The sequence below is a fragment of the Nitrospirota bacterium genome, from assembly GCA_015233895.1.
Lineage (GTDB): Bacteria > Nitrospirota > Thermodesulfovibrionia > Thermodesulfovibrionales > Magnetobacteriaceae > Magnetomonas.
Genome location: JADFXG010000011.1, coordinates 5,001 through 119,202, shown reverse-complemented (window position 1 = coordinate 119,202; position 114,202 = coordinate 5,001). Strand labels below are relative to the sequence as shown.

The window sequence follows — 114,202 nt, the reverse complement described above, 5'->3', positions numbered from 1 at the left end:
CTGAAAGAGCTCAGTGCAGGCCTGCCGTCCGACGTGCTGCAACGCCGCCCCGACATCGTACAGGCAGAACACCTCCTTAAAGCCGCCAACGCAAATATCGGCGCCGCACGGGCGGCTTTCTTTCCAAGCATTAAGCTCACCACAAGCATTGGTCTTTCCAGCGATCAGTTATCCGGGCTTTTTAAGGGGGGAGCCGAATCATGGACCTTTAACCCACAAATTACCCTGCCGATCTTTGATGCAGGGAGAAACCTGGCCAACCTGAAAGTGTCAGAGGTTGACCGCGAAATCCTCCTTGCTCAGTATAAGAAGACTATCCAGAGTGCCTTCAGGGAGGTGGCCGACGCCCTTGCTCAGTATGGTACCCTTGATGCTCAACTGAAGGCTCAGCAATCTCTTACGGAGGCAACTGCCGCAAGCTACCGACTATCACAAGCGCGCTACAAAAATGGCATAGCAAGCTACCTGAATGTCCTGGACTCGCAACGCTCTCTTTACAGTGCACAACAGGGGCTGATTACCGTTGGCCTTTCCCGGCTGGTCAATTTGGTGACACTTTACAAGGTGCTTGGTGGAGGACTGTAACGGTTACGCGCTGTCCGTTGACAAAAATAAGCGTCAAAAAACGCCTGCTGCCGAAATTCATTGACGTGATGAGTTTACTTTAAGTGGGGAGGGAGGTGAAACCCTCCCCTTTTTCATAGCATACATTGGCAATCGTCTGTATCCTCCCCGTGTTTAATGGCTCTCCATTCCATGTCACATACACATTGGTTTCTCATAAATTGCTTTCTCAAAAAATCAGAATCTATACATTGCAATTTAGCTGTCATTGTCCTACCCTCCACTTTTAAGCAATCTTTATCTTTTTTTCCTCTACGATAGCCTCTTTTGTCTTAGGCATACAAAGCTCAAGAATTCCATCTTTGTGCTTCGCTTCTATAAAATCCACATCCACTGTTGAAGGAATTTGTAGTGTTCGTTGAAACTTTCCGTATGCTCTCTCCGAACAGTAGCACTCACTACCCTCCTCCTCTGCACTCTTTAGTTCTCCTGTTATTTTCAATACACCGTGGCTTACGCTAATGTCAACGTCTTCTTTCTTGACGCCAGGTAGCTCCGCTCTTAAAACATAGCTATCCTTCTTCTCCACTACCTCGATTTTAGGCGTTAACTCTCCGCATTCGCTGTTTCCTGCTGACAAAAATTGTCGGCTGTGGTCAAACCCTTGCAACACGTCATCAAACAGTGTGTCATAGAGGCTCTCAAACCTTGTTGTTGCTGGATACCATTTAACTATTGACATGGTAGATCCTCCTTTCTTTAACGTGTCAGAGACATTGTCTCTATACACTATTTACATGTGTTTCCTCTGCAATTCCATTTGCCTTGTTAACTTTATGCTACTTAATATAGAGCAAATACCATGCCAGAGCTTATTTTGCTGGTTTTGTAAGAGTAAGTTCGTTCAAATCACAGGAATGAAACACAAAAAATGTCTCAAAAATGTATCACATGAGACACAATGACTCATTTTATAGTTTTAAGCGGTAAAGATGCCGGTAAAAGGTAGCTCTGCTAATTCCAAGAGAGCGGGCTGCTTTAGCGCGATTACCATGAGAGAGCCTCAGAGCTTCTAAAAATCTCTCGCGCTCATCTTCTATGCTATCAAGTGCCAAAGACGATACACTCTCATCGGAATCAGCAATTTCAGGTGGTAAGTCATTCGGGATAATAACGGAGCTCTTGCTATGTATAACGGCAAACTCTATAGCGCTGCGTAGCTCTCTCACATTTCCAGGCCATGAATAATTTAAAAATAATGCCATTACCTCAGTGCTTATATCAGTAATTTTTTTACCGGAAAAAGCCTCCGCTTCAGACAGAAACCGGCTTGCTAAAAGAGGTATATCCTCTCTTCGTTCCCTAAGGGGCGGCAAAGTTATGCGGGCAACACGGATTCGATATAACAGATCTGCTCTGAAGTTTCCCTTTTTAACCTCATCCGAAAGACTTTTATTTGTAGCAGTGATTACCCTTACATCCACAGTTTTTGATACAGATTCGCCAACTACCGTTATTTCATGTGATTCCAGAAAACGCAGCAGATTAGCCTGCACATTTAGAGGGACATCGCCAATCTCATCAAGAAAAACCGTGCCACCCTCTGCAGTTTCAAAAAACCCCTTGTGGTCGGACACCGCACCTGTGAAAGCACCCTTGCGATGGCCAAATAATTGGCTGGTGAGCAATGATTCAGTTAATCCTGCACAATTTAGCGCTATAAACGGTTTGTCTTTACGATTCCCAAGGGAATGAATGGCACGGGCTACCAGTTCTTTACCGGTTCCTGTTTCACCCTCGATAAGTACTGTCCAGTAAACATCGGCAATATTTCTGATTTGGGTAAACACTTTTCCCATGACAGAGCTTTTTCCTGTCATATCCTGAAAACCGGCTTTACCTTTAAGGAGTTTTCTTAGTCCATACACTTCAGTCACATCATATAAAAACAGAATTTTCCTTCTTAAATTCTCAGGATCCTCTTTGACCTCCACTTCAAACCAAAATTGTTTACCTCCGGGAGAGTCTGCTTCTAATATAACTTTCCCGTTATTTGCTTTATTAGCCGATATGGCTGAAACAAGCTCTCCGTAATTTTTTACATTAGGCCGAATTAGTTTATCTAAAGGCATACCTGTTATTTCATCATCGGTTATTCCAAAAATATCGAGAACAAGTTTACTTACAAAAATCATATTTTCATTTTCATCAAGCATTATGGAGCCAACTCTCAGTTGATTAAGAATTGCTAAGAGGTCATTACGGTTTTTTCTTATTAACTCACATGATTCAACTGTATCAGAATTCAAGTTGCAGGCTCTCCATTAAGTTGCACCTTACTGACTTAAACCCAGGTTCAAGTAAATATTATTGTATCATATCTGTCCAAAACAGAAACAGAACGAACTGCCTCGTAAACGCACCATGTATTTTTTCATTAAAAACAACCACGGTCATTAGTTATACGAATCATAGCACCGTATAGCAGTGAGCGGCCAAGACCTTGGTTGTGATAATGCCAGTAAGGTGCTTTCTTCTGTCGTTGACGGGTCAGCTACACCAATTCAAGGCGAAGTTCACGTCCGACAAGTGCGGCGGCACGTTGCAGCGTCTCAATTGTTACGTTGCCCTTTGCCTTAAGTATTCGGTCAACCTGTGTACGGCTTGTGTGCATGAGCTCGGCCATTTCAAGCTTAGTTATTCCCTTCTTGTGCATTTCCTCGGCAATCTGCCACGAAATCACGCGCATAGCCGCTGCCGTCTTCGCGGCATCGTAAATGCCTTCCTCTTGTAGAAACTCATAGAGCGTTGATCCTAAATGTTTATTGCTCATGTCACAACCTCCTTCATTCGTTTACGTGCTAATTCAAGTTCGTCCTGTGGTGTTCTCTGTGTCTGTTTGATGAAGCCGTGTAAAACTATGAGCTGTCCCTCGTATATAAAAAATAACATCCGCGCAATTCTACGGCTTGGCAGAGTGCTGCGCACCTCCCACAATCCGCCGCCAAGGGAATGGCACAACGGCATCCCGACAGGCCAACCAACCTGTACAGTTGCGAGGTCAAACCCAATTGTGCGCCTGTCTTCACTTGGCAAGTTGCGCAACCAGTCTCTGACAGGCTCTGCCCCAAGCGAACTACGATAGAAGATAACTGGTATCTCTTTCAATTGTTTCACGGTCATCAACAAACCTCTAACAATAGTGTACCATATAAAGTACACCATTGCAAGATTTTTCTGCTTTATCGTTTTGTCCAGTTTTGTAGAGACACAAAAGGAGTTTTAACGAGAGGGAGAGATGTTCTGACATAAAAAAAACGTTCTGGTCGCTTCTATATAGGATTTCCCCTAAATGTGAAATTTCGCCAAAACTGTGATAAAATAACTTACAGCATACTGGATGTTCTTGTAGATATTAAGTGGAATGGGGTAACGATGGTGAAAAAGGTGAAAAATTACACAGAAGACGAGTTTAAATTATATCTTGATAATTTGTACAAAAAAACAAATGATGCAAGATTGATCGATCCCAAAACTCGATCTCGTATTTTTAAACGGATGGATGAAGCATGTGAGATTACGGGATTATCTTTTCCTGATCTCTTGCAACGATTGGATTTTAAACCGAGAGATCTAACAATTGAAGCATTAGAAGCATTCTTCGCTGAACTAAGATCCATCTTTTGGCTAAAAAAGTTTGGTTTTACAACCATAGCTCCGCAACAAGCAAAGAACAATACTCAACCAGATTTCCGTGCCAAATACGGAGAGAAAGAAAGTGTCATAGAAGTGTTTTGTCTAACCAAAGAACATGAACAGGAAAGAGATATAGTAACCGGTCCTTATCGTGATTTCGACCCCGAATTTGAAGGTTCTAAATTTAGGCGTGATTTTTTTACGAAAGCGAAAATAAAGAAAAAACAATTGGACTCTATTAACTCAGAAATCAAAATTCTCTTATGTGCTATAAATTCAACCCAATGAAAATAAACTCAGGAGAGGAAATGGATAAACATGCAGAATATCTATATAATGAGCTTAATTGGGGACCAAACTATTATGTTGGTCTTTTAATTGGTGATGTGAATTGTTTTACAGGTAGAATTCCAGATACGATTTTCCCCAAACTTAACTGAAGCAACTACCTTTATCTGTTAAGACATGAGCAGCCTCCTCATGACTTACAACATCGCCTCTGTCTGCAGCCTCAATACCCTCGTTTATTGCTTGAATATGCCATTGCCGTACACTTAAAAACTCCTCAATTGCCTCTGATGCAAGAGAAGATTCCGACTGATGTTCAGTTTTAGCCAAAGCACTCAGTCTTTCAGATAAATCATCGCTTATTGTTAAAGTGGTTTTCACGTATTTTGTCCACCTCCATAATAGTTTTACTAAATTATATCACAAATCATCACTCTGTATTAATAAGGATTCTAATATTTATGAGTCCGGTGTTCCTGCGCTTCTATAAACTCCCGTAGCACAGTGAGGGCATGGCAACCTTTCAGCATGAATTATATTTCAAATGAATTTGATTTTTTGTTGCAGAAATCGGATAATACATCTGTAAAACATAACAAAACACGAGAACTAACTTAACTGAACATGAAATTAACAGACACAAAAGCGTTTGAATTATTTAAGTACCTGGGGCCGGGGTTTCTTATAACCGTGGGTTTTATAGATCCCGGCAACTGGGCGGCTAATATTTCTGCCGGTTCCGACTACGGGTACAATCTCCTTTGGCTGATAACACTTTCAACCGTCATGTTGATAATCCTACAGCATAATGCGGCCCACCTTGGAATAGTCACAGGGCTTTGTCTGTCTGAGGCATCAAAGAAGTATTTTAATAAATACGTTGGCAGCGTTTTTTTACTTTCTGCCGTAGCTGCCGGTGTGTCAACGGCACTTGCCGAAATACTGGGGGCAGCTATCGGGCTAAACATGCTTTTGGGTCTTCCCATATCAATTGGCACCCCCCTTACTGTGGTATTTGTCTTTTGGATGGTTTTTACAAACACTTACAGAAAACTCGAAAAATGGATTATAGCTTTTGTGTCACTTATTGGAATCGCCTTTATTTTTGAACTATTCCTTGTAGATGTAAACTGGAAATCTGCGATTTATTATTCATTTACACCGTCACTGCCAGTGGGTTCGATGCTGATTGTGATGAGTGTTATTGGTTCTGTCGTCATGCCGCATAATATATTTCTGCATTCAGAGATTATTCAAAGCAGGCACTGGAACCTTAAAAGCAAAGAGATAATCAACAGACAGCTTAAGTACGAATTCACTGACACCCTGACATCCATGTTTGTTGGCTTTCTTATAAATGCAGCCATGATAATAGTGGCAGCCTCAGTTTTTAAAGAAAGAGGCATTCACGTAACAGAACTCCAACAGGCTCAAAACACACTTAAACCCCTCCTTGGCACAAAAGCAGCCATAGTGTTTGCCCTTGCTCTGCTATTTGCCGGACTGTCCTCAACAATAACCGCAGCAATGGCAGGGGGTTCGATTTTTGCAGGAATGTTCGGTAAGCCACTGGACACCTCAGACAAACACTCACGCACAGGAATTGCCTTAACAGTCATCTTTGCCGCTGTGATTATTTATTTTCTAAAAGACCCTTTTCAGGGGATAATCGTAAGCCAGATTGCTTTAAGCATACAACTTCCACTGACTATGGTTTCTCTGATTTTCCTGACATCTTCTAAACACGTAATGGGCGAGCACGCAAACTCAGGGTTGGAAAAGATATTTCTATTGATTATTGCTGCTGTAGTAATTATCTTTAACATTATGCTTGCAATCGAGTCGTTCCGCACATAGAATGTGCGTTCATAAAACTCTGTCATTTAATAAATGGAAGTATAACCTCAAAATGAGCGCCTCTGTTTTCAATGGGTTTCAAAGATATTGTCCCTCTGTGTTTTTCAACAACTTTCTTTACACTGAATAGGCCAAGCCCTGTGCCTTTTACACTTTCAGGCGCCTGAAAATACTCCTCAAATATCTTCTCATGATACTCGTACTCAATCCCCTTACCATCGTCCACCACTGACAGTATTATATTGTCTCCGGTTTTTTGCAGCTTTATCTCTATCAGTTTGTTTGCGTACTTTATGGCATTACCGATAAGATTTTCCGTCATGGTTTTAATCTGGTACAAATCGGCCATAATAGAAACTGATGTCTCCTCCAGCCTGGCTATTCCGGGGTATTCGTTAACAATAAGTTCAATGCCCCGCTTTTCAATCTCAGGCATAAAATTTATCAAAACAGAAGCCAAAACGTCGTTAAATTTTACCTCTTGCGGATTAAAAGCAATCATGGAGTTTCTACTCCTGAGTGCCTGAGAGATGTCTTCAATTATATTTAGAACATCTCCTGATGCGTCATGTGCTATTCTTACCACTTCCTCTTTATCTTTATCTGTTTTAGCCTTACCAACAAGGTACCTGTTTAAGTAGCCCTTGATGGCAATCACAGGAGACTTCAGGTCATGCAAGAGGACTGAGATGAAACTTTCCCTCTGGTTTTTAAGAGTCTCTTCATAGAGTTTTTTTTCGGTGATGTCGTGAAAAGCAATCACTATACCCTCTACCGAGCCGTTATCATCCAAAATTGGCGATATGCAGCCGTTAATATAAATCTTGCTTCCGGTCTTTTTCAAGATAACACGGTCTTTCATATCTACCTTCATACTACATTCGTTAGCACTGCGGAAATGCTCCACTGCATTATCATCACCATCAAGTTTAAAAACCTCGTTGATATTCCTGCCAAGTGCTCGTTCCTGACTGTGGCCTGTCAGATGCACCGCCACCGGGTTCATAAACACAATGTTGTAGTCGCTGTCGGTAGCAATAATGGCATCCCCTATGCTCATTAAAACCGTGGAGAGCCATCGCTCGTTTTCTTTGAGGCGGCTTTGAAGCCTGTGCTTGTGAAGAGCCATTTCTATTGTCAAATGTAGTTCCCTGTCTTCAAAAGGCTTGAGTATATATCCATAGGGTTCGGTATTTTTAGCCCGCTCAAGCATTAAATCATCTGCATGGGCAGTGAGATAAACCACAGGAATGTCGAATTTGGTGCGGATTTCCTCAGCTGCCGCTATTCCATCCATATCTCCATGCAGTTTTATATCCATCAATACCAGGTCGGGTCTATATTCACTTAGCTTCTGTATCGCTCTCTCGCCTGATTGCTCTATATGTTTGCTTGTGTACCCCAGGGCCTCCAGCATCTTTTGAATATAAAGTGCAGTTATACCGTCATCTTCAACAATCATTATTTCAGCTTTAGCCATGATACCATCTCCTCTAACCGCATATGAGGTGCTGCATGTTTATGCGTTACTCTCTGCCATAATATACAGAGACTTTATATTCTTAACAATCTCCTCAACAATGTGCCCTTTGTCTGTTGGTAATTTTATATGATTTGATTCAAAATTTTGTAATAACAGCTCCCATTCTGTATGAAGCCATGAGCCTTTGTTTTCTTTGACAAATTTAACAACTTCATTGCATATGTAGTTTAAGTCTGATTCCGGCATTAATTGGTATAGTTTTTTTTGTGTTTCTAACAACAGACCCAAACTTGCCTTAATATTTTCTGTAATGTGTAACCCATTTCTTTCTGTTGACAATAAAAAGTTGACCCAATCGTTATGATTCCAACTGCCCTTTTTATGTAGTACAAACTCTAAGGCAAAACCTACTATAACTTCTGTACCCAAAGCAATTTTTTTATTTATATCTTTAAAGAAAAAGAAACAGTGTTTACCATTTTCCTTTGCATGATACATAGCCATGTCAGCCTTTTTAATTAATATATCAGGGTCAGTGCCATCATCCGGACAAAGGGAAATGCCAATACTTGAGCCAATGGCACATATTGGTGATTTCAGCTCAAATGGTGCGCCAATGGATAAAAGCACCTTTTGAGCTATTGTGGCTGCATCTGCCTGGTTTAAGATGTTTGTTACTATCAATATAAATTCATCGCCTCCTATCCTTGCCACTGTATCTGACTCCCTGACACTGTCTTTTAATCTTACGGCTACCTCCTTAAGCACCTTATCTCCAACATCATGCCCCATTCTGTCGTTCACACATTTAAAACCATCCAGATCTACCATACAAATTGCTACCATCTTGTTGTTGCGTTTTGATATATTCAGGGCTTGTACGAGCCGGTCATAGAAGAGAGTTCTGTTAGGAAGACCGGTTAACACATCATAGTAGGCCAATTCCCTCATTTTCTTTTCAGAGTTGTGTTTATACAAGGCCATTTCGATATTTGACTGTAAATCTTTGCCATCAAACGGCTTTAAGACATAACCATACGGTTGAGCGATTTTAGCCCGCTCAATCATTGGTCCATCTGAGTGCGCTGTTAAAAAAACCACAGGAATGTCGAATTTGACACGGATTTCCTCAGCAGTTTCAATTCCGTCAATATCTCCACTAAGTTTTATATCCATCAGAACCAAATCGGGTTTATCGTTGTTTAACTTTTCTAATGTGCACTCGCCTGAGTTCTCTATAGATATTATCGTATATCCCAAATTAACCAGTGTGTTTTGTATATAATGGGCTGTTATGCCCTCATCCTCAACAATCATTATCTCAGCTTTAGCCATAATAACTTCTCCTTTATACATAAGGTCATTATCTATTTATTTTTTCAATCTTATGGTAAATTTTGTGCCAGCTGTTCTGTCCAAATCTATGACGGCATTTAGTTGTTTAACCAATATACCTACTATCGTTAATCCAAGAGTTTTAGGTTTATTTAAATCAATATTTTCAGGCAAACCGATTCCATTGTCGCTTATAGAGATTTCAATTTCTTTTTCATTCTCTAACTGTAACGATATATTGATTTGACCAATATCGTCTCCTGAAAAAGCGTGTTTTAATATATTTGTAAAAAGTTCATTTATTATTAATCCACAGGGGATGGCAGTATCTATGCCGACAAGAATATCTTTTGCATCAATATTTAACGAAAATTCTGTACTCTCATCTATAAAAGATGAAGCGAGGTTTGACGTAAGATTAGATATGTACTCTTTCATATTTACCTCGGCGAGGCTTTTTGATTTTGAACTGTAGAGTCTTTCATGAACCAAAGCAATAGACTTTATTCTATTTTGACTTTCCTCAAACATAGCACGATAAGTTTTGTCCTTTATTTGGCCAAGTTGGAGTCCTAAAAGGCCGGAAACCAATTGCAGGTTGTTTTTTACTCTATGGTGCATTTCCTTAATAAGGAGTTCTTTTTCCTGAATGTTTTTCTTGAGTTTTTCCTCGGCTGTCTTACGCTCGGTAATGTCTCTGAAAATTTCCAGTTTAGATATACTACCGTCAGGATTTTTTAATGGAGTATCTAAAATATCATAGGTCTTTTTAGTTTTTGTCATTGTAAATTCCCAGTGAACCGTCTCGCCGCTAAATACTTCTAAGTTTTTACACCAGGGGCAAGTATCTTTAAGTCCGTGAAAATAGGAAAAACATTTATTATTTTCCATTTTGCCAAATTCCCTGATTACTATAGGGTTTGCATACTGTAAGTTGAATTTACTATCTACTATGTAGATTCCATCCTCCATAGTGTCCAGTATGTTTAATAACTTGTTGCGTTCATAGTTAAGAGCATCCTCCATGACTTTGCGCTCTGTAATATCTCTGATGATAGCTTGAAAGCGAGTGTCAGGAAGCATCTTAGCGCTTATTTCTGTATCAACGACATTGCCGTCCTTGCGGAGCAGCTTACGCTCAGACATTACCGTCTGTCCTGTTTTTAATTTATCAAAGGCTATTGGTTTTGTTGCCAAATCCTCAGGCTCTACTATATCTGTAATATTAAGCCTCAGGATTTCTTCTTTTGTGTATCCCAGCATTTCGCAAGCTTTGGTATTTACGTCAGTATAATTACCCTCATGGTCGGCAAGCATTATACCGTCTGAGGCCTGCTCCATCAAAGTCCTGTATCTGTTTTCGCTGTCACGCAGTGACTGCTCGGCTTTTATGCGCTTAGTTATATCGTATCCATAGAGATTTATATAGTTCATAGCCGGCACTGGCGTAATTGTAAAATGAAAGAATTTGTCATTAGCTGACATTTCCATTTCTGCCGCCATTTTTTGGGAGAGGGAGGTGCTTATCTTTTCTTTCCACAGCTCATCATTAATCTCAAAAATATCATTATTTTTGGCAGCAATATTTGGCAACAAGACGTTGCCTGCTTTGTTTGAGTAAATGATCTGGAAATTTGACATGATACGAAGCACCGGATTGGGATTTTCGCCTGGAAATCTGGCAACGCTTTCTATTACCTCTTCAGCTTCTTTTCTATATATTTCCTCGTTATTAATCCTTCTTGAAGTCTTCAATACTAAATAAATCAGGACTATCATTGTAAATATCATTGTCACGGCATCGCTAAGAGCCTCATTGTAGAGACCCGCGTGTGCTCCTAAACCTCCTATAATATCTATTAAAAAAGGTATCGTTATAACAGCTATAAGCATTCTGCGGGTTATTAAACCTCCTAATGTATTTGAGGATACTGTTTTCATAATACCGTTATCAGGTCTTGCTAAAAACACACCTGCACATACAATCATAAATGATATTAAAGCATCCAAAGGCATTGCAGTGAATGTATTCATGGTATAGAGACTTGAAACATTATAAATATATCCCTCAAGTGCCAATAAAGTTATAATTCCTGCAATAGTTATAAATAGTTGCGGCAAAGTAAACATTTTTTTTGTATCTTTGTCTATAAACATAAGGGAGGTTCCAATCAAAATAAAATCTAGGGCTGTATTAAATGCCATTCTACCGTGAAAGTAAGCACCTTCCAAATGATCTTTTTCACTCCACAAAAAAGTTTCAAGACCCAGATTAATGTTAAAAATATATTCTAACGCGGTGAGAAATCCAATAAAAAAAACAAAGAAAGCACTAATTACAGAAAGTTTCTTGTTAAAATTGGAAAGTCGTTTAGTTTGTACAGACCACAGAGATATGCCTGTCAGAATAAAAGCAAGGGCTGCATTTACTCTCATAATATCATATTTGAAACACAGTGGCTTTAAATTTAAAAATCTGAAAATACACTCAGCAAATGCAATTAATCCAACAGAGAAAACGATTATTGAGGCGATTTCGGAAAACTTTACAAACAGTATTGCGTAATCTATTATAGTTTTATTATTATTTTCTGGTGTATCGGAGCTCTCTGATAAAATCATTGCCGTTAATCCTCCGTGTTTTCAAACAATCTCACAGTTTAGAGCAACAAAAAAAATGGTTTTCAAATAAAATCCTTTAGTCCGTTATAGTAGATAGTAACCTATATCTATTGAAAAAGCAAGTTAAGACCCGAAATCCGATAAGTGGTCGTTTGCACTCTTTATAATCTGAAAACATTGAAGCAAGAGGGCTTTTAACTTTTTTTCACACCTCTGTAACGGATTTAAGGAACAACGTTGTTAAGCAGGGTTTATATTTCAAGTATCTGATTATATATATCAGAGATATTGACTGCAATATGAGACCGTTGCAAAATTCCCAAAATGTGGGAAAAGTATTTCCCAATTAATACCGAGTAGCAGCCTAAAATATAATAATGATGAGATTACCACGTCGCTATCGCTCCTCGTAATGACGGATAGGTACGCCCACGCACAGCCCACGCCGTCATTGCGAACCCCCGCAGGGGGTGTGGCAATCTCATCCTTTTTCTATAACATTTTGTTATATTTTTGAACTCAACTTTGGTGTTATAATATTTTTGCAACGGTCTCAATATGCTATCATAAGGAGTGCCTACAGTAATCCAAATTAGAATGTTTTTTTATGTTTTGCTGTTTGTGGGAATGCTCGCCTCGTTTATTTTAATCGGCGGCTCAGGTACATACTGTAACGCTATGGAGGGTGCCTCTGACAGTTCAATAACTTATACATATGTTTATTCAGAGGGCAGCGGTAATGTCCTGATAAAAATTACATCTCCTGTAACAACACGTTACACAGAAGGAGCCCCTGTCATTATCTACATTCCTCCTGTTGATATGGAACCTGTTCTTTTTGCAGACAATACATATATTAACAGCCGTGGGTTTATTACGGTAGAGTTCTTATGGCCCGGTCATATAGCAAATATAGGAAGCATGTATGTTATGAGTGAAGGTGTTTTTGATTACGGAGGCCAAAACACAATTTTGGCGTTAAGAGACATAGTTCTTTTTATTCTTGGGTTAACTCAAAATACTGACGGCCTCTATATTAGTGATATTCTACCCGTTACACCCCTTCTAAGTAATGTCGGGATTTATGCTTATTCCCACACAGGGATGGAGGCTACTAATCTTTTAGCCCGGCATGGAACTGATATAAAAAATCTGGCATATTTAGTTTCTATGGAATCTCCAACTGAGGATAAGATATATGCCATTGAGATTGGCTATTATGACACACAGGGTATCCCCCATTATAATCCTTATTACAATTATCCGGACAACTATGGTCCCAATGGTTTAAATCTGGATTATACAACCCTTGGCTGGTGTGTCAACGTAAGTCTTTACCCTGAGGGACGCCCTTGTTTTGACTCTAAGACTTCTAATCCTTTTGTTCTTCTCAGTTTTTTTCAAACCATGTATGGAAAGCGAGTATATTCAGCGGATTTAACTAATGCTCTTTATAAAAACGTCTTTTCCTCAGAACAATGGCCAGTTGATGTGGCTACCCCGGATGAGGCAGCACAATTGTGGCAATTCAGGTCAGTCAGCCATTTGTATCCACTAATAGCTTCTTCGCATTTGGAAACTAAAATAATGCTTGTTTTTACTGTTCGTGACCATGTACAGGCAGCAAAAGACAAACCGCACATACATATGGCTTATGATGGATTTCATAAGACAGCAGGTTTATGGGTAAGATTAAATCCCGATAGTTCCTATATGAAGTTCACTGATTCATCCCTTGATACATCTCAGATACCCGATAATGACGCAAACACGGAACCAACTGACTGGCAATACTCAGAGTCCTGGGGATATTCCGCATCTGTTACAACCTTCACCAACAAAAAACCATTTGCCGCTATACTGGAAATGGCCGACCGGGTTTATATGAATGATTGGAGTAACAATCTCCAGAATGTTCTTGTAAACTACTGAGTGGATGAGTTTAAACAGGGAAAGGTTAAACGAAATCTGAAAAGGCACATGCTGAAATTCTTCAGCTCTTGACTTTTTTCATTAAAATCATATATTTTGCATAGTGATTGATAAGTTCAAATTTCTGAGACCAACAATTCGCGTCAGCACAATCTCCATTCTAATTGTAGCAGCACTAACATTTATTCTTTCAACCTCTGTAAGATTAAATCAGTACCAGATATGGAAACACACTCCGGATATGTACTTTGTAGGGACAACTCCTATGATGACAACAGTTGATGCCTTCTACTGGATTAGAATGGCAAGAGATTATGAAAACGGACGATACAATGCCGGACAGACTGACCCTCTTAGGTTTTTCCCTACAAAAGGTTATGATTATCCTGAGAAGGAACCGCTTCTGTGTTTCCTTCTCAGACTGGTATCAAAGCTCACATCCGGAGATCTATACACTGCAGGTATTTATCTTATACCGTTTCTTGCCAGTTTGTTCGTAATTCCCCTTATCATCTACTTTTACCGGGCAGGGTATCCGGCAGCTGGCATAACTGGCGGATTAATTGCCACATTTTGCCAAAGCTACCATGTACGGACGTGTTTAGGGCGCGTAGATACAGATTCGATGAACCTTTTTTTCCCTTTTATGGCCTCCCTGTTCATTTTATTTTCAAAGAAGTCACGATTTTTAAATCTCTATGCAGCCTTAGCAGGCGGAACTATATACATCTTTAACTTGTGGTACCCTACTGAGCAGTTTGTCATAATGTATTTTACCGCTTTTGCGTTATTTCTATTTTTTAACAAGGTACACAAAATTGACATACTAAAAGCCCTGCTGATTTTTTTGTTTTTTTCAACCCCGGAGGGTTTTGCCAATATCTTTTTTAAGACTCCTGCCGGACTATCCCATGCCGTCTTTCCGCCTGACTCTGTGAAGTCACTTCTGCTATTTTACCTTTCCACATTTGCCGTTGATATGACACATTATATGAGTATGTATGTGGCTCCTTTTATTATTCCTTATGAGAGAGTTTTTGCAAAAAGGAGAGATTTCATTTTACCAATAGCACTGTTTGTTTTAGTATTTGTTCCCGTAGTTTCGCTTAAGTTTACACTTTCATTGTCAGTGGCGGTGGTTTATGTAACTACAGCCGTATTCTATAAAAGGATCAGGTTCGGGTTTTTTCACCATATAGTAATAATGTTAACCACACTTATGGCTTTTTCTTTAGAAAGATGGCCAGATGTGAAAACTCTTAGCTTGCATATATTTAAGTCATACATGCTTCCATATCTTTCAGCGTATGTGTTTCCGATACTGTCAAATTATGTATTTTTTGGAAAACACTCTTTTATGGGGGTTGAGTTTGGAGCGCAAAACTCAGCGCTTACTCAGGTATCTGAACTATACAAATATCCATTTATGGAAACGATGGCAATGATACTGCAAAACCCGGTTCTTACTGTTATTGGGCTTATCTTTTTCGCTGTTTTTGGAGTTCTCAACATTAAAAAAGTTATACCACTATCACCGGTTTTGCTACTGGGAGTGGTTGCTTTTTCCGGCTCTAACCGCTTTGCCATGTATCTGGCTCCGTTTGTAGGAGTTGGGTACGGTTATTTCGTCAGTTTGATCTTAGATTCATTATATCAGACGTTTAAAATAAAAAAAGAACTGCTTAAGGAGTCAATTCTTTACGCATCAGTTTTTGTTTTTTTTCTGGTTATAATAAAGCAGACGGCTTTTTTTCTGGTGCCATCTCCATCCATTGCAACACCTTTATATTCGTCATTTAAGACAATCGGCAGGATGCTGCCGGAAAAGTCGGTACTTTTCACATGGTGGGACTATGGCTATGCACTTGAGGATACAACGGGTTTTGCCACCTATCATGACGGCGGTTCTCAGGAAACGGTAAAAACACTATTTATCGCCCATGCGCTAACGTCAGATAGTCAGGTAGAACTCTACAATATCCTGAGTATGCTGACCAAAGGGGGCTCAACTGTTACGGAGACGCAAATTAAAAAGGACTTCGGTGTGGAAAAAGTGTTGGATGACGTAAAATATGACAAGTCCTATATTTTATATACGGTGGATATGATAATGAAGCTTCCAGCCATTCTTACGTTACGTGGCATTGATGCAGTAAAAGGAGAGACAGACAGCAGTCAACCATATTTTATGCCGCTTAGTTGCCAGTCTTTCAAGGATCGTATCGTTATGTGTGAAGACAGCAAGATAGACCTTAAATCGGGAACGATAAATGGCCGCAGCGTCCTTAGCAGGGCAGTTGTCGTTGAAGACGGGCAGGTATTGGATAGCGTAGAGTATGGTAACAAAAAAGGGCTGTTTTTTGAAGCCCTTGCAAAAAACGGCGCAATATTTGCTCAGTTTTTGTTTAACGATGAGGTTTTTAACTCCAACTTCAATCAGATGTACCTGCTTGGCAACTACAACAAAGACCTCTACACCGAGGTCTATAACTCATGGCCTACAGCACGTGTGTTTAAAGTAAAAACCCCTGTTGCCAAGTGAGACATTCAACTGTTTTCATTTGCTTTTTTTCTGATCTAACGTCTCAAGCCTCACATTAATTTCTTTATCATCAGGATTTAGCATAGCGGCTTTTTTTAGTGCAGCTATGGCATCATCGTATCTACCCATATTTTCAAGTGCCGTTGCGATAAGTTTAAATCCCTCCACATCATTTCTGTCTATTTGAAGAGTTTTTAAAAAGCAATTAAACGCTTCTTTATATTTTCTATTTTTAAGCATCAAGCGGCCTAATTGCTTATAAAACACCGGTAGATCTCCGCTATACCAGACCGGAGCAGACGATACGTAGTATTTTTCAGCCTCTGTATAACGCCCTAATCTTTTCAGAGTAATAAACATGTTATAGTTTATCTCAGGGCTCTCCGGCATTATTTTATAAGCCTCTGTGAAATTCATTAGTGCCGGTTCAAGATGCCCCTTTTTAAGGTAAATCTGCCCAAGATTGCTATAGGCCACATAGTTGAATTTAACAGCGTTAGCTGCATGAGTATATAGGCTCACGGAGTCTTTCCAAAACCCAACCTGCCGCTGAGTCATAACAAAAAGCGCTAAAATAACCGGTAGCAGTGCATATTTGGAAAAAATGTTAATTGTCCTGAGCCTCTTTCCAGCATCAGATATACCCCATACAAGCAATATGAAAATCCCTACAATCGGCACATACATATATCTGTCAGCCGCAGCTGCATAACCAACATGGATAATGCCAATTACCGGCAAAAGTGTGCTTATAAACCACAACAGCCCCATCAGTAAGTATGGCAGCCTGTCTTTTAATTTTATGGCGATTGCCGCTGTAATTAATATAACTATTCCCTCCACTGTGGCTATTGCCGCCTTGCTGTCACCCATATACGGATAGAAACAAGACAGCTTAACCGGATACAGCACCTTTCCGATATAAAAAAACACGGAGTCTATGGCATTTGGAATCCTTACACTAAAAGGAATAATTTGGGTTGAAACCACCGCTCCATAGCTGCCCTGTGACCAGATAGCAGAGAGACCTCCTAAAATGGAAAGACCCAAAAAAGGAATTTTCTCTACAGATATCTTAAGCCATCCACGGGCTTTGAAGCGTTTAAGCGGCCAGAAATCCACTATCAGCATAGTCAGAGGAATAATCACGGCCTGCGGCTTAGACAACAGGGCAAGGATTTCAAAGAGCAGGGCTAAAAGTAAATTCTCCCGCTTAGAATCCCTCGTGTATTTAACGTATGAAATAAGACAAAGCAGCCAAAAAAGTGTTGAGAGCACAGTTTTTCTCTGAGTAGCCCACGCAACAGCCTCTACGTTTAACGGATGGATGGCAAAAAGTGCCGTCACAATAAGGCTTTCCCATTTTCTTGCCGTAAGCTGAACAAGCAGTACGTATAGAAAATAAACATTTGCGAGATGAAACAAAAGACTCACTCCATGATGTCCTCCGGCATTAAAACCAAATAACTCTACATCCATCATGTGGGAAAACCACGAGAGAGGATGCCAGTTGGCAGCGTGTTGGGAAATGAGTGCCGCAGTCACAGCCTCTTTTGTAAATCCATCCTTAACTATCGGATTATCAATTATACACAGGTAATCGTCATAGCTTACAAAGTCGTTGTACAAGATACTTCGGTAGGCAAGGAAAGTGATTAAAAGCAAAAACATGAGAGCTATAAGTGGCGCTTTCTCATCACTTATTGTAAGGTTGTCTTTAATAAATTGTTTACTTTTTTCTGCCATCATTAAGGTCTCTGATAACTCCTGTGAGAGCCGGATTAAGTTTTACTGCCTCTGCAAAGTGACTTTCTGAAGCGGCAGTCTCGCCGCATTCCCTGAGTGCAAGCCCAAGGTGAAGATGAAGGTCTGCCCGTTTTGGAAAACTCCTAAGCCCCGCTTGTAAAACCGCTTTAGCCTTTTCATAGTCTTTAAGGGCAAGGTAGGATAGTCCCAGATAGTTAAAGTTATCGGCATCACCAGGGTTAAGTGAGGTAAGGAGTGAGAAATAAGCAGCCGACATTTTATAGTCGCGTTTTCGTAGAAGTTTAATTGCAATATCTTTTAAGCCAGCTGTATTTCCCCCTTCAGTAAACATAGGAAGAGCTACCTGAAGGTGTTTTTGAGCCTCATTTGCTTTCCCGGCCCTAAGGAGGGCATCCCACACATTAAAGTTGAGAGTTTTGTTATTTGGAGCGTACCTAAGCCCTTCTTTGAACATATCAATAGCCGCATTAGTCTCTCCCTTTTCCTTTAAGTACATCCCATACTCATTATAGGCAACATAGTTACCATATGTTACATCAATTGAGTGTTTAAATAGTGCTCCGGAATCTCTCCAGTACGAAAGTTGTTTAGAACTGATGCAGCCAAGTGTAATAATTATCACAAAAGCAGATACGGCAAAAAATTTTCGCATAGAATTATCTTTTTTAACCGTGTTCCATGCTCCTGTGGCAAGAGCAATAAAAAGCCCAATCAGCGGCACATAGGCATAGCGGTCAGAAATTGAGGCGCCCCCTATTTGAACTATCTGAGAGACGGGCAAGAGAGTCACCACATACCAGAGAAATCCGGCAGCGATGTACGGTGCTCTTTTTATAGTGTCTATTGAGATAACGGCTACTGTCGTAAGGAGTGAAAGATCAATGCCAGCTGTCAGATAATTTATCGTATCGCTATAGGGGTAAAACACGGAAAGATTAACGGGATAAAACATCTTCTTAATGTATCCGGCATAGGATGTGATACCGTTTATGAGCCGCTCCGGTATTGTAACATCAGAGATAGCAACAATTGCCCCGGATTGTTTCTGAGAGACTACAGTAATCAGTGACGCAGCAGCAGTGATAATGAATAAAGGGATTTTTTCACAAATAATCCGCAGCTTAACCTTAAAAGACACACCGTGAAACCGTTTAAGCGGATAGAAATCCAAAATCAACAACGTCACAGGAAACGTCACAAGCATTGGTTTAGCCATTAAGCCGATAATGAAAAGTACAGTTATAACAATGTAAGTTAACACTTTCGGCTTTTCAACAAACACAGCATAAGCCAACAGAGCTAAAAACCAAAAAGTTGTTGAAAGAAGCGTCTTTTGTTGAGACACCCATGCCACCGATTCCACATTAAGCGGATGAACTACAAACAGCATAGCAGCCCAAAAAGCCGGCACAGGCTCTTTTGAAAGCCTCTGTAAAACCATAAAAAGCAGCAGACCGTTAATACCGTGAAGCAGCATGCTGACAAAGTGAAATCCCTGCGGGTTGATTCCAAAAACCTCTGCCTCTGTCATATATAAAATCCACGTGGCAGGATGCCAGTTAGCAAAATAAACTGATTTCAGAGCCCAGACAAAACCGTTAAGGGTAAGCCCTGCAATAACAACCGGATTTTCAATCACATAGTTGATATCATCGTAGCTGATAAAGCCGTTGTGTATAACAGGAAAATAAACGGCTGCTGTAAGGCTTAGAATAAACAGAGGTATAGAGAGAGGCTTTATCCAAAATGGTGCAGGCTCTTCAGTTATTCCTGACAGCGCGCCTTTTATCTCTGAGGTTATATTTTTTTTCATTCCGGTAGCAGTACATTGTAATGAAAAAATGGTCTCTGGCGCAAGTGGAGAAAATTAGAGCTCAACTTTTTCATCTTGCTTTTTTTCGTAGTGCAGTATTATCATTGTAAAGTTTAAAATATAATAGCGAGGCAATATGGTTATGAGTAAAACAATAGCGATAACTAACCAAAAAGGCGGAGTTGGTAAAACGACCCTGTCTGTAAATTTGGCAGCAGGGTTAAACAAAGCAGGCAAAAAAACCCTGCTTGTTGATGTGGATGCTCAGGGAAATGCCTCGGCATCTGTTGGTCTTATGATTGAAAGCGGCGGCAAAACCATCAAAGACCTGATGACAAACGGTGGCAACCCAAGGGATTTCATAACTACTGTGGATTCCCTTGAAATCATACCTGCTAATAATTCACTTAAAGACATGGAGGAGATGCTGATAAATAATAAGTCTTTTGATGTTCTAAAAAAAGCTCTCGCTCCGATTACCAACGATTATGACTACATAGTGCTGGACTGTCCGCCAAGCATTAACGCATTTACTAAAAATGCTCTGACAATGGCCGAGCATATTATCATACCTGTGGATGTCGGATACTTTTCTATACTTGGCCTTAAACAGCTTCTTGAGGAAATAGAGCTTGAGAGGAAAAGTTTAAATTCGTCTCTGTCCATATTGGGGGTTCTTGCCTGTAAGTTTGACAGAAGAACGTCTCTGTCTCAGCAGGTGTTTGACACTCTGAAGGATAGTTTCCCTGAAAAACTTTTTAAAACCACAATTAGATTAAGTATTGACGTAGTGCGCTCTCAAATACAACATAAGAGCGTTTTCGACTATAACCCCAAAAGCTTTGTTGCCCAGGACTTTCAGCAACTGATTGAGGAGATACTAAATGCCTAAGAAAACACAGGTGATGGAACGGTTAAGCGCCTTAAAACCAGCAGTTCCCACAAATACCAGACAACACACAGAGCCCGCGATAATTGAAGACACAAAGGTTGCGGAGGAGCCTGCAAAGGAGCAGATGGTATCCACTGTTATTGCCGCAAAGCCCGATATGACCGTTAGCGTACCTATAAGTACGGATTCTTATGTCATGACTGAGGTAAGGCCTGGCTACATAAACCTTGTTGCCCAGAACATGAATGCTATGCTTAAAATCCGCGAGATATTATTGAATGAGATTGGGAAAATCAACGTCGTTATTATTGATACATGGAAACAATCAATGATTGTTTCTTTTGATATTTTCAGGACTAATGCTGAAAATATTGCAGACATAGTGAGGGGTGTGTTTGTAGATTCATCTCAGGAAAAGAAGTGACAGCTATAACCTCATGTGTTTGTTTGTTCTGTGTTTAACGTCTTATGGTTTACTCTCCTCTTCCTCCTCCAGCGACTGAGCAGCCTGCAGGAGGGCACTGCCCCTTATGTGGTCCATGGTTATGACGTTGTTTGTATAAAGTGAGTCATCCGGAGCGCCTCCGTTTGTGCAGTTTTTGATGTAACTTGTCACATGTTCAACCATTTTGATGTATATTTTTTGATCGGCGAAATACGATGGAAAGTCAACAATATATTTCCTTAAAAGTAAAAAGAGCTCTTTGTTGCTGTAATCAAGCATACTGTAAGCGCTAAAAGTCAGGATAATGCTTCCCTCAAATGTGTTCCACATCTTAACAAGGCTTCTTAGGAGAGAAGGAGATAACTGATCTATATTTTTAAACACCACTACATTGAAGTAAGAAAACTGCTCAACACTGAAATCCTCAGACAACAGGCACTCACATGGCAAAATGCAGCATAACTTTGTATTCAGTTCAAACTCCTCAGAATCCAGTATTCTGCCGAGGATGTAGTGTGTATAAGTGTCATCTTCATATTTAATAACCAGCCGTTTCTTATCTTTGAACTCTTTAAAAGAGTTGAGAAATCTATCAGTATTTGGCTCCTTTGCCAGAAATTCTCTTATTCTTATAGGTGTGCCGCTTATATTAATTCCTTTTAAATTGCCCCTCTTGCCAATGTCGTTCATTATTTTGTTTGTTTCGTTAACGATATTATCCAGAAACAGCAGTAGCTTATTTTCATCCATTCCCGTGCGTTTCAGTTTGTGGACTAAAACCGAGTTAGCATACTTGTCCTTTTCAATGAATGCCTCAGTGGCAAGTATAGTCAGATTGCAAATCAAAGAAAAGTTAAGAACAATTTTATTTAAAGATAGTTTCATTGATTTGTCAAGAGTGATATGAGGGTAACGGGCAAGGTGGGCAAGCACATATCCGTCGTAAAGAGCGGTGGTGGGTTTTCTGACAGAGGTTATATAAATCTTATTTACCTGAATTAGATCTTTTCCAAAGTTAATTTTTTCAAGAAAACGTGTCAGCTCGGAATATATTTTGGTTGGAGAATTGTAAAATTTCATAAAATTCTTATTACCTTTATTAAGAAATATATCCACACCCTTAGTTTCAAGGTTTAAAATGGCCTCAGCAAGGTTCTGATTGTCTTTATATCCAAAAAAAGGAGCAAGTTTAGAAAAGAAAACCGTTTTCAGAATTTTATATGAGTCATAAAAATGTGCTCCCCACTCCGGAACCTCTATTTCCGAGGATTTTTTCTTTATATACTCAAGGGATACTTTTTTTACCGTATCAGTGCCCAGTCTTTTTATCGCATAATCTACGTCTTTAAGTGTTACGACCTCCTCTTCTGTTCTGATTATGTTGGCTTTTTCAGCAACCGCCTCTTTTAGTCCGGAAAGCTTGCAGACAAAGAGTTTCATACGTGACATATCGCAGTTTGGCGCCTCAAGTTCAGCCATAAGGTTAACCATTATACCAAGCATATCTTTTTCAACAAAACCCTTGATTGCTTCATCAGAAAGCCTTCTGAGTGGCCTTATGCTTATATCTCTGACCTTTTTCAGGTATTTTATTATAAACTCGGAGGATTCAAACCCTCCCTGAAGTTCGAGACCTATGTGTTTGTCGTCCTGCCAGACCACTCTGCTTCGGTATTCCTTTCCGGCAATTGTAACTTTTATCTCAGGCATATCTATAAGGTCTGGCGACAACTTTTTCAACTTACAGCCGCCCCTGCCTATATTAACTAAAACACCTGTCTCCCCAATAGGAACATCCTCAACCAAATACCGTATGCTGCGGCGATTATTGAGTAGTTTTTCTTTTACTATCGGCTGTTGAGGAACATTCTTTGAATTTTCGCTTTTTCCGGAAAACGCCTTAAATAATCCCATTGTTCCCTCTTCTAATCTCTTTTAGCACACGCCGTGCATTTACTAAACATATTATCTCATCGGCACTTTACCTTTAATGGTTTAGTGTAACATAAAGAAATCAAACAAATCTCATTAAATAATTCTTTATTTTTCTTTCCGTCTGTTACTTCTGTCACACATATTGCTATTTATTACAACTTATTCAATTGTTTTGGTATAATACTTAACAACAGGCTCAATATCATGGTGTTATTATTGCCATAAACTTTAAAGAGGTGATGCGATGAAGTTAGGAACAAAATTTAGCTTTTCTCATGGTGTGATATTAGTATTTTTAATCATCAACGGTGTTATTGCTGTTTTGATGTTAAACTCGTTCCGTAATACAATAGACAAGTTAGTCAACGACAGATATCCAAAAACAGCGATCTTAGATGATATGCTCTACGCCGTAAGAGATATTAGTCTTTCATCAAATAAATTACTCATCATTGAGGACAGTACGCTAAGAAAAAAAGAATTAGATAATATTGAAAAATACAAGAACATTATTATAGAAAGTAAAGGGAAATTGACTTCTGTTATCAGAAGCAAGGAAGGCAAATTATTATTAAAAGCAATCTCAGATACACAGGAGACTTATTTTTCAATTTTGCGGGAATATACCAATAGCGTTATGTTGGGTAAGTTACATGAATCAAAAGAATTATTAATCAACAAGCAAACGGCAAGTTCAAATATGTTAACAAAAACAATGCTCGATCTTACTGACTTTCAAACAAAAAGAATGGAGGAAAGTGAGCTTGAATCATCGGCTTTATATAATATTTTCATGTTATGTATCATATTTGCATTAGTATTGTCAATCATAATTAGCACATTAATTGCTGCCAGGGTAATTAAGTCATTTATTAATGAATTAGGAGCTGAACCGCACGAAATCATAGACATATTAGATAACATTTCACAAGGCAATTTACACATCGACTATAAACTGCTTAAAAATCAAAACCAAAAAGGAATTCTTAAAAACATAAACTCTATGCTGGATAAACTCAAGGAAAGAGATATATTGTTGTCATCTGAGATATCATTGGGAAAACAGATAGCAAAAAACATCACTGAGTTGAAACAAAGAGAGATACTGCAAGATACGATTAAATATATCCTCGAACTATCCCTGGAGCAGATTCCTCTCAAAAATAAACTGGAGAGAATTATAGACATTGTCGTTTCTGTTCCAAATATAGGATTAGAGAATAAAGGTTGCATACATATCACAGTAGATAATTCCGAAGAGTTAGTGATGGCTGCACAAAGAAATCTGCATGAGTCTTTATTAAAACAATGTGCACGAATAAGCTATGGACACTGTCTTTGTGGTATCGCTGCAAGCACACATAAAATAGTATTTTCTAATAAGATTGATGAATTACACAATATTTCATATGAAGGAATGCACGAACATGGGCACTACTGTGTCCCTATAAAATCCGGCAATAAGTTATTGGGCACTTTATGTGTTTACGTTAAGCATAATCATGAAAGAACCAAGTTGGAAGAGGATTTTTTTATAGCAATATCCAATTCGATTGCAAGCATAATCGAACATGGAGCAATTGAGGATACCATAAAGAGACATAATATTTTTATTGATACAGTAATTAACAGCATAAATGATTCTATTGCTGTGATAGACGTTAAAGATTTTACAATCGTCAGCACTAATAACAAATTCCTGAAAGAGTACAGAGTATATGAGAATGATGTTACAGGCAAACACTGTTATATGGTTATTCATAATAGCTCTGAACCTTGTAACCAACAAGAGTACTCATGTCCTGTTATGAATATGTTACGCACCGGTGAGTATTCGATGAGTGAACACCTGCATTATGATAAAGATGGAAAAGAAATATATGTCTCATGCTCAGCATCGCCAATAAAAGATGAAAATGGTAATGTAACCCAGTGCGTTTACGTGCTCAGAAACATAACTCAAAGAAAATACTATGAGAAGCAACTCCAGCTCCTTGCCCACTACGATACAGTTACATCTCTGCCTAACCGGATATTACTTTTGGACAGGTTAAACACCTCGATTGAATTTGCCAAACGTGAAAAGTATAAGATGGCATTGTTATTTATAGACCTGGATAATTTTAAGGCAGTTAATGATAATTATGGACATCAAACCGGCGATGTTTTACTCAAGGATGTTTCAAAAAGGTTGTTAAGTATTGTGCGAAAAACAGATACAGTTTCCCGTATAGGTGGAGATGAGTTCATTATTATTCTCAGTAAAATAAGTGAACAGAATGATGTGGTAATGATTGCAGATAAGATTATTTCATCATTGAATACGGTATTTTTAATAAATGAGTATGAATGCCACATAGGCGCAAGTATAGGTATTGAGGTGTATCCATTCGGTCAATTAAGTGATGAAATTGACAACTTAAGCAGTGTTTTTATAAAAAGAGCGGATATGGCGATGTATAAGGCAAAGGAACTTGGAAAAAACAGGTATATGTTTTACGATAATGAAACAACTGATGAATGTGCTGACCCTTTATTTGAAATAGACAGAGCTGATTCTTAGGAGTTACAATTACTGGCACCTGAAAACTCTCATAAGAAAGATACCATATTAAGGAGAAATCAATGATTAAAAATCTAAAAATCGGAACTCGTATTGCCATAGGGTATCTGCTCATGTTATTTGTTTTTCTTCTTCTGTTCTCTTATTCAATAAGCAGACTGGATTTCGCAGCCAATCAGATAAAAAATCTCTACGAGCATCCTTTCACGGTAAAAGGCAAATTACTATCAACCGATGCGAATATATTCAGAGCCAGATATTTATTAAGAAAGGCTTATTTTCTGCCTAATAATGAAGCTGTTTTGGAAATGAAAACAGAGATATCCGCTATAGACCCTGAAATATTAAACGATCTGACAGTAGCAGAAGATATGTTTTTGGGCGATAAAAAAATAATAAGAAACATTCGTAAAAATTATGAGAAATATATTTCGCTTCACGATGATTATTTTGATCTGCTGTTACAGGGCAAAAAGACTGAGGCTGAGAAACAGTTGGATACTAAATTGTACGAAAATGCTACAGACAATGAGAAGTTACTAAAAGAAGCAATAGAGTTTGCCTCTGTCAAAGCAAAGTTGTTTTATGAAAACACTCAGAAATCAAATAATGAATCCAGAAATATTTTATATTTTATTTTAGCTGGAGCAATGCTTATCTGCAGTGTATTTGCGTTTATCTTTACACGGAGCATTACCTCTCCTATTAGAAGGTTAATACTAATAACCAAAGAAATAGGTTCAGGTAATTTAAACATTAACATAGATGTATCAGAGCGGGGCGAAATAGGCCAGTTATCCAAATCGTTTCTGCTTATGACGGAAAACTTACGCAATATATCTTCTGACAGAGACATCGAGGACTGGAAAAAAACAGGATACACACAAATAGGCGAAATAATGCGCGGCGAACAGGATGTTATAACTCTTTCTCAAAGACTGATAGTGTTTATTTCCGAATACATGGGAGCACTGATAGGAGCAATTTACCTGACGCAGAAAACCCAAAACACCCTGAAGCTAACCGGCACATATGCACACACAAAACGAAAGAATTTGTCTAACGAATTTGCATTTGGAGACGGAGTGACAGGTCAGGCTGCGCTGGAAAAACAAAGCATACTATTAACAGAGGTTCCTGAAGATTATATAAAGATAACATCAGGGCTGGGAGAGAGCGCACCCTCAAACATATTGGTTACGCCGCTTATTTATAACGGTGAGGTAAAAGGCGTTATAGAGCTGGGAGCATTCACAGCATTCACAGAACGTCATATGGAGTTTATGAAATCTGTTTCCGAGGCTATTGCAATATCTTTCGGCGTAGTACAATCACGGGATAGTATGAAAGAACTTTTGATTCTTACCCAAAACCAGTCCGAGGAGCTTCAGGAACAGCAGGAGGAATTAAGGGCTAACAATGAGGCTCTGGCAAATCAGACAAAGACGCTGAGAGCCTCTGAACTTAAGCTTCAGGAACAACAGGAGGAACTCAGGCAGGCCAACGAGGAGCTCGAGGAACACGCACGCCTTATGGAAAAACAACGGGATGAGATAAAGAAAAAGAACATACAACTTGAAAGAAATCAGGAGCTTAACCTTCAAAAAACCAGGGAACTCGAAATAACGAGCAAGTATAAATCAGAGTTCCTGGCAAACATGTCGCATGAGTTGAGAACACCGCTTAACAGTGTCCTGTTACTTTCAAAATTTCTCATGGAAAATAAAGAGGGCAACCTTACAGAAAAACAAGTGGAGTGTGCCTCAACGGTTTACTCATCGGGCAATGACCTTCTGCTATTGATAAACGATATTCTGGATCTGTCAAAAGTCGAGGCCGGCAAAGTTGAATTAAACATCGGGGCCATGGAGACAGACAGGCTGAAAACATTTATAGTGAGGACATTTTCACCTTTTGCAGAGGAAAAGAATTTGTCTTTACAAGTGATTGTATCAGAAAATGCACCAAAGTATATTCACACCGATGTTCAAAAAACAGAGCAGATAATCAGAAACCTGCTGTCAAATGCCATTAAATTTACAGAAGAAAAAGGCTTCATCAGGGTAATGATAGACAAGGATTCTCTCGGCAACGCATTGTCAATTTCAGTTTCCGACACCGGCATTGGAATTCATGCGGATAAGTTAGGAGTTATTTTTGAGGCTTTTAAACAAGCCGATGGAACAACGAGCAGACGGTTCGGAGGCACCGGGCTTGGGCTTACAATATCCAAAGAATTGGTTAAGCTGCTCAGAGGTGAAATAACAGTTAAGAGTGAGGTTGGCTCAGGCAGTACCTTTACCATACTTATACCTGACGTACAACACGTTGCTCCTTCTGATGTACTCTCTGAAAAAACACTGGAGAGCAAATCCCAACTTAAATTGATAGGAAAAGTGTCAGAGGATGACAGGGAGAGCATGTCACCGGATGATAAATCAATCTTAATAATAGAGGATGACATAGCATTTGCAAAAATCCTGCTGGAAATAAGCCGCGAAAGAGGCTATAAGTGCATAATAGCACAGGACGGAGGACACGGCATAGGGTACGCACATAAATATAAACCTAATGCGATAATTTTGGACATGGGTTTGCCAGATTTAGATGGTTGGACGGTTATTGAAAGGTTAAAAGACTCCTCGGAGACGCGCAACATTCCAATACACATAATATCTGCATCGGAAAAAAACATAGATGTTATGAAATCCGGCAGTGTCGGCTATTTAACAAAGCCCGTCAACATGAAAAACATTGAAGAGGCTTTCAACAGACTGGAAAGTATCTACTCTGATGAAAAAAAACAGATTCTGGCAATTAACCTTAATATTCAACAGGAGACGGCACTTAAGGAACTGTTAAAAAACACTTACGTGGGCGTGGATTATGTGTCGGCAAAAAAAGCTCAAAAGATAGTAGAATCTAATCAGTATAATTTTATAATAATGAATATTACAGATAATGAGCCTGTAAGTTTCACTTTTTTAGATATAATAAAAAACTCGGAAACACTGTGCAACATACCGGTAATAATCTATAACAGCTCACAGCTTAGTGTCGGGGATGAGATAAAACTCAACATGTATGCCCACAGGATAGTGCTTAAAACTGTAAAATCACCCGACAGGCTGCTTGATGAAATCGTGCTGTTTTTACATCTTGAGGAATCACAATTGCCGGAGGAAAAACAGAAGATACTCCTGAGAGTGCACGATAAAGAGCATATATTTAAGAACAGAAACATACTGGTAACCGATGATGATTCCAGAAACGTGTTTGCCTTAACGAGCATACTTGAGGGGGAGGGAATGAACGTGTTTACGGCAAGAAACGGGACAGAGTGCCTCGATATATTAAAGAAAAACGATACACTTGAGGTTATACTTATGGACATAATGATGCCGGAGATGGACGGTTACGCAGCAATAAGTGAGGTAAGGAAAATCAAACAATATAAAGAGATACCGATCATAGCTCTCACCGCTAAGGCAATGAAAGAAGACAGAATGAGGTGCATAGAGGCCGGAGCAAACGATTATATTTCAAAACCTGTTGATAAGGACAGACTTCTGTCCCTGTTACGAATTTGGCTATATCAATGAGACAGAAATTAACCTTCAAAATAAATTACGGGAAAAAAAGGACTGGATCCCGCAACAAGTGCGGGATGACAAAGGGGTGATGCGGGATGACAAAGGGGCGGTGCGGGATGACAAAGGAGGCTGGAGTTTATTTTCTGTTATTCCGTCTTTTTTCTGTCATTCCTGCGCAGGCAGGAATCCATGTCTTTTTTTATTAACGGTATAAAACAGGTATAGCATATGGACTACTACGATAACGAAGACAATGAAAACTTAGAAATAATGCTCCTTCTTGAGGCTATACACTCAAAGTACGGATACGATTTCAGAAATTATTCAAAAGCCTCGATAAAAAGAAGAATAAAGCACAGGATGTCTGTATCGGGGATAAACAAGATAACTGAAATTATTAACAGAGTGATATATGACAGGCCGTTTTTTGTAGAATTGCTCGGGGATTTTTCGATAAGCACAACCGAGATGTTCCGTGACCCTGAGTTCTTTCATACTTTGAGAAAAACTATAATTCCTGAGCTAAGCCAATTGCCATTTCTAAAAATCTGGGTAGCAGGCTGCTCAACCGGCGAGGAGGTGTATTCCCTTAGCATAGTGCTAAGAGAGGAAAACCTTTACGATAAAACCATAATATACGCAACCGATTACAGCGAGAGAGCGCTAAATAGTGCAAAAAAGGGCATCTTTGATCTGAAATTATTAAAAAAATACGCCTCCAACTACTTACAGACCGGAGGGATGCACTCATTCAGCGATTACTTCACAACTGAAGGTGATTGTGCTATAATTGATCAGTCGTTAAAACAAAACGTAGTGTTTTCAGTTCATAACCTTGCATCAGACGGTGTGTTTGGTGAGATGAACATCATTTTTTGCAGAAACGTGTTGATATATTTTAACAGAGAGCTGCAGAACAGAGTGTTTGGATTATTTACCGAATCGCTGGAGACGGGCGGCTATCTTTGCCTGGGTTCAAAAGAAACCATTCGGCTCTCAAGCTTTTCCAACAATTATATACAGGTTCTGAAAGAGGAAAAGATATATAAAAGAAACCCTGTCTCAAATTCCCAAAAGGAGTGCCATGAAGTATGAGGCTGTTGTAATAGGCGCATCCGCCGGTGGGATTGAAGCGCTTAAAAGACTTTTAATTGGGTTGCCCGACGATTTTCCCCTCCCTGTCATAGTGGTATTACACTTGCATCGGGATACAAAAGATGAGTTAATTCATTTCTTCAGCAAAATTGTCCGGTTAAAGGTCAAATATGCAGAGGATAAGGAAAAAATTCAAAATGGTTTTATATATATTGCTCCGCCGGATTATCATCTGCTGATAGAAGACGACAAAACGTTTTCTCTGTCAGTGGATCCACGTGTAAATTATTCCCGTCCATCGATAGACGTGCTTTTTGAAACTGCCGCGGATGCTTTTACTAAGCACTGTTTTGGTATAATATTGACCGGAGCCAACAGTGATGGCAGTGTGGGTTTAAAGAGGATAAAAGAGCGGGGAGGCACAACGATAGTACAAAACCCTGAAAGCGCACAATATCCAGCAATGCCCCTGGCAGCAATCAATGAAAGCACGGTTGACTATATTTTAAATTTGCCTGAGATTGCTGATAAACTTAACGAATTATCGAGGTAAGAATATATATGCAAAATATATTAATTGTTGACGACAGAGCGGAAAATCTTCTGGTGCTGGAAACCATCCTTGCCCAGCCCGACGTCAATATCGTAAGAGCAGTAAGCGGTAAAGAGGCGCTGTGGAATCTTTTGCGCGATGAGTTTGCATTAGTGATACTGGATGTGCAGATGCCTGAAATGGACGGCTTTGAGACGGCATCTTTTATCAGGAGCAATAACAAAACCAGGACGGTTCCAATAATTTTCATAAGCGCAGTAAGCATAGAAGAGAAATTTATTTCTAAAGGATATGAAATTGGAGCCGTGGATTACTTAGTAAAACCAGTTGATGATGCGATTTTAAAAAGCAAGGTAAATGCCTTTCTGGCACTTCACAAACAAAAGCAGTTAATTACCGAACACTCCGAACTGCTGCGTAAAGCTAACGAGGAGTTGGAAAAAGAAATAAGGATTATCTTTGAGCAAGCGCCAATTGGAATTAACATTATAGAGTTAACCTCCGGCAGATTAGTTAAATTTAATCAAACTTTCTGCAATATAACTGGTTATTCCCACGATGAATTATCAACACTCACATGGCAAAACATTACCCATCCAGATGATATCGCGCAACAACTGGATGGATTAAAACGTTTATACAGCGGCAGTTTATCAGTTTTCAGTACGGAGAAAAGATATATTCGTAAAGATTCAAACATAGTATGGGTAAGCTTTAAATGTATCCCCTTGTGTGTAAGAGAAAATAAACTAACACTTAGCCTGGCCATCGTTGAAGATATAACTTATAAGAAACAGATGGAGGATATAATTAAAACAGAGAGGGATAAGCTTAAATCGATAATGGATACGATGGAGGATGGTATATATATAGTTACTAAAGACAATGATATAGATTTTATTAATAAATCTTTGCTAAAAGAGTTCGGAGAAGTGAATGGCCGTAAGTGTTACGAGTATTTTCATGACAGAACGCAACAATGCCCATGGTGTAAAAACAATGAAGTTTTTGCAGGAAAAAGCGTTACATGGGAATGGCATTCATCGAAAAACAACAAGACATATTCGCTTTTCGATACTCCATTAAGGAATATAGACGAATCAATATATAAGTTTGAAATATTTCATGATATTTCAGACATTAAAAAAGCACAGGCTATAATGAAACGGGAACTGGATTTTCAGAGAGCAGTGGCAGAGGTGTCTGAGGCATTACTCTCTCCTGAAATGGATATAGATGATATTTCTGTAATTGTAAATAAACAGGCAATGAAACTAACGGAAAGTTTACACGGATATGTCTCAGAGACAGACAGAAGCGCGCCGGAGCAGACAGTCAGCCAGTATAATGTGGATAATAGATACCTGCGACTGGCTTTTCCAAAGGATAATGATGGCTATGATGCTTTGTGGGGATACGCTATAGATACAAAACAGGCGTTTTACACTAATAACCCGAAAGAGCACACTGCTTACAAATGTTGTATTCCTGAGGGGAATATTCCAGTGAAGCGCTTTATGTGTGTTCCGGCAATTATAAAAAATAATTTGATTGGTAATATTGCGCTTTCAAATGCTGAGAGAGATTATACAGATGAAGATCTTAATATCATACAACGTTTAGCTGCTATTTACGCCATAGCAATAGATCGTAAACGGATGGACGAGGATTTAAAAACACTAAATTGCAATCTTGAGGCTATGGTAAAAGCAGAGACCGAAAAAAGACAAAATCAGGAACAAATGCTGATTCAACAATCCAAGATGGCATCCATGGGTGAGATGATAGGATTAATAGCCCACCAATGGAGACAACCTTTGAATGCTATAGGATTAAACATACAGGATTTAGGCGAAACATATTCCTGCGGTGAGATTAATGATAAATATGTTGAAGATATAGTTGGCTCTACAATGAATCAGATTAACTTTATGTCAAAAACTATTGATGATTTCAAAAACTTCTTTATTCCCGCAAAGGAAAAACAACTGTTCAATGTAAAAACAGCCATAGAAGAGTTGTTGTCAATGTTTGTACATGTTTTCAATAGAAGCAAGATACACATTTCTATCAAAACTGAACAGGACGCATTACTGGTCACTGAGGGATATCCTAACGAGTTTAAACAGGTGGTGCTCAATATTTTGAATAACTCAAGGGATGCAGTTGTAACAAAAAAGAAAAATGCTCCTGAAATAAATGGGTGGATAGAACTTAGTATAAATAACAATGAAGGCAAATCCAAAGTTATAGTTTCAATAAAAGACAATGGCGGGGGAATCCCTGAAAGTATAAAAGAGAGAATCTTTGAGCCTTATTTTACAACTAAGGGCGCCGGGGGGACAGGTATTGGGCTTTATATGTCAAAGACAATTATTGAAACAAATATGGGTGGTAGTTTAACAGTAAGAAATTGTGATAGTGGTGCCGAGGTCAGGATTGAGATATGACATGTAAACTAATATTAAAAACATTGACGCTGCTTTACGTAAAGGATGAGCAGCATATAAAAGAGGTGCTTGACCGGTTTTAATATATCTACATTTTCAAGCACTTCAGAGATCCTTGATATTGGATACAAATGTCACAATGTTTCTGGAACATAGTATTGACAAACATTATTTTTTTAATATAATCTCTTTCTAAATATATCAGCGTATTGTGCCAAAAAGATGGAGGGGGTCTGCGTAGTATGTTGCGTTTGTTGCGGGACTTTGAAGAGGTTATGAGAGGCAAAATCCTAACGATTAAGTGTATTGTGATATTGACGCTTCTGTTTTTCTTGCCTGTAGTGTCTTATGCAGAGTGGACGTGGACTGCGCAAACTAATTATGGTTCCGGAGCTTGGAGCTCAGGAGCATCATCATCAGATGGTACAAAACTCGCTGCTGTTGATAGAGGTAACGGTAGTGGTGGTTATATTTACACATCAACAGATTCAGGCGCTACGTGGACTGCTCAAACAAATTCTGGGATAAGAGAATGGTATGCAATAACATCGTCATCAGATGGGTCAAAACTCGCTGCTTTTGATATTAACTTTGGTAGTGGAGGCTACATCTATACGTCAACGGATTCAGGCTCTACATGGACATCACAAACTGCTGCTGGTAGCAGATATTGGTCAGCCATAGCGTCCTCATCAGATGGGTCAAAACTCATCGCTGCACATTCCTCTTATAGTAGTCCTTATACTGGTTATATTTACACATCAACAAATTCAGGCTCTACGTGGACACAACAAACTGCTGCTGGTAATCGTGAATGGCAAACTGTAGCATCCTCATCAGATGGGACACAACTCGCCGCCGGAGTTTATGCTTATGGTTATATTTACACATCAACCAATTCAGGTACTTCATGGACTGAGCAAACTAGTGCCGGAAGCAGATATTGGGTAAGCATAGCATCTTCAACAGATGGAACAAAGCTCGCTGCTGTAGATTACTATGGTACCGGCTCCGGAGGCTATATCTATACGTCAACAGATTCAGGCGTAACATGGACACCACAGGCTGCTTCTGGTCCTATACATTGGAAGGGCATAGCATCCTCATCAGATGGATCAATGCTCGCCGCTGTAGAATGTAATCCTACTCTTGGTGTAAAGGGCTATATTTATACATCAACAGATTCAGGTGCTACGTGGACACAACAAACAGCTGCTGGTAATGCGTATTGGTATGGAATAGCATCCTCGTCAGATGGGACAAAACTCCTTGCTCTGAGCGGCTCAGGTAGTGGCTATATTTCCACTGGTGTTTATTCTGCCACTACAACCACAGCAGCATCAAGCACTACCACTACTACGGCATCAACCACTACAACCACTACGGCTATCAACGCATATATAACAAACTACAGCTCAAATAACGTTTCAGTAATAGATACAACATCAAATACGGTCTCAAACACAATCACCGTTGGGAGTCACCCGGTAGGGGTAGCCGTGTCACCTGATGGCTCTAAAGTCTATGTGGCAAATTACGGTGCAAATACAGTTAAGGTAATAGACACAACCTCAAACACGGTCTCAAACACAATCAGTGTTGGAGATCATCCTTACGGAGTAGTTGTGACGCCGGATGGCTCTAAGGTCTATGTGACACATGGTTATTATACAATGAACACCGTCTCTGTAATAGACACAACATCAAATACGGTCACAAATACTATCACTGTAGGGACTAATCCGGGTTCAATTGTCGTAACACCCGATGGCTCTAAGGTCTATGTTTTAAACACTATTCCAGAAACTGTTTCTGTAATATCCACAAACACAAACACGGTTTCAACCACGATAAAAGTTGGGAGTGCAGGAGCCTCAGGAACATATGGTAGCCAGCCAAATTCACTTGCCATGTCGCCCGATGGCTCTAAGGTCTATGTGGTGACAAATCGTTACAATGTTTTTGTAATCTCAACTGCCACAGATATAATCACAGCAACGATTAACGTCCCACTTTATGCCTTTGGAGCAGTTGTAACCCCAGATGGCTCTAAGGTCTATGTGACAGAATCTTATACCACCCATGTTCCTGTAATATCTACAGCCACAAACCTTGTATCAAACATAATAACCGTAGGGAGCGATCCAAGAGGAGTGTCTGTTACGCCCGATGGCTCTAAGGTCTATGTGGCAAATTATGGTTCAGACAATGTTTCCGTGATATCCACAGCCTCAAATACGGTTTCAGCCACGATTAGCGTAGGAACTCAGCCATATGCAATGGGAAATTTTATAACACCAAACACATCTGCGTCAACAACTACCACTACAGCTGCATCCTCAACAACTACAACAACAGCTACGACTACGACCTCAACAACCACGACAACCGCAACAACCAACCTCTGGACCTGGACGGCAAGAGATACAAGCAAAAATCGATATGGTGTGGCGTCTTCAGCTGATGGCACTAAATTGATTTTTGGTACTTACCTTGGTTATCTTTATACCTCTACAGATTCGGGCGTTACATGGACGCCAAGAGCAACCGATACTGCCAGATATTGGTCTAAAGTAGCCTCATCATCGGACGGCACTAAATTGCTTGCTGCTGCCTCCGGAGGATATCTTTACACCTCTACAGATTCAGGCGTTACATGGACACCAAGAGCAATCGATGCCAGCCGGAATTGGAGTGCCTTAGCCTCATCGTCAGACGGTACTAAGTTAGTTGCAGCAGTACAAGCCGGGCATATTTTTACCTCAACAGATTCCGGCGTCACATGGACCGAGCAGACATCATCAAGCTCCTTATACTGGAGCAGTGTAGCATCGTCATCAGACGGGACGAAACTGGCTGCTGTGGATTTTACTCCAGGGTATATATACACATCAACAGATTCAGGAGTTACATGGAATGTTCAGGTAAATTCCGGTTATGGTGACTGGACAGCGATTGCCTCATCATACGATGGCACAAAACTCGCTGCTGTAACTGATAATGGCTACGTTTATACCTCTACAGATTCAGGCGTTACATGGACTGCGCAGACAGGATCAGGCATCAAAGCACGGTATGGTATAGCATCATCTTCAGACGGAACTATATTGCTTGCCAGCGCTATAAGTACATATGGCTATCTTTATATCTCAACAGATTCAGGTGTTACATGGAGCGCAACTGCAAACGATACTACCCGAAATTGGGGAGGAGTTGCAATATCTGCAGACGGCTCAAAGACGGTTGCAATCCTGGGCAATACCAGTGACTATATATATACAGGTGTCCGTGCTCATACAGTAACCGAATCGCTGACAAATGTAACCACTGACAAATCCTCGCCGCAGACTGTAAATGATGGCAGCACAATAACATTTCAGTTTACACCAACATCAGGTTATTACATAACAAGCGTATCAGGATGCGGAGGGACTGACCCCGGAGCACAAGCTGTTAATACAGCGGTAAGTTATACAACAGGAGCGGTAAATTCTGATTGCACTGTTACGGCAACGGCAGCACAAAAGACCCAGTCGGTAACCGAAACTTTGACCAATGTAACTACTGACAAAACCTCACCTCAGACAGTGAATTATGGAAACACAATAACATTTCAATTTACACCATCCTCAGGTTATCGTATAACAAGTGTATCAGGATGCGGAGGGACTGACCCCGGAGCACAAACTGTCAATACAGCAGTAAGCTATACAACGGCAGCGGTAACTTCTGATTGCACAGTAACAGCAACTGCTTCACAAAAAACCTGGACTATAGCCGAGTCTCTGACAAACGTGACTGAAACATCCGGTGCTTCAACAACAGTAAGTGATAACGCTACTCAAACATTTACTTTTCATCCCACCTCAGGATATTACATAACAAGTGTATCAGGATGCGGTGGAGTTACTCAAACAAATCTGGCAGTAAACACGGATGCGACTTATACAACGGGATCAATAACAGCAGACTGTACAGTTACTGCTACGGCATCACGAAAAACCCAGACAGTAACCCCATCGGCAGGCACAGGGGGAAGTATAAGCCCAAACACGGCACAAACTGTCAACTATAATTCGACAACCTCTTTTACTGTTAGTGCTAATAGTGGATATACGTTATCTTCAGTAGGAGGCACGTGCGGAGGCAGCCTTTCCGGCAGCACCTACACAACAAGCGCAATAACAGCAGATTGTACGGTTATCGCAAATTTTTCTCAGAAGAATTCATCTGTTACATACAATCTGCCGTATTTATCAACAAACAGCGCTAATCCAAGCTACTGTATGGCATCAAACAGATCGTCACAGGATTTAACTGTCAACTTTACGGTTGGAGCCGTTGACAATTCTACAACATCTAATTATACATCTCCCCGCACACCAAACACTTTTGCATCTAATTTAACGTCTAAGCAAACCAAACTAATCACATTTTTGCAAAATACAATTTCCTTTAACAATGAAAGCTTAACTATGAGTGATACCAACAATGCAAGCCTATACGGGGGATTTCTCACGTTTACCTCAACAGCGCTTTACACAAGCGGTACGGAGGCACGTTGTAAAAGCGTGTTGCTTGAATGTTATCAGGGTACTTTGAACCCTAAGCGGCTGTTGACAGGGCATGTTTGTGAGAATGGATACTGAAAGAATAAGGCCTGTGCTTATGATTATTAAAGTTTAATATCACTTAACCAAAACAATAAATAGGGTAAATACTTCTGACAACCTTGATTTTGGGTACAAAAGTTACATACTTTCTGAGGTAAAATATTGACAAAATATTTTTTTTATCTTATAGTTAGTTTATCTTTAATTAAGCGTATGGTGATTGCGTGTTGATGTAGCTGTGGGTTTTGTGTTATGCCGAGGAGGAGCTGTGGGAGTCAAAATTCTATCGTTTAAGTGTTTTATATCGCTGTCCTTGTTAATTTTATTACCTGTGGTTGCTTACGGCGGCTGGGTTTGGACACCACAAACTGATTCTGGCAGCAGAGGTTGGAGTGCAATAGCGTCATCATCCGATGGAACACAACTTGCTGCTGTAGATTATTTTGGCAGTGACGGTGGCGGTTATATTTATACCTCAACCGATACAGGCGTACACTGGACTCCGCAAACTATTGCCGGCAGTAGATTTTGGGATGCAATAGTATCCTCATCCGATGGGACACAACTTGCTGCTGTAGTTTCTAATGGTTATATTTACACCTCAATCACTTCAGGCGCTGCATGGACTTCGCAAACGATTGCCGGCAGCAGATATTGGAAATCAATAGCGTCATCATCCGATGGGACAAAACTTGCGGCTGTGGTTAATATCGGGTATATTTATACCTCAACAGAGTCCGGCGTTTCATGGACTGAGCACGTTTCTGACAATAGAACCTGGTTTTCAATAGCGTCATCGTCCGATGGGGCAAAACTTGCTGCTGTAGTTAACAGTGGTTATATTTATACCTCAACCAATTCAGGCGTTTCATGGACAGCTCAAACGAGCGCCGGCAGCAAAAATTGGTATTCAATAGCGTCATCATCAGATGGAGCAAAACTCGCTGCTGTGGTTAATGTCGGGTATATTTATACCTCAACCAATTCCGGTTCTACATGGACTGAACGAACGAGTTCTGGTAGCAGATTTTGGTCTGGAATAACGTCATCATCAGATGGTACAAAACTCGCTGCTGTAGCTTCTAATGATTACTTATATACTTCGACAGATTCCGGTGCTACATGGGCTTATGAAACAGGGGCTGGCAGCAGAAACTGGAAATCAATAGCATCGTCTTCCGATGGGACAAAACTTGCGGCTGTTGCTTATAATGGTTATATTTACACCGGCTACTATCCATCAACTGTCACATATAACATACCGTATCTCCACACAAACACAAATAATGTCGTTTACTGTATTTCATCAAACTTATCCTCAGAGAATATGACCGTTAGCTTTGAAGTAAAATCGGCAGATGTTGACATTCCTGCTACGGGTAAACAAACATTTTCAAACTATCTTAACAGCTATACTACACGGCTGTTTACTTTCCAGGAGCAGACTGCTTCAATTTATAATCCACTAGGTGGAACCGAGTCTGTGTCATTATTATCCGACGTTGCTAAGTCAGGCGCTTATGGTGGTGCGCTTTCTTTTGTGTCAAAGGCTGCATTTTCATCAGGCACTCAGGCATCCTGTTCAAAGGTCGTGATTTCATGTTTACAAGGATACAGTGATCCCAGAAGGCCAGTGACTGGCTACGTTTGTATGGACACTATTTCGACTGTGATTGGTCATTAATGGTGGGTTAATAGGTTAATTTGGAGAGATGAGGATAAGGAGCTTATGAAAAGATATAGTTTTTTATTGAAGTACATTGTCTTACTGTTGCTGATTATATTGTTGTTGCCAGCAGTGTCTTATGCCGGGTGGACATGGACTCAGCAAACCGGTTCTGCAGTCACTTGGTCCTCCGTGGCATCATCATCAAATGGAACTAAGCTGGCTGCAACTCAATATAACAACTATATTTACACTTCTACAAATTCAGGGGCTACATGGGTTGCACGAACATCAGCAGGTGTTAGATACTGGATTTCAGTAGCATCGTCATTGGATGGTAACACGTTGGTTGCTCTTGAAAATAATGGCTATATTTATACTTCTGCAAATTCAGGCGTTACATGGACATACCAGCCTTCAGCTGGATCCAGAGTATGGCAGATAGCAGCAATGTCATCTGATGGCACTAAACAAATGGCTGCTGCTTACAATGGCTATATATATACTTCTACAGATTCAGGGACTACGTGGACAGCACTAACGTCATTAAGCACCTCAATTTGGGGTGGGGTAGCAATGTCATCGGACGGAACTAATCTGGTTGCCAGTGTTTTTAATGGCTATATTTACACTTCTACAAATTCAGGTGCTACATGGACTCAACGAACATCAGCAGGCTCCCGACAGTGGTACTCAGCGTCAATGTCGTCGGACGGAACTAAACTTGCTGCTGTAGTTTTGGCTGGTTATATTTATACCTCAACCGATTCAGGTGCTACATGGACACAGCAAACAAGTGCTGGTAGTAGCTCGTGGTATTCAATAGCGTCATCATCAGATGGCACAAAACTCGCTGCTGTAGCTAATACTGGTTATATTTATACATCAACAGACTCAGGCGTTACATGGACTACGCAAACATTAACTGGCACTGGATATTGGAATTCAATAGCATCCTCATCAGACGGAACAAAGTTAGTTGCAGGAGCGGACTATCTCTACACCGGAGTTTATACTGCCCCTACTACTACAACAACCACAGCACTCCCAACCTATACTGTAACTGAAACTTTGACAAATGTAACTACAGACAAAGCCTCCCCTCAAACGGTGAATTATGGCAGTGCGATAACATTCCAATTTACACCCACTTCTGGCTATTACATAACAGGTGTATCAGGATGCGGAGGGACTGACCCTGGAACACAGACTGTCAATACGGCGGTAAGCTACACAACAGGAGCTGTAACTGGTGATTGCACGGTTACGGCTACGGCAGCACAAAAAACCTATACTGTAACTGAAACTTTGACAAATGTAACTACTAACAAAGCCTCCCCACAAACTGTGAATTATGGCAGCTCTATAACATTCCAGTTTACACCCACTTCCGGCTATTACATAACAAGCGTATCAGGGTGCGGAGGGACTAACCCCGGAACACAGACTGTCAACACGGCGGTAAGCTATACAACGGCAGCGCTAACTGATGGTTGTGCAGTAACAGCAACTGCAGCTCAACAAACAAAAACTGTAACCGAATCGTTGACAAATGTAACAACTGACAAAGCCTCCCCTCAAACAGTGAATTATGGCAGCACAATAACATTTCAGTTTACTCCTGCCTCCGGTTATCACATAACAAGCGTATATGGATGTAGTGGAAATGCGATAACAATACAAAGTGCTGATACTGTTGTAAATTATACCACAGGAGCGGTAACTTCTAATTGTACGGTTATTGCAACGGCTTCAAATGCCGCAATAGCACGTAGCTACACATGGACTCAACAGACGGCTCCAGGAAACAGAAATTGGGACTCTATCGCATCATCATCAGATGGCACAAAACTTGTTGCTGCAGCTCAAGGTGATTATCTTTATACCTCGACCGATTCAGGCGCTACCTGGATACAGCAAACGAGTGCCGGCAGATATTTGCAAAATATAGTGTCATCATCAGATGGCGCAAAACTTGCGGCTGCAGTAAATGGTGGTTTTATTTATACCTCAACCGATTCAGGCGCTACATGGACCAAGCAAACTGTTCTTGGTAGCAAAAGTTGGCATCCTATAGCGTCATCATCAGATGGAACAAAGCTCGCTGTTGCAGATTTTTATGGCAGTGGCTCTGGGGGTTATATTTATACATCAACAGATTCGGGCACTACCTGGACTGCACAAACAAATGCCGGTATTGGAGCTTGGGGTTATATCGCATCATCATCAGATGGATCAAAACTCATCGCTCAAGTAAATGGTGTTAATTATGCATCAGTTAATTCAGGCGTATCATGGACACAAACAAATAGTGGTGCAGGTGGACCAATAGCGTCATCATCAGATATGTCAAAACTCGTTGCTGCTGATAATGGGGGTTATATTTGGACATCAACAGATTTTAGCGTTACCTGGACAGGGCGCTTGACTGCAGGCATGAGAGGTTGGCTACCAACAGCATCATCATCAGATGGGACAAAACTCGCTGTAGGTGACACTACTGGCAGCGGCTCTGGTGGTTATATTTATACATCAACAGATTCAGGAGCCACATGGAACCAGCAAACGGGTGCTGGTGCTAGAGCTTGGTACAGTATAGCGTCATCTTCAAATGGAACGAGACTCGCTGCTGTAGATTATGGTGGATATATATACACAGGCGTAATTACCATGACAGTAACCGAATCTCTGACAAATGTAACTTCAGACAAAACCTCCCCCCAGACAGTAGCTTACGGCGATACAATAACATTTCAATTTACACCATCATCCGGCTATTACATAACCAGTGTATCAGGCTGTGGAGGGACTGACCCCGGAGCACAGGCTGTCAATACGGCAGTAAGTTATACAACAGGAGCGGTAGGTTCTGATTGTACAGTTACGGCAACAACCTCACAGAAGACACAGACAGTAACCGAAACTTTGACAAATGTAACTACCGACAAAACCTCTCCTCAGACAGTGAATTATGGTGACACAATAACATTTCAATTTACCCCTTCATCCGGCTATTACATAACAAGTGTATCAGGATGTGGAGGGACTGACCCGGGAGCACAGGCCGTCAATACTGCAGTAAGCTATACAACAGGAGCGGTAGGTTCTGATTGTACAGTTACAGCAACTGCTACACAACAAACAAAAACAGTAACCGAATCGTTGACAAATGTAACTACTGACAAAGCCTCCCCTCAGACAGTGAATTATGGCAGCACGATAACATTTCAATTTACACCTTCATCCGGCTATTACATAACCGGTGTATCAGGGTGTGGAGGGACTGACCCAGGAGCACAGGCCGTCAATACGGCAGTAAGTTATACAACAGGCGCGGTAACTTCTGACTGTACGGTCACGGCAACTGCTACACAACAAACAAAAACTGTAACCGAATCTTTAACAAACGTAACTACCGACAAAGCCTCCCCTCAGACAGTGACTTATGGCGGTACAATAACGTTTCAGTTTACGCCTGCCTCAGGGTATCACATAACAAGCGTATCAGGCTGCGGAGGAACTGACCCGGGAGCACAGGCCGTCAATGCGGCGGTAAGTTATACAACTGGAGCTGTAACTTCTGATTGTACAGTAACAGCAACCGCTTCACAAAATACTTGGAGTATAACCGAGACTTTGGCAAATGTAACTGAAACATCCGGTGCATCAACAACAGTAAATAATAACGCTACTCAAACATTTACATTCCATCCTACATCTGGCTATTACATAACAAGTGTATCAGGATGCGGTGGAGTTACTCAAACAAATCTGGCAGTAAACACGGATGCGACTTATACAACTGGATCAATAACTGCAGACTGTACGGTTACGGCTTCAGCTTCACGAAAAACCTGGACAGTAACCCCATCGGCAGGTACAGGAGGAAATATAAGTCCTAACACACCACAAACGGTTAACTATAATTCGACGACATCTTTTACGGTTAGTGCAAATAGTGGATATACGTTATCTTCAGTAGGAGGCACGTGCGGAGGCAGTCTTTCCGGCAGCACCTACACAACAAGCACAATAACGGCAGATTGTACAGTTATTGCAAATTTTTCTCAAAACCCCTCATCAGTCACATACAATATGCCTTATTTATCAACAAACAGCTCTAATCCAAGCTACTGTATGGCATCTAACAGGTCGTCACAGGATTTAACCGTTAAATTTACAGTTGCAGCCACCGATAATGCCACACCCTCCGGCACAACCAACACTTTTGCATCTAATTTAGCGTCTAAGCAAACCAAACTAATCACATTTTTGCAAAATACAATTTCCTTTAACAATGAAAGCTTAACTATGAGTGATATCAACAATGCAAGCCTATACGGGGGATTTTTGACGTTTACCTCGACAGCAGTTTACACAAGCGGTACGGAGGCACGTTGTAAAAGCGTGTTGCTTGAGTGTTATCAGGGTACTTTGGACCCTAAGCGGCTGATGACAGGGCATGTTTGTGACAATGGATACTGAAAAATGGATGGGAGTGTTGCATCTTTATAAGTTTGGAATGTGTAACCGTAATTTCATCCTGACTTCCTATTGACATTATTCATTTTTTATGTTATACCATGAATAGATTGGAATGGGGTGTGCTGGAGTTGAGGATGCTGTCTGTACCCTTAATCTGTTAAACCGGTAATTTCCACTGGAGTGATTATGTGGTTTATGATGTTAGCTAAGATGTACTTATGAAAAGATACAGTTTTATTGTTAAGTACATTGTTTTATCGGCGCTGATTGTGCTTTTACCTGTGTTGTCCCTTGCCGACTTTATGTGGTCAGCAAAAACCACGTCCGGCAGTAGAAATTGGTATTCAATTGCTTCATCGTCAGACGGGAAAAGACTTGCTGCAGTGGTTCGCAATGGTTATATTTATACCTCAACCAATTCAGGAGCTTCATGGACGGCACAAACGAATGCCGGCAGCAGAAATTGGTATTCAATAACGTCCTCATCAGACGGGACAAAACTCACTGCCGGAGTTTGGAATGGGTATATTTATACCTCGGCAGATTCAGGAGCTACATGGACTGAGCAAACGAATGCCGGTAGCAGAGATTGGAACTCAATATCGTCATCGTCAGATGGCACTAAACTCGCTGCTGTGGATGAAGGTGGAGCTATTGGTTATATATATACCTCAACAGATTCAGGAGCTACATGGACCCAGCGAACGAGTGCTGGTAGCACAAATTGGTGTTCAATAACATCCTCATCAGATGGGACAAAACTTGCTACTACAGTTTGTAGCAGTAGCGGTTATATATATACCTCAACAGATTCAGGCGCTACATGGGATAATCAAACTAGTGCCGGTAGCAGATATTGGTCTTCAATAGCGTCATCATCAGATGGGACAAAACTCGCTGCTGTAGATGATAGTCCAGGTTATATTTATACCTCAACCGATTCAGGCGCTACATGGACTGAGCAAACAAGTGCCGATAGCAGATATTGGCAATCAATAGCGTCATCATCAGATGGTACGAAACTCGCTGCTGGCGATTTGGGCGGTTATATTTATACCTCAACAGATTCAGGTGTTACATGGACAGAACAAACGAGTGCCGGTAGCAGAGGTTGGTATTCAATAGCATCCTCATCAGATGGCACGAAACTCGCTGCTGTAGATGAGTATGGCAGTGAAGTTGGAGGCTATATTTACACCGGCTCTCAACCTTCAACAGTTAAATACAATTTACCGTATCTTCATACAAACACAAATAATGTCGTTTACTGTGTGGCAACAAACTTGTCCTCAGAAGATATGAATGTTAGCTTTACGGTGGAATCGGCAGACAACGACACTCTTTCTACCGGCATACAAACGTTTACAAACTATCTTAGCAGCCAAACTACACGTCTGTTTACTTTTCAAGAGAAAACCGCTTCCATTTATAGTCCCGTAACTGGAACTGAGTCTTTGGACTTATCATCAGATATTGCTAATTCAGGCTCATACGGCGGGTCGCTAACTTTTGTCAGTACCGGTGTGTTTTCATCAGGCACTCAGGCATCCTGTTCAAAGATCATGATATCGTGTTTACAAGGATACAGTGAACCAAGAAGACCCGTTACGGGTTATGTTTGTATAGACTCTGTTTCGACTGTGATCGGGCATTAATGGTGGTTAATTGAATGGAAACTTTTATGAAAAAATATTGTTTTATACTAAATTATATTGTTTTATTGTTACTGATGATATTGTTTGTGCCGACAGTGTCCTATGCAGATTATGGTTGGACAGTACAGACGGGTGCCGGTACCGGATATTGGTTTGGGATAGCGTCATCATCAGATGGCACTAAACTCGCTGCTGTAGCTTATGGGGGTTCTATATATACCTCAACCGATTCAGGGGCTACATGGACAGAGCAAACGAATGCCGGGAGTAGATATTGGTATTCAATAGCGTCCTCGTCAGATGGGACAAAACTCGCTGCCGGGAACAATGGAGATGGTGGTGGTGGTTATATTTACACTTCAACAGATTCAGGGGCTACATGGTTTCCGCAAACGAGTGCCGGCATTAGACTTTGGAGTTCAATAACATCCTCATCAGATGGTACTAAACTTGCTGCTGTAGATGGGTATTACGGTGGTGGATATATTTACTCTTCAACAGATTCAGGGGCTACATGGATTCCGCGAACCAATGCCGGCAGCAGATCCTGGTGGTCTATAACATCCTCAACAAATGGGTTAAAACTCGCTGTCGGAGTTATTGATAATGGTTATATATATACCTCAATCAATTCTGGTGAAACATGGACTCCTCAAACAAATTCCGGTAGCAGATATTGGTATTCAATAGCGTCATCATCAGATGGGTCAAAGCTTGCAGCAGCAGCTGATGATACTCCTGATTATATATATACCTCAACAGATTCAGGAGCTACATGGACTACGCAAACGAGTGCCGGCAGCAGAGATTGGTATGCAATAGCGTCCTCATCAGACGGCTCAAAACTCGCTGCAGTAGTTGATGGAGGTTATATTTATATTTCAACAGATTCAGGAGCTACATGGACTGAGCAAACGAATGCCGGTAGCAGACATTGGTATGGAATAGCTGCATCATCAGATGGCACAAAATTTGCCGCCATAGATAAGAATGGTACTGGTTCAGGTGGGTTTATTTATACAGGTGTTTTTGGTAGCTGGACAGTAACCGAATCCTTAACAAACGTAACTACAGACAAAATCTCACCACAAGGCGTGGTTGATAACGGTACGATAACATTTCAGTTTACCCCTGCCTCCGGTTTTCGTATAATAAGTGTATCAGGATGTGGCGGCACTGACCCCGGAGTTCAGGTTGTTGATACAACAGTAAGCTATACAACAGGAGCGGTAACAGCTGACTGTACGGTTACAGCAACGGCATCACATCAGACCTATGCGGTAACCCCATCGGCAGGCGCTGGTGGAAGTATAAGCCCAAACACGGCACAAACTGTTAACGATAATACGGGAACGTCTTTTACGATTACCCCTAATACAGGTTATTCGGTATCCTCAGTAGAAGGTACGTGTGGAGGCAGCCTTTCCGGCACCATCTACACAACAAGTCCTGTAACTTTTGACTGTTCAGTTGTTGCGTATTTCTCTCAAGGTCAATCAACTGTTACATACGATATTCCGTACTTATCAACAAACAGCTCTAATCCAAGCTACTGTATGGCATCAAACAGGTCGTCACAGGATTTAACTGTAAAATTTACGGTAGGAGCAGCCGATAATGCGACACCCTCCGGCACAACCAACACTTTTGCTAATTATTTGGCGTCTAAAAAAATGTATATTATAAAATTTTCGCAAAATACTATCTCGTTGTCATCATCTAATAATGAGACTATAATTATGAGTGATACCAACAATGCAAGCCTATACGGGGGATTTCTCACGTTTACCTCAACAGCTGTTTACACAAGCGGTACGGAGGCACGTTGTAAAAGCGTGTTGCTTGAATGTTATCAGGGGACTTTTAACCCTAAGCGGCTGATGACAGGGCAGGTTTGTGAAAATGGATACTACTACAACTATAGTCCTCCACCTTAACACAGATAAAATATTTTTAACAAATATTCTTTAGGTAACATTTGTTATTGACATTTATTCTTTTCTGTTAATGTATAATACTAAAGGCAATGTGTCGTAAAAAATTGCTATCGGGGTGTTAATGTTACATAAATACTGTTTGCGAGGCGATTAGATGTTTTTTAGCAAAAGTGGGAGACTTATCCATGAAAAAGCACAGTTTTATATTTAAACACATTTTTTTATTAACATCATTATTGGTTATCTTGTTGGTGCCTGAGGTGTCTTCCGCCGACTGGGTTTGGACAGGACAAACCGTTTCCGGCAGCAAAAACTGGCAAACAATAGCGTCCTCATCAGATGGTACAAAACTTGTCGCTGCAGTTTCTCCAGGCTACATTTATATCTCAACAGATTCAGGTGCTACATGGATAGCAAAAACAAGTGCCGGTAGCAGAAATTGGCATGCTGTAACTTCATCAGCAGACGGATCAAAACTTGCTGCCGGAGCTTATAGTGGTTATATTTATACCTCAACCAATTCAGGTGACAATTGGACTGAACAAACGAGTGCTGGCAGCCGGGGTTGGTATTCAATAGCATCATCGTCAGATGGGATACAACTCGCTGCGGTAGATTACTTTGGCAGTGACGGTGGCGGGTACATATACACCTCAACCAATTCAGGTGATAATTGGACTGCGCATACTGCTGTTGGCAGCAGATTTTGGGTTGGAATAACGTCCTCATCAGACGGAACAAAACTTGCTGCTGCAGTTGAAAGTGGTTATATTTATACCTCAACCAATTCAGGCTCTACATGGTCACCACAAATGAATGCTGGTAGCCGGGGTTGGTATTCAATAGCATCGTCATCAGATGGGACAAAACTCGCTGCGGTAGTTTGGAATGGCGGCAGTGGTGGGTATATATATACCTCAACCAATTCAGGTGGCAATTGGACTACACAAACGGGTGCCGGTATCCAACCCTGGGATGGGATAGCGTCATCATCAGATGGGACTAAACTCGCTGCTACAGTTTCTGGTGGCTATATATATATATCAACAGATTCAGGAGCTACATGGACTGCTCAAACGAGTGCCGGCAGCAGAAGTTGGAATGCAATTGCGTCATCATCAGATGGGACAAAACTTGCTGCTGCACTTTATGGTGGCTATATTTACACTGGCTACTATCCCTCAACTGTTGCATACAACATCCCCTATCTTCATACAAATACAAATAATACCGTTTACTGTATAGCTTCAAACTTATCCTCAGAGAATATGACCGTTAGCTTTGAAGTGAAATCGGCTGACAATAACTCACCTGCTGCCGGTGCCGGTAAACAAACATTTTCAAACTATCTTAACAGCCAAACTACACGGCTGTTCACGTTTCAAGAAAAAACCGCCTCAATTTATAATCCACTAAGCGGAACTGAGTCTCTGTCTTTATTATCGAATATTGCTAATTCAGGCTCATACGGCGGGTCTCTGGCTTTTGTTAGTACGGCTGCATATTTATCAGGCACTCAGGCCTCCTGTCATAATGTTGTAATCTCCTGTTTACAAGGATATAGTGAACCCAGAAGACCCGTTACTGGTTATGCTTGTATAGACACCGTGTCTTCAACAGCACTTGGGCATTAAAGGCAGGTTTAAAAGGTTAATTGAATGAATAATGATACGGTTATGAAAACACACAGTTTTTTAGCGAAATATTTTGTTTTGTTGTTAATGTTAATATTGTTGTTGCCAACAGTGTCTTATGCAGGGTGGACATGGACTCAGCAAACCGACGCCGGTAACAGAGATTGGGGTGGAATAGCGTCATCAGATAATGGGACAAAACTCGCTGCTGTTGATTATGATGGCAGTGGCTCAGGTGGGTATATATATACCTCAACAAATTCAGGAGATAATTGGACACCGCAAACTTTAGCCGGCAGCAGATTTTGGGCTGCAATTGCGTCATCATCAGATGGAACAAAACTCGTTGCTGCAGATGGTAGTCCAGGTTATCTTTATACCTCATCAAATTCAGGTGCTATATGGACAGAGCGCACAAGTTCCGGTAGCAGAAGTTGGTATGCAATAGCGTCCTCATCAGATGGAACAAAACTCGCTGCTACAGATTATTCCCCAGGTTATATCTATACCTCAACAAATTCAGGTGATCATTGGACAGAGCAAACCAATTCTAACATTAGAGGTTGGAATGGGATAGCGTCATCATCCGATGGAACAAAACTCGCTGCCGTAGATAGTGGTACTGATGGTACTGGTGGGTTTATCTATACCTCAACAAATTCGGGTGTTGATTGGACTGAGCGAACCGTTGCTGACAATAGAACCTGGACTTCAATAGCATCATCATCAGATGGGACAAAGCTCGCTGCCGTAGTTGGTGGCATAAATAATGGTTATATATATACATCAACAAATTCAGGTTCTACATGGACTGAGCAAACCAGTTCCGGCAGCAGATTTTGGGGTGGGATAGCGTCCTCATCAGATGGGACTAAACTTGCTGCGATAGATTATGGCGGGTTTATTTATACCTCAACAGATTCAGGAGCTACATGGACAGAGCAAACGAGTGCCGGTAGCAGAGATTGGTATTCCATAGCGTCCTCATCAGACGGATTAAAACTTGTTGCTGTACCCTTTGGGGGTTATATCTTTACCGGAGTGTATTCAGCAAGCATATCTTATATTACATATTATTTTCCCTACTTATCAACAAATAGCTCTAACCCAAGCTATTGTATCGCATCAAACAGGTCGTCACAGGATTTAACTGTAAAATTTACGGTAGGAGCAGCCGATAATGCGACACCCTCCGGCACAACCAACACTTTTGCTAATTATTTGGCGTCTAAAAAAATGTATATTATAAAATTTTCGCAAAATACTATCTCGTTGTCATCATCTAATAATGAGACTATAATTATGAGTGATACCAACAAAGCAAGCATATACGGGGGATTTCTCAAATTTACCTCAACATCGGTTTACACAAGCGGTACGGAGGCAAGTTGTAAAAGCGTGCTGCTTGAGTGTTATCAGGGGACATTAAACCCTAAACGGCTAATGACAGGACATGTCTGTGACAATGGAAATTAAAGCGGAGAATTAATAATGAAAAACAGAAAAATTGGTTTAATTATCGTATTTTTACTACTGAGTTTAGTTTTCATCGGACAGTTACATGCCGATAATTCTGTCGGAAAAGTAACTGCAATTGATGGTACCGTTGACGTGCTTCGAGGCGGGAAACTTCCTGCAGTAGTACTTAAAGTGGGAGATTTAATAAGTGAACAGGATGTACTTAGAACCAAGAGTAAGTCAAAGGCTGAGATAATGTTCAATGATGGCAGTATCGTAAGGCTTGCAGAAAATACACGAGTTGATATAAACGAGTTTAAGGTAACGGACGGAGTATATCATGCTAAGTTAGCCCTTCCAAGGGGTAAGGTACAAGCTATTGTGCAAAAGAGTATAGCTTCTCGCCTTGCAGGAGCTAAGAGCTCTGACCATTTTGAAATCCACACCCCTAACGCAGTTGCCGGAGTCAGAGGAACAGACTGGCAAACCTCTTTTAATTCCAATACCGGTACGGATATTAGAACTGCAGACGGTAGCGTAGGGGTAAAAAGTACAGAGATTTCAGGCAGTCCGGAGGTAAAAGTAAATGCGGGGCAAAAAACCTCTGTAGCTCTGGGACAAGCGCCTTCAGCTCCAACCACAATGACACAATCTGAAAAGAACAGTTACGGTAAAGATACAACGCCGGCACCTAAATCCTCCAGCAGCGGTGGCAGTGGTGGCAGTGGTGGCAGTGGAGGCACTGGTGGTAGCGGTGGCAGTGGAGGTAGTGGTGGTAGTGGTGGCAGCGGAGGACAGGGTTCATCTGGATCCTCAGGGTCATCCGGTTCATCTGGATCATCAGGGTCATCATCCGGTTCTTCTGGATCATCATCAGGCTCTTCTGGATCATCATCAGGCTCTTCTGACTCGTCATCGGGATCAGGTTCATCCGGATCATCATCTGGCTCTTCAGGCTCATCGTCCGGTTCATCCGGATCATCATCTGGCTCTTCTGACTCATCCTCTGGCTCTTCAGGGTCATCGTCCGGTTCATCCGGATCATCATCTGGCTCTTCTGACTCATCCTCTGGCTCTTCAGGGTCATCGTCCGGATCTTCAGGGTCATCGTCCGGATCTTCAGGGTCATCATCCGGATCTTCTGGTTCGTCTGACACAACAGGTAATGGCACAGGTAATGGTACTGGCACAGGTACTGGCACGGGCACAGGTACTGGCACGGGCACTGGCACGGGCACTGGTACGGGCACTGGTACGGGTACGGGTACTGGCACTGGCACTGGTACGGGTACGGGTACTGGCAATATACCTACTGTGACAACATCACTTACTACAACAACAGCACTTACAACAACAACAGCACTTACAACTACAACAGCACTTACAACTACAACAGCACTGACTACAACAACAGCACTTACAACTACAACAGCACTTACAACTACAACAGCATTGACAACTACAACAGCACTGACTACTACAACAGCACCAGCCACAACAACAGCACTTACAACGACAACAGCACCGGCCACAACAACAGCGCTTACAACTACAACAGCACCGACAACAACCACCACAACCACAGCATCTACTACCTCTACGACAACCACAACAACATCTGGAGGAGGTGGTGGTGGCGGAGAGACAACCACAACTACAACAGCTACGACAACAACAGCGCTATTTACCTCATCTGTTACAAAAGACTCATACTATGGTTTTTACGGTGTCTCATTGGACTCATACCCTTACAACAATGGAACATCAGATGGCGTCTCAGGGACTTTAACAGGTGCGTTTCCATCCGATACATCGACGATAACTACTGAATCTGTGACAGCCTCCGGTACGTATTCAAATGCAAACACCACTATGTATCCACTTTGGTTAAGTTCGATAAGCGGCTCATATTCTGGGTACACTGTGTCGGGTTATTTGGCTGGAGTTAAAGGAAGCGATGGTAGCCCTAATGATCTATACGCTGATTTTGCTGGTATCTATTATGGTACCGATGGCTCTGGAGCAATGGTCTCGTATTATAACGGTTCAGGCGGTATAACCGGAAGCTTCAACAACAGTGGGGGTTGGTCAGGAAACGGCAATCTAACCTATGTTCCAATCAATGTGTCAGACGCTTATTATGGAGTATCTTTCAGCCATGGCTTTATCTATGAAGGAATAGATAGTATTGCTTTTGCGCACAATATGTACTCAGGGTACGAATCTGCATATGATAACCAGTACGGAGGGCTTGCGAATCTGTATAGTTATGGTCCTGGTTATTCACTGGTTTCCATTAACGGTAACACTAATGGTGTATATTACGGCAACGTATATTCAACCTATGTTGACTCAAATAATAAATCTGTGATATACAGTGGAGGGTTGTTAGGTTCACTGACATCCTATGATGATGGATTAGGTGGAAACGCAAACGTAATTGAGTTTGGAAGTGTAGGAATCTACATGGACGTTGCAACGTTTTTAAATCTTGCTTGTGGAAACAGTACAGGAGCCTCGGGCTGTTCCACATCATCAGCCATAAGCTCACTCAGCTATTTAAACCTGCCTTCTGTTGAGATTGGAAGAACAACTCTTACTGGTTCTTTATCGATCAACGGAGATTATATGAATATAACGTTGGGGAATGTAGTGTTTTTTGCCTCCTCCAGCGGTTCAGCCCCATCAATATATACGATAGGGAGTGTGACAGGTTCCTATTCTTTTAGCAGCTATCTAACAAGTTCAAATATAACCAGTAAAGAGATAGTTTTTGGTAATTCAGATGGACTAACACTTTATTGGCACTTTTATAAATGGGCAACTGGTAGTTGGGCAGCGCTTATAGGAGATTCAACGACTAACGCAGACCTTTCCTCAGGGGGATACCTAAATGGCAGTACATGGTCAGGCAACGTGAATATGTACGGTGTAGCCTCAGGTTCGTACGCTGACGGCAGCTTATCAGGAAACGGTGCAGGGATAGTGTCCGTCCCATTTATTTCTTTAGTGACGACACCAATATCTACGACAATAGAGAAGGTGTCTCATACATTAACTAGAAAAACAGGAGATATCAGATGAAAAATTTAGGGAAATATGCAATAATATTATTTAGTCTTTTTATTATCATTCTTTTTGCCATCAGTAATGTTCCTGCCAATACTGCTGTCTATTATCATCTGCCGTATCTACATACAAGTACAAATAACGTTGTGTACTGTTTGACATCTAACATGTCCTCAGAAAATATGACAGTCAGCTTTACAGTGGACTCAGCAGACAACGATACGCCAACATCAACAACACAAACTTTTAGCACCGCAAGCCTGCTCAAAAGTTCGATGACACGACAGATAGCTTTCTCAGGGAAAACAGCTTCTGTCTATAGCCCTGTCACAGGTTATGAAACTTTAACATTATCCTCAACAGATGTTGGTACATCCGGCGCCTATGGGGGGACTCTTTCATTTATAGGTAACGTGTCATTTGACTCCTCTGGCATTCAAGCATCGTGCTTAAACATACTCATGACATGTTTACAGGGGTTAACTGCTCCAAAAAGAGCCGTAACAGGTATTTTATGTGAAGACAATGTTACAGGCTACACTGTTGCGCATTAAACAGCGTTGCTAAAAATATAGACGATTCAATGGAGATTTGCTCGTGGTAAATATAAAAGTGAGTGGAGTTGCTCTTAAGAGAGCAGTAAGTATATGTGTTTTGATTTTGCTTCTGGGATTAAGTCCCAATGCTTTACATGGAGCCACAGACTATATATCTGAAGGAATAGAGCAGTTTAAGGCTGAGAATTACGAGGAGGCGTTGGAGCTGTTAAAAAAAGCCCAACAGGAGCAACCTGCCACCTCAGTTATATCTTATTATCTGGGGATTACTTTTAAGAAGATAGGTGATTTAAAAAGTGCGGAGAAGTATCTTAAAGAATCACTCCACTATGTACCCCCGATGAAAGAGGCCTATGTGGAGCTGATAGGAACCCTGTATGTCTCAAATAAACTTGAAGAGGCGCTGCAGTGGATACAAAAAGCAGAAAATAACGATGTAGTACCAGGACAGATTGCGTTTTTAAAAGGGTTGGTGTTGTTAAAAGATGATGATAACTCTGAGGCCATAACTGCATTTAAAAAAGCTAAAGAGCTTGATCCAACAGTGGCTCAGACAGCAGATTTCCAACTGGCTATAGCGTATGGCAGGGAGAGACGATTTGATGAAGCCTCCAGCTATCTGGACAACGTGGTAGCAGCTGATCCGAAATCTGATACGGCTACATTTGCAAAGGAGTATCAAAAGGAGTTAGCAAAAGGCAAGGAGATGTTCAAGCCGTGGCAAGTTACTATTGGTATGTCTTACAGGTATGACGACAATGTGTTAGACAAACCCGTTGATGATATTCCTGGGTTAATAATTACAGGGGAAAAAGACAGCGCCATATTAAACATGCTTAGAGTGGATTATCGTCCAAACCTTGGCAGCAAATGGTTTCTCAATGCTCAATATAATTTCCTTAGTACGGTTTATTTTAAAAATGAGACCCATAATTTATATGTAAATAGTTTAACTTTAAACCCAGGATATAATCTCAAAAACTCTGCAGTTTCATTTCCCATCTCCTTCACACATGCTGTACTGAGAGATACGCCCTACATGTATTCTTTATCTGTTAAGCCTACTTACAGTTGGGTCTTTAAGCCTAACAACATAGTGCAAATGTATATGGGTATTGAGAAGCTTAAAATGATGGGACAGGTATTCGCTCCTGAAGAGAACAGGGATGCGGACAGATACCTAACTGGTCTGGGTTATGTGTATGCTTTTTCCAAAGGCCTCGGCATGCTTAACATAAAGTACGATTACTCCTTTGATAACACCTTAGGCAGTAATTGGGTAAATGAAGGACATAAGTTCAATGTTGGACTTGTTGTTCCTGTTAAAGAAAAAACTCTTACAGGCATACTTACAGGTGAGGCATTTTTCCAAAGATACAGTAATGTAAATGATGTGTTTTATGTTATGAGGAGGGATGATTCTTATACGGGTGGTGCAAGTCTCATTTGGCAAGTCATGAAGAATGTTACTGTCAACTTTAACTTCACACATTCAGATGTTAAATCTAATGTTTTCATTTACGAATACATACGAAACATGTACACTGCCGGAATTGAGTATAAACTTTAGGAGGTTGAGAAATATAGTGATGAAGAGATTTCCACTGATAGCTATTTGTGTTCTTGTGCAAGTATTTACAGTGTTTACCGTTAGTGCACAAAGTGCTGAGTCTATAAAAATTGGAGTGTTTGAAATACAGAGAGTAATTGCTGAGGCTAAACCTGTAAAGCAATACCAGAAAAGATATGATGATACGTTATCAAAAAAGAAGGTTCCTTTTGTGCAAAAAGAAGAGGAACTTAAAAAGTTAAAAGAGAAAATTGACAAGGCAGACCTCAAACTGGAGGAAAAACTAAAAACAGAAGAGCAATTTACCCAGAAACTGAAAGAACTGAAAAGACAGAAAGAAGATCTCGATCAGGAAGTGCTCAAGATGGAAAAATGGCTGAAAGCCCAGGTGTTTAAAGACTTAAATGAAATAATAAATGAGATAGGGAAAAAATACGACTATACAATTATAATGGAGAAAAACACCGGTGGGATAGCTTACCACAAGTCATCTATTGACGTGACAGATAAAATTATAGAATTGTATAACCAAAAACAATGAAACACTAACAGATAGGAAACTGTATTTTTGGCTTTGTGCCATTAGTAAGATGACTACTCTCTCAAATAATGAAATTACTCAATCTAAAGACAAAAACAGGAAAAACACTCTATGGAGTTCTGTTTGGTTTTATAATTGGTGCCATTGCGATCTTTTCAGGATTTTTAAAGATTCCGAATGACATAGAACTCTACACGCTTGACCTCAGATACCGGTTAAGGCCTCCTGTTGCAACATCTAAAGATATAGGCTATATAGATTTTGATGACGAATCACTGTCCTTATGCGGGCAGTGGCCGTGGTCCAGGATGCGCGAGGTAGCCCTTGTTAATACTTTGAGTTTTTATGGTGCTAAAGCCATCGGGTTTGATGTGTTTTTTGTTGAAAAGGAAAATGTACGTTTTTTACCTGAAAAAATCAGAGATTATACATCAGCAGAAATTACTCATGGCTTTAAGGAATTTAACACTGTGGTTGAAACCTCTTTTAAGGATTACGATAAGGAATTTGCAGAGTCAATCAGAAAAGCAGGGATTGTCTATCTTGCTTATTTCACCAAAATTTATGGCAAAACCGCTGTCACTAATGATATAAATAAAGTTCTTGGGCAAACTAAGCGCTTAAACTCTGAGATGACAGACTCAGAGAAGGCCTCAATGGGGTTATTAAAGAAAACGTTTTTGCCAACTTCTACTGCTTATAATAGCTCACTGCTTAAAGACATAAACATCACACCGCCATCTCCTGAATTTATCACAGCCTCCACTGGCCTTGGCTTTGCACAACCAGGATTTGATGAAGACTCAGTGGTCAGAAACTACCCACTACTTAGATACTATGATAACTCTGAGATTTATCCTCTGGTGCTTTCAATGCTCTCCAACGTCCTTGACTTTAAACTAAATGAAATGAGAATTTCTCAGGGAGAATCTTTAACTTTAAAAAACGCTAAAAAGCTAAATGCTCAAACCCGCTCTGATATTGAAATCCCCATTGATAAGCACTTTCAAATGCTTGTCAACTGGGCAGGTAAATCTAATGACACATTTCTGCACGTGCCCTTTAGACACATATCATACTACTATGCCGTTATACGGGCAAAAGAAGAGGCGAGGAAATCAAACTATGAACTGACAGCAGAGGGTTTTAAGGCTCTTAAAACAACAATTAAAACAGCTATTGACGAGGAAAGCCTTGTCACTGGCGCGGAAAGTTCACAAATTTCTGAAAAAACCGCAAATGCCTGGTTTATATCTAAACTGATTGATTCAGGAGTTGACGACAATGTTGTCTTTGAAACTATGAAGCTCTATGACAATAACGGCAGCAGCCTTAAGAAAGACTTAAATGAAATCAGGGTTGCATACAATATTGAAAAAGTTATTACTCAGAAGCCCTCCATTACCTTTGAAGAGTTCAATAAAGTCTATCCACAAAATACAGATGCCCAACTTGTCTTTGAAATATTTAGAAATATTCATTCTTTTGCAAAAAAAGGACGATTAAGAGACATTTATCCGTACTACTTCCCACCGTTGCTACAAGTAAAAAATAATGGAGTTTTATCACCTTTTTCTCCGGTTGACCTTAACAACAAACTTTTCATAGCAGGTCTTACCGGCACCGGCACTATTGATCTTAATCCAACCCCTTTTGAAAAAAGCTCACCTATGGTCTCTTATCACCTAAATGCCATAAACACCATACTGACAGGTAATTTCCTGTGGCACGTTCCTGAGACTTATACTTATGCTATCACCATACTTCTTTCCATTATAACCGGCTTGCTTTGCAGTTTTTTAGTCCTTCAGATGGCTTTTCCAGCCTCAGCTGTCTTAGCCCTTAGCTATATCATTGTTACGTACAGATTGTGGGTTACAAAAGGGTACTGGTTTAATTGGGTGGTGCCAGTGGGGGCTATTGCAATTACATTTCTGGCTTTAGCGCTTGTGAGGTATGTGGAGGCATATTTTGAAAGAAAACTAATGAGACTAATGTTTTCCAAGATGGTTTCGCCATCTATTTTAAAGACGATGGAAAACAATCCTGACAAATTCGCTCTGACAGGTGAAAGAAAAGCCGTGACAACATTTTTTTCTCTTATACAAGGCATGTCGGATATTGTTAAAGATGTGTCTCCGGATGAACTGCCGGCCATACTGAGCATATATTTGTCTCCCAACAGCGAGATCATTACCAGCTATGACGGTTATATAGATAAGTACGAAGGACACGTCATCATGGCTGACTTCGGAGTCCCTCTGGATGACCCGCAGAGCGCTGTAAAGTGTGCCTTTGCCACTATCGAACAGAATCTTGACATAGAGGCTTTTAAAAGATTTGTTACCATGCGCTATGGGCGGCCAGTGTCTGTCTCGATGGGGTTTAATTTTGGATACGTTTCAGCGGGTAATATGGGATCTGAAGGAAAATTCCAGTACACCGTCATGGGGGATTCAGTTAACGTATCCGCACGGTTTATGGCTGCTAATTTTATCTATAACGCAAGAAATGCTCTGACAGGAAAAGACACCGTTCCTGAAATAAAAGACTACGTACACCTGAGGATGTTGGATAAGCTGCTGCTTAAAGGAAAAACAAAACCTACTGCAATATATGAGGTCCTTGGGTGGGTTACGGAGGCTTACAGAGATTTTCATAAATCCAAACCAGTTCCGCAATTTGTAAAGTATAACTGGTTAAAGTGCTCTGCCGAGAAGTTTTTCTGTTACAGGGATGTGTGGAAAAAACGTGCTAAGGACACAGGATTTGAATCAGCTGTTGAGATTTTCACCTTTTTTGACAATACCATACCTCTTGTCTCAGAGCTTTTAATAACTGAGTGGAGGATTGAATTTCTTGGTATAGTTATGGCTATGAGACAGCTCAGACATAGTATGGCAAATGTTTTTGGCCGTGAGTTTAAACCATTTCTGCCCAAAAATGATGTACTTTCCGACATTGTTACAGAACTAAGCAGCATGAAAAATTTGATTTCCGAGAGTGCTCATACGATAAAACACACCGATTACACTCTGAATGAGCTATCAGAAGAGTCTAACAACGTGTTAGCAAAAGCCAGTTTATTTCAAAATCGTTTTCTTTTAAAAGAAAATCCTGAAAGTGAAGTTATCATTGGCTGTATAAACGAAATGGAAAGATATATACAACAAGTTAAAGGCTCATCAGAGGCACAAATAAGAAAACTCAATGTATCTTTACTTAATTATCAGGCAAAGTTCAGGACTGTCGTAGAACAATTCTATGCAAAGCTTCAACTTAAGCCAGAGGTATATCATGAAATGGCTGCACATCTTGGCAGTCCTTCTGATGCGGTATTAAAGTCAAAAACGCACTACGAGGCAGGGTTGCAGTTGTATTTTCAGCGGAAATGGGATGAGGCTCTCGATATGTTTAAACTTTCGGCGGCAGTACTGCCGGGAGACCCTCCGGCTGAGTCTTTAATTAAAAGAATAGAGTTTTATAAGGAATCTCCTCCTCCGCCATCGTGGCAAGGTGAGTTTATCCAGACAAGGAAATGATATGAAATTTCTTTTATTAGCAACTCAAAGGTACAAACGATTTGTTCCTATGGCGGCTCTCTTACTTTCCGTTTCCCTGTTTTTAACACTTTTTATCGCTCTGGGATCATTTGACATCATAGAAAACAGGATTTTAAATGTAAAATTTCAGTTAAGGCCTAAAATTAAGATTTACCCCAACATCATAACTCTTGACATTGACGACAAAGACATAGATGTTACCGGACGGTGGCCATGGCCGTGGTTCATACACGGTGACATCGTGAATTTTCTGACTGAATACGGTGTTGCGGATATTGTTTTTGTTAACATGGATTTTTCACAAGGCAGCAATAACGCCATAGACAGGGGTTCTTTAGAGAGTGTCAAAAATAGAATTCTTGCCGGATATGGGAAAAAGGACATTGGTTCCACAATTCCTGACTATGAGGAGTATCTGAGTGACAGTTTAAAGAAAAATGGCAATGCTTGTGCAGATGTTGATTTTAAAATACCGGAACCGGATGGCAAACATAGTGTTACCGGCACACTAAAGACATCCGCCACAACTATAGAAAAACACAGCTTAGAACTTCTTTCAGCAAAAACTGCGGTAGAAGGCTCTAAATGGAATTTCCCTGTAGCTACAAACATAATCATACCCAAAGAGAGTATCTTAAAAAGCATGGCTTGCGCAGGATTTAACCAAATCCACCTTTCCCCTGACGGTGTGGTTAGAAAGTATCCTCTTATGGCTATATACCAAAACATGCTATACGGTTCACTTCCGCTTAACCTTGTCCGCAAGCTGCTTCATACAGAGAATATTTACACAGGTGACAGTCGATATATAAAACTAAAAGGAAAAAACTCCTTCGTAAAGATTCCTGTTGACAACACAGGCAGCATGAACATTAACTGGGCGGGCAGCTATAATGATACATTTGCGCGTCTGCCCTTTAGCATGATATCCGAACTGGTAGCGTATCAGATTACTAAGGATGAAATCAAAAAGATTCCTGTAGCTGAGGATATAGAAAAATATGTGCCTCTAAAACTTTCTGAGTTGCCTTATATATCTAAAGAAGCAGCTGATAAAATTTTCGCCCGTGCTTTTGCAGCCTTTTATATTGAACAAAACATAGTTGACCACGGGATGTCAGAAGCAGAGGCTCTGACATCCATGGGACTTGACCCTACAGATAATTTCTGGCTTTCGATGGCAAAGCAGATTAAGTTTAACAATTATATAGTTAAAAAGCATGTGGAAAACAAAGTAGTCCCTCCACTTAAAGATGTTATCACAGACTTGTCTCTTACCGAAAATGACCTTAAATCAATGAACTTAACGGAATCTTACAACTTGATTGCCTACCACATTAAAAGAAACGACGTTTATAGGGTACGCCCTTTGTTTTTTGTTATGCCGGATATTGATATAGACAGTAAACGCACAGTTATATCACCTCTTTATCTGAAAGATAAGATAGTGTTTTATGGCTTGACCGCTACCGCTTTGACCGCACTGAATCCTACTCCATACCTTAGACATCATCCCATGCTTGACCTTATGCCCAATGTGCTTAACACAATTATGACAGGCCAGTTTTTGACAGACTGTCCGGTGTGGCTAAAATATTCTCTGAATTTTATTTTGGTAGTTATTGTTCTTAACGTAGTTATGTTGTTTACTCCGATTAGGAGCGGTCCTGTAACTTTATTAGTTACCGCAGTGTACGCAATGCTTGATTGGTATTTCTTTACAAAACAGGGGCTGCTTCTGCCTACATTTCAGGCAGTATCTGCAATTGCCCTTGCCTTTATCTCAGGAATTTTATATAAGTACATAAGGGAGAGTATGGAACGGCAAAAAATTCGTAAAATGTTCTCTGCCATGGTATCTCCTGAAGTGCTTAAGATGCTAGAGAAGCATCCTGAAAAGTTTAACCGTGGAGGTGAGAAAAAACTTGCTACAATGTTTTCATCCGACGTATCCGGCTTTACAACTATATCTGAGGGTGTGACATCCAGGGAACTTGCTGATATTCTTAACATCTATCTTACGCCAATGAGCAACATCATAATGTCTTATGACGGATACGTTGACAAGTATGAGGGAGATGCTATTAAGGCTGACTTTGGTATTCCTCTTGACGATAATGATCAGGCCCTGAAGTGTTGCCTCAGTGCACTGTATAGCCAGGAGGAATTAAAAGTCATCCAGCGTATGATAGCCATAGAGTATGGGGTTATGATAACAGCACGAATGGGAATCAACACGGGCGTAATCTCAGCAGCCATTATGGGCTCGTACAATCATATGCAGTACACAGCCATGGGTGATGCCGCAACATTTGCTGAGGAGCTTGAACCAGCTAATAAGATCTTTGATACGTGCATCATGATGTCAGAGAGTACCTATGACCTCGTAAAGGACCACATCGAGGCACGTAACCTCGGTGCATTTGAAAGAGCTCACGCTGCACAATCTGTTAAGATATATGAGGTCATAGGCTGGAGGAAAGACCGTTTTCTTAACTTTTGGAAAGACAAGCCAATCCCTGCGCTTATTTTGAATTCTTTAAGCAGAATGCGCCCTGAAAAGGTCATCGGTTATCATGACTATTTCTCCGAAAAAGATTTACCCGGCTCGGAACTGTTAACTGAAATAAAGACCATGTTTTCCGAACTTTCCACCGTTGCTGTACAGTATATGAAATCAAAGGATATTCTCAACATTACAGAAATTGAAGCAGAGATAAAAACGCTTCTCCTTAAAACTGAAGGGCATGCCGTAACTTTAAGCATCCCGATTCCGGAGCCTCAATCCACCTCTAACGTATCATTCACAGAGAAAAGGCTTTCCGAATTGTATAAAGAGATTATAAAGGCTGTGCCTTATATAAAAATATTAAAAGACATGGGTGAGCGTGCTCTGTCAGATTCACTCTATAGCAGAGTGGATGTACTTGAGAAAAGACTGCTATCAATTAATAAAAGAATATCGTATGCAACTGAGGCTGACAAAATCGCAACAGAGCTTTCAGAGCATCTGAAAACACTTTTGAATAAATCTGGTATCAGCGTTGATACTACTGCTATAACCGCTGAAATGAAAACAAACGAGCGGATTATAAATGAACGGCTTAATCAGTTTGCATCACAACTAAAAAAGCGCCCTAACGAGTTCCATGAACTGATATCAAACTTCTGTACGCTTGATGAAAATAAAAAAACACTGTTAAACATCTTCAATATGGCTCAACAACACTACTATAACAGAAATTGGGATGAGGCCGCTGAAAGCTTTAAACACTGCCTTTCCATTGACCCGCACGACGGCCCCAGCGCTAAATACCTTAAAACAACAGAACACCTCAAAGAATTCCTCCCTGATAACAACTGGCAGGGAATATGGCAGGAGTGATAGATAAACAGTGTCCTTTCAGCAAGCCTGCATAGAATAATCAGAGTTATCCCTCAAGGGTTACGATATAGCATCAATTGAATGGATAAAGAGAATAAAACAAACCACAGATAGAAACACAAAATTTTTACTTGACAAAAATAAGAATTATCAGCATAGTAAGTAATATCAGTTAAATCAGAATATTATGAATAATTAATAAAAGGAAGGTGTTGTGAAAAAAGACAAAAGTGACGTAAAAGATGATTTCAGTATGTGTTTAACTGATACGTGTTGCAGAGTTGAGGCCATAGTAGGTGTTGATGAAAGGGGACAGATGGTGCTCCCCAAAGATTTACGCGAAAAAGCAAAAATAAAGGGTGGAGATAAGTTTGCAGTAAGTGTATGGGAAAAAGACGGAGACGTTTGTTGTATCACTCTTACCCGTGTAGAGAGTTTGGTTAATACTATAAAAGGACAACTTGGCACTATTGTCAAAGATGTAACTTAAGGAGAACAAAAATTATGGAAAAAGATAAGTCACTGGATACCGCAAATCTAAAAAATGAATGCTGTGTGCCAAAACATAGTAGCACAGGCTGTGGTTGTAATGCTGAAAAGCCTGTCCTAGCAGTTCCGGAGGCAACCCTACAACATAAGAAATGGATAACCGGAACTGTTAACACTCCTGCCTGTATTGCTTACAAGGTGTCAACAGAGATTACAAAGTCTGAGCTTTTAGAACACCTACTTTGCAGAATAAGCGGCTTTAGAAACAGTTACACGGTAACTCCGGGACTATATGCCGTTGGAGAGCCTGATCAAAACTCACATGTCGTTGTTACGGCAAATTATAAACTCACCTTTGATAAAGTCAGAGAGTCTCTCAGCGGCGAAAACGTGTGGATAATGGTTTTGGATACCAAGGGGATTAATGTGTGGTGTGCGGCAGGTAAGGGAACATTTGGTACTGAGGAGATGATTAACAGAATTTTAAAAATTCAACTAACAAGCATAGTAACCCATAGAAAAATCATAGTGCCTCAACTTGGCGCTCCCGGAGTCAGTGCCCATACGGTTAAGAAAGCCACTGGGTTTCAGGTGCTTTTTGGCCCTGTATATGCCTGTGACCTTAAGGATTATATTAGATCCGGCTGTGTAGCGACAAAAGCCATGCGTAATGTGAGCTTTTCAATGATTGACAGATTAGTCCTAACTCCTATGGAAATAATCCCATCAATGCGTATCTTTGCAGTCTTTGCAGTGGTAATGTTTTTATTTTTTGGTGTGTCTATGTCGGGTATTAACTTTGCCACTGCTATAAAGGGAGCGTTTCCGTTTTTTATTTTTGGTTTGATTGCAATACTCTCAGGAGCATTCATAACGCCGTTGCTACTACCTGCCATACCGTTTAAATCTTTTGCCGTAAAGGGCTGGATAGTTGGTATTTTTATGGTCTGGATTTTTAGGTTGTTGTTTTCCTGGCTAAACAGCACGACTTTTGAGCTAACTGTTTTTGCGTATGTACTTTTCCCTATGATAAGTTCTTACGTAACTTTGCAGTTTACCGGTGCTACCACTTTTACCGGTATGTCGGGAGTTAAGAAGGAATTAAAATATGCCGTACCGCTTTATATAGCATCGGCAGTTATAAGCGTCGTCGTACTGGCGCTCTATAAGGTAAACCAATGGAGGGTTTTATGAAATATCTGTCAAATGTATCAACTCTTGAGTTTTATGCAGACAAATGTACCGGCTGCGGCATGTGTGTAAACGTGTGTCCTCACGAGGTGTTTGAAATAAAGGCAGGAAAAGCCGAAATCTCAGACAGTGACAAGTGTATGGAGTGTGGAGCGTGCGTAACAAATTGTGCCTTTGGAGCTTTAAGTGTGCAAAGAGGCGTGGGATGTGCTACTGCGCTAATTAACAGTATTATAAGAGGCGGGGAGCCAACATGCGGATGCTCGGAAAGCTCAGGCTGCTGCTAAATCTAATACCAGAGTGGGTTTTTCCTAAATGACATTGCTTACTATCTTATAGGTTAGATTATCGGCATTAAGTTCTATCTGGGCGCCTATGGGTAAAACCGTGTTGGGGCAGCCGTGGCCAAAGTCCCTTACCTTTAGAATTGGGAAATTATAGTCTCTGGTTTCCATTAACAAAATATCCTCCATCTGCGGCGCATCAGGCTTTTCAATCTCCATCGAATAGACAAAGCCAACAATCACTCCGGAGATTTTATCAAAGACTCCTTTTTGTCGCAAAATTTTAAGATACTCAACACAGCGTAATTCATCCATTGTCAGGGCTTCAAGCATAAGGATTGCTCCGGTAAAGTCAGGCCAAAACGGTGTATCAACAAGTTTAAGGAGACATCTGAGGTTACCGCCCAGAAGGTTCCCTGAACCCTTGCCACCTCGGATAGTTTTTCTGTCACCTGAGGGATTTATTTTGCCGGTACAGCCGTTGATAAGGCGGTCTGTAAACTCTGTCTTATCGTATTCAGTAGGGTTTTTACCGTAGTGGTATCTGACATCGCCGCCGTGAAATGGGATAAGTGAGGTTTTTGTGTATATTGCGTTTAAAAATACCGTAACATCGCTTAATCCCATAAAGATTTTGGGATTTTCACTTACTGCGCTCCAGTCAATAAACTTTAGTACCCTTTCAGATGTATCGCCACCCTGAGCCGAAAATATTGCTTTAATATCAGGGTTTAAGAAAAACTCGTTTATGTCATTTGCTCTGTCTTGTGGATTTGCTGAACAGAGATTCTTACCTCTTTCAACTTTAAATCCAAGGTTTTCAAAAAACTTAATACCCCTTCGTAGCTCCTCTGTTTGTTTTTGGCCAGCAATTTCGTTTGACGGACAAACAACACCGATCTTATCCCCCGGGGAAAGTCTTTTGGGTAAGAGTGACAATTTCTTCATTGTTTTACTTTGAGATTGTGGAATTAATTTTCACTTACAATTGGCAAGTGCTCACCAATATGGCCAATAATTACAGTGTCCTTATCCCACCCAAAATACAAGCGCATTTCAAACGGTGTTAATCTGACATGCAAACTAAAAAGACGGTTTTCTCCATCTGGACAGAAAAAGGTTCTTTCTCGCCAATACTTTTTAAGCGTTGTAGGGCTGTCTGTAGTTACGCGATATTTAAATAATTTCAGATTAATAAAACTTCTATGTTTTTCAAAATATTTGTTTATTGTATTTAATTTTTCATGAATCTGGTGAATAACCGGATTGCCGGAATCTATAGATTTTAACTGAGCTTCAGTTCTATTACAAAAACTCAAAAAAGGATAAAGTTCTCCTCTTTTATTCCATATATCAATTCCGTTTTTAGGTTTTGTAACACAACGTTTCTCAAGCCATTGTTTATGCTCGCTCACATGGGTGGAATTGGAGACATTACGAACCTCTATGTTTTCAGGCACTATCTCATCATTATACAAGGTATCACAAGATATTTTTAAAAACGGAGAGTTCCAAATACCATCAGAAGCAAAACTAACAGCAATAGTATCCAAAAGATGGGCTATAGAAAGTCCTAATGCTGGCGCCTTATCAAATATACAGTCTGTCAAAGTTACTTTATCTATCAAATATTCATCCAAGCCCACTGTAAACGGAATTTTAGTCGAAAGAGTTTTCAAGTAACGTTTCCTTTCCATATCTACTGATAAATCACTTAACCATTTAGAAATATTGTAGTTATCTGCAACAGACTCATCACGGAAATTGTTATGAACCCTCAATGTTTTAACTCGACATGTTGGAACCAATTTTGAAATAGAAACAATAGAATCAACAAAAGTCTTAATCCTTTCTTTTGCTTCATAAACACTTTTAGCTAACGGTGTGAATAATAACTCATTAAAAACTAAATCAAGAGCCAATGTTAAATATCCCCTTCATTTATTAATATCTCAAGAGCCTTATCCCACTCATCAAAAAAATCTCGGGGCCAGTCACTGATTCTACCGTTTTTGTCTAATTTGGGAGAAATCACCTCTGCGGCAAGATCTGACATATCTTCACTTTGTTGAAAGAAATGTATTTTAACGTCTTCCGGGTCAATAACCTTTTGGCATACAGCAACCCTTATAGCGTTAAGAATATGGTCACTATGCGTCTCAACGATTACCTGAATACCTGCACTTGCAGCAAGAGCTATAAGATATGCCAATTTAAACTGTCCACGTGGATGAAGATGTGCCTCAGGATTTTCTAACAGTAATAGCGCACCGGGTGTGATGATAATATTGCTACTAAAATTGGTAATGTATATGATATTCCAAACCCGACATTTGTCGGCCTGTAGGAATTTGTAACATACCGTTGTGTTTCAAAGGAAAACCTATATGCTACCTCATCCATATCAGGGGCGGAAATCGTTTCCAAACGTGTTCCAGGCCTGATTTCACTTAGCCATGACTCAACCTGAAACTTTAATTTTGTTGCTTTTGAAATTTCCACGCTCCGTAATTTCCTAGTCACACCAGTGTGCAATGATGACTTATATCTTAACGGTTCAATAACATCTAATTTATCACCATGAATAGCAAGGAAATGTGCTGTAAATTCCCCACTTGTACCAAGCCATTTTAATTTTCTTACCATGTAATCCGACATTTCGTACGTTATCCTTGGCCCTATTCTCTCCGCTTGTAAATACTGAAAATTATTATGAAATAACCTCTCCCGTCCATCCGGATATACTGTCCCACTATCTTTGACAAGCTGCAAGACGTCGGAATTCCGGTCATACTCAAAAAACCAAACAACTCTTTTATCTCCACCTCCTGTGTATTTTAATTCAAAGCCTATTCTATCATCCTCAGCACCCTCATACATGGCATCCTTTGCCTGGCCTATCTTTACCAAACCACCATTTAATGATAACCCACCTCTCTCAGTATCGGCCAAAGGTTGTTGCAACCCCATCATATAAGACTGCCGTAATAACAACATAGCCTGTAAAACGGTTGATTTCCCCATACCGTTTAAGCCGGTTAGCAAAGTAAGATTTCTAAATTCTATCTTCTGCTCTTTAAAGCAGTTAAAATTATGTATTTCTAAAGATTTTATCATTTTATCACTTCCTTTATTATGTCATCTATTTCCTTAAACCTATCCTTTATCCTCGTTGGATCTCCTGTACCGGAAGCAAAAAGATTTCCAAATTCCGCTTTATTCATTTTTTTCATAAATATTTCTTTTAACTGTTGTGCTCGTGATTTAATCTGGTCTAATTCGTTGTCATTAAGTCTGGCTAAATTTACTGACCATGTTTCAAACAACGCTTTATTTATAGGATTCAAACCGTGTTTTAAATCATACCTTTTTCTAAAAGCATCTTTTCCAAATATTTCACTTGCTACATCCATGACTTTTTTGAATTTCTCTCTTATATCTGTTATAACATCGTCATCCAATGTTTTAATCTCACTCATGCATTGATTCAAAAAATAATCAAAACTTTCAAAATCTTTAAAAACATAGCTTTCGGGATAATTTCTATAAAATGAAATAAAACGCAAAACACACTCTCTGTCTGCCATACGTTTCTCTTTAATGCTTTTATTGGTAGCCTTTTTAAACTCTTCATACTTTGCCATCTCTGCCAAAACATCCGCTGGTTTTCCCTGGTTAAGTGCGTGGCGGATTTCCTGAGGAGACAGTGGTTCCCCACCTGTATTGATTCTTTTAAAGATGTTAAATTTTACGTTACCCGGCGTTCCCTTTTCTATTAAAAAAACTGTAAACTCCGTTTCATTTATTCGTCTTTGGAAATTATGCGGCAATTCATCAAAGGTTTTTTTTTCATGTTCCTTCAAAAATTCAAGTTTTGTTAATTTCAAATCCTTATCTATTACAAACCTTTTTATTGTGCTTAGACGCTGCAGTCCATCTACAACCAACCATCTGTCCTCATCGGTTGCGTCCATATAAAAAGCAGGAATAGGTATCTTTATCATCATAGATTCGATAAGTCTGCTCTGAGCGGTTTCATTCCAAACAAATTCTCTCTGAAAACCAGGTTTTAAGTCTATTTCATTATGCATAAGTCTGTCTCTTATAGCCGCCAAAATCGTTGGCTTGGTCGAGACCCGAACTTTGGCAGGATTGTATGGTTCAGCTTTATGAGTATCCCCAGTATCCTCACACTCTATGCCGGTACTGCCATCATCTGCTATCAACCTGTCGTTATCGTCATCTTTCATAACAGCACCCCTTAAAAATCACAAAGACTTAGTGTCACATCCTGTATATAGAATTATATCAACATCTTAACAAATCGTCAATTATGATTGCAGAAAATATGCAGAATTAATGTTTTGTATTTTTTCATGTTATAGGATCGTTTACGTAAAATTAAAGCCATTCTTAAACACAGAGACACAGGCAGAAACAACATCACTGTCATATAAAGAACCACTACTTTTTGCTATCTCCTCCATCGCCTTATCTACTCCCAGAGCGGCACGATAAGGCCTGTGGTTAGCCATAGCCTCAACCACATCCGAAACGCAGATTATCCTTGCCTCTAACAGAATTTCGTCACCCTTAAGTCCAAATGGATAGCCTGAACCGTCCATTCGTTCATGGTGCTGCAACACTATCTGAGCAACCGGATAAGAAAAATCTATGCCTTTTAAAATGTCATAACCGATTTGCGAATGCTCTTTGATAAGATTAAACTCTGATGTCTTCAACTTGCCCGGCCTGCTGAGTATCTCAGAGGGCACATATATCTTACCCAGGTCGTGTATTGAGGATGACAACAACACACCTTGTATCTGTTCATCGCTAAGTCCCATTTCCTCTGCTATGGCGCAGGACAATTTGCTTACCCTGAGTTGATGTCCTGCTGTGTATGGGTCTCTGGCCTCTACGGCAGTGCACATGGCTTGTATTATAGCGTTAGTGTGGGAGCGAAGTTTTTCGAGGCTATCCAGCAATACCAGTGTTCGTTGGTGAACCAATGACTCCAGTTGTTCCGTATATGAGGTAATTTTCTTCTCCATTTCCTTGCGATGCGTAATATTTTCTACCATCTTGATCCCATACACAACAGCGCCCTTCTCATCCCTTATCAAATTAGCAATAACGTTTACCCATATTACCTCTCCATTTTTCGTAACGTAGTATTTCTCTGTTTTATATGCTGGGATAATGGCTTTTTTCAATTTACTTACAAGTTCATTATGCTCGTCGAGATATTCCCTGTGAGTTAATTCATGATATGAGAGCGTTTTAAATTCGTCCTCAGTATATCCCAGCATCTGGCACATTGTATTGTTGACCTTAATAAAATAGTCGTTGCTGTCCGTTATGGCTATTCCAATTGGGCTGTCCTCAAATATCCTGCGAAAACGCTCTTCACTTTCTCTAAGCGCCAGTTCGGTATTCTTCAGTTCAGTGATGTCGTGTGCCATAACAAAGATACCGTTAACATTTCCATTTTTTGCATCGAAGTGAGGGATATACTTTACCGCAATAACCTTCAGTGTTCCGTTTCTTAGCCTCACGGATCTGTCAAATTGCATCATCTGTCCTGATAACGCAGCTATCAGATTATCTACTATGGACTCGTAATAGTCTTGCCCTACTATCTCTCTGGAGCGCTTGCCTAATATCTCAGCATTTGAGTACCCAAACCAGTCCTCGTAGAGTTTATTGGCAAATCGGTAGCGGGTTTCTTTGTCTATATAAGCAATCAGTACCGGCAGAGAATCTGTAATAAGGCGAAGTAACTCTTCTTTTTCTTTTAATTCGTTTTCGTTTGTAATACGTTTTTTTATCTCATGTTCCAATTGTTCGTTAATTGTTATTATTTCTAAAGTCTTATGACCCACAAGTTCTTGCAAGTGCTGCCTGAATTCCTCCAGTTCGTTTTCCATTTGGACGCGCTCAGAAATATCTACGCCTATAAATACTATGTCAACCTTTTCATTTTGCCGGACTAACGAGAGAATAAAATAATATGGAATCCGCTTATTGTCCTTTGTCGCTAATAATAGCTCGTGGTCTGCCCTGCCGGTTACGATTACCTTCTGAAATATTTTATTTGCGCAGTTTTTATCATCCTCGATGAAGAAATCGGCTACGGACATATTATTTATCTCCTCAGAGCTATAGCCCGTCACCTCCATTAAGTTATTGTTGCGCATAAGGATTTTCCCTTCTTTATCAGTAAGGTAAAAAATACCCGGCAAAGTATTAATAATAGCATTAAGGTCTGTGAATTTATTTTCTATCGACGTATGCATCGTCTTGATTCTATCGAGCATATTGTTAAACGTCGTGGATAAAATCCCAATCTCGCCGTCAGCTTTTATTTCAATCCTTTGGGAGATATCTCCTTCTGAAATTTGTGTGGCTATTTTTGTCAGATGAGTTAACGGCCCGGTTATATGTTTAACAAGATATACTAAAGTAAGTAGTATGAAGCCTATTAGCATGATATAACTTATGATTAAAAAGTTTCTTAATCGAACCAATGGCTCCATAAACTCGGCCTTGTCAATTTTAACAACTGCTCCCCAGTCTGCCTGAGCTATATAACGCGTGATACCTATTACCTCAGCCCCCGTGTAATCTACATAATTGCTATAGACGTTTTGTCTTTTAAGCAATGCCTGAGTTATAAGAGTGTTAGTGTCGTCTTTAGGTATTTTAAGAACAAAGGCTGCGTTTTTGTTTTTGCGCAGGGGGATTATAAATAACGCATCGCCGTTTTCGTCTCTTTTTGCCAGCACTGTTTCACCAGTTTTTCCTAACCCCGTGTAATCGCCCGTAATGTCGGTCAGGTAATTCCCATCCAATATAGCACTTACAAAACCTGTCAGATTGTCATCCATGAGCAACGGACAGGAAAACCAAATGTCGGTGTTGTTATCTTTACCCTTAATGGTATCTATAATTCCGCACTCTTTATGGCTTTTTGCCATAAATCGTTCACTATCGATTTGTTTTCCAATTCGAGAGTTATCAGTTGAATAAAGCACTTCGCCGTTTATGCCGACAAGCGATATTTCGTGAAATACCGGGATGGTACCCATCAGTTCATTCAGTACTTTTGCCAGATTATTCTTTGATTCTGCATCCCTGTTTTTGGCGTATAATGCTAATTGTTTTTTCATATTTGGTCTGTTTGCAATCATCCTAACATCGTCGGAAAATCTGTCAAATAGTATACTGATTCTGGATTCCTGGATAGCCGATGTTGTACGTAATTGATTTTCCAGGGATTTCATCAAACTATCCTTGAAGTGATGATAGATGACAATCCCGCTTATGGATATAGGCAAGATGGATGTTAACAATATAATAGTTATAAACTTCTTTAGCATTTTAGAGGGTCAGTTATTATTCCGTTTATTTCTTGAAGCTATCGTCTATCTTAACATATACTAACATATATATTATTATAAAGTTATATGTTATTCGCTGCGAACTAATATAACACATTTCTATCTTTTAAGTGATACTCTCAGAATTTCTCTGTAGCGCCAGAGAAATTACTGAAGTACAGGACATCTTTTGCTTATGGCTGTCCCGGCGTTTTTGCTAAAAGTGTGGCAAGCATATTGTAGAAAAACAGAGCTATTGAAATAAATTCTATAAAACCAAACACAGGAGCAAGTCCCAAAAACCACTGACATGAAGATACATACTGACATGGGGAATAGAAAACTGCCATGCCGATAAGCCCAATGTTGGCTAACCAAAATTGAATTTCACCAATTTTTACACTCTTTAACGGCCGCCCGGAAAACCTAGGCAAGATATGATACCCTACTCCATATATCATCATTGATACCCATCCAAGAAGCATGAAGTGGGAATGTGCAAACTTAAATTCAAGAAATTTGGGGCTGCTAAGCATCAACACTCCCATAAGTGCCGCTACACATAAATACACTATACTCATCACTATAAAATTCCTTACAAACTTATCCATGTGTCCTCCTGTTTTTTATCTTATCTTACCACTTGCCTGTAAGCCGTATCCATGATAAAAATCATACTGTTATAACGAGTTGCATTCTATCACCTAACTTTGTTGGCTCCGTCAAAAGCAGGGGCGAATAATTATTCGCCCCTGCAAAGTACACCTGAGTATGTTCTGACTGCCTAAGGGCTGTACTTAAATAAAAAAGACCTCTTACCGCGCATCCAATATACGAAAAAAACTGTAAGAGGGGTTTTAAATAGTGTTATGAGACAGGATTCAGTACCTCATCGCTTTCCATAAGGACCTCCTCCCAGTATCTCATTGGGGCTTCCTCTCTGAATACTATCGTGCTTAAATCGGTAAACATTTCGTTAGTCCAGTGTCTGTAGGCATAGGGTCTTTCGGGAACATGAGCTGGAATGACAAAGTTAAGCATTTTGTTGGTGTTTTCAAAGATACCGACCTTCACGTCCTCGGGTAGTTCGATGCCGAATCCTTTGAATGTTTCTCTGGGGTTTTGAATAAACTTAGCCCTGAAATCCATATCGTCGACGGCCATCCGAAAAATTTCCTGAAAGCGGGTTTCCAATTCCTTATAGCCTAGCATGGCTTGTCCCTCCTTTCCACTGCCGGGGTATTGTTTTATAATTAGATAAATAACCCCGTTTGGGCCGTTAGCATATATGCCTGAAGATAAGGCTATAATATATCTTACTTATATTATAGCAAAAGAGCGGTGTTTAATTCAATAAGCGCATAATACCAATTAGAAACCGTATAAAATTTAATCAGACAGCATATGGTATTTTCTGAGAATATCTCTGATTTCAGTATCTTTGTGAGGGTCGTTGTTTTGTAGCGTCTTTCTCAATTGATCCAACATAGCTTCAATTTCCGGCTTTGTGCTGCGTCCTTCATTCATTATAGTAAGTATTTTTTCATGCGATGTTTTAGAGATTTTCTCTGAGGATGTGTACAGCTCCTCTCTTAGTTTCTCAGCAGGTCTGAGTCCTATGAACTCTATGTCAATGTCTTTATAGGGAGTCATGCCATGAAGCCTGATTAACTCCTCTGCAAGCTCAAGAATCCTGACAGGTTTTCCCATGTCAAGAATCATAATGTCACCACTTTGCCCAATTACGCTTGCCTGCAAAACAAGCGATACAGCCTCTGGTATTGTCATGAAGTAGCGCTCCATGTCTCTGTGTGTTACAGTAAGAGGCCCCCCTTTACGTAACTGTTCAAGCATGAGAGGCAACACACTCCCCCGGCTTCCCAGCACATTGCCAAACCGCACCGATATAAAACTCGTACTGCCGGCTACCACCTTGCACAACTCCTCGGCAGCACGCTTAGTAGCGCCCATTATTCCGCAAGGGTTTACTGCTTTATCGGTAGAAAGCATTATGAACTTTTTCACTCCATAACGCTCCGAAAGCTCCGCTATATTGTATGTGCCCAAAACGTTAACCTTGATTGCCTCCGTAGGATTGTGCTCCATCATAGGGACATGTTTATAAGCTGCTGCATGAAACACCTTATCTGGCCGGTAGAGAATGAAGATTTCCTCCACTCTCGATGTGTCCGTTATATTGCCTATCACGTAACTTACGTTTTGCTTAAGTGCAGGATAGTGCTTACTTAGTTTGGTTTGCAGATTAAACATGGCAGTCTCATCCATGTCAAAAAGCACAAGATGCGATGGCCTTAGTGCACACAACTGGCTGGCTATCTCTGAGCCGATTGACCCGCCAGCTCCAAATACTACTATCTTGTTACCTGACAAAAAATCCTTTATCTGACCATAATCAAGCTTTATTACCTGCCGTCCTATGAGGTCTTCTATTTTTAAATCTTCAAGCGAATTTATCGCCACATTAACGTTATTATCACCGTGCATCATGGGGGTGATTTTTATGTTTTTTACTCCTGAGCCCCTTGACATCTCATATATTCTCTTAAGAGCTCCATAATCAAGATTGGTTATCGCTATAATGACCACCTGAATGTTATATTGATATATGTAGTCTCTAAGTTTATCAATTTTACCCAGTACCTTAATGCTGTGAACATAGGCGCCGATTTTATTAGGGTCATCATCAAGAAAACCGATTACGTTAAATTCCGGCACAAGCTGTCTTGAAATCTCTCTTACAAGCATTTCAGCAGAGTTGCCGGCCCCTATGATTATTGTGCTCTTACCTTCTTTACTACGCTTACGGCTTAGGATCTCATGATAGAGACGTTTGGATATTCTTATGGCAGACATAAAGATTAACGACAATATCAAGTCTATAACCACTATACTGCGCGGAAATACTATGCCACCCCCTAACAGTGAATTAAATCGCGCCGTCTCCGGCAAGAACATGTAATATATGACTCCTATTAGAATCATCTCAGAGGCAATTAACGAGTTCACTATTTTACATAAGTCGTTTAAGCCAACATAGCGCCATGTGATACTGTAGATTCTAAATATATAAAAAGTGGAAATTTTTACGGTAAGGAAAATCGGCAGGAAAAACAGTATGAGCTGAAGGTATCTATCCACAACGTCAATGGAGAAATCAAAACGGATGTAAAAGGCAAGGTAAAGAGACGCTGCTATGATAAGAGCATCAGATAAGATAAAGTAAATTTTTCTCTTCATGTTATCACCTTGCCGTAAAAACTGCTTTCCGGCCACAGGCACAGAGACTCCAACACAACGTAACAAGTCTCAAAAAAGACCATATGATTTTGTAATTGCGGCATTTTATAATTCTACAGTTAATTCTACGTTTTTATCGGGCTTATGTCAAGCACACGTCATAGTTTGCTGTTTTTAAACACATATACTTTATCTACTTCATAAGTGAGCTGAAAATTTTTCGGGTGTTTCTTTATACGTTTATTTGAAACAAAGGGGATCTCAGGATATCGCCACGAGTGATTATTCCAACCAGTCTGCCGTCAACCGAAAGCACTGGTATCCGGTTGATTTTCTTAGTCTTAAAAACAGACACTGCCTCATGGATTGAAGCGTTTTCATTAATGCACACGGCAGGTGTTGTCATTATGTTTTTGGCAGTAAGATTTGCAATCTTCATAATCTTACAACACTTATGTTTTAAACATAGAGAAACTACCGACATAAAAGTTAAGGTGTGGTCTGCCCCCATCCGGGAAAGTAAATCCTTTTCTGATATGACCCCAACAGGTTTGCCACTGTCATCAACTACCGGCATCCCGGAAATTGCATGTTCAGAAAGCCTGTCAGACACTTCAGTAATTGGAGTATCTGCCGTAACTGTCACGACATCTGTGGTCATCACTTCTTTGATTACCACAGATTGTGTTACTCTGTTTAAGGCATGTTTATATGCGACCTGGTAAACCTCTTTAAAATCTCTGGATGTTATATCAAGATAACCGCTTATAGATTTCATTGCCTCATAAACGTCTTCGTCATTTATAGTTACACAAAAGGACATTTTATCGCTGTGTCTGTCTGTCAACTTAGACCTCCTTGTTTGCTTAGGCTTTGTAATCTATTATAGCTTATCCAATGGTTTGAATAAAATAATAAATATCCTGAAATCTTTGCAGTTGATGTACTTAACCCCAACGCCATAGAGAAATTATAAAAAGAACCGCTAAAACCAAAAATAGATTAAAATAAATAAAAAAGTAAAATAGTCTTCTATGAAACGGCTGTTTTGCTGTTGCTTGCTTTTCAACCAACTTGCCAACTTTGGGATACTTCATGAGTTTATCTTCGCTGTGAGGCGCTTGTTTTAACGACTCAGTATGGTCAAAACCTGCAAGATGTTTACCAACGTGTTTCCCATCTTTCCACATCCTGCTGGAGGTGACGTCATAAATCTCCCCTTTATACAAAACATACGCGGCTCTGCCGTCTTTCCCGTCACAACCTGCAATTTCATCCATGGTAAAAACGCCTTTCATAGTGTCAATGTTACTTTCAACTTTCCCTTTTAGTTTCTTTCCGATAAAAAATGTAACAATTGTCGCTGATGATAGCATGATTATGTAAATTGTTATTTTTATAGTTAAAAGGATACCAAACTTTGTATGAAACAGTGTTTGCAAGTCATGAATACGCGTTATTGTTAGAAGCAGCCCTGTAGCGCCTACAACGCAAATAGTTATCCATCCGAGAGTCAGCTCTCCCTTTGGCAACCCTCTTGATGCATAAGCTGGCTTAAGTAAAATGTGCACATAAAGTATTGCCCCAAACCATGTGACACCGCATGTTATGTGTAAAAAACCAAAAATAAATCTGATTATTTTCTGACTTGTTGTAAGCGGTGAACCTTTACCTTTAACAGAAATTTCTCGTTTATACGCTTGTCCCTCATTTGTGAGTTGTCCTCCGCCAGCTGGGTCTATATGGCAGTACTGGCAATCTTTTTTTGTTTTCTCTGCAAACTCACTATAAGCGAATGATTGTCCGTAAATAATAAACACTGACAACAGTACAAAAAAGATTATTCCGAATGATTTACTCAGCATGCAACATATTACATATATAGATGAAAAATAATCAAGGTTACGAATTGCCTCAGCTAAAAACTATAAATATGTATGCGACTAAGCGGTGCTAAGCAAATAAAGAACCGCCATCCTGACGGCAAGGCCGTTAATGACCTGAGCGTGTATAACTGACTGAGCGCTGTCGGCAACCTCGGAGTCTATTTCAACTCCTCTGTTCATGGGACCTGGGTGCATGACAATGCAGTCGGGTTTTGCCCTTTTTAAGCGCTTTGAGGTAAGTCCCCAGAAGCGGAAATACTCATCCTTGGAGCTTAGAAATCCGCCACTTTGACGCTCGTTTTGAATTCTCAGCATCATGATGGCATCAACTCCGCTTATGCCGTCCTCAAGGTTATTGTATATATGCACGCCCTCGTTTTCAATCCCCTTTGGGATCAGAGTGTTTGGGGCGACAATTCTAACTTCTGCACCGAGTTTTTTTAAGCAAAAAATATTTGACCGTGCCACTCTGCTATGAAAAATATCCCCAACTACGGCTATTTTAAGTCCCTCTATCACCCCTTTTTTCTCCATCAGTGTAAATGCGTCTAACAGAGCTTGTGTGGGATGCTCGTTAATTCCATCACCCGCATTGATAACTGAGGCATTAGAAAACGATGTAATAAAGTGCGGCACACCGCTTGACTGGTGCCGTATGATGATAAAGTCAACTCCGTAGGATTCGATGGTTTTTATGGTGTCGTAGAGGCTCTCTCCTTTCACGACACTGCTTGTTGGGACGGCAAAGTTTATGACATCGGTGCTCAGTCTTTTTTCTGCAAGCTCAAAAGATGTCTTTGTCCGGGTGGAGGGCTCAAAAAAGAGATTAACGGCGGTTTTACCCCTTAATGCCGGCACCTTCTTAATGTCTCTGCTTAAAACGTCTTTAAAGGACGATGCGGTATCAAGCACCAGTTTAATATCCTCAAGGGATGTGCTTTTGATGTCAATCAGGTGCTTTTTCATCGCTCACTCAACTCTTTGAATGACCACAGCATCTTTGTCATGGCCGCGCTCAATGAGGAGAACTTTTATTTGTTCGGTTTTAGAGGTTGGAATGTTTTTACCAACGTAGTCGGCTCTTATGGGGAGCTCTCTGTGTCCTCTGTCAATCAGGACGGCAAGCTGCACCTGTGCCGGACGCCCGAAGTCCATGAGGGCATCCAGTGCTGCCCGGATTGAGCGCCCCGTGTATATAACATCATCAACGAGAACTATCTTTTTGTTATTTATATCAAATGGCATCTCAGTTTTTTTGACAATAGGATGAGTCTTTTTGATATTGAGATCATCACGGTAAAATGAAATATCAAGGGCTGCAACCGGCACGACCGTGTTTTCGATGTTTTTAATTGCCTCGGCAAGCCTTTTTGCCAGATCGACTCCGCCTCTTTGAATCCCCACCAGACATAGCCCCTCACAACCTTTGTTTCTTTCTGCTATTTCGTGAGCTATACGCAAAAGAATTCTGGTAATGTCCTGTTTAGTTAAAAGTTCACGTTTCAAATGATGGTTTGCTCCTTTGATAAAGTTTCAGGATGGAGTTCAGATTCACTACCTTGCCAGCCTCACGGGACCATCCTTTAAAGGTCTCCCATTTAAACACAACAGGAGTGGTTTTGTCAATTATCTAAGTTTTTCGTGTTTTATTCTATTGTTTGTGCTTTTTTTTATATTACAATTCTCCTTCGTGATCCTTTACCATTTACTTCAAAAAATTTTAAAATATAACATGATAGAAACCGTAATAGAAGTAAATCCTGATGTTGAACGTATTCAGGAGATGCTAAGTGGACTTTCCAGAGAACGGATTAAAGAAGTGTCTGATTTTATAGCATTCCTTGCTGAAAAAGAGCGTAAGCATCAGGCTTTCGTTGAGGAAACGCTTGCCGCTGAAGCCGATCCTGATTACGTTGTTTGTAATTCGGCAAAAGAACTTATGGAAGCTATCCTTAATGCCGATGATGATTAAGGCTAAAAAACTTTTAAAGAAAAACCCAAACCTCCAGACTCCATATATAATTTTACAGAGAAAATAGCATCAGACCCTTTTGACGCTTCCCTTAAAACCCATGCTTTATCTGCTAACTTAAATGGCAAATACGCCTGCTCTGTTACCCACGACATCCGAATAGTATTCAAAATAACGCAAGACACTGTTCATCTTCTCAACATCGGCTCTCACGATGAAGTCTATTAAAAGGGACAGATTAAGGCGACTGTGGCCTTTTCTTTCCTTTACACGCCAGATTTGATAAAAAACCACACTGCAAAAAAAGAAAAACCAGTTCCGCATAAAGGTCTGCCATTTACGGATGATGGAGAAATAGTGTTCTGTCTAACGCCAAGGCGCAGTCTATCAGACACGTTTGTTGTAGGGGCAGGCACAACGGCTAAATCCAGTGAGGTAAACAGCAATTTTACCTATCTTGCTAACAGAAGTTGGGAATTGAGCGGAAGCGCTTATTCTTATGGCGCTGTGTTGTCAATTTATTCAACCGGAACTGCGTTAAACTGCACTAACGTAACGGTAAGCTGTTTTCAGGGTATAACTAACCCAAAACGCAATTTAGCCGGTTATGTTTGTCAGAATAACAGTACGGCGGGCTCCGGCGGAAAGAGTATTGTAGTCGGTCACTAAATTTATGAATATAGTTTATCAACAATAGCTGCAAACACAACCAAGCAGATGACTTTTTATCAGCAGACAGTCAGCTTTGGCTCAACAACAGCCACAATAGCATCAGATGTACCGGATGCAAATTCGACATCATACGCAGGCACACTGGCTTTTACGGCAACAGGAGAATTTGGCACAACCGGCACACAAGCAACATGTTTAAGTGTGGTAATGGCATGTTTTCAGGGAACTACGAGCCCGAGTTTCACAAAAACCTCAAACTTAACTCTGATTAATACATATTTCCAAAGCTTTAGAGAATCTGATGTTAATAAAAACACACAAACAACCGATTATATAAAAATGGAATATAACGAGGTGAATTTACTAAAACGTGAAAATAAATACAATCCCATGCTACAATTAAAGGAGAGAGGTAATATGAGAATACTGATAGCTGATGATGATTTTACAAGCCGCACGTTGCTTAGACACTTTCTTTCATCTTACGGAGAGGTTGATGTTACTGTTAACGGAGCCGAGGCAGTGGAGGCTTACATGATGGCAATAGATGAGGGCTATGGGTATGACCTTATATGTCTTGATATCATGATGCCTGATATGGACGGGGTGTCAGCACTGCAAAAAATCAGAACTAAAGAAAAAGCTATGGGAATAACACCCGATGAAGAGGTGAAAATCATCATGACTACGTCTTTGGATGCTCCCAAAGACGTACTTGACTCCTACTACCGCGGTCTAAACAGATGTAACCATTACCTCACAAAACCTGTTGATACCAGAAAACTGTCAGCATTGCTTGAAACTTACGGTTTGGTCAGACAATAAGCTACTCCTCTGAAAATCTCCTCCGCTGTTTAATTCCCACCAATGCAAATTCTGTTAACTTTTATTCTGTAGCGCTAAATGTCATATTTAAGTTAAAATAGTCTATGCAAGTAACATCGTGTAGGCAGTCGGGTTGATAGAAATGTCTTTGTTAAACGGCGTAGCAGTTAAAATACAAAGGTTTAAGAGGGGAGCAGAGTAATGTTACAAAAAGATGTTGATATAAGACAAGCAGAGGAGATAGTAAAAGGGATAGGTATTCCCGTTCAGTCAAAGATTGTAAATAACTTGTACAAAGAAATCAAGCAAACGACTCCGGATATAAGAAAAATCGTGTCGTTAACAAGCAAAGACGTAGGGCTCTCAGCGTCAATACTAAAAATAGCTAATTCATCCTACTTCGGTGGCGGTGGAATCAGCTCGATAGAATACGCACTAAATATTGTCGGGTTAACCAGTTTTTTCAATATAGTCGTATCATCTATTTTTCTCAATACATACAAAGAGATTACGGACAGGAGCATATTCAGCAAGTTTTGGAATCACTCCATGCTTGTCGCTAAAACTATGAGTTTGATAGCAAAAACAACAAAAAACATTGATGAAAATGACGCCTATATTACGGGTCTGTTCCATGATTGCGCCATTCCTTTGTTTTTAAAAAGATATAGTGATTATAATACACTGCCAGCCCTTGGCAATGATGCTGACGCAACAGCCAAAGAAGATGAAAAATTCCAAACAAACCACTGTATGGCAGGATTTATATTGACAACGTCCTGGCGGCTGCCTGATGTTGTAAGCCGTGTTATAAGTAACCACCATAATATAGACATATCATCCCACAAGAAACTATATGTCAGAAAAATGGCTGCATGTGCTTACCTTGCCGAGTACCTCGTTATCAATTACGGTGGTTTGCAAGACGGTACTTCAGCAGAAATGCCCACAAAGAGCGGTTCAGGGACTGAGTCCAAAGATGATATGATCAGTAACAATCCCGGATGGGAGCCGATCTTTACAGAGCTTGGAATCAATGAAGCCGATCTTACAAATATCCGGTGTGAATTACAAGATATTGGTGAGACATCCGAGGAATGAGTAAGACGTACGACGAGGGTTGGCTGTGTGAGAACTTTAATATGTGGGAGGTATTTAAGATTTTCCTAAAAAAATTGTTTTTTTGGAGAAAGCAACCTCAAATCAAGAAGCTCTTCGATGATATAAGGATAATTTGCAAAATATTTCCACCTAAACTGATAAAAATAAGAAAAGATAAAATAACCGTAATTTCCGACTCTGGCACTTACATGCCGGTTGAGGTAAACGATGGCACAGTTACTGTTTATGGCGGAATTTCATTGAAAAACTCTGTGGTTTTACTGAAAGACCATGTACTTGTGGTGGAAAAAGTCAGAAATAAGATTTTAAATGACGGCTCTCTCTGGGTTGATAACACCCTGCTTATCGGAAACATTAAAAGCCTGTCCAATTTAAACATAGTCTCTGGTGGGATTGTTCACTGCAATATTGACAAGCTCTCTATGCTTTACGTAAAAGACGGCAGATTTAAAGGGGATATTGGTAAAGTGGAAAAGTGGCTTCATATCTCAGACCCCAGCGGATTTATTACCGGCAATGTTCATAAAGTTATGGAGGCCATGTATTTGGATTGCGGTTATTTTATTACAGAGGCGCTTCCTGACGTTGTTGGCGGCTACGCCGTAATAAAGGATTGTAAGGTGCAGAGACCTGACGGTAAGTTGTGGAGCTGGGAGGAAATACTGGGTAACATCGGAGACTTGAAGGAGGATCAGGAGGTTTTCTTGTTTGGCTCAGGCGGAAACATCCTCTTAGGGGCAGGCGCCAAACATATACTATTCAGGGAGGGAACCGATACTTATTCACGGTATAAAACTGAGACAATTATATCTTCAAACAATTTTTTCAGGCTGATAAATGGTAATGCACAAAGGGTATCCCTGAAAATAGCAAACGACCAGCATATTGAGGTACCGCAGGGAAAGTTTTACAGCCTTATACGGTTTGAAATCTGTGATGAGCATAGTATCATTAGCCATCGTCTCTAAAATGGCACACAATCCAATACAGGCGAAATTTTATACTTTACAGTCATTTACGTGTTATACTTAGTGTGTGGAGAATTATAAAGATGGTTGTCAGGGTAGATTTGACTGTTCTTATTATATTTGCCGGAGTTTTAGTAATGTCCATAGCAGCTGCAGTTTATTTGTATGTTACAAGGGATGTCTCACAGAAAAAATTATTGAAGGAGATGGAAACCCTGAAAGAGAGCTTTAGCAATGAGTTAAAAATGCTGAGGAAAAAGGTTCTTGAATCTGAACTTGCTCTTGATGACGTTAAAATGAAATATAGCGGCCAGATTGCGTTTCTAAAAAATAAAATTGCCGATGCTAATAAAGTAACTGAACAGGCAACTACACTCAAAGACCAAAACTCTGTGGTCAAATATCAAGCATCTCTGATTAAAAACCAAAATTCTCTAATCTGCGATTTTAAAGAAACCGTATCGGAGATGATAAAGAGGTTCCATACGGTGGCTGAATTAAACAATCACCTGACTAACCGCCATAAGGCTAAAGCTGAAAAGTCTGAAGCAATTAAATCAATTGTGACTGATTTCCAAACCGGCAACAAAGAGCTTGAGATACTTATAGAGGTTTTGGAAAAAGAGGTCTCAACTCTTGATGGTAAACTGAACAGTTCGGCTAAATCTGAAATGAAGAAGGGATAACGATGCCTAAAAGAGATGACACGATAGAAATACTAAGAAAGAAACTTGAGGATATAAAAGAGTTTCCTGCCGCAGCTCACACCATAAAACTAATCACTAAACAGGCCACATCTAAAAGCGACGCCACAATAACTGAACTGACAGATACAATCCTTAACGATTTTGCCCTGACAAACAAAATCCTGAGAATCGTCAACACTGCACAGTATGTACGTGCACAGTACGGCGGAAAAATTAACACAATCTCAAGAGCTGTGTATATTTTAGGGCTTGATCACATAAGGAATGCAGCACTGTCTCTAATGCTGTTTGAAAATATTGAAAACAAGTCGCTTGCAAGGGAGCTGAGGAGCGTTATGATGGGAAGCTTTCTTGGCTCTATAATTGCCAGAGAGGTTTCTAAAGCCGTAGGAAACCGCGACGTGGAGGAATCCTTCTTGTGTTCCATGTTTTTTGATTTAGGTAAAACACTATCGACATATTATATGCCGGATGATGCAGCTAAAGTTGCTGAACTGGTTGACAGAGGCGGGGTTGCTGAAAGCAGTGCCTCACTGAATGTTTTTGGAATTTCCTATGAAAAAATCGGGATGCTCACCGGTAAGGATTGGCATCTCTCACCTCAGATAGTTTACTGTATGCAGAGACTCAATGAGCCGGTTGTGGTTAAGCCTGACACCGAAACGGACTCAATAAGAACTATCGTGAATTTTTCAAGCGAGCTGTGTCTTGCCGTAAGTAACGCCTCAAAAGGTCCTGATGCCTGGAAAAAAGCAATCGCAAAACTTCTGAGCAAATACAAAAACTGCTTTTCCATCACCGAGGAACAGCTTATGGAAATCCTCAACAAGTCCTACAACGAACTGGATACTTATGGAAAGGATTTCAACGTTAACGTCAGTCAGATAGGGTTGGCAAAATCACTAAAGGATCTGCTTACTAACAAAAATCTTATTGAAGAGGCGCCAGATGTACCTGAGACCTCTGCAAAACAAATCGACTATACCAGTAAAAACGGTGTGCAGATGCTTGAATGCAATACCAATGTGTTTGGCCGCGGAGAGTCCCCAGAGTTAATATTTTCACGGGGAATCCAGGAGGTTGCCTCTTCACTGCTTGAGGAATATTCATTAAACGATGTGCTTAGAATGATTCTTGAAATCATGTTCAGAGGGCTCAATCCGCTTAGAATCATAATATCAATAAAATCGCCGAAGGAAAACGTAATGGAGGGACGGTTTGGATTTGGAGAGAACGTTGCCGTCATAATTAATAACTTCAGATTCTTCTTTGGAGATATGTACAGAGACGTTTTTAGCGAATCACTGTTAAATACCTCAGACATCCTGATAAATGATGTTAACGACCGCAGAGTCAAAGAAAGGATACCAGGCTGGTACAGAAATCTCCTGGACTCTGAAACATTTATGCTGTTTCCGGTAAAGGTTAATAAGGTGCCCCTTGGCCTTATCTACATTGATAAACCCATAGCCGGTGATTTAGTTGTGGACCAAAACACGCTCAGATACCTTAAAACACTGCGTGATCAGACAATTCTTGCTATTAAACAGAAGTATAAGTAAAACATTTAAGCGTCAGGTGGTTTTCTAAACGTTACATTAAGCACTCTTTTTGCGTTTAAAACTACTGCATACATGACACCTACGGTAAATAGTGGTATGGAGAGCAGGTTTTCACCAAAAGTCATTTCTTTCCCTGTTCCACTGCTATCAGCGTGTTTATCATCGCTGTCAGAATTGGCAGATGCCTCAAGTGTGTTATATGAATCATTTGTTAGTGATACGTTTTGTGTAATGTTAAGAGTTTCGTAGATATTAGTTAAATACTTTATTGTTAGTTTGGTTAGAAAGATACGTTTAACATTCAAGTCATGTTTTAGAATCTTAAAAGCTCCCACACTCCAGCCATTGCTTGTTAATTCTAAAAACATCTGCATAGGGCATAAGTAGCTCTCAAGTGCGTTTTCTATTGCCTCAGTTTTGGTTAATGATTTATATAGAGAGTTTGTGATATTTCGCGCATATATTTGCATTGCTGCCACCTCCTCAATATATTTTAACACGTTATGCCAAAGTACAGACAAATTTAATTGCAGACAACTATTTTCAGATATTAATGTTATAATAGTAAAAGAAGCCGATCGATTGACAACTCTCATAAGAAAAAAGGGAGGTGTACGATGATGATAAGAAAAATATTATTACCAACGGATTTTATGGAGGGTGCATCAGGGGCAGCAGAGTATGCATCTGATCTGGCAAAACGGTATGGCGCCACAATTTACGTTCTGCATGTAGTCTATGATGTAGCTAACGCTGTCGGATGGTACCTGCCACAGTTGTCTTACGATGAGTTCTATAAAGACATTGAGGAAAATGCGCTAAAGGAACTAGAGCAGGTTTATGAAAAACAACTAAATGGCGTGGAATCTGTGTATAGGTATATAGCAAGGGGTAATCCTGCGGATGAGATTTTAAATTATGCCGCCACTAACGGTATAGACCTAATCGTAATGGGAACACACGGCAGAAAAGGCTTTGACAGGCTGATTTTTGGAAGTACAGCCGAGAAAGTAGTGAGAAATGCCAAATGTCCGGTTTTAACAACAAGGATAAACGAACTGAGTACTGTCACGGTTCACAGTGAATTGGCGCAAACTCCGCACACGGTTTGATATTGCAAAATATGGGCGTTGGGTGCGCAGCTATGAAAACTAAGCCGGAGAAGGGCATTTCCTGTAAAATATGGAAAATATTAAGGAACTGATAAGTGCATATACCGGTGCAACAGACGCTGTAAAAACACCTAAAATAATTGATGATTTATCAGATTTTTTTACTGTTCAATACGATGATGTAGTGGTTCTTGGTGAGAGGCCATATTTAATAAGAGGAAACCAGCGTGAGGGACGATTTGGCATTGATGATGAACCTAAGTTTTGGGTAAGAAATGCAATAGACCTTATTGATAGAAAAACAAAGGTCATAAAGATGGTTTTTACTGAGGAGTACAATGCTAATATAGGTGGTATTTTGTTTAGATGTATAAGGAGCCCTCAAAAGGAGGCCAGAGTCTTAGAAAAAGTAAATAACCATGAACGATTTATGCACGGTTTTGGAATACATGACAAAGCCGGTAACACAATCAGAGTGATAGATTACATAAAAGGAATAAACCTGACTGACTACGTGCTAAATCAAAGTAAAAACCATGAGGAGTACTATTTTACAAAATTTAAAGCTGTCTTTGAAGAGTTTATAGAATTGGTAAAAGCAATTGAGTTTTTACACGATAGTGGTGAAAAACATGGTGATATAAGACGTGACCACGTCATAATGGACAGTGAAACAGGTATTGCGAAATGGATTGACTTTGATTACACCTTTATTAACAGTGAAAACAGATTTGGATTTGACCTCTTTGGTTTAGGCAATATTTTAGTTTTTATTACAGGCGGAGGCGATGTTACTCTCCAGCAATTAAGTAAGATGCAGCATCCAGCACTTAAGAATCTGGTTGATGATGATCTCAATGTGGTGATTCAAAACAGGGTTGCTAATCTTAAAAAAATTTTTCCATATATTGGAGAACGCCTTAACTATGTACTGTTGCACTTTTCACAAGCAGCAGAGGTGTTTTACGAAACAGCCGGAGAATTTCTCAGTGATTTACTTGAAGTTAATGATAACCTAAGTACCTGAAAAATTATATAATATATCCGACTATGGAATGTATAGGTGACAATAAAGCTCTGTTACATTTGGCCAGGCAAAGGAGGGTTTTAATTGCTGTTGACAACAGCATAAGCTCTGGCAGGGCTGTGTCTTTCATTTGTGAAATGTTTAGAAACAGCGCCGATTTTACTTTCTTATTATTCCACGTGGTCAACTTATTTGAAGACGATGATTTTGTTTGCGATATAGAATGTATGGAGTTCATAGCGGCTGCAGTTGAGGACAGCTCAAAGATTGTTGAAAGATATAAGACGTTGTTAGTTCAAAATGGCATAAGTGAAAACAAAATAAGTATAAAAGTAGTGTTAAGAGACGAACCAACTGTAGCTGAGTGCATACTGAAAGAGCAAAAGATTTCTCAGGCATCAGCTATAGTTACAGGGAGGCGCGGGATTTCAAAACGTGAGGAGTTTCTCTACGGAAGCACATCTAACAAGTTGATACATCTTGCCAGAGATTGCTCAGTTTGGGTGGTAGGGTAAAAAAATGCTTGCCATTTTGCAATATATTTGTTAGAATATAACTACAGTATTGTTGGTTAGCTTATAGCGATGTGATTTAAAACCCATACGACAGGAGGCGGAGGCGGTCATATGGAATTGAACATCGAACCAAAGGCGGTGCACAGGCGTAAACGCAGGGACAACATTAAAAGTGCTATGAAAATTATTTCTGCGGTTTGCTGGATCTTGTTTGTGTTAACCCTTGGATATATAAGCAGGGCGATGCCGGAGCAGCCCACAATATTTGATCCTAACGGTGTTCGCCATCATGCTCGTCTGTTTTGGGACCCTGATTTGATACTAAATGCGTATATTTCACTTAATGCAACCCTTCTAGCATCATTATTTGGTCTCGGCATGAATGCTTTCAGAGTAAAAAGAACCTCAGATCATGTTAATCCCTCACTTATAATGATGACGATTCTTTCCTTATTTGGGATTTTAATTATTTACTTCAATTCAGATTAACTACAAATAGAGATGCTTTGCTCTAAATTGATTCCATCCCTGCACGAATGCCTGGACACTTAAAACGGCAGGTTAAAAACTAGTGAATGTTCCTTTTCCACAAATTGAACGCGGTTTCTGCCATTATTCTTTGCAATGTAGAGTGCATAGTCAGCCTTCTTTATAAACGTATGTGAGGACTCCGAACCCATGTACTCAGAAACGCCAAAGCTGCATGTAACATGTCCGCCGTGGGAAAATTTGTTGTTCTGAATCAACTCCCGAAGCTTTTCTGCAAGCTCTGTTGCCCCTGTCAAAGTAGTTTCCGGCGTTATCACTACAAACTCCTCGCCTCCGTAACGCGCAAATATATCGGTTTTCCTGACATGTGCCGACACTATCTCTGTTAGTTCCCTCAAGACAGCATCCCCTGCCTGATGTCCGTAAGTGTCATTTATTGATTTAAAGTGGTCTATATCAAAAATCATCATAGTTAAATTAGTCTTATACCTTTCGGTACGTAATATCTCTTTTTCAATTTCGTCTTCAAATTTTTTCCTGTTAAATATGGATGTCAGCGGGTCTTTACAAGCCATGTCCTGAAACCGCCTTCTTTCACTCTCTATGCCCGATATGTCGGTAAAAGTTATCAGATACCGGTCTGTATGTTGAATCTCAGGTATTTGAGTGGCGCTTATTAGATACGCTCCTGCCTCGCTCCTAAGCTGTTCTTTTCCAGCCAGATACAGTATGTACTGTTTCTCTTTTCCGTGAATCACCTCAGTTATCCACTCCGTAAAGGATTTATTTTTATAGAAGGCATCATCCTTTACCACTAAGAACCTGTTTATGTTAAGCCCATTACTCTTAAACTCATCAAAAGTGTCGTAACCCAGAAAATATAGAAACGACTTGTTCATAAAAAAAATGTCTGCTTCATCTGTTATCAATAAAAATGCAGGATTGTTATCAAGGATTGTTTTAATAAATTCGTTTTTAGCGTCTATCTCTTTTTGCTGAGATATGCTTTTTGCTACCTTAACTAAAACAGAAAAGAGGTCAGAGCTGTTTATTGGTTTTTTTATGTATTTGACGACACCTATCTCTATAGCCTTTAGAAAAAAATCCTCATCATTGTAGGCTGTGGTCAATATAACAGGCACATCCTCGTCTATCTCCCGGATACCCTGTGCCATCTCTATGCCGCTCATATGAGGCATTCTTATATCAGTAATCACTATATCCGGATTATGCTTTTTAAAAAGCTCAAGCCCTTCTTGCCCGTCAGCGCCAGCAAAGATAGTGTGTATACGCCGCTTCAGAATTCGGATCATGCTTTCTCTTATCATGTCCTCATCCTCCACGTAAAGCACACGTGTCCTGTTTAAATAAGGGTCTATAGCGCTATCAGCAAAAAGTTCTTTTTTCATATTCTTCTTTGTTATGTTAAGTTAACATTATTTTATACAAAACATGTATAAAATATAAAGAGGCTGCACAGCAGTATAAACCGTATTTTATAGTTTTTTATTGAAATATCCTTCTATTAGCAAATCTGTTCCAATTTTTTTAGATTTTATACCGTAAATCTGATGGGCAACGTCAAGAGGAAGAAAGGTCTTTCCTCCAACAGGGGTATAAACTCCCGGGCCGCCAACTATTTTAGGAGCAACAAAAACCATTATCTTATCAACCACCCCGGCACTTACCGCATACCCTGCAAGCGATGATCCTCCCTCTATCAGAACCGACGTAATCTCCCGTCTGCCGAGCTCTGCCATAAGCCAGCTCATATCCACCTTGCTGCTTTCATAACACAAGTAATCTATATCACCCTGTGGCCTTGTCTCCGGTATTCCCCCCGTACGAGTGACAAAAATTGTTTTTGGAGGAGTGGCCATAACATTAAAATCCGGCGGAGTCTCAAACTGTGGGTCAATCACGACTCTTATCGGATTCTTACCCCCTTTTATGCGGGCTGTCAGTCTCGGATTGTCTGCCTTTACGGTGCCTATTGCCGTTACAACTGCATCAACGGAACTTCTCAGTCTGTGCACAATGTAACGGGATTTTTCAGAGCTTATCCATTTTGAAACACCATCCGGTGTCGCCGTTTTACCATCCAGCGTCATTGCGGATTTCAGAATCACAAATGGCAACCCCGTGGTTATATACTTTATGTAGAACTCATTGAGTGCCAGAGCCTGCTCTTTGACAATCCCCACCTCTGTCTTTATGCCATGATTGTTTAAAATCCTGACTCCGTTTCCAGCCACTTTAGGGTTAGGGTCAAGCATGGCAATGCAGACATCTTTGATTCCTGCCGATATTATACGCTCCGTACAGGGGGGGGTTCGTTTGCCAGTGTGGCAGCATGGTTCAAGAGTTACAAAAAGTGTAGAGCCCCTTGCCTGCTCACCAGCCTTGTCAATTGCCAGAGGTTCGGCGTGAGGAGTGCCAGCCTTTTTGTGATAAGCCTCAGCTATTACTCTCCCATCTTTGTACAGCAAGGCCCCAACCATAGGATTTGGACTTGTCTTACCAACCGCCCTTGCCGCAAGCCTAAGACATCTTTTCATTAAACTGACTTTATCCAAGACAACAATATTATACTACATTGACCTGAGATTTTTTATTTTATCTCTTAATAAGGCGGCACGTTCAAAATCAAGTATTTTAGCGGCTTCTTTCATCTGGCTCTCAAGTTTTCTTATTGATTCCTCATCCACCACTCCACCCTCCCCTGCCACCACATCAGCAGCATCACTTGTAGGCACAGTCCAGTAATCGGACTCATAAACAGAGGCAAGGATGTTTTTGATATTGTTTTTAATTGTGGTTGGCGTAATTCCCATCTCCTCATTGTATTTAAGCTGTTTTTCCCTGCGCCGGTTTGTCTCCTCCATAGCGCGGCTCATGGAACCCGTAATCCTGTCGGCATACAAAACCACCTTACCGTTAACGTTTCTGGCAGCCCTGCCAGAGGTCTGAATCAGGGATTTCTCTGATCGTAAAAACCCCTCCTTATCGGCGTCAAAAATGGCAACAAGAGATACCTCAGGAAGGTCAAGTCCTTCTCTCAGTAAGTTAACTCCAATCAGGCAGTCAAAAAACCCCATCCTCAGGTCTTGCAGAATCTTTATCCGATCCAACGTGTCTATGTCTGAGTGCAGGTACCGGGTGCGGATTTGTATGTCGTTGTAGTATTCGGAAAGGTCTTCTGCCATTTTTTTAGTCAATGTTGTGACAAGAACTCGTTCGTTTCGGGAGACTGCTGCCCGTATCTCCTCCACAAGGTCATCCACCTGCCCTGCCACAGGCCGCACCAGCATTGGTGGATCAATCAATCCGGTTGGCCTTATGATTTGCTCTACTATGCGTCCTTCGGATTTCTTTATTTCATACTCTGCAGGAGTGGCTGAAACATAGATAATGTTATCTATCCGCTTTTGAAATTCGTTAAACTTTAGTGGCCTGTTATCGAGTGCAGAGGGCAACCTGAAACCATAATCAATCAGCGTTTGCTTGCGTGACCTGTCCCCCTCGTACATGCCGCCTATTTGAGGAATTGTGACATGTGATTCATCTACTACTATCAATAAATCCTGCGGAAAATAATCTATCAATGAGTACGGAGGCTCACCCGGCGCTCTGCCGCTTAGGTGGCGCGAGTAATTCTCTATGCCGTTACAAAACCCGAACTCTTTCAGCATTTCAAGATCAAACATGGTCCGCTGCTCAATACGCCGTGCCTCAATGATTTTACCCTCTTTCAGAAAATAGTCCACCCGCTGCTGCATCTCTACCTTTATGGCCTTAAGAGCGGGCTCAATCCTATAGCCGGGAGTTATCCAGTGAGAGCGCGGATAAATTGCGGCACTTCTGAGTCTTCTGATTTTTTGGCCGGTAAGCGGTTCAAATTCATAAATAGCATCTATGTCGCTACCAAAGTACTCGACCCGGATTCCCTTATCAAGTGAGAAAGCCGGATAAACTTCAATCGTATCCCCTCTGACCCGATATGTACCGCGTTTAAAATCCACCTCCACCCTGTTATACTGAAGTTCGGAAAGCCGCCTTAAAAACTCCTTCCTTGAAAGTGGCTCCCCCTCGGCCACTATTATGTGCATCCCAAGGTAGTCCTCCGGTGAGCCTATGCCATATATGCAAGAAACAGAGGCAACAACGATGGTGTCTCTGCGCTCAAGCACTGACATCGTGGCACTGTGCCGTAGTCTGTCAATGTCTTCGTTTATCATTGCATCTTTGGCTATGTAGGTGTCCGTCCTGGGGATATAAGCTTCTGGCTGATAGTAGTCATAGTAGCTGACAAAATACTCAACGGCGTTTTCCGGAAAAAGATCCTTAAACTCCCCATAAAGTTGAGCGGCCAGCGTCTTATTGTGGGCTATAACAAGGGTCGGCTTTTGTACAGAGGCTATAACGTTAGCTATCGTAAAGGTCTTACCAGAGCCGGTTACACCTAAGAGAACCTGATGAGGATGCTTACCAACGCCCTCTGCAAGTTTTTCTATAGCCTCAGGTTGATCACCTCTTGGCTCAAATTCACTTATTAATTTAAATTCCATAGATTTGGATAAAGATGACATAGAGAGAATTTCTTAGGGGGAGTCTATAATCACTTGAACCTTGCTTACAATATCACGAATAGTTGTTTCATGTAGTTTTAAGATACGAGTATCGTGTCATAGGTACAAGAAGTCTATACGGCATATATAACGAGAGTTCCAAATGAAGTAAATTTCCCGACTTTAGCCTGATATCTGGCTACCCCCACCACCACCAAATCCTCCCAACTTAACGGTCAACAGTGTTTTTAACAGGGCAGAAACAGTTAACTCATTGATTATACACTATTTTATATGGCGGGGTGGACGGGGCTCGAACCCGCGACCTCCGGCGTGACAGGCCGGCGTTCTAACCAGCTGAACTACCACCCCGCTGCTTTACAAACCACTTAATACTACACAATACACTATGGTAGGCGGAACAGGGCTCGAACCTGTGACCCCAGCCTTGTAAGGGCTGTGCTCTACCAACTGAGCTATCCGCCCGCTTAAGCAGCAATGCGATGCCTATTATCACACAGATAGTTTTTTTTGTCAAGATTTTTTTCACACAAAACACTATTGATTTTATTATCAGGAAGAATAAATTTGCCATGCCGCAAATCATAACGCTTTTGCACGTAACACCTAAAATCAGTTATATTATAAGTTGATATTTAAAATATGGAAACTGCACAAAGATACATAACAATACGAGGGGCCAGAGAGCACAACCTTAAAAACCTCAATCTTGATTTGCCAAGAAACTCGTTTATCGTAGTAACCGGCCCTTCAGGGTCAGGCAAGTCCACACTTGCCATAGATACAATTTTTGCAGAAGGACAGAGACGCTACGTGGAGAGCCTTTCCATCTATGCCAGACAATTCTTAGGTGAGATGCAAAAGCCTGATCTTGATTTCATAGAGGGACTTTCGCCATCCATCGCTATCGAGCAAAAAACCATCACACGGAGTCCGCGTTCAACTGTAGGCACTCTAACGGAAATCTATGACTACCTGAGGGTGCTCTACACTCGTATTGGTACACCCTGCTGCCCAGGCTGCTCACAACCTATTATCTCTCAGGATACGGAGCTGATTCTTAACAAAATAACATCCCTGCCCACAGGAACAAAACTCCAGGTACTCTCCCCAATTGCTAAACAGAGGAAAGGCATTTACGAAAAAGAGCTGGCCTCAATGCGGCGTGAGGGGTTTGTAAGAGCCAGAATAGATGGCCAAATGGTAGATTTAACTGAGGATGTTAAACTCAATAAAAACAAGCGCCATACCATAGAAGTAGTAGTGGACAGACTGATGGTTAAAAATGGCATAGAGAAAAAGCTTAAAGATGCCGTGAACACGGCCTTAAGATTTAGCAGTGTAGCCGTCATCAATCTACTGGATGATAACAAGGACATTGTATTTTCAAAAACGCAGGTGTGTCCGGACTGTGGGATAAGTATCCCTGAGTTAAACCACATGTTTTTTTCGTTTAACAGCCAGCTTGGAGCTTGCCCTGCCTGTAATGGTATCGGATATGAGAATCTGACCGAATACGACACTACATCCGACGCTCTGCTCCCATGCCAAAAGTGCGGCGGCCTGCGTTTAAATGAGGTGGCACTGAGCGTTAAAATTGGCGACCTCAATATCGGGCAGTTGTGCTCACTGCCTATGAGTGATATAAGAGTGTTTTTGCAGAACATGACACTGACTCAGAGGGAGGCATTCATAGCGGACAGGATATTAAAGGAAATCCTGAGCAGACTAACATTTATAGAAAGAGTGGGGTTATCGTATCTGGCGTTAAACCGGATGGTGTGGACACTTTCGGGCGGTGAAGCACAGAGGATACGGCTGGCGACTCAACTAGGGGCAAAACTATCCGGGGTGTTGTATGTCCTCGATGAGCCCAGTATCGGGCTGCACCCGCGTGACTGCGCTAAACTAATAGGAACACTGCACAGTATCCGTGACAGCGGTAACACGGTCATCGTGGTTGAGCATGATGAGGAGACAATTTTAGCCTCAGATGTCATTGTGGATATGGGGCCTGGGGCTGGCACGGTGGGTGGATACGTGGTGTCACAGGGCAGTCCACATGAGATAATGAAAGACGAAAACTCCTTGACAGGAGCATATCTCTCTAAAAGACTTTCAATCCCCGTGCCGCAGCAAAGAAGAGCGCCGACAGGTTATATAAAACTCACAGGTGCCCGTGAGAATAACCTTAAAAACGTGGACGTTAATATTCCTCTTGGCGTATTTTTATGTGTAACCGGAGTGTCGGGTTCCGGAAAGAGTTCACTAATTCTTGACACAGTTTATCCAGCCCTTTTCAATGCCAACTATGAGACTAAGTTAAAAGAAGGAAAGTATGACTCCATACTTGGCGTTAACGAGGTTAACCGTGTAATTTACGTCGATCAATCGCCAATTGGTAAAACACCGCGGTCAAACCCATGTACGTACATGGGGATGTTTACACACATTCGGGAGCTGTTTGCAGCGCTTTTGGATTCCCGCACAAAGGGATACAGCCACTCCAGATTTAGTTTTAATCTAAAGGGCGGGCGGTGTGAGTCGTGTAAGGGGGCTGGGATAAAAAAATATGAGATGCACTTTCTGCCGGATGCTTATGTTGTGTGTGATATGTGTGGCGGCAAGAGGTTTAACCGGGAAACTCTCCACATAAAGTACAAGGGTAAGAGCATAACCGATGTGCTCAGAATGACGGTGAGTGAGGCGCGGGAGTTTTTTCTGCCCGTACTTACTATAAGTGAAAAACTGGCATTGCTTGAGGAGGTGGGGCTTGGTTACATTGCACTTGGGCAATCGGCAAATACACTATCCGGCGGTGAGGCGCAAAGGCTGAGGCTCTGTCGGGAGCTCTCCAAAAGAGCAACCGGACGCACCATCTACATTTTGGATGAACCGACAACGGGACTGCATTTTGTTGACGTTGACAGACTGCTGAAAATTCTTCACAGGCTAACAGATTTAGGTAACACAGTGGTAGTCATAGAGCATAATATTGATGTTATAAGGGCAGCCGATTACGTAATAGATTTGGGCCCGGAGGGCGGCAATCTGGGAGGCCATGTAATAGCAGAAGGCACACCTGAGGAGATTTCATTAAATAAAAATTCATACACCGGTCAGTTTTTGAGTAAAACGAAGAGAAGAGATAAATAAGAGTAAGCGGGGTTGCCCTTAAGTTTTTTATGTTTACATATAGATTCTACGATGAGGCAATGTTTATACTTTCATAATAGATTTTCTCATAAGGCAACACATCTTATTTAGCTGACTTTGGTCATTTGAACCCCTGCCAATTGCACTTCGGAGCAGTCAACATGACTGCTCCAACGCGGAAAATAATCAAGTTTATACAAGGTAGCATTTTATCGCCTAGCCTCGTTACCATCGTAAAAAGTAAACGGTGCGGATTTATTTTTAATTTTACTTGACAAATGCAACCGTGTTGCAATATCATATATCTATGATACAGCAAATACTTGCGGCACAGGCGACACTAAAAGACAACGGGTTTCGTTTAACTAAAATCAGAAAACTCATTCTTGAGGTGTTTTTCTCTAATACGACCGTACCAATCTCCGCCACGGAACTTAAATCGCAGCTCTTTGCATTAGACACGAAAGTAAACAAGACAACGGTCTATCGCGAGCTGGAATTTTTATCGGCACAGGGTATAATCGTGGAGGTCAATGCCGGTGACGGCAAGAAACGATATGAACTCAACTGTTATTGCCATCACCACCACGTCCTGTGCCTGCGGTGCAGTGCGGTGGAATGTGTAACCATCGATAACTGTACGCTGGAGGAGCAACTTAACAGCGTTGATTTAAAGAATTTTAAGATTACCGGACACGCGTTAAACTTTTTCGGCCTTTGTGCGCAATGCCGATGAATCATGATATTAATCATATCACATTTATGCGATATACTTTAAGTATATGGAGGTAGTAAAACAATGAAATATAATAAGGCAAGCAGTAGGTTTATTCTTGCTCTATCAACAATTTCTATGGTTCTTATGTTATTGCTATTTCCCCGAATCGTACATGCCGAAATTAAAATTACTGCATCGTTTTATCCACTTGCATTTATCGCTCAAAGCGTTGCTGGCAGCAATGCAGAGGTAATAAACATGACTCCGACCGGAGTTGAGCCACACGAGTTTGAGCCAAAATTAAGCACCCTTAAGGGGGTTTATTCATCCCGCCTGTTTATATATAACGGAGCCGGGGTTGACCTATGGGCTGAGAAACTCTCCGTGGATTTAAAGAAAAAAGGGATAGAAACTGTTAATATGACATCACATATGACTCTGCTAAAAGTAGAGGGCAAATCGGCTGACCCGCATTTTTGGTTAGATCCGGTGTTGGTAAAAAAAGAGGTTGAAGTTATTCGTGACGCACTAATTAAAATAGATCCTGCCGGCAGAGCTACTTACGAAAAAAATGCCGCCGATATCAGCTCCAAACTTAACACCCTTAACAGTAAGTTTGTTACCGGGCTAAAAACCTGTAAACATAAGGATATTATCGTAACCCACTCGGCATTTCAGTACATGGCGGCACGATACGGTTTAAACGTGTTTTCTATCCTTGGGCTTTCCACCTTAGAGGAGGCATCTCCTAAAAAGCTTGCCGAGCTTTCAAATATCGTCAAAGAAAAGAAAATGAAATACGTGTTTTATGAATCCCTGGTAAGCCCTAAGCTTGCCGAGACATTGGCTAATGAGGCCGGTGTAAAAACCCTCACACTCAATCCATGTGAGGGACTGACAGATGACGATGTAAAAGCCGACAGAGATTATTTGTCGCTTATGGAAAATAATCTCAAAAACTTAAAAACAGCATTGGAGTGTAATTAATAACACAACTATGGAGCAGTTTTGTTTAGAGGCACGGGGGATAGAGCATAGTTATGGCAAAGAGAAGGTTCTTGAAAATGTAACCTTTTCAATAGCTGCCGGAAGCTACGTTGGTCTAATCGGTCCAAATGGAGGCGGTAAAACCACCTTAATAAAAATCCTGCTTGGGCTTACCAAACCTGATGCCGGTAAGGTTTATGTATTTGGGGAGAGTCTTTCTAATTACAAAAAGAAATATCATCTTGGATATGTTCCTCAGCAAGTGTCTCAGCTTGAAAACTCGTTTCCTGCAACCGTTTCAGAGATAGTCAAAACCGGACGCACGGCACGCGTTGGCCTATATAAAAATTTTACACATAAGGACAAAGAGGCTGTCAACACAGCAATGGAAATAGCCGGGGTATCTGAGTACAAAGACAGGCTGATAGGGAAACTCTCCGGAGGACAGAAACAAAAAGTGTTTATCGCCAGGGCTTTGGCCGGAGATCCCAAAGTTCTCTTTCTTGATGAGCCCATGGTTGGAATAGACATTGTTTCAAGAGAGTCATTCTATACCTTTTTAAAACGCCTCAATAAGGAAAACGGCATAACCATAGTGTTTATCTCTCATGACCTTGGGGTAATATCCGAGGAGGTGGAAACTATTTTGTGTTTAAACAAGAAACTGTTTTGCCATAGCAAATCCGGTGAAACAAGCATTGATCAACTGATTGAGGACTCTTACGGTAAGAAAGTGTCTGCCGTGAGGCATATACATTAAGCATATGCTTGAAATATTTGATCACATCTTTATGATAAGGGCTTTTACGGCAGGGATCCTTATTGCCGTCACAGCACCGGTTATAGGCATATTTTTAGTTGTCAGGCGGTACTCTCTGATAGCCGACACACTTGCCCACGTATCTCTGGCAGGTGTTGCGATTGGACTTTTAACAAAAACATATCCGCTGATTTGGGCAACAGTGGTCTCAGCAACCACAGCAATAGGGATAGAGACCCTTCGCAAGTCAAAACGAGTCTATGGCGAGGCCTCAGTTGCTCTGTTTTTACAGGGCGGCATGGCAGTAGCTGTAACTTTGATAAGCATAGCACGGGGGTTTAATGCCGAGCTGTTTGGCTTTCTGTTTGGCGCTATAGCTACGGTGTCTGAGACTGACCTATATTTCATTGGAATTTTAGCGCTTGTAATAGTTTTAGCAGTGTTTTTTCATTTTAAAGAGCTCTTTGCAGTAGCCTTTGATGAGGAGCTTGCACAGTTAAGCGGAATGCGTGTTAAGGCCTTTAACACAGCACTTGTCGTACTTGCCGCCATTGCTATTACTGTTGCAACAAGAATAGTCGGGATACTGCTTATCGGAGCTCTGATGGTTGTACCTGTGCTTTCAGCCATGCAGTTCTCACGCAGTTTTAAACAGACAATGGGGATTTCCATTGTAGTATCCCTTGTCTCAGTTATTGTGGGGCTCTATGCCTCTTACTACCTTGATATAGCAAGCGGAGGAGCTATTGTCCTCATTGCTTTGGCAATTTTCTTTGTCTCTTCAATCATCAATAAGAATAATTAATTATAAAATAGCTGCCCAAAGAATATAATCTCTGCTTCCCATAATCACCTCTGCAGAGTCAACTGCTTGCCGTGTTTGTCTCCACCACTTAGCGAATTAGGCTCGCCGGATGTTTTAAACTGTGACGCTATTTTTCTCAGATGCGAAGATACGCTCACAAGCTGAGCTGCTGCTCTTGAAACTACGTCTGAGCAAACGGAGGTCTCTCTTGAGGTTTTAGCAAGAGTGTCCGTGTCTTCTGCAATCTGCGAGGAAACGGAGGACATCTGCTCGGTAGCTGATGCGATACTCTGAACCATAGATTGCAGCTCGGTTACACTATGCACTATTGAGTTAAGGGAATCACCTGCCTTTGAGGAGTAATCCACACCGGCTTCTACTCTGACCAGACTTTCCTTCATTGATGATATTGCTTTTCCGGTTTCACTCTGAATAGCCATAATCATTTCACTTATTTCGGTTGTGGCCTTACCGGTCTTTTCTGCCAACTTTCTTACCTCATCGGCTACCACGGCAAACCCCCGCCCCTGCTCCCCGGCCCGTGCCGCTTCTATTGCAGCGTTTAAAGCCAGAAGATTTGTCTGATCCGCTATATCATTTATGACATTTACTATTTCCCCTATCTGACTTGAACGATGCCCCAGTGACTCTATCATCGTGGCGGAGTCTCTAACTGTAACTTTTATTTGCTTTACCTCATCTCTTGTCTTATCCACCACACTTGAACCGTCTTTTGCCACAGCCATGGTTGATGTGGCAGAGGATGCGATTGTTGATGCATTCTTTGCAATGTCAACAATGGTTTGAGTCATTTCTTCTACTGCAGTTGCTACCTGGGTTGTCTTCTCTGCCTGACTAATCGTGTCAACAGAGATTTTGCTCGAAGTTGTATTCAGACCGTCACACGCCCCTGAGACTGAGTCAGCTAAACTTTTCAAACTGTACACTATCTCCCTCAGGTTAGCGGTCATCTTGTTAAATCCCTCAGAAAGCTTTCCTATCTCATCCTTTGCATGGTAATCAAAGCTGCAGTCAATATCACCATCGGCCATACGTTCAAAAGAATCGCTCAAATCTTTCAATGGTTTGTGTGTTTTCCTAAAGATAGCTATAAATAGCACGGATATACCAACTAATAAAAGAAAACCAACAAGAGTAAATATGAGTTCAAGACGTTTTAGTTTTGCCATTTTCTCAGCAAGCGGCACCTTTATGCTGATTGCTCCCAAAACAGTGCCCTCTGTTACGGTATGGCATTCAAGACAATTTTTACCCATAAAATCCTTTTGGGCAATGTATGGATAAACTCCTCTTAAGTAATCACCATTTATGACTACTACATCCTTACCGGTACTTATCACCTGTTTTTCGATATCATCGGTAGCATGATCATCATCAGGATTAGTTCCAAAATTCTTATCAACAGATTCGGTTCTTATTACTTTTAAGTCTATTAAGGTTTTCATTTGATCTAAAAAGAGCTTCTTTGAAGTACTTATTGACCCTGTCAGCATCATTGTCGTAAGGCTGTTTAACACGGTCTCCCTGTAGCCTTTTATTGCTCCGTTTTTAATCTCATCAATTATCATATCTTTGGATAGGGTTACTGCAAAAAAAATGTTCAATATCACCCCAATAGTTGTAAAGACTAGTATCGGTACCAGTGTTTTTGAAGTTATAGACCAGTTCTTAAACATTATTGATATCCCTCCGTTTCACTTAAAATCACAACATTATATTTCCCAATCTGCCTACCACTTCCACACCCTGTCGTATTATACAACAAATTATTTTTTTTTAATCAAACTTATTATAGTGGTTAAATATTAATAAACAGAGGATTAAATAGTAGCTCCGGCTGCCTTATCATCTATTCTAATGAAATCAACTTATCAGAGATAGTTGATTGTCATGTTTGTGCCCAGGGGCGGCAGGATAAACCCCGCCAGAGCTTTTAAACTGAGACACTATTTTCCTTAGGTTTTCAGAAACAGTCACAAGCTGAGAAGATGCACTTGCAATAATGTCTGAGCAAACGGAGGTCTCTTTTGAGTTTTTGGCGATATCGTCTATATCCTCTGTAACCTGCCCTGAGACGGAGGACATCTGCTCGGTAGCCGATGCGATACTCTGAACCATAGATTGCAGCTCGGTTACGCTATGCACTATTGAGTTAAGGGAATCACCTGCCTTTGTGGAGTAATCCACACCGGCTTCTACTCTGACCAGACTTTCTTTCATTGATGATATTGCTTTTCCGGTTTCACTCTGAATAGTGCGAATCATTTCACTTATTTCAGTTGTGGCCTTACCGGTCTTTTCTGCCAACTTTCTTACTTCATCTGCAACCACGGCAAACCCACGCCCCTGCTCTCCAGCCCGTGCCGCTTCTATTGCTGCGTTTAAAGCCAGAAGATTTGTCTGATCCGCTATGTCATTTATGACATTTACTATTTCCCCTATCTGGCTTGAGCGACGCCCCAATGACTCTATCATCGTGGCAGATTCTCTAACTGTAACTTCTATTTTATTTACCTCATCTTTGGTCTTATCCACCACACTTGAACCGTCTTTTGCCACAGCCATGGTTGATGTGGCAGAGGATGCGATTGTTGATGAATTCCTCGCTATATCAATAATAGTCTGAGACATTTCCTCTACAGCAGTGGCTAACTGAGTAGTTTTTTCTGCCTGAGTAATTGTGTCAACAGACATTTTGCTTGACGTAGTGTTCAGACCGTTGCATGCCTCTGACACAGAGTGCGCTAAACTTTGCAGACTGTACACTATCTCCCTTAGCTTTGCTGTCATCTTGTTAAATCCTTCAGAAAGCCTTCCTATTTCGTCTTTTGACTCATAATCAAAAGTGCATTCTATATCACCATCGGCTATTCGGTCAAAAACACAAGTCAAATCTTTTAACGGTTTGTGAGTCTTCTTAAAGATAACTATAAATATTACAGATATACCAACTAATAAAAGTAAACCAAACAGAATAAATACGAGTTCAAGACGCCTTAATTTCGCCATTTTTTCTGCCAGTGGCACCTTTATACTGATTGCTCCTATAACCGTACCCTCGGCTACGCTGTGGCAACCAAGGCAGTTTCTCCCCATATAATTCTTTTGGGCTATGTATGGGTAAACTCCCCTTAAGTAATCACCGTTTATGACTACTACCTCCTTTCCAGTACTTATCACCTGTTTTTCGATATCATCGGTAGCATGATCATCATCCGGATTAGTTCCAAAATTCTTATCAACAGATTCGGTCCTTATTACTTTTAAATCAATTAAGGTTTTCATTTGATCTAAAAAAGGTTTTTTCGAAGTAGTTACTGATCCGGTTACCATCATAGCCGTAAGACTGTTTATGACCGTCTCTCTGTACCCTCTTATTGCTCCGTCTTTAATCTCATCAATTATCATACTTTTGGATAAGTTTACAGCAAAAAAAATGTTAAAGATAACACCAAGAGTTGTAAAAACAAGTATCGGCACCAGTGTTTTAGTCGTTATAGACCATTTCTTGTACATCGTTTGCGCTCCTCCCTAATTTTCTATTTCGCCTACTCCTTTTACGACAGCAGCATTATACAACAAATTATTTTTTTTAATCAAATTATAAATGCTCAGAATAAATCAAAGAAACTCTGATTTGTTATATCTGAAATATCACTGTTGACATCCCTGCACTGATAAGATTATTATCAGTCCGCCATAAGGCTAACAAGAGGACAAAGGATTTTTACTATTATTCAGCTATAGCAGGGAGAGAGTTAAAACTTGAAGATACTGTTTATCGCCCCACGGCTAAGCCTCTACATTGTGGACACACGGCGAGTGCTGACAGAGGCGGGGCATGATGTGGATGTTCTTGACGTTTTTGATGCCATTTATTCAACAGCTGTCGGAGATGTTTCTGTTTTTAAACACGAAACAGTTAAAAAAGTCACATGGGGTATAAAGAAACTAAAGGGGCTCTCAACCCTCTTAGCTGCAAAATCATTTCTTAAAAAATTAGCAGGTAAGTATGATATATGCCACGTGCATTATAATGAACCACTATACAGCGCATTTTTCCCTGAGGAGTTATCCAAAATTGCACATACACTCATTGTCAGTATCTGGGGGTGGGACTTTCACAAGGCAAACAATTACAGAAGAAAACTCCAGGAGAGAATTTATAAACGCGCAGACACTATAACTTTCAATAACGAGGTAGTGCGTGATGATTTTATCCGGCACTATGATGGCAGGTATTTAAGCAAGTCCGAAATTCTCAGATTTGGATTGACTACAATTTCTGATATAAAACAATTGCAAAACAGAGAAGATGCAGCTCTGTATTGCCGCAGTAGATTAGAGCTTCCCCTCGATGCCTTTATTGTTGCCTTTGGCCATAACGGAGTGGTGGAACAGCAGCATGAGAAAATGGCCTTAGCCATAAAAGAAAGCATGAGCACGCTTCCCGCTGATACTTACATTGTATTCCCTGTTCATAATGGAACAGACATAAACTATATCGAGCGCGTAAAGACAACCGTTAAAGACTGCGGCCTGCGATATAAAATAATAGACAATATGATATACGGCGAGGAGTTGGCGGCATTAAGGACAGCGGCAGATGTAATGGTGCATGTGCAAGTTACAGATTCATTTTCTGCCGCAATGCAGGAACACCTGTATGGCGGAGGCATTGTGATTAACGGCTCATGGCTGCCGTATAAGTTTCTAAAAGACAGGGGGGTTTTCTTCCTTGAGGTTAATTCGGTATCAGAAGTTGCAGAAAAAATCATATACGCTTACGAAAACAAAAGCCAACTGAAAGAGCTATGCCTTCTAAACCGCCCCATAATGTGGGATTTGAGTAGTTGGGAAAGAAACCTTCCTCGTTGGGAGGCGATTTATAAAAAAAATTGAACCACTTGTTGATTTTATTGTATTAGTCATTTCTTTTACTGCAAAATCCCATAACCCTTTGAATAATCGTAATTGCCGATGTTCTCTGATGAAAACTTTCTTATTGGCTCAGTGCCCTTATAAAAATCCAAAATCTCAATTTCTCCCTGGCCAAATTTAACCACTCTGTATATGGCTGCTCCAAATCCATAGTGAACTCCGGCAAAACCTAGTGTGCCAAAATAAATACACTCTGAACGGCTTCTGTCTCTTAACTCAAAAAGACCTTGCGATAAATCCCCAGGCTCTTTCTTCGATTGTAATTGAGGAGCAAAATGTGATGACACACTTCTGAACCGGTTCCTCAGCTGCGGCTCAGGCGTGTATAAGTAACCTCCAGGATCACGGAATATTTCCACCTCTTCAACACTTAACTCTACCGATAACTGATCGTTATGGGCATGTGCTCCGTTATACCTGCTGTCAACACTGCCACATCTTACCGCCAAATATAATCCATCCGCTTTGAAAATATACAGGCCAAAATCAGGATACGCTCTTAAAGTTAAACGCTTCAAAACATCTGAATTCTTAACCGGTATGAGAACTCTGTCTTTGTGAGTGTCATCAGTTTTGTTAAATTCATTAATTAACTTTTGTAAATCAGCTGATGTACCGTATTCTTTTGGCAGTGAACTCGAAATGTTCATATCATTTGGTATAACAACTCCCCCTGAATAGTTTCTGATTAAAATGGCCTCTGTGTTATCAGTTTTAGCAGGCTCAAACAGTCCCTTAAAAGCAGAAACCACTCCGCTATAATCCGGGCTTTCCTCATCAAGAAAGGTTCCGCCGTCATAATCCGCATTAAAACCCTCAAGGTTTTTATATGTTTTAACTGCCTCATCCATGCTCAAGGTCTTAAATTTGGTTGAAAGTTTAAAGAGCCTCCCGCTGTCATTGTCTCCTATTTGAGGAATTTTTCCTACGCCGTCAGGCTTTAAAATATCTGTTATAAATGCGCCCATTTTGTAGAGTTTTGTAAAGTAAGCTGGCGGAAAGGGTGTAAACAAACCAGATGGTTTCATCGGATAGAGTTTGACTGGGGACGGCAAAAGCCTCGGATACACTCTGTGGAGTTTGTGGTTATAATTTTTTAGCGAGTTAATTCGCTCAGTCGTACAAATCCCAAGAACAAGGGCAGTTGCATAAAGCACCAGCTCTGTGCACAGGCAGTGATAGGCTGTGGATGACTCAAAATGAGTGCCGTCAGTGTTAAATTGAAATTCGACCTCTTTTATCAGTTCACAAACTGAAAAAGCGAACCAACAGTCTGTCTCATCACTGGGTGGCAAATACGCTGAGATAAACAGCAGGCCGGTTATTTCAGCAAGGTAATGGTTGCCTCTTAAGTTTTGAGACCAGGATAGATTATTTATGATATGGACTCCGTGGCCATATATCAATTGGCCAAAAGCTTTATTGAAACCCTCTCCAAACAAAATTCCGGCAAGGGAGAATAAATCATACGTTAAGAGCAGGTTAGCTGCCCGAATTGCCGCATCCATACCACATCGCCAGTTGACGCCAAAACGGGGTGGATTTACCGCTGCAAAATCCAACACCTGATTTTGAAACTCAGCAGCCAATCGCTTATGGCTAAACTCTGCCGCACCGTTTGTAAAACAAGCAAGTGCAAGCGGAGGCAGATGTTGAAAACGGGCAAGTTCCCATGGGACTTTTATATCAACTCCGGGCTTGTTTGAAGTTCTCAGGCTGTTATACCACTTGCGTTCAGACCATCTAAACCCAGATTTAAAATCCAGTTGCCAGTCTATCGGAGTGTATGTACCGTCTATAAGCATCCAAAGCCGTTTAGATCTGAAAAAGTTAGGAATGTTAACCTGTCTTAATAACCACATGCCGTTTATGTCCGTTTTAACCTGTTTACCTGAGTTGTAACGGTTACCGTGAAGCCCTTTGCACCTTGTGCCGTAACTGGCCTCTGTCCAGCCTGAAGCAAGTGTGTTAAATTTATGCTTAAGAGTGTAACTTATTTGTTTGAAAGCGGCGTTGTTATTTGGTTTAATGGTGACAAATCTATTTGTAATTTCGAGTTTCTTATTTGTGGAGGTTGGCAGAAAAAAATCCCTGACTCTTAGAAATAAACGATTAAGCCGCTGTTTTACACGGCGTCTTAGTTCTGTTTGTGGCATCTCTGTCCTTAATCAGCTACATAACGCTCTTGTATGCCAACCGCATCACACTCCATACCCTGGTACGTGTCTATTGACAGATTTTTTAAGTAACTTTCCGCTAAACTTATTTCTTTAAGATTAAGCTCTTTAAGTTCATAGTCATGATATTTATCAATCACCACACCACTAAGATGGCATATTGCCTGCTTTATACCTATCTTTCTCAGTATTTCTCTGAGCATTTCCTCATTTCTTTCAGTCAATATCAGTGAAGGTTCCAGTTTACGGTTAGGGGTTAAAGCAAAATGCTCAGGTACCAGCAAATTGTGAAGTAAATATGTCTTAAGTCCGTCTCTCCACTCAATTGCTGCACCACCATCACAATGAAACTTGTTATTTGCGATCATTTTCATAATTTTTGGTTGTATAAGAATAACACAATGATTTTCAAAAAACATTGATGCAAAGACACCGGACTGCAGAAAATCACTGTACATATCGATTAATTCATTTTTACGGACACCTATTGATGAAATGTAATCAAACAGAAAGAACCATGCACTATCAGCCCACAATCCACTGCCATTAAACATATGGTCTAACTGAGCAAAACGTAGAAAGCTTAACACAACAGCATCGTCAACACTCTTAATACTGTTGAAGAGTGAAACAGGCCGGGTATCGCCGGATGAAACAAAACGCATAAACTCTTCACTATTAGTAAACGGTAGCCTTGTTATTATATTTTTAAACGAGGTTTGAAAACTCTCGATATAGTCTATTTTACTGACGGTATTAACTGTAAGCCAAATCGGTGGTTTGACCATTTTTGTTAAATATTTTTTCATGTTAATCTCAACAGGCGTATCTCTTTTATTGATGATTATTTCTGCTACTAAAGACTTATAGAGCTCCGGGTTATATGTATAAACAATCCTCGGGCGCTGATAGTTGCTTGTAGAGTATATCCATTCGATATGATTTCCAATTTTTTCCTGACTAATATCACCGTCAAAAGGTTCATACAATTTAGCAGCCCATCTTTTCATCATAGACACTAACATATCCAACTTTTCAGCAGGCATAAGTTCCTCTAACTCTCTGGTCTTCATGCCTAAAAACTTTGCTATCGTATAGCCCATAAACTAACCTCCTGTATATTGAATATTAATACGGTTACAAAATGATTCCTTTACTTGTTTATCGGCGTTATTTCTATAATTCTTAACATTGTTGTTTATGCTATACCTTAAGGTTTTACAAAGAGATGTGATTTATCCGGTTTTATGCTGTAAAAAGAACTTCAGAGAGGAATTATCAGGGATTAACAATTAATCCTGAGGGGGTTATTCAAAAATATCGTTTACGTTAACCTGAAGCCCTTCTATGACTTTAGATGTGATAAAACCCTCAATTGCTGCAACTGAGTGTAGTTTATACTTATCACCTACGATGGTTAATATCTCAATCGTTTGAGGTTCCGGCATAACTATCCAGTACTCAGGTACTCTGTACTTCTCGTATATTGCCTTCTTTATTTCAGTATCCATCTCATAACTACCTGAAGATATTATCTCACAAACCATATCCGGTACGCCTCTTATCCAATCCTGGATGATAAACATGTTTTCTTTTTTGATAAACAATATATCGGGTTGAAGCCTGTTAATCCCTTCTTCAAAGATTACGTCAAGTGGAGATAAACATACCTCCCCTAAATTATTCTTTTTAACATAATGACGCAAAATATCTGCCAAATTAAAAACAATTCTCTGATGTCTCGTAAATGGACTAGGCCCCATGATTTCCTCGCCGTTTATGATTTCCGTTAAGTCTAAATCTTTTTCAATCGTACCCACATTCATTATACTAAGATAGCTCTAAACTAACGGTGTTGTCAATATAAGCTGATATCCGAAATCGTAAGCGTTAAGCTAAATCTACTAAAAACGATAGGGAAGCTTACTAATACTTTTAAGCACCTTTGCCGGATTGCCTGTTACTACAGCCCCGTCAGGGACACTTTTTACAACTACAGACCCTGCCCCGATAAGAGCTTTTTTCCCAACGACCACACAAGGAAGAATAGTTACATTTGCCCCGACAATTGCCTCCTCTTTTATACACACACCGCTTAACCTTTCCTTAGCGCCCGGGGAATTAGGATATCTTGAGTTGGTTAAAACCACGTTAGGCCCTATCCATGCCCTGGTTTCAACAATTGTGAATTCCGGGATAAAGGATTGAGAGTGAATCCTTACGAAGCTTCCAATTGACACATGGTGCTCTACCACCGTAAGAGTCCCAATGCTTACGTTATGGCCAATTAGGTTTAACTCCCTGATGTTTGCCTTATTGCCGGTATGAAAATTGTTGCCTATCGTGTTTCCGGCATAAATTACCGTGTGAGAGCGAATCACCGCATTGTCTCCAATTATGGTCTGAAGCGGCTCATCGTCATAACCTACGGGCACAGCCCCTATTACGACAAAATCCTCAATCGTGCAATTTTCACCAAGTATCACATTTGGATATATTATAGCCGTGCTGCTTATCATTTTATTACTCCTAAACGGCACCTTTTTGGAATGAAAGACAAGAATACCTCCTTTTGTGTTTCAACGGATTCATACATTGCATGGATTAACTCCACTGATTTCCGGCCCTCTATGCCTCCAACAAGCCCCTGCTTGTCATAAATCAGACTCTCAATAACATCTTTGAAAAACTCCGAGTGATTCCATGCTGGTTCGGCAGGTACTTTTGAGTAATTTTCCCAGATATCGTCGTCCATTTGCTCATCCCTGTCCTCAAACTCCCACGTTTGCAGCTCATTCATGAAAAACCCGCCGACTACCACCGTACCCTTTTGGCCAAGCACACTGACTGAGCCCTCAAGGTCTTTAGGACGTGCCGCCGTTGTAGCCTCTATAACGCCAAGCGCACCGTTTTTAAATTTCAGTATGGCTACTCCGGTATCATCAGCCTCAATATCGGCAAGATGCGTGGCAGTTTTTGCCATAACGCTCTCAACAGCCCCCATAAGCCAAATCAGCATATCAATATGGTGGCTTGCCTGATTCGTGAGCACACCACCGTCATAAGCCCATGTGCCGCGCCACGGTTTTTCCTTGTAGTATTTATTATCCCGCCGCCATCTGACCCGCACTGTGGCCAGCACAAGTTTCCCAAATCTGCCCTTATCAAGCGCCTCTTTGAGTTTTACAATGGGGGGATTAAAACGGTTCTGTTTGATTACAAAAATCTTAATCCTTCTTTTATCACACTCTTCAAGGATCTTGTCTATCTGAGAGAGGGTGAGAGCAAACGGTTTTTCCACAACAAAGTGGCGGTTAAACTTCATAAGCTCCATGATGTTGTCGCCGTGAAGCCCCGATGGTGTAAGGATATTTAAAACGTGAGGGCCGGTCTCTTCTATCATTATCTGAGCGTCGGTGTATGCCGGAATTCCATATTTTTGTTGAAATGCCTGAGCAGCCTTTGGGTCAATATCGCATGCTCCGCAAATTGAAGCGTTTTCAAGCCGCCCTATGGCGGTAACGTGCTTATTTGCTATCGCACCGCAGCCAACCAGTGCAAATCTTATGTGTTTTGCTTTATCCACGATAATATGTGCGATTATAACATTTTTTGTGAGTCTATACCAAAATAAATTTGTGTATGTTATCATAAACTTAAGGAGAGGAATTTTATATGCCACAATACTTTGATATTACATTAAAGAGTATTTTGAAAAAACTGCCGCGAAAATTTATGAAGATAATGACTGGATTTGAAACGGCAAAATTTCTGGACGTGCAATTTCCTGAGATTAAATACAGACAGCCGGATTTGCTGGTTGAGCTTCCCGATGATTCACTATTCCACATGGAGATGCAGGCGCAAAATGACCGGAATATGGATTGCAGGGAGTTGGAATATTTATATCTGATATACTGCAATTTTAGAAAATCTGTCCAACAATTAGTTCTTTATGTCGGTGATGGAAAACTGAACATGAAAAACGAAATTAAAATGCCTGGTTTACATTTCACTTACAGGATAATAGACATCAGGGATATTGACTGCAGAGAGTTACTTGAAAGTGATGACCCTGCCGATAATATTTTGGCAATACTATGTAAAACAGACGATGCCGATGGAACAATAAGGGGAATTATTGCTAAATTATATGAATTACCAGTTGAAGACAGACGGAACTATATTTTAGAATTATTAACCCTGTCAAGACTAAGAGGTTTAACAAAATCCGTTAAAAGGGAGGTTAAGAAAATGCCGGTAACTATTGATATCAGTACAGATGAACTTTATCTGGATGGTAAGGAGGAAGGGTTACTTGAGGGTGAGCGTATAGGGTTGCTTGAAGGCATTGAAGGTATGCTTGAAATCAAATTTGGCTTAACAGGACTGGAGTTAATGAATATGGTCAAAGCTCTAAACACTGTTGACAAATTAGAGGAGTTCAAAAATCTTATAAAACTGGCAGGTTCAATGGATGAATTAAAGGCGTTTTTGGGAAAGAGTTTGTAAATGATGAAAGCACCAAATAAGGAGTCCCATGCCTAAAGAGCCGCCCTCTGAGCCAATCCTTCGTTTAAATACTGAAATGCACACGGCGCCAATTGGAAGAATTGGTGTTGATTCCGAAAATAAATATCTTGTTACTGGCTCAGAAGACAAAACTATAAAAGTGTGGGATATTCGTGATCTTTCCTCGATAAGGCTTCTACAAACCCTCAGAGTTCCCATCGGTGAGGGCAAAGAGGGAAAAATCTATGCGGTTGCCATATCTCCTGACGGAGAGACGATTGCCAGCGGCGGGTGGACAGGTTACGAATGGGATAAATCTGCTTCAATATACATATTTGACAGGCAGAGCGGAAAACTAATAAAGCGGATTACATGGCTGCCTAATGTTATACAACATCTTTCATATTCTAAAGATGGTAGGTTTCTTGCTGCAACATTGGGAGGAGCTAACGGCATTCGGATTTATGAAACAGATGGTTACTCACAAGTAGCTTCAGACACTGATTATGGCGATAGTAGTTACGGCGCTGATTTCGACAAAGAAGGCAGGCTTGTTACTTCATCTGATGATGGATACATCCGGCTTTATGACAGAGAGTTTAAACTAATCAAAAAGGAAAAACCACAGGGAGGCAGCTTACCATTCTCAGTGGCTTTTTCGCCCAATGGCTCAAATATAGCGGTTGGGATTATTGGTAAGAACAAAGTGGAAATACTATCCGGCAGTGACCTTTCTTATCAATACTCACCTGATACATCCGATGCTAACGGTGATTTCTCCATAGTTTCTTTTTCACTTGACGGTAACTACCTCTATGCCGGTGGAAAAGCATCTGTCAATGGGCAATGTTTTATCAGAAAATGGTCAAATGGTGGAAAAGGACAATACAAAGACCTTTCAGCTTCAGTTAGTACCATAATGCAAATCGTACCACTTAAAAATGATGGCATTGTTTTTGGTTCACAAGACCCGGCATTTGGAATATTTGATAAAAAGGATGAACGAATTGTTTTTAAGCAAGGTGATAAACCCGACTATAGAGGAAATACTGAGGAATTTCAAATATCAAAAGATACAAAAACTATTAGGTTTTGGTATGAACAAGGTGGTAACTCTCCTAAAGTTTTTTCACTTAAAGATAGAGAGTTGTTAGATGTTTCCAATTTTAAAGATAACCTGCTTAAACCGATTTTGAAATCTGATAAATTAGATGTTACAGACTGGCTTAATAATTATAACCCACAACTAAATGAGAGAGCCTTACAACTAAAGCAGCATGAAAGATCGAGGAGCCTTGCGATATTGCCTGATGACAGCGGTTTTTTGCTTGCCTCAGAGTGGGCTTTAAGACTCTTTGATAAAAACGGAAAAGAAAAGTGGAATATAGCTGTACCCAGTGTAGCATGGAACGTAAACGTATCTCAAAATGGGAAAATAGCAGTAGCGGCTTTTGCAGACGGAACGATTAGGTGGTTTAGAGTAAGGGATGGGAAAGAACTGTTAGCGTTTTTTCCGCTTAATGATAAAGATAGAAATAAATGGGTTTTATGGACGCCAACTGGGTATTACGATGCCTCAGTAGGCGGCGATGAGTTAATCGGCTGGCACGTAAACAGAGGCAAAGACAAAGAGGCGGATTTCTACTCTATATCAAAATTCAGCCATATCTATTATAGACCGGATATAGTATCAAAAGTGCTCGATACGCTTGATGAGGATGAGGCTATAAGACAGGCAAATGAAGAGGCAAACCTGAAAACCCAAACGGCGTCAGTAACCAAAACGTTACCGCCGGTTGTTAAAATCCTGTCGCCTGTCTCCGGAGCTGAGGCTGCCAACACTGAGCTTGTGATCAAATATGAGGTGCGAACTCCGGCTGATGCTCCGCTTACGGCTTTTAAGGTTATAGTTAACGGCGTTAAACAGGAAATAAAGACCAGCTTTAACTATAAAGGCATAGAAAGTAATGAGGATGAAATAGCAGTAAAAATTCCTGAGGAGGATTGTACAATAGCCTTAGTAGCAGAAAATAAACACTCTGCAAGTGAACCCGCTATTGTGGTTATTAAATGGAAAGGAACATCTAAGGGCACAGCTAAGAGTGCCTCATCAATTCCTCAAAAACCCAGACTTTTTATTCTTTCTGTTGGAATTAATGACTATCAAAGCCCTGCAATCAGAAATCTAAGTTTTGCAGAAAAAGACGCCAAAGATTTTGTAAAAGTTATGAGAGAACAAGAAGACATACTTTATAAAGAAGTAATAGCCCATAGGATACCAAATGAAGAAGCCACAAAAGAAAACATTTTGGATGGCTTTGATTGGCTGGATAAAAGCAAGATAAACGATGAGGATGTCGTCATGGTGCTGCTTTCAGGGCATGGAACAAACGATCCTATAAAAAACTTTTATTACTATATATCGGCTGATACGGATATAAACAGGTTAAAGGCAACAGCTGTGCCGTTTACAGATATTAAAAACACGGTAACAACATTAAGATGTAAGACTGTGTT

Annotated in this window: 80 protein-coding genes, 2 tRNA genes and 2 pseudogenes (1 of these 84 running past the window's edge); 48 read left to right on the top strand and 36 right to left on the bottom strand. The window is 40.5% G+C overall.

Translation table 11 applies throughout. From position 1 onward, the window contains the following. On the top strand, positions 1 to 585 hold a 585-nt coding region (locus HQK88_09670), incomplete at its 5' end, for an efflux transporter outer membrane subunit (GenBank protein ID MBF0617066.1). Between the two features lie 265 nt (positions 586 to 850). Here the strand turns inward: HQK88_09670 and HQK88_09665 are convergent. From HQK88_09665 to HQK88_09650, 4 genes are all read right to left on the bottom strand, one after another. Next, positions 851 to 1,306: an Hsp20/alpha crystallin family protein gene (locus tag HQK88_09665; protein ID MBF0617065.1), complete on the bottom strand. Its 456-nt coding sequence runs from the start codon at positions 1,304 to 1,306 to the stop codon at positions 851 to 853. Positions 1,307 to 1,535: 229 nt separating this feature from the next. Beyond that, complete coding sequence (locus HQK88_09660) at positions 1,536 to 2,873, bottom strand: sigma 54-interacting transcriptional regulator (protein MBF0617064.1); 1,338 nt, start codon at positions 2,871 to 2,873, stop codon at positions 1,536 to 1,538. A 245-nt stretch (positions 2,874 to 3,118) separates the two neighbouring features. Further along, positions 3,119 to 3,397, bottom strand: a complete 279-nt coding sequence (locus HQK88_09655) for an XRE family transcriptional regulator (GenBank protein MBF0617063.1) — start codon at positions 3,395 to 3,397, stop codon at positions 3,119 to 3,121. Next, positions 3,394 to 3,747, bottom strand: a complete 354-nt coding sequence (locus HQK88_09650) for a type II toxin-antitoxin system RelE/ParE family toxin (protein MBF0617062.1) — start codon at positions 3,745 to 3,747, stop codon at positions 3,394 to 3,396. Before HQK88_09650 ends, HQK88_09655 begins: the two co-directional genes overlap by 4 nt. Before the next feature lie 252 nt (positions 3,748 to 3,999). Between HQK88_09650 and HQK88_09645 the strand changes: the two genes are divergently transcribed. Further along, complete coding sequence (locus HQK88_09645; GenBank protein MBF0617061.1) at positions 4,000 to 4,548, top strand: hypothetical protein; 549 nt, start codon at positions 4,000 to 4,002, stop codon at positions 4,546 to 4,548. Positions 4,549 to 4,692: 144 nt separating this feature from the next. On the opposite strand, the gene HQK88_09640 is transcribed toward HQK88_09645, so the two are convergent. Further along, positions 4,693 to 4,929, bottom strand: coding sequence for a CopG family transcriptional regulator (locus HQK88_09640; GenBank protein MBF0617060.1), 237 nt, complete (start codon positions 4,927 to 4,929; stop codon positions 4,693 to 4,695). 243 nt (positions 4,930 to 5,172) lie between these two features. Between HQK88_09640 and HQK88_09635 the strand changes: the two genes are divergently transcribed. Then, the gene (locus HQK88_09635; GenBank protein MBF0617059.1) at positions 5,173 to 6,405 is read left to right on the top strand and encodes an Nramp family divalent metal transporter; all 1,233 of its coding nucleotides are present in this window, start codon (positions 5,173 to 5,175) and stop codon (positions 6,403 to 6,405) included. Between the two features lie 22 nt (positions 6,406 to 6,427). Here the strand turns inward: HQK88_09635 and HQK88_09630 are convergent, their stop codons facing one another. From HQK88_09630 to HQK88_09620, 3 genes are read right to left on the bottom strand one after another with little or no spacing between them, the layout of a single operon-like run. Then, positions 6,428 to 7,885: a response regulator gene (locus HQK88_09630; GenBank protein MBF0617058.1), complete on the bottom strand. Its 1,458-nt coding sequence runs from the start codon at positions 7,883 to 7,885 to the stop codon at positions 6,428 to 6,430. Positions 7,886 to 7,924: 39 nt separating this feature from the next. Beyond that, positions 7,925 to 9,223, bottom strand: coding sequence for a diguanylate cyclase (locus tag HQK88_09625; protein MBF0617057.1), 1,299 nt, complete (start codon positions 9,221 to 9,223; stop codon positions 7,925 to 7,927). A gap of 36 nt (positions 9,224 to 9,259) precedes the next feature. After that, positions 9,260 to 11,845, bottom strand: a complete 2,586-nt coding sequence (locus HQK88_09620; GenBank protein MBF0617056.1) for a PAS domain S-box protein — start codon at positions 11,843 to 11,845, stop codon at positions 9,260 to 9,262. 597 nt (positions 11,846 to 12,442) lie between these two features. Here HQK88_09620 and HQK88_09615 point away from each other — a divergent pair. Both HQK88_09615 and HQK88_09610 read left to right on the top strand, forming a co-directional pair. Continuing rightward, positions 12,443 to 13,777, top strand: a complete 1,335-nt coding sequence (locus tag HQK88_09615) for a hypothetical protein (protein MBF0617055.1) — start codon at positions 12,443 to 12,445, stop codon at positions 13,775 to 13,777. 103 nt (positions 13,778 to 13,880) lie between these two features. Next, a complete protein-coding gene (locus HQK88_09610) occupies positions 13,881 to 16,319 on the top strand; it encodes a hypothetical protein (protein ID MBF0617054.1) in 2,439 nt (812 codons plus the stop codon). A 15-nt stretch (positions 16,320 to 16,334) separates the two neighbouring features. On the opposite strand, the gene HQK88_09605 is transcribed toward HQK88_09610, so the two are convergent. Beyond that, entirely contained in the window at positions 16,335 to 18,068 is a 1,734-nt protein-coding gene (locus HQK88_09605; protein ID MBF0617053.1) for a tetratricopeptide repeat protein, read from the bottom strand. Next, on the bottom strand, positions 18,049 to 19,899 hold the full coding sequence (locus HQK88_09600) for a tetratricopeptide repeat protein (protein ID MBF0617052.1): 1,851 nt from the start codon (positions 19,897 to 19,899) through the stop codon (positions 18,049 to 18,051). Before HQK88_09600 ends, HQK88_09605 begins: the two co-directional genes overlap by 20 nt. 142 nt (positions 19,900 to 20,041) lie before the next feature. On the opposite strand from HQK88_09600, the gene HQK88_09595 reads away from it, so the two are divergent. Continuing rightward, positions 20,042 to 20,791: a ParA family protein gene (locus HQK88_09595; GenBank protein ID MBF0617051.1), complete on the top strand. Its 750-nt coding sequence runs from the start codon at positions 20,042 to 20,044 to the stop codon at positions 20,789 to 20,791. Further along, positions 20,784 to 21,215 carry a hypothetical protein gene (locus HQK88_09590; GenBank protein ID MBF0617050.1) on the top strand — a complete coding sequence of 144 codons (432 nt, stop codon included), beginning with the start codon at positions 20,784 to 20,786 and terminating at the stop codon, positions 21,213 to 21,215. The genes HQK88_09595 and HQK88_09590 overlap by 8 nt, the downstream gene beginning before the upstream one ends. A 42-nt stretch (positions 21,216 to 21,257) precedes the next feature. On the opposite strand, the gene HQK88_09585 is transcribed toward HQK88_09590, so the two are convergent. Further along, entirely contained in the window at positions 21,258 to 23,150 is a 1,893-nt protein-coding gene (locus tag HQK88_09585; protein ID MBF0617049.1) for a hypothetical protein, read from the bottom strand. Between the two features lie 265 nt (positions 23,151 to 23,415). Between HQK88_09585 and HQK88_09580 the strand changes: the two genes are divergently transcribed. From HQK88_09580 to HQK88_09480, 21 genes are all read left to right on the top strand, one after another. After that, entirely contained in the window at positions 23,416 to 25,734 is a 2,319-nt protein-coding gene (locus HQK88_09580; protein MBF0617048.1) for a diguanylate cyclase, read from the top strand. A gap of 62 nt (positions 25,735 to 25,796) precedes the next feature. Then, complete coding sequence (locus tag HQK88_09575; protein MBF0617047.1) at positions 25,797 to 29,336, top strand: response regulator; 3,540 nt, start codon at positions 25,797 to 25,799, stop codon at positions 29,334 to 29,336. 219 nt (positions 29,337 to 29,555) lie between these two features. Continuing rightward, positions 29,556 to 30,422, top strand: a complete 867-nt coding sequence (locus HQK88_09570) for a protein-glutamate O-methyltransferase CheR (protein ID MBF0617046.1) — start codon at positions 29,556 to 29,558, stop codon at positions 30,420 to 30,422. Next, positions 30,412 to 30,975 (top strand): chemotaxis protein CheB, encoded by a 564-nt coding sequence (locus tag HQK88_09565; GenBank protein MBF0617045.1) that lies wholly within the window; start codon positions 30,412 to 30,414, stop codon positions 30,973 to 30,975. Before HQK88_09570 ends, HQK88_09565 begins: the two co-directional genes overlap by 11 nt. An 8-nt stretch (positions 30,976 to 30,983) precedes the next feature. Beyond that, complete coding sequence (locus HQK88_09560) at positions 30,984 to 33,425, top strand: PAS domain S-box protein (protein ID MBF0617044.1); 2,442 nt, start codon at positions 30,984 to 30,986, stop codon at positions 33,423 to 33,425. Positions 33,426 to 33,667: 242 nt separating this feature from the next. Further along, positions 33,668 to 38,074 carry a beta-propeller fold lactonase family protein gene (locus HQK88_09555; protein ID MBF0617043.1) on the top strand — a complete coding sequence of 1,469 codons (4,407 nt, stop codon included), beginning with the start codon at positions 33,668 to 33,670 and terminating at the stop codon, positions 38,072 to 38,074. 232 nt (positions 38,075 to 38,306) lie between these two features. Continuing rightward, a complete protein-coding gene (locus tag HQK88_09550; protein MBF0617042.1) occupies positions 38,307 to 39,722 on the top strand; it encodes a hypothetical protein in 1,416 nt (471 codons plus the stop codon). Positions 39,723 to 39,767: 45 nt separating this feature from the next. Continuing rightward, positions 39,768 to 44,189 (top strand): hypothetical protein, encoded by a 4,422-nt coding sequence (locus HQK88_09545; GenBank protein ID MBF0617041.1) that lies wholly within the window; start codon positions 39,768 to 39,770, stop codon positions 44,187 to 44,189. A gap of 218 nt (positions 44,190 to 44,407) precedes the next feature. Continuing rightward, entirely contained in the window at positions 44,408 to 45,844 is a 1,437-nt protein-coding gene (locus tag HQK88_09540) for a hypothetical protein (protein ID MBF0617040.1), read from the top strand. Between the two features lie 14 nt (positions 45,845 to 45,858). Beyond that, positions 45,859 to 47,781 (top strand): hypothetical protein, encoded by a 1,923-nt coding sequence (locus HQK88_09535; protein ID MBF0617039.1) that lies wholly within the window; start codon positions 45,859 to 45,861, stop codon positions 47,779 to 47,781. 185 nt (positions 47,782 to 47,966) lie between these two features. Continuing rightward, the gene (locus HQK88_09530; GenBank protein MBF0617038.1) at positions 47,967 to 49,415 is read left to right on the top strand and encodes a hypothetical protein; all 1,449 of its coding nucleotides are present in this window, start codon (positions 47,967 to 47,969) and stop codon (positions 49,413 to 49,415) included. Positions 49,416 to 49,439: 24 nt separating this feature from the next. Then, complete coding sequence (locus HQK88_09525; protein MBF0617037.1) at positions 49,440 to 50,891, top strand: hypothetical protein; 1,452 nt, start codon at positions 49,440 to 49,442, stop codon at positions 50,889 to 50,891. A gap of 15 nt (positions 50,892 to 50,906) precedes the next feature. After that, positions 50,907 to 53,957, top strand: coding sequence for a FecR domain-containing protein (locus HQK88_09520; protein ID MBF0617036.1), 3,051 nt, complete (start codon positions 50,907 to 50,909; stop codon positions 53,955 to 53,957). Beyond that, the gene (locus HQK88_09515) at positions 53,954 to 54,496 is read left to right on the top strand and encodes a hypothetical protein (protein MBF0617035.1); all 543 of its coding nucleotides are present in this window, start codon (positions 53,954 to 53,956) and stop codon (positions 54,494 to 54,496) included. Before HQK88_09520 ends, HQK88_09515 begins: the two co-directional genes overlap by 4 nt. A gap of 43 nt (positions 54,497 to 54,539) precedes the next feature. Then, on the top strand, positions 54,540 to 56,069 hold the full coding sequence (locus HQK88_09510; GenBank protein MBF0617034.1) for a tetratricopeptide repeat protein: 1,530 nt from the start codon (positions 54,540 to 54,542) through the stop codon (positions 56,067 to 56,069). Between the two features lie 16 nt (positions 56,070 to 56,085). Next, the gene (locus tag HQK88_09505; protein MBF0617033.1) at positions 56,086 to 56,610 is read left to right on the top strand and encodes an OmpH family outer membrane protein; all 525 of its coding nucleotides are present in this window, start codon (positions 56,086 to 56,088) and stop codon (positions 56,608 to 56,610) included. 68 nt (positions 56,611 to 56,678) lie between these two features. Beyond that, positions 56,679 to 60,152: a CHASE2 domain-containing protein gene (locus HQK88_09500; GenBank protein MBF0617032.1), complete on the top strand. Its 3,474-nt coding sequence runs from the start codon at positions 56,679 to 56,681 to the stop codon at positions 60,150 to 60,152. Position 60,153: 1 nt separating this feature from the next. Then, a complete protein-coding gene (locus HQK88_09495) occupies positions 60,154 to 63,558 on the top strand; it encodes a CHASE2 domain-containing protein (protein ID MBF0617031.1) in 3,405 nt (1,134 codons plus the stop codon). Positions 63,559 to 63,811: 253 nt separating this feature from the next. After that, positions 63,812 to 64,048: an AbrB/MazE/SpoVT family DNA-binding domain-containing protein gene (locus HQK88_09490; protein ID MBF0617030.1), complete on the top strand. Its 237-nt coding sequence runs from the start codon at positions 63,812 to 63,814 to the stop codon at positions 64,046 to 64,048. A 14-nt stretch (positions 64,049 to 64,062) separates the two neighbouring features. Then, on the top strand, positions 64,063 to 65,241 hold the full coding sequence (locus HQK88_09485) for an acetyl-CoA synthase subunit gamma (GenBank protein MBF0617029.1): 1,179 nt from the start codon (positions 64,063 to 64,065) through the stop codon (positions 65,239 to 65,241). Then, complete coding sequence (locus tag HQK88_09480) at positions 65,238 to 65,525, top strand: 4Fe-4S binding protein (GenBank protein MBF0617028.1); 288 nt, start codon at positions 65,238 to 65,240, stop codon at positions 65,523 to 65,525. The genes HQK88_09485 and HQK88_09480 overlap by 4 nt, the downstream gene beginning before the upstream one ends. Before the next feature lie 24 nt (positions 65,526 to 65,549). Here HQK88_09480 and HQK88_09475 read toward each other — a convergent pair whose 3' ends face one another. From HQK88_09475 to pyrR, 12 genes and pseudogenes are all read right to left on the bottom strand, one after another. Beyond that, entirely contained in the window at positions 65,550 to 66,470 is a 921-nt protein-coding gene (locus HQK88_09475; GenBank protein MBF0617027.1) for an LD-carboxypeptidase, read from the bottom strand. 23 nt (positions 66,471 to 66,493) lie between these two features. After that, positions 66,494 to 67,444, bottom strand: coding sequence for a hypothetical protein (locus HQK88_09470; protein MBF0617026.1), 951 nt, complete (start codon positions 67,442 to 67,444; stop codon positions 66,494 to 66,496). Between the two features lie 2 nt (positions 67,445 to 67,446). Further along, positions 67,447 to 68,639, bottom strand: a pseudogene (locus HQK88_09465) (DUF3696 domain-containing protein). Next, positions 68,636 to 69,772: a DUF262 domain-containing protein gene (locus HQK88_09460; GenBank protein ID MBF0617025.1), complete on the bottom strand. Its 1,137-nt coding sequence runs from the start codon at positions 69,770 to 69,772 to the stop codon at positions 68,636 to 68,638. The pseudogene HQK88_09465 and the gene HQK88_09460 overlap by 4 nt, the downstream one beginning before the upstream one ends. A gap of 141 nt (positions 69,773 to 69,913) precedes the next feature. Continuing rightward, positions 69,914 to 72,808, bottom strand: coding sequence for a PAS domain S-box protein (locus HQK88_09455; GenBank protein MBF0617024.1), 2,895 nt, complete (start codon positions 72,806 to 72,808; stop codon positions 69,914 to 69,916). A 290-nt stretch (positions 72,809 to 73,098) separates the two neighbouring features. Further along, positions 73,099 to 73,515 carry a cbb3-type cytochrome c oxidase subunit I gene (locus tag HQK88_09450; protein ID MBF0617023.1) on the bottom strand — a complete coding sequence of 139 codons (417 nt, stop codon included), beginning with the start codon at positions 73,513 to 73,515 and terminating at the stop codon, positions 73,099 to 73,101. Positions 73,516 to 73,771: 256 nt separating this feature from the next. Beyond that, on the bottom strand, positions 73,772 to 74,068 hold the full coding sequence (locus HQK88_09445) for a nitrile hydratase subunit alpha (protein ID MBF0617022.1): 297 nt from the start codon (positions 74,066 to 74,068) through the stop codon (positions 73,772 to 73,774). 225 nt (positions 74,069 to 74,293) lie between these two features. Beyond that, positions 74,294 to 76,162 (bottom strand): polysaccharide biosynthesis protein, encoded by a 1,869-nt coding sequence (locus HQK88_09440; protein MBF0617021.1) that lies wholly within the window; start codon positions 76,160 to 76,162, stop codon positions 74,294 to 74,296. Between the two features lie 232 nt (positions 76,163 to 76,394). Beyond that, on the bottom strand, positions 76,395 to 77,009 hold the full coding sequence (locus HQK88_09435) for a CBS domain-containing protein (GenBank protein ID MBF0617020.1): 615 nt from the start codon (positions 77,007 to 77,009) through the stop codon (positions 76,395 to 76,397). A gap of 100 nt (positions 77,010 to 77,109) precedes the next feature. Further along, positions 77,110 to 77,460 (bottom strand): hypothetical protein, encoded by a 351-nt coding sequence (locus HQK88_09430; GenBank protein ID MBF0617019.1) that lies wholly within the window; start codon positions 77,458 to 77,460, stop codon positions 77,110 to 77,112. A 645-nt stretch (positions 77,461 to 78,105) separates the two neighbouring features. Continuing rightward, on the bottom strand, positions 78,106 to 79,014 hold the full coding sequence (locus tag HQK88_09425; protein MBF0617018.1) for an aspartate carbamoyltransferase catalytic subunit: 909 nt from the start codon (positions 79,012 to 79,014) through the stop codon (positions 78,106 to 78,108). Positions 79,015 to 79,017: 3 nt separating this feature from the next. Then, the gene (gene pyrR / locus HQK88_09420) at positions 79,018 to 79,554 is read right to left on the bottom strand and encodes a bifunctional pyr operon transcriptional regulator/uracil phosphoribosyltransferase PyrR (protein MBF0617017.1); all 537 of its coding nucleotides are present in this window, start codon (positions 79,552 to 79,554) and stop codon (positions 79,018 to 79,020) included. A gap of 226 nt (positions 79,555 to 79,780) precedes the next feature. Between pyrR and HQK88_09415 the strand changes: the two genes are divergently transcribed. The 8 genes and pseudogenes from HQK88_09415 (at position 79,781) to HQK88_09380 (ending at position 85,876) form a co-directional block, all read left to right on the top strand. Then, positions 79,781 to 80,020: a hypothetical protein gene (locus HQK88_09415; protein MBF0617016.1), complete on the top strand. Its 240-nt coding sequence runs from the start codon at positions 79,781 to 79,783 to the stop codon at positions 80,018 to 80,020. Continuing rightward, positions 80,004 to 80,248, top strand: a pseudogene (locus HQK88_09410) (type II toxin-antitoxin system mRNA interferase toxin, RelE/StbE family). The gene HQK88_09415 and the pseudogene HQK88_09410 overlap by 17 nt, the downstream one beginning before the upstream one ends. 21 nt (positions 80,249 to 80,269) lie before the next feature. Continuing rightward, a complete protein-coding gene (locus tag HQK88_09405; GenBank protein ID MBF0617015.1) occupies positions 80,270 to 80,689 on the top strand; it encodes a hypothetical protein in 420 nt (139 codons plus the stop codon). 420 nt (positions 80,690 to 81,109) lie between these two features. Beyond that, on the top strand, positions 81,110 to 81,517 hold the full coding sequence (locus tag HQK88_09400) for a response regulator (protein ID MBF0617014.1): 408 nt from the start codon (positions 81,110 to 81,112) through the stop codon (positions 81,515 to 81,517). 201 nt (positions 81,518 to 81,718) lie between these two features. Next, a complete protein-coding gene (locus HQK88_09395; protein ID MBF0617013.1) occupies positions 81,719 to 82,618 on the top strand; it encodes an HDOD domain-containing protein in 900 nt (299 codons plus the stop codon). Further along, a complete protein-coding gene (locus HQK88_09390; GenBank protein ID MBF0617012.1) occupies positions 82,615 to 83,607 on the top strand; it encodes a hypothetical protein in 993 nt (330 codons plus the stop codon). The genes HQK88_09395 and HQK88_09390 overlap by 4 nt, the downstream gene beginning before the upstream one ends. A gap of 83 nt (positions 83,608 to 83,690) precedes the next feature. Next, the gene (locus HQK88_09385) at positions 83,691 to 84,293 is read left to right on the top strand and encodes a hypothetical protein (GenBank protein MBF0617011.1); all 603 of its coding nucleotides are present in this window, start codon (positions 83,691 to 83,693) and stop codon (positions 84,291 to 84,293) included. A 2-nt stretch (positions 84,294 to 84,295) separates the two neighbouring features. Then, entirely contained in the window at positions 84,296 to 85,876 is a 1,581-nt protein-coding gene (locus HQK88_09380; protein ID MBF0617010.1) for an HDOD domain-containing protein, read from the top strand. A gap of 5 nt (positions 85,877 to 85,881) precedes the next feature. Here HQK88_09380 and HQK88_09375 read toward each other — a convergent pair whose 3' ends face one another. Continuing rightward, positions 85,882 to 86,346, bottom strand: coding sequence for a hypothetical protein (locus HQK88_09375; protein MBF0617009.1), 465 nt, complete (start codon positions 86,344 to 86,346; stop codon positions 85,882 to 85,884). A 147-nt stretch (positions 86,347 to 86,493) separates the two neighbouring features. Here HQK88_09375 and HQK88_09370 point away from each other — a divergent pair, with 147 nt between their 5' ends. From HQK88_09370 to HQK88_09355, 4 genes are all read left to right on the top strand, one after another. Beyond that, positions 86,494 to 86,988 (top strand): universal stress protein, encoded by a 495-nt coding sequence (locus HQK88_09370; protein ID MBF0617008.1) that lies wholly within the window; start codon positions 86,494 to 86,496, stop codon positions 86,986 to 86,988. A gap of 70 nt (positions 86,989 to 87,058) precedes the next feature. Beyond that, the gene (locus HQK88_09365) at positions 87,059 to 88,015 is read left to right on the top strand and encodes a hypothetical protein (protein MBF0617007.1); all 957 of its coding nucleotides are present in this window, start codon (positions 87,059 to 87,061) and stop codon (positions 88,013 to 88,015) included. Positions 88,016 to 88,038: 23 nt separating this feature from the next. Further along, positions 88,039 to 88,530, top strand: coding sequence for a universal stress protein (locus HQK88_09360; protein ID MBF0617006.1), 492 nt, complete (start codon positions 88,039 to 88,041; stop codon positions 88,528 to 88,530). A gap of 111 nt (positions 88,531 to 88,641) precedes the next feature. Then, positions 88,642 to 89,019 (top strand): hypothetical protein, encoded by a 378-nt coding sequence (locus HQK88_09355; GenBank protein ID MBF0617005.1) that lies wholly within the window; start codon positions 88,642 to 88,644, stop codon positions 89,017 to 89,019. A gap of 59 nt (positions 89,020 to 89,078) precedes the next feature. On the opposite strand, the gene HQK88_09350 is transcribed toward HQK88_09355, so the two are convergent. The 5 genes from HQK88_09350 to HQK88_09330 all read right to left on the bottom strand — a co-directional run bounded on the left by HQK88_09350 (position 89,079) and on the right by HQK88_09330 (position 94,073). After that, on the bottom strand, positions 89,079 to 90,428 hold the full coding sequence (locus tag HQK88_09350; protein ID MBF0617004.1) for a diguanylate cyclase: 1,350 nt from the start codon (positions 90,426 to 90,428) through the stop codon (positions 89,079 to 89,081). Between the two features lie 87 nt (positions 90,429 to 90,515). Next, positions 90,516 to 91,577, bottom strand: a complete 1,062-nt coding sequence (ribD, locus tag HQK88_09345) for a bifunctional diaminohydroxyphosphoribosylaminopyrimidine deaminase/5-amino-6-(5-phosphoribosylamino)uracil reductase RibD (GenBank protein MBF0617003.1) — start codon at positions 91,575 to 91,577, stop codon at positions 90,516 to 90,518. A 33-nt stretch (positions 91,578 to 91,610) separates the two neighbouring features. Further along, positions 91,611 to 93,587 (bottom strand): excinuclease ABC subunit UvrB, encoded by a 1,977-nt coding sequence (gene uvrB / locus HQK88_09340; GenBank protein MBF0617002.1) that lies wholly within the window; start codon positions 93,585 to 93,587, stop codon positions 91,611 to 91,613. A gap of 295 nt (positions 93,588 to 93,882) precedes the next feature. After that, positions 93,883 to 93,959, bottom strand: a tRNA-Asp gene (locus HQK88_09335). A 38-nt stretch (positions 93,960 to 93,997) separates the two neighbouring features. After that, a tRNA-Val gene (locus HQK88_09330) sits at positions 93,998 to 94,073 on the bottom strand. Between the two features lie 177 nt (positions 94,074 to 94,250). Here HQK88_09330 and uvrA point away from each other — a divergent pair. The 5 genes from uvrA (at position 94,251) to HQK88_09305 (ending at position 100,034) form a co-directional block, all read left to right on the top strand. Beyond that, complete coding sequence (gene uvrA / locus HQK88_09325) at positions 94,251 to 96,764, top strand: excinuclease ABC subunit UvrA (protein MBF0617001.1); 2,514 nt, start codon at positions 94,251 to 94,253, stop codon at positions 96,762 to 96,764. A gap of 307 nt (positions 96,765 to 97,071) precedes the next feature. Continuing rightward, positions 97,072 to 97,500, top strand: coding sequence for a transcriptional repressor (locus HQK88_09320; GenBank protein ID MBF0617000.1), 429 nt, complete (start codon positions 97,072 to 97,074; stop codon positions 97,498 to 97,500). Positions 97,501 to 97,563: 63 nt separating this feature from the next. Further along, on the top strand, positions 97,564 to 98,469 hold the full coding sequence (locus tag HQK88_09315; protein ID MBF0616999.1) for a zinc ABC transporter substrate-binding protein: 906 nt from the start codon (positions 97,564 to 97,566) through the stop codon (positions 98,467 to 98,469). Between the two features lie 10 nt (positions 98,470 to 98,479). Then, a complete protein-coding gene (locus HQK88_09310; protein MBF0616998.1) occupies positions 98,480 to 99,229 on the top strand; it encodes a metal ABC transporter ATP-binding protein in 750 nt (249 codons plus the stop codon). Positions 99,230 to 99,233: 4 nt separating this feature from the next. Then, positions 99,234 to 100,034 (top strand): metal ABC transporter permease, encoded by an 801-nt coding sequence (locus HQK88_09305; GenBank protein ID MBF0616997.1) that lies wholly within the window; start codon positions 99,234 to 99,236, stop codon positions 100,032 to 100,034. Positions 100,035 to 100,078: 44 nt separating this feature from the next. Here HQK88_09305 and HQK88_09300 read toward each other — a convergent pair whose 3' ends face one another. Both HQK88_09300 and HQK88_09295 read right to left on the bottom strand, forming a co-directional pair. Beyond that, positions 100,079 to 101,731 carry a HAMP domain-containing protein gene (locus HQK88_09300; protein ID MBF0616996.1) on the bottom strand — a complete coding sequence of 551 codons (1,653 nt, stop codon included), beginning with the start codon at positions 101,729 to 101,731 and terminating at the stop codon, positions 100,079 to 100,081. 187 nt (positions 101,732 to 101,918) lie between these two features. Further along, positions 101,919 to 103,571 carry a HAMP domain-containing protein gene (locus tag HQK88_09295; protein ID MBF0616995.1) on the bottom strand — a complete coding sequence of 551 codons (1,653 nt, stop codon included), beginning with the start codon at positions 103,569 to 103,571 and terminating at the stop codon, positions 101,919 to 101,921. Between the two features lie 249 nt (positions 103,572 to 103,820). On the opposite strand from HQK88_09295, the gene HQK88_09290 reads away from it, so the two are divergent. After that, positions 103,821 to 104,957: a glycosyltransferase family 4 protein gene (locus HQK88_09290; protein MBF0616994.1), complete on the top strand. Its 1,137-nt coding sequence runs from the start codon at positions 103,821 to 103,823 to the stop codon at positions 104,955 to 104,957. 35 nt (positions 104,958 to 104,992) lie between these two features. On the opposite strand, the gene HQK88_09285 is transcribed toward HQK88_09290, so the two are convergent. From HQK88_09285 to HQK88_09265, 5 genes are all read right to left on the bottom strand, one after another. Continuing rightward, positions 104,993 to 107,152, bottom strand: a complete 2,160-nt coding sequence (locus HQK88_09285; GenBank protein MBF0616993.1) for a heparinase II/III family protein — start codon at positions 107,150 to 107,152, stop codon at positions 104,993 to 104,995. Between the two features lie 8 nt (positions 107,153 to 107,160). After that, positions 107,161 to 108,276 carry a hypothetical protein gene (locus HQK88_09280; GenBank protein MBF0616992.1) on the bottom strand — a complete coding sequence of 372 codons (1,116 nt, stop codon included), beginning with the start codon at positions 108,274 to 108,276 and terminating at the stop codon, positions 107,161 to 107,163. A 204-nt stretch (positions 108,277 to 108,480) separates the two neighbouring features. Further along, positions 108,481 to 108,999: a Uma2 family endonuclease gene (locus HQK88_09275; GenBank protein ID MBF0616991.1), complete on the bottom strand. Its 519-nt coding sequence runs from the start codon at positions 108,997 to 108,999 to the stop codon at positions 108,481 to 108,483. A gap of 78 nt (positions 109,000 to 109,077) precedes the next feature. Beyond that, a complete protein-coding gene (locus HQK88_09270) occupies positions 109,078 to 109,692 on the bottom strand; it encodes a transferase (protein ID MBF0616990.1) in 615 nt (204 codons plus the stop codon). Beyond that, on the bottom strand, positions 109,689 to 110,825 hold the full coding sequence (locus HQK88_09265) for a Gfo/Idh/MocA family oxidoreductase (GenBank protein ID MBF0616989.1): 1,137 nt from the start codon (positions 110,823 to 110,825) through the stop codon (positions 109,689 to 109,691). Before HQK88_09265 ends, HQK88_09270 begins: the two co-directional genes overlap by 4 nt. Before the next feature lie 23 nt (positions 110,826 to 110,848). Between HQK88_09265 and HQK88_09260 the strand changes: the two genes are divergently transcribed. Beyond that, positions 110,849 to 111,685: a hypothetical protein gene (locus HQK88_09260; GenBank protein ID MBF0616988.1), complete on the top strand. Its 837-nt coding sequence runs from the start codon at positions 110,849 to 110,851 to the stop codon at positions 111,683 to 111,685. A gap of 28 nt (positions 111,686 to 111,713) precedes the next feature. Continuing rightward, a protein-coding gene (locus tag HQK88_09255; GenBank protein ID MBF0616987.1) for a caspase family protein crosses the window boundary here: on the top strand, positions 111,714 to 114,202 show its 5' portion. The gene runs 358 nt beyond the window's last position; 2,489 of the gene's 2,847 nt are visible here — the first part of the coding sequence; the start codon lies at positions 111,714 to 111,716; its stop codon lies beyond the right edge, outside the window.

Coding starts and splice junctions, on each gene's coding strand:
- HQK88_09645 (MBF0617061.1), top strand. CDS start 4,000: ATGGTGAAAAAGGTGAAAAATTACACAGAAGACGAGTTTAAATTATAT.
- HQK88_09355 (MBF0617005.1), top strand. CDS start 88,642: ATGGAATTGAACATCGAACCAAAGGCGGTGCACAGGCGTAAACGCAGG.
- HQK88_09475 (MBF0617027.1), bottom strand. CDS start 66,470: ATGAAGAAATTGTCACTCTTACCCAAAAGACTTTCCCCGGGGGATAAG.
- HQK88_09565 (MBF0617045.1), top strand. CDS start 30,412: ATGAAGTATGAGGCTGTTGTAATAGGCGCATCCGCCGGTGGGATTGAA.
- HQK88_09460 (MBF0617025.1), bottom strand. CDS start 69,772: ATGAAAGATGACGATAACGACAGGTTGATAGCAGATGATGGCAGTACC.
- HQK88_09520 (MBF0617036.1), top strand. CDS start 50,907: ATGAAAAACAGAAAAATTGGTTTAATTATCGTATTTTTACTACTGAGT.
- HQK88_09485 (MBF0617029.1), top strand. CDS start 64,063: ATGGAAAAAGATAAGTCACTGGATACCGCAAATCTAAAAAATGAATGC.
- HQK88_09580 (MBF0617048.1), top strand. CDS start 23,416: ATGAAGTTAGGAACAAAATTTAGCTTTTCTCATGGTGTGATATTAGTA.
- HQK88_09600 (MBF0617052.1), bottom strand. CDS start 19,899: ATGAAAAAAAATATAACCTCAGAGATAAAAGGCGCGCTGTCAGGAATA.
- HQK88_09570 (MBF0617046.1), top strand. CDS start 29,556: ATGGACTACTACGATAACGAAGACAATGAAAACTTAGAAATAATGCTC.
- HQK88_09350 (MBF0617004.1), bottom strand. CDS start 90,428: ATGAAAAAAGAACTTTTTGCTGATAGCGCTATAGACCCTTATTTAAAC.
- ribD (MBF0617003.1), bottom strand. CDS start 91,577: ATGAAAAGATGTCTTAGGCTTGCGGCAAGGGCGGTTGGTAAGACAAGT.
- HQK88_09360 (MBF0617006.1), top strand. CDS start 88,039: ATGGAATGTATAGGTGACAATAAAGCTCTGTTACATTTGGCCAGGCAA.
- HQK88_09525 (MBF0617037.1), top strand. CDS start 49,440: ATGAATAATGATACGGTTATGAAAACACACAGTTTTTTAGCGAAATAT.
- HQK88_09650 (MBF0617062.1), bottom strand. CDS start 3,747: ATGACCGTGAAACAATTGAAAGAGATACCAGTTATCTTCTATCGTAGT.
- HQK88_09310 (MBF0616998.1), top strand. CDS start 98,480: ATGGAGCAGTTTTGTTTAGAGGCACGGGGGATAGAGCATAGTTATGGC.
- HQK88_09285 (MBF0616993.1), bottom strand. CDS start 107,152: ATGCCACAAACAGAACTAAGACGCCGTGTAAAACAGCGGCTTAATCGT.
- HQK88_09630 (MBF0617058.1), bottom strand. CDS start 7,885: ATGGCTAAAGCTGAAATAATGATTGTTGAAGATGACGGTATAACTGCA.
- HQK88_09560 (MBF0617044.1), top strand. CDS start 30,984: ATGCAAAATATATTAATTGTTGACGACAGAGCGGAAAATCTTCTGGTG.
- uvrB (MBF0617002.1), bottom strand. CDS start 93,587: ATGGAATTTAAATTAATAAGTGAATTTGAGCCAAGAGGTGATCAACCT.
- HQK88_09590 (MBF0617050.1), top strand. CDS start 20,784: ATGCCTAAGAAAACACAGGTGATGGAACGGTTAAGCGCCTTAAAACCA.
- HQK88_09260 (MBF0616988.1), top strand. CDS start 110,849: ATGCCACAATACTTTGATATTACATTAAAGAGTATTTTGAAAAAACTG.
- HQK88_09375 (MBF0617009.1), bottom strand. CDS start 86,346: ATGCAAATATATGCGCGAAATATCACAAACTCTCTATATAAATCATTA.
- HQK88_09535 (MBF0617039.1), top strand. CDS start 45,859: ATGGAAACTTTTATGAAAAAATATTGTTTTATACTAAATTATATTGTT.
- HQK88_09515 (MBF0617035.1), top strand. CDS start 53,954: ATGAAAAATTTAGGGAAATATGCAATAATATTATTTAGTCTTTTTATT.
- HQK88_09665 (MBF0617065.1), bottom strand. CDS start 1,306: ATGTCAATAGTTAAATGGTATCCAGCAACAACAAGGTTTGAGAGCCTC.
- HQK88_09635 (MBF0617059.1), top strand. CDS start 5,173: ATGAAATTAACAGACACAAAAGCGTTTGAATTATTTAAGTACCTGGGG.
- HQK88_09615 (MBF0617055.1), top strand. CDS start 12,443: ATGTTTTTTTATGTTTTGCTGTTTGTGGGAATGCTCGCCTCGTTTATT.
- HQK88_09385 (MBF0617011.1), top strand. CDS start 83,691: ATGGTTGTCAGGGTAGATTTGACTGTTCTTATTATATTTGCCGGAGTT.
- HQK88_09365 (MBF0617007.1), top strand. CDS start 87,059: ATGGAAAATATTAAGGAACTGATAAGTGCATATACCGGTGCAACAGAC.
- HQK88_09585 (MBF0617049.1), bottom strand. CDS start 23,150: ATGGGATTATTTAAGGCGTTTTCCGGAAAAAGCGAAAATTCAAAGAAT.
- uvrA (MBF0617001.1), top strand. CDS start 94,251: ATGGAAACTGCACAAAGATACATAACAATACGAGGGGCCAGAGAGCAC.
- HQK88_09495 (MBF0617031.1), top strand. CDS start 60,154: ATGAAATTTCTTTTATTAGCAACTCAAAGGTACAAACGATTTGTTCCT.
- HQK88_09450 (MBF0617023.1), bottom strand. CDS start 73,515: ATGGATAAGTTTGTAAGGAATTTTATAGTGATGAGTATAGTGTATTTA.
- HQK88_09265 (MBF0616989.1), bottom strand. CDS start 110,825: ATGATAACATACACAAATTTATTTTGGTATAGACTCACAAAAAATGTT.
- HQK88_09370 (MBF0617008.1), top strand. CDS start 86,494: ATGATGATAAGAAAAATATTATTACCAACGGATTTTATGGAGGGTGCA.
- HQK88_09480 (MBF0617028.1), top strand. CDS start 65,238: ATGAAATATCTGTCAAATGTATCAACTCTTGAGTTTTATGCAGACAAA.
- HQK88_09575 (MBF0617047.1), top strand. CDS start 25,797: ATGATTAAAAATCTAAAAATCGGAACTCGTATTGCCATAGGGTATCTG.
- HQK88_09620 (MBF0617056.1), bottom strand. CDS start 11,845: ATGATTTTATCAGAGAGCTCCGATACACCAGAAAATAATAATAAAACT.
- HQK88_09400 (MBF0617014.1), top strand. CDS start 81,110: ATGAGAATACTGATAGCTGATGATGATTTTACAAGCCGCACGTTGCTT.
- HQK88_09430 (MBF0617019.1), bottom strand. CDS start 77,460: ATGAAAGGCGTTTTTACCATGGATGAAATTGCAGGTTGTGACGGGAAA.
- HQK88_09320 (MBF0617000.1), top strand. CDS start 97,072: ATGATACAGCAAATACTTGCGGCACAGGCGACACTAAAAGACAACGGG.
- HQK88_09500 (MBF0617032.1), top strand. CDS start 56,679: ATGAAATTACTCAATCTAAAGACAAAAACAGGAAAAACACTCTATGGA.
- HQK88_09440 (MBF0617021.1), bottom strand. CDS start 76,162: ATGAAGAGAAAAATTTACTTTATCTTATCTGATGCTCTTATCATAGCA.
- HQK88_09270 (MBF0616990.1), bottom strand. CDS start 109,692: ATGATAAGCAGCACGGCTATAATATATCCAAATGTGATACTTGGTGAA.
- HQK88_09315 (MBF0616999.1), top strand. CDS start 97,564: ATGAAATATAATAAGGCAAGCAGTAGGTTTATTCTTGCTCTATCAACA.
- HQK88_09305 (MBF0616997.1), top strand. CDS start 99,234: ATGCTTGAAATATTTGATCACATCTTTATGATAAGGGCTTTTACGGCA.
- HQK88_09595 (MBF0617051.1), top strand. CDS start 20,042: ATGAGTAAAACAATAGCGATAACTAACCAAAAAGGCGGAGTTGGTAAA.
- HQK88_09280 (MBF0616992.1), bottom strand. CDS start 108,276: ATGGGCTATACGATAGCAAAGTTTTTAGGCATGAAGACCAGAGAGTTA.
- HQK88_09300 (MBF0616996.1), bottom strand. CDS start 101,731: ATGTTTAAGAACTGGTCTATAACTTCAAAAACACTGGTACCGATACTA.
- HQK88_09625 (MBF0617057.1), bottom strand. CDS start 9,223: ATGGCTAAAGCTGAGATAATGATTGTTGAGGATGAGGGCATAACAGCC.
- HQK88_09605 (MBF0617053.1), bottom strand. CDS start 18,068: ATGATGGCAGAAAAAAGTAAACAATTTATTAAAGACAACCTTACAATA.
- HQK88_09655 (MBF0617063.1), bottom strand. CDS start 3,397: ATGAGCAATAAACATTTAGGATCAACGCTCTATGAGTTTCTACAAGAG.
- HQK88_09530 (MBF0617038.1), top strand. CDS start 47,967: ATGAAAAAGCACAGTTTTATATTTAAACACATTTTTTTATTAACATCA.
- HQK88_09455 (MBF0617024.1), bottom strand. CDS start 72,808: ATGAAATCCCTGGAAAATCAATTACGTACAACATCGGCTATCCAGGAA.
- HQK88_09295 (MBF0616995.1), bottom strand. CDS start 103,571: ATGTACAAGAAATGGTCTATAACGACTAAAACACTGGTGCCGATACTT.
- HQK88_09540 (MBF0617040.1), top strand. CDS start 44,408: ATGAAAAGATACAGTTTTATTGTTAAGTACATTGTTTTATCGGCGCTG.
- HQK88_09490 (MBF0617030.1), top strand. CDS start 63,812: ATGTGTTTAACTGATACGTGTTGCAGAGTTGAGGCCATAGTAGGTGTT.
- HQK88_09415 (MBF0617016.1), top strand. CDS start 79,781: ATGATAGAAACCGTAATAGAAGTAAATCCTGATGTTGAACGTATTCAG.
- HQK88_09445 (MBF0617022.1), bottom strand. CDS start 74,068: ATGGCCGTCGACGATATGGATTTCAGGGCTAAGTTTATTCAAAACCCC.
- HQK88_09545 (MBF0617041.1), top strand. CDS start 39,768: ATGAAAAGATATAGTTTTTTATTGAAGTACATTGTCTTACTGTTGCTG.
- HQK88_09380 (MBF0617010.1), top strand. CDS start 84,296: ATGCCTAAAAGAGATGACACGATAGAAATACTAAGAAAGAAACTTGAG.
- HQK88_09390 (MBF0617012.1), top strand. CDS start 82,615: ATGAGTAAGACGTACGACGAGGGTTGGCTGTGTGAGAACTTTAATATG.
- HQK88_09275 (MBF0616991.1), bottom strand. CDS start 108,999: ATGAATGTGGGTACGATTGAAAAAGATTTAGACTTAACGGAAATCATA.
- HQK88_09395 (MBF0617013.1), top strand. CDS start 81,719: ATGTTACAAAAAGATGTTGATATAAGACAAGCAGAGGAGATAGTAAAA.
- HQK88_09555 (MBF0617043.1), top strand. CDS start 33,668: ATGTTGCGTTTGTTGCGGGACTTTGAAGAGGTTATGAGAGGCAAAATC.
- HQK88_09425 (MBF0617018.1), bottom strand. CDS start 79,014: ATGAAAAAGCACCTGATTGACATCAAAAGCACATCCCTTGAGGATATT.